Origin of the sequence: Xenorhabdus anantnagensis (genome assembly GCF_028598555.1) — a bacterium.
GTDB classification, from domain to species: domain Bacteria; phylum Pseudomonadota; class Gammaproteobacteria; order Enterobacterales; family Enterobacteriaceae; genus Xenorhabdus; species Xenorhabdus anantnagensis.
In genome coordinates this window covers 1-115,343 of the sequence record NZ_JAQRFN010000006.1, presented here as the reverse complement: position 1 = coordinate 115,343, position 115,343 = coordinate 1, and the positions used below count along the sequence as shown (strand labels likewise).

Genomic DNA, 115,343 nt, shown 5'->3' with positions numbered 1-115,343 from the left:
AGGATCAGTGAGACGACGTAATTGTGTTTCTGCGCTCTTTGCTGCTGATAATTCTTCTGCTGATAAAGTGAGTTCAATAATCGGCAACGGCGCACGGCGATAAACGACCTGAACAGGCTCTGGCAGTTCTTGCCAGTACACAGCACTGCGCAGGATATCGTGTCGGTCAATCACTTGTTGAAGCACGTTCAAGAACGTATCCAGACGCGTCCGACTGTCAAATGCCATGAGCTGACTGTCCAGATAAATATCGCCTTCTGTTTCCAGCAAATGGTGGAACAGGATGCCTGCCTGCAATGGTCCCAGAGGATAGATGTCCTGAATATTGGCAACCCCATCAGGAACAAGGTTTACAATCTGGTCGATCTGGTTTTGCGTCAACTCCACCAGTGGCAGCATGTCTGGTGTAATAGTTTGGCTATTTTCATGGATCAGGTTTGGCGGAACAGTCAGTTCGGTAACGCCTTGAGCTGCATTCTGATTTAAACGTGTGCTCATAGCTGCCAGTGTTGGTGCAGAGAAAACAGTACTGACATCAAGGAATAGATCGTGCTGGCGTAGTTCTTCAATCAAATTGACCACCAGCAATGAATGCCCGCCCAGTTCAAAGAAGTTGTCGTGGCGGCCTACCTGTTCCAAGCCCAGCAGGGATTGCCAAACTGCCGCCAGTTTTTGTTCAGTTTCTCCTTGTGGCGCTTCATATTCACGGCTGACGATGGCAGATTGATCTGGTGCCGGCAGGGCTTTGCGATCCAGTTTGCCGTTGGCGGATAGCGGGAAAGCCTCCAGAATCACGAACGCACTGGGCAGCATATGTTCCATCAGACTGGTGCTCAGTTGCTCACGCAGATGGGCAGGGTTGAGTGTGACGCCTGATTGTGGAATGAGGTAAGCGACCAAACGCTTGTCACCCATGCCTTCTTCGCGGGCAATGACGACGGCATCGCTGACACCTTCACAGGCCGCCAACTGGGTTTCAATTTCGCCCAATTCAATGCGGAAGCCGCGTATCTTGACCTGAAAATCGTTGCGTCCCAGATATTCAATGGTGCCATTGGGCAGCCAGCGCCCCAGATCCCCTGTTTTATACATACGGACATCTGCTTGTTCGCTGAACGGGTCAGCCACAAATTTCTCTGCCGTCAAATCGGGTCGGTTCAGATAACCACGGGCAACACCTGCGCCACCAATATGGATTTCGCCACTCACCCCAACAGGAACAGGTTGACCATGTATATCCAGAATATAAATGCGGGTATTGGGCAGTGGATAACCAATCGGGATGATACCTTCAAAATGCAGTGGATTTTTGCTGTCCAGCTTTAATGTTGTGGCAATAACGGTGGTTTCCGTCGGGCCATAGGAGTTAATCCAGCGGCAGGATTGAGTTTCCGCACTGGACAACCAATTCATTAAATGACGGTATTCTGCTTTCTCGCCGCCCACAATGATGGTGTGCAGATAAGGGCTGAAACCACTGCGACCCGCCATCATTTCCTGCACCCAATGGTGCCAGAAGGCGGTTGGCATATCCATGATGGTGATCTTCTGCTCGCGCAAGAAGGCGACAAAGGTTACGTCCGGTACTCTGATATGAGGTGGGCGCAGAACCAGTGTCGCTCCCGATGCAAGGGTTGGGAAAATATCAGACACTGAAGTATCAAATGCCACGGTCGCAAATTGCAGGACACGGTCGCCCGGCTTTGGTTCGCTTGTTTGGTGCTGGGCGTGGATAAAGTTCACTACATTGCGGTGCTCCAGCATGACCCCTTTGGGTTGTCCGGTGGAGCCGGAGGTATAAATAATATAGGCCAGATGATGTGGCTGTAGCCCCATTTGCCGGACATCAGGGTTATGGCTGGGCTGTTGCGCCACGGCGTTACGATGGTTGTCATCGTCCAGCAGCAAGACAGGTATGTCCTGCACTGGCAAGCGAGCCAGTAAATGATGCTGAGTCAGCAACAATGCAGGCTTGCTGTCTGATAACTGATAGGCCAGTCGTTCGGCGGGGTATTCCGGATCGAGGGGAATATAGCCCGCGCCTGCTTTGAGGATGCCGTACATGCCAATGATCATATCCAGACTGCGATCGGCACAGATAGCAATGCGGTCATCAGGGCGAACACCAGACGCAATCAGGTGATGGGCCAGTTGATTGGCATGATGATTCAGTTCCGCATAACTCAGTTGGCTATCGCCGAACACTAATGCGATTGCATCAGGTGTCTGTTCTGCTTGTTGCTCGAACAGTTGATGAATCAGCACCTCTTGCGGATAAATCCGCGCTGTATCGTTGAAATCCACCAATAATTGGTTACGTTGTTGCGGTTGCAGCAGTGGCAACTCTTCCACTCGCAGAGAATCATCCTCAACCATTGCTGCCAACAGAGTTTGCAAATAGCTTGCAAGTCGTTCAATGCTTTCACGATCAAACAGATCACTGGCATATTCCAATTCACCGACCAAACCATTATCGGTATCGTTCATGGACAGTGACAGATCGAAATGAGTGCTGTTTCGGGCTGATGGCAGTTCATCCAGCACCAAATCGGATAACTCAAGGGATTGCTGTATCGGCGTGTTATCCAGCGCGAGCATAACCTGAAATATCGGGCTATGACTCAGGCTGCGGGGCGGTTGCAGTGCTTCAACCAGTTGTTCAAATGGCAAATCCTGATGAACATAGGCTTCCAATGCATGCGCTTTTACTTGTGCCAATAACGAGCTGACTGTGGGGTTATCTTCCAGTCTAACCCTGAGCGCCAGCGTATTGGCGAAGAAGCCGATCAACGGTTCTAATTCGCTGTGCTGCCGATTAGCGACAGGTGTTCCAATGACAATATCTTGTTGATCATTACCTTGTTGACCACTGATGCGGGAAAGCAAGATTGACCAGGCTGCCAGTAATGTCATGAATAATGTGGAACTATGGCGCTGGCTCAACGCCTTTAAGCCATCACTTAATTCAGGTGAGAGCGTAAATGCGACTTGATCCCCACGATAGCTCTGAACCGCAGGACGTGTTCTGTCTGTTGGCAGTTCCAGTAAAGCAGGAGCACCTTGCAGTGCTTCGCGCCAAAAATTGACTTGTTTTTCCAACACTTCACCTTGCAGCCATTGCCGCTGCCAGAGGGCATAGTCAGCATATTGCACGGTCAGCGCAGGCAGCGGATCGTCTTGTCCCTGAATGAAAGCACGATAGAGGGTTGTCAGCTCATAGATTAAGACGTTTAGTGACCAGCCATCAGAAATCATGTGGTGTTGAGTCAACAGCAGAACATGTTCATCATCAGTGAGTTTCAGCAGTTGGCCGCGAATTAATGGTTCCTGTGCAAAATCAAAGGGATGGTTAGTTTCAAACTGAGCGGCTTCATCAATGGCAGCCTGTTTTTCTGTCTCCGTTAACAGGCTGAAATCTTTAATGGTTAAATTGAAACCATGATCCGCACCGGCAATGATTTGCTGGGCTGTACCCTGCACCATTTTGATGGTTGTGCGCAGAATTTCATGGCGGGCAACAATTCTATCCAGAGTCGCTTGCAGGGCATTCAGGTTTAGCTGGCCTTTCAGGCGCAATCCACCCGATATGTGATATGCCGTTTGGGCGGCAGAATCTAACTGTGCCAGAAACCACAGGCGTTGTTGTGCCCAAGAGAGCGGAAGCGCTTGTTGTCGGCTGACAGGTAAAATCACTTGTTGGGTTGGCTGGTGTGATGATAATGAGTGGCTGTCTGCACTCAGTGATTGCGCTAAATCTGACAAGATTGGACGTGTGAACAGATCCTGTAAGTCCAGTTTAGTGTTGAAAACCTGACGTAAGCGGGAAGCCATTTGCACGGTCAGCAAAGAGTGCCCACCCAGCTCAAAGAAATTGTCATGGCGTCCCACGTGCTCCAGCCCAAGCAGGGATTGCCAGACTTCCGCCAGTTTCTGCTCGATTTCCCCTTGGGGCGCTTCGTATTCACGGCTGGCAATTGCAGTATGATCCGGTGCAGGCAGGGCTTTGCGATCTAACTTACCACTGCCGGTCAGCGGGAAAGCGTCCAGTATGACAAATGCACTGGGGATCATGTGCTCCATCAGGTGGATGCTCAATTGCTCACGCAGATGGGAAGGGATAAGCGTAACATCCGGCTGTGGTATCAGGTAGGCCACCAGACGTTTATCGCCGGTCGCTTCTTCACGGGCAATGACGACAACATCTTTGACACCGTCGCAAATCGCCAGTTGCGCTTCAATTTCGCCCAATTCAATACGGAAGCCACGTATTTTGACCTGAAAATCATTGCGTCCCAGATATTCAATGTTACCGTCTGGTAGCCAGCGCCCCAGATCACCGCTTTTATACATGCGGGCATCGGGTTTTTTACTGAATGGGTCGGGCACGAAGCGTTCTGCCGTCAGTTCTGGACGGTTTAAGTAACCGCGAGCGACACCATCCCCGCCAATATGCATTTCTCCGCTGACGCCGATGGGAACAGGTTGTCCGAATGTATCCAGAATATAGATTTGCGTATTGGCGTTCGGGTGACCAATCGGAATGGTGTCGGTGATGGCGTAAGCGTTATCACTTAAAATCAGATTGGTGGCTGTAACGGTGGTTTCAGTCGGGCCGTAAGAGTTGATCCAACGGCAGAATTGCATATCTGGCAGAGACTGCCAACTCACTAAATGACGGTATTCCGCTTTTTCACCGCCAACAATGACCGTATTCAGGTAGGGACTGAAACCTGTGCGATCGGCTTTCATCTCCTGTACCCACTGGTGCCAGAAAGCCGTTGGCACATCCATAATAGTGATCTTTTGTTGGTTTAAAAAGTCGATAAATTCTGCATCTGGTACGCGAATATGTGCAGGGCGCAGGACTAAAGTGGCTCCCGCAGCCAGAGTCGGGAAAATATCAGACACTGAGGTATCGAATGCCATAGTCGCAAATTGCAGAATGCGATCTTCCGGCTGAGGTTGACTGATTTGATGTTGGGCATGGATAAAGTTGACCACATTGCGGTGTTCCAGCATGACGCCTTTTGGCAACCCGGTTGAACCAGAGGTATAGATGATATAGGCCAGATGGTGTGGCAAAAGACCTAATTGGCTGGCATCAGGATTATGTGTCGGCTGTTGTGCCACGATATTCAGATGATTTTCACCATCCAGTGACCAGACCGGAATTTCCGTCACTGGTAAAGTTGCCTGTAAATGTTGTTGGGTCAGCAATAACCTTGGGATGCTGTCTGACAACTGATAAGCCAGTCGTTCGGCAGGGTATTCTGGATCGAATGGAACATAACCGGCTCCTGCTTTGAGAATACCCAACATGCCAATGATCATATCCAGACTGCGTCCGACACACAGAGCCACGCGATCATCTGGGCGTATGCCAAAGGCAATCAGGTTGTGTGCCAGTTGGTTGGCACGCTGATTCAACTCCGCATAACTCAGTTGAGTATCTTGATACACCAAGGCAATCGTTTCAGGCGTCAATTCTGCCTGCTGTTCAAATAGCTGATGGATCAGCTTATCCTGCGGGTAAGTGAGTGCGGTGTCGTTAAAATCCACCAACAACTGTTTGCTCTGTTGTGGCGTCATCAGCGGCAGTTCAGCCACTCGTTGGCTGTCATCAGAGACCATTGCTGCCAGCAACGTGTTCAAGTGATTGACTATGCGCTCAATCGTCGCGTGATCGAATAGATCACTGGCATATTCCAGATCACCCACTAAACCATTTTCAGTTTCATCCAGAGTTAATGTCAGATCAAAGTAAGAACTGTCTCTGATTAATGGTCGTTCCTCCAGCACTAATCCGGGCAGCTCGAAATGCCGTTGTCCCGGCGTATTATTTGTTGCCAGCATGACCTGAAAAATTGGGCTATGGCTCAGGCTGCGCGGAGGTTGCAGGATTTCGACCAATTGTTCGAAAGGCATGTTCTGGTGAGCGAATGCATTGATTGCTTGTTTTTTCACTTGTGCCAACAGTTCACTGACACTGGGGTTATCATGCAATTGCACTCGTAGCGCCAATGTATTGGCAAAGAAACCGATTAAAGGGGCTAATTCAGGTTGTTGGCGATTAGCGACAGGAGTACCAACCACAATATCATCCTGACCACTGATGCGGGAGAGCAAGGTAGCCCATCCGGCCAATAGGGTCATGAACAAGGTGGTTCCATGACGCTGGCTGAGATCTTTCAAACCTGCCTGTAATGTTGGTGATAGCGCAATATTAACGCGTCCGCCGATATAGCTTTGTTTCGCTGGGCGTGGCCGATCAGTGGGTAATTCCAGAAGGGTGGGAGCGTCTTGCAGAGTGTTGCGCCAGAAATTAATTTGTTTTTCCAGCACTTCCCCCTGTAACCCATTTTTCTGCCAGAGAACATAATCAGCATACTGAATTGTCAGGGCTGGCAGTGGATCTGGTTGCCCTTGACTGAATGCGCGATAAAGTGTGGACAGTTCTTGCATAAATACACTGACTGACCAGCCATCAGAAATAATATGGTGCTGAGTTAACAGCAGGATATGCTGCTCTTCTGCCAGTTTGAGCAGTCGTCCCCGTGCCAACGGGCCATTAACAAAATCAAAGGGATGATTTGCCTCAAGACAGGCCACTTTTTCAATTGCCGCCTGCTGTTCTGATAGCCCTGAAGAGGATGGTTTTGAAGAAGATGGTTTTGAAGAAGATGGTTTTGAAGAAGATGGTTTTGAAGAAGATGGTTCTGAAGAATATGGCCCTGAAGAAGATAGCTGGCTGAAATCTTCTTGTATCAGGGAAAAACCGCAATCGGTATCACTAATGATTTGCTGTGCTTTGTCTTCTACCGTCACAATAGTCGTACGCAAAATTTCATGGCGTGCCACAATGCGATCCAAGGCCGCTTGCAAGGCATTCAGATTCAGTTTGCCCTGTAAGTTCAATCCCACTGACATATGGTATGCCGTTTGTGCGGCAGGATCTAATTGAGCCAGAAACCATAAGCGTTGCTGTGTCCAGGATAATGGCACGCCACTACCATTATCGTCCGATTGGGCACGCGCCTGAGGCGTGATTTCTGCTTGTTGAGTAGACTGGCGGGTCAGTTTGGCTGATTTGGCTAACTCAAGTAGTCTTCTGCGTTCAGCTAATGGTAGAGATGAAAGCTCGTTATTATTCATTTGATTATCACCACTCAAAACAATGTAAAGTAAAATCTAATTCATTGATTTATAAATATCTTGCAGAGACTCTGAATCGAATTGCAGTAATAGAGAGTCGATAATGCATTCTTCAAGCTGACAGAGGGTTGAATGGGAAAACAGTTGATGAATGGATAATTCAGCATCAAATGTTTTCTTGATTTGCGACTGTAGCTGTAGCACCAACAGAGAATGACCACCCAATTCGAAGAAATTGTCATAGCGGCTGATCCGATCCAGTCCCAATAGTTCTTTCCAAATGGCGGCCAATTGTTCTTCGGTTTCGCCTTCTGGCGCCACATATTCGCGGGTTGACATGGCTGAATGATCGGGAGCGGGCAGAGACTTGCGATCGAGTTTGCCATTTGGAGAGAGAGGAAAAGCCTCCATCATCACAAATGCGCTCGGTATCATGTAATCAGCGAGATTTTTGCTTAATTGTTCACGCAGTTGAGAGATGCCCTGTGTGCAATCCTTATTTGGAATTAAATAGGCGACCAGACGTTTATCACCCACACCGTTTTCACGGGCGATCACCACGGCTTCACGAATGTCAGTGCACTGGAGCAGCCGGGTTTCAATCTCACCCAGTTCAATGCGTAATCCGCGAATTTTGACTTGGAAATCGTTGCGTCCCAGATAGGCGATGTTGCCATCCGGTAGCCAGCGTCCCAGATCGCCCGTTTTGTACAGACGAGCATCAGGATCAGTATTGAATGGATCGGCAATAAAGCGTTCTGCGGTCAATTCAGGTAAATTCAAATAACCGCGTGCCAATCCAATACCACCGATATGAATTTCACCGGTTACCCCAATAGGAACGGGCTGGTTATGCTTATCAAGCAAATAGATCTGGGTATTGGCTATCGGACGGCCAATCGTTATTTGAGATTGAGTGTGATGGTTGTCCTGTTGCTCTATCAAAAGATTGCTGGATGCCGTTGACCAGATAGTTGTTTCTGTCGGCCCGTATAGATTCCACAGGCCACTGACTTTTTCTTTTAAGCGCTGTGCCAATTCGTGTGGCAATGCTTCTCCGCCGCTTAATGCTTTAATATTTGCGCCTGTCCAGCCGGAATCGAGCAGCATTCGCCAGGAGGTGGGGGTCGCCTGTACAATTTTGATGTTATGTGCTGCGATCAACTCTTCTAATTGCTTAGGATCTTTAGCCGCCAGTGATGGTGCTAAGACAATGCGGCTGCCGATGAACAAGGGCAAATAGAGTTCCAGCCCGGCGATATCGAAGCCAATGGTTGTGGAGGCGAGCATCGTGTCATCGGCAGTAATTTGCAGTATTTCCTGCATTGAGAGCAGCAGGTTAACCACCCCAATATGTTCTACCATCACTCCTTTGGGTAAACCCGTAGAACCAGACGTGTAGAGCACATAGGCCATATGACGCGATGTCAGCCCCAAACGAGCGGCCTCTAAGTTGTCGTCAGATTGGTAAGTGATGTTGGCCTGAATGGTTGGATTATCCAAAAACCAGACAGGAATTTCGGTTGCCGGCAGTTTTTCTTGCAAGCCAAGATGAGTCAGCAGGATCACAGGTTCACTGTCTGACAAAACATAGGCAAGTCTATCGGTAGGATATTCCGGGTCGAGTGGCACATAGGCAGCGCCGGCTTTTAAAATTCCCAGCAGGGCAATGACCATATCCAGACTGCGTTCCATGCAGATGGCGACGCGATCATCTGGATGAATACCCGCTTCGACAAGGGCGTGGGCCAGCTGGTTAGCTCGCTGATTCAACTCCATGTAACTGAGTTGAGTATTACCATACAGCAGTGCAGTTGCAGCCGGGTTACGTTCCACTTGCTGTTCAATAAGTTGATGAATTAAAGCGTGTTGCGGGAAAGGTTTTTCTGTGTCGTTAAAATCATGGATAACTTGCTGACGAGTCTGTTCATCCATCAATGGCAAACGATTAACTGATCGTTGTTCATCATCCACCATGGTTTCCAGCAGGGTTAAGAGATTCCGCATAAGCCGGGAGATGAATTCGGCATCAAATATCGCAGTATCATAATGAAAGGCATAACCGATTTGGTCACCGACTTCCAAGACATTCATCATTAATGGAACAGGGACATCGGCATATAAAGGGTAAGGAAAAGGCCGCAACTCTGCATTTCCCCACTGTACCGTGACATCGTCATTTTCTGCCATCCAGAGTGTGGTCAAGTCGCCAATGTATCTGGCTTTTTGGAATATCATCACTGTCTGGAAGACAGGATGAACTTCTGCATTGCGTTGCAATTTCAGTTGTTCCAGCACTTTGGAGAAGGGATATTTCTGATTTTCAATACCCTGACGGATGGTTTTAGTGGCTTGTGTAATATGTTCTTGTACCGTCATATCACCGTCTATCTGGCAGCGTAAGGCGACGGGATTGATAAATTCACCAACCAATTTTCCCCAGCGGGCACGGCCTCTTCCCGGCATGATGGAACCGATAATGACATCATCCACCTCGGTATAACGGCTCAGGAGGATTTGATAGGCGGCCAGAAAGATGGCAAACAGGCTGTTATCATATTTTTGCGCCAACGCTTGCAGTTTATGCGTCAGTGACTTGCCTATTATTTTATTTAAGGATACTTTTCCTGTGGCCGGCAGGGTGCTGTTTTTAGGTGGCCATTGTGATACGGCTAAATTGCCTGACAACGTATTTTGCCAGAATTGTTGTTGTTTTTTGGCACTGGCACTGTTTAACCATTTTTGCTGCCATTCCACATAATCATGGAAACTATTTTCGGGGGCGGGTTCCAGAGGTTTTGCACAAAGCAGTGCATCAAGTTCATCTAACAGCACCCAATAAGACCAGCCATCAACGGCCAGATGATCAAAGGTCAGCACCATGACGCTTTCTTGTGGATTGCACTGATACCAGCTGGCATAAACCCGAAGTGGGTGTGCCAGATCAAACGGGTGCCAGCAATCGTCTTGAACCCGTTGTTTAAGAGTCTCTTCGCTAAGGTGTTGGGCATCATGTATCGTGAGTGTGATTTCAGAGCTGTCTGCGATGCAATAGCCCAATTCGCCGTGATATAGACCAAAAACTGCTCGCAGCATCGGGTGTCTTTCCACCAATTTATTGAGAGCTTCTTCTAGGCTCTCGGCTGTTAAGCCTTTAATGCGAGCACAAAATGCACTATTATTTTGACCTCGTTTATCAGGATCAATTTGATATTGAAACCAGCGGCTGCTTTGAGCTTCCGATAAAGGGAATGGTTTCAATTTTTCAGGGTAATTCATTCTATAGCTCCCTTTTATGGGTACATTAAAAATAAAAACATGAGAACTGATAAAACAAAAAATCACACTTGAGTTTAAACTGATAAAAATAGCCCATGAAATAGACGACAAGCCTATTCCTGTTTAAAAAAACACTATATATAGTACTATTTGGTATAAATAATTATGTATCCAGAACCAGCAGCATAAAAATAGCTGACCATTCTAATAAAAAAGAACAGTCTTATTTTTCATGTTTGCTTAATTCCATTTCATCTCTGAAAGAAATTATGTTCCTTGCAATATTAGATAATCTTACATTAAATTGTTTTATTACACATTTCTAATAGTGTCTTTCTAATGTGTCTAATTTTATTATAGGTGTTATGTGTTAAAGTTTATTGTTAATGGTGATTTTATGTTCACATCGTCACTCAAATTCTATTAGGTATATAAAGTGAAATAAGAGCCTAATAAAATAGGCTCTTTGCTATTGAGCTTTATTTCATTCTATATCATTTAATTTCAATTTCATTGTTGTTGATCATATTATAATCAACTCTGTCATTCATCTTTAATCTTACATTGGAGTTTGGAATTCATGGGGTGTAATGGTTTTTATTGCTTATTTCTTTAATATGACCATCTTCTAATTTGATAATACGATCGGCAATATCAAAGTAAGCATCATCATGGCTGATAATTATGACAGTTTTACCACTGGCTTTTAATTCAGGCAGTAGTTCAGTATAGAATAAGCGTTTAAATACCGGATCTTGATCGGCTGCCCACTCATCAAATAGATAAATAGGACGGTCTTCTAAATAGGCTGACACTAATGCCAGTCGTTTCCGTTGACCCGCAGAAAGATTTGTTGTGGAAAATCCGCCGTCAACAATTTTAACTTTGTGTGTCATGTTTAATGCTTCAATATAATGCGTTGCTTTTTCGGTGACATTCGCATCGCTATTGAGTAATTGCTCAAATAGATGGTAATCAGAAAAAACGGCAGCAAAATTTTGACGATAATGCTCATTATTGGAAGACGTTACTTGTACACCGTTTAGTAAGATTGAACCGGATTCTTGCTCAAACAGACCAACAAGCAACATGGCAAGCGTTGTTTTCCCACTGCCGTTCCCGCCGACAATGAAAACAATTTCGCCTTGTGATATTTTCAAACTCAATGGGCCGAGTGCGAACTGGCGATCTTCTTTATCAGTCGTGTAATGGTGAATAACATCTTTCAGTTCAAGCTCGATTGGCCGTTGGCTGTTGAATGGGCTAGGGCCTTCAATTTGTACGGACAATACTTCTTCCAACTGGCTATCAAGACGACGCATTTTATTCAATGAGACTTCCGCTGCCCTCAGTTCTGGAATTGCGCCGATAACCTCACTGATCGGGCCTGATAAGAAGAGAACAAGCAGTGATACAGTAACCAGCGTTGATGGTTCTTGAGGGATCCAAATTGGAATGACAAAGACGATTAAGCCAATAATGACATAGAATGTAACCGCACTGGCGTTAATGACCCAGGCATAGCTGGTGTTCGCTTTAATACAAATCTCTTGGAATACTTTAGCTGCCGGGGCAATTACTTTACTGATAAAAAGATTGCCTTTTTGTTTATTGAGTTGCAGCTCTTTGCTGCCGTCAATCAGACTTTGGAAATTAAGGTATATCTTATCTACTTGATCACGCATCTGTGTCATTAATTTCAATGGATGTTTTTCCCACAGATAAAACAGATACATTCCGATAAGACTGAATACAGCCAGAATGAGAAACAGTTGCCAAGACATCCAGGCTAAATAACTAAAACAGGCTATGATTAGGGTGACATTACCAAAAACAGCCGGCGCCAACATAAAGGAATGTACGAAAACATCGACGTCTTTAGTTAAAACTGCCAATAAACCGTGTCGCCCAAGTTTGTGTAGTTTTTTGAGTGGTGCACGCAAGATTTTGTTACTTAAACTTAGGCGCAATGAAAAAATCGTGGATTGGGCTAAATGGGATAATGTAATTTCTGATACGGTTTTAGTAATAAAAAAAATAAAACAGATACCAAAAAAGCTCCAGAGGAATGAGGTTAGGTTGATCTTTTCTGTTACTCCTTGACTGATCATCCCGACTATCGAAGCACCGGCAAACCCACTAATTAATGCGCTTATTGTCGATACTAGCAGTAATACCCATGATTGACGATATAAATAAGCTATTAGAGTCATAAAAAACAAGCCATTGTCGAAGGTTATAATTAATATGAAAATTCATATATCTACTCAATCCATTATGGTTGTTTTTTTCTTATCAAACTGCAAGCGTGATTTATAGCATGGCAATATTAATAAATATAATTGTGATAAAAATCACTCGCTATGTGAATGATAATAATACCTAATTATATTAAATAAATTATCTGAGTAATATTTTTTAATCAATAATAGAATTTATTGGGTATCTATAAATGATAGGGAAACAAAGTAAGAAAGTATTTCTATTTTGTAGGACACTGTGGTGATCAATACAGGATGTTATTTCAAGAATTGCAAATGGGAGCAAAACAATTTTCACCGGAAGAGTTGGCTAACTGGATAAAGAAACTTATGAATCCTCAAAAGCCACGGTATCTTCTAAGGGATAAGGATCAGTAGGGGATCGAAATCCAGGTATCCGTGTTAACAGTGTAAAGTCACTGTAATTTTCCTGAAAATTTGGCATTCTCAGATCATCAGCGACATTGTGTTATAAGGTAAAAATAGGAAATATTTTAATTTAATTGTTTGATTTTTAACAATATTATTGGCATTTAGTGTAAAAATTGTTAATTGCAAATACATTTTTTAGATCATGGGCATAATGGGTGTCAATGATCTGTGAATAATTATTGAGTGGTAATACTCTATTTCCTTTATCTTCGATTATATACCTCTTTTTTATTTATTTTTTTATGCATAAACGATGCATAAATCTAAAATAAATTCATTGTTATAAATTGTGAAAAACATCATAAAAGTAAATTTATTGTAATTTTATTGTGTTGACTTTGTTAATCCCCAAAGAGATTATGAGGTTAATTACTAATCAAAAGGATAAAAAAGATATTGCGATAATAATGTCATTGGAAATGTATCGAAACAATGAATTGATGATCTAAATGGAACCATTCATTAAAAATTATATTCAATGATATATAAATTTATTTTTCTTTTTATATCCTAATTATTTGAGGAAAAACGAATGCCTAACACGATTCAAAGAAATTGGTTTGACCAGTATATGGTTCCCTGTTTCTCACCAGCAAATTTTATTCCGGTCGTTGCTAAAGGTTCGCGTGTCTGGGATCAGGACAGTAAGGAATACATTGATTTCGCTGGTGGAATTGCCGTGAACTCATTAGGGCATGCCAATGATGAATTAAAGAATACATTAAGTTTTCAAATGGAAAACATCTGGCATATTGGTAATGGTTATACAAATGAACCTGTTTTAAAACTGGCTAAATCTCTGGTTGAAAATACATTTGCAGATAAAGTTTTTTTCTGTAATTCAGGTGCAGAAGCAAATGAAGCTGCATTAAAAATTGCCAGAAAGTATTCTCTCGATAAATATGGAAATTATAAGAACGAAATTATTTCATTTGAAAACTCCTTCCACGGCAGAACATTATTTACTGTGACTGTAGGTGGACAACCTAAATACTCCCAAGACTTTGCTCCATTACCGCAGCAAATTACCCACCTGCCATTCAACGATATCGACGCTCACATATCAGAAAAAACCTGTGCTGTGATTGTTGAGCCGATCATTGGGGAAGGAGGTGTGATCCCTGCCGAGCCTGCATTTTTGAAAGCACTGCGGGAGTTATGTAATCAACATCAGGCGTTGCTGATTTTTGACGAAATCCAAACTGGCGTCGGCCGAACCGGGTATTTGTATGCCTACGAGGAAACGGGCGTAGAACCCGATATTCTGACCAGTGCCAAGGGGCTTGGTGGTGGGTTCCCAATTGGTGCCATGTTGGTTAGACAACATATCGCAGAGGCTTTCCAGCCGGGAACTCACGGGACAACATTTGGTGGAAATCCGCTGGCGGCGGCCGTTGCCGGTAAGGTCATCGAGCTGGTGAATCAGCCGGCGTTTCTTGCGGGGGTACAAGAGCGTCACCATGAATTTATGAGACGCATGTCCGAGCTTAATCAACGTTATCAGGTCTTCAGTGAATTGCGCGGAAAAGGGTTATTGCTGGGGGCTGAATTGGATAAAAAATATCAGGGCAAAGCGAAAACCCTGACCAATATCGCTGCGGAAGAAGGATTGATTGCCTTGATAGCCGGCCCTAATGTGTTGCGTTTTACTCCTGCGTTAAATATCGAACAGCAGGATATCAACGACGGTTTCATCCGCCTTGAAAACGCCCTCAAGCGATTTGTTCAGGAATAAAGCCGATTTGAGGTGATATCATGATGCTATTTAGATCCGTTCAACATAAAGATCTGGGGGATATCCTCAATCTTTCGTCCCGTGCTGGCGTTGGCCTGACGACATTGCCAAATAATCAGGAATATCTGACGGCACGGATTTCACGCAGCATTGATTCTTTCAACGATGCCAGGGGACGAGCACAACAAGGATTTTTATTTACCTTGGAAGACACGGAAAAGCATCGTGTTGTTGGTGTCAGTGCGTTGGAAGTTGCTGTTGGGCTGGAAGAGCCTTTCTACAATTTCCGCGTACATAAATCAGTGCGGGCTTCCCGCGAATTGGGCGTTTATAACTCATTTGAAACGTTGATTGTCGGGCAGGATTATACCGGGTCCAGCGAATTGTGTACGTTGTTCCTTAACCCTGATTATCAGGGAGGAGGCAATGGCGTTTTTCTTTCCAAAAGCCGGTTTCTGTTTATTTCTGCATTCAGGCATCTTTTTCCTAAATCTATTTTTGCGGAAATGCGTGGGGTTGTGAATAACCAAGGGGAATCCCCGTTTTGGAATGCACTGGGGCAACACTTTTTCAATGTTTCTTTTGAGCAGGCGGATTATTTAACGGGGATTGGCACAAAAAATTTTATTGCGGAATTAATGCCATTCTACCCGATTTATGTCCCCCTATTATCTGAAGACGCCCGTCAGGTTATCGGTCAGGTGCATGAAAATACCGTACCTGCCCGTACCATTTTAGAAAAAGAAGGGTTCGCTTATAACGGTGCCGTCGATATTTTTGATGCCGGTGCCATTTTGGATGCGGAAATTGACAATGTACGCACAGTCAAAGCCAGCCGGCTTGTACATGCTAAAAAAATGACAGATCTCCATCGGCCGCAGGATGGCATACCGCACATCGTTTCTAATCTGCATTTTGAGGAATTCAGGGCGTTACTTTTGAATTTTTCCCATCCCGTGGAAGGCGATGAACTGGATTTGACCTCAGCGGAGATGGACGCGCTGCATGTGAATGATGGCGATCCAATACGCTTTGTTTCTCTTTTCTCTTAAGGGCTTTCATCATGAATCATCAAGCAAATTACATTGGCGGTGAATGGATAGCAGGGCAGGGATTGCCTGTCACCAAATGTTCCCCTGTTGATCAACGGGTTATATGGCAGGCAGATGGAGCATCTGCCCGTCAGGTGGATGATGCCTGCCAATCTGCCCGTAAGGCATTTCCAGCGTGGTCCAGGCTGGCGGTTGAAAAACGTATTGCAATTATTCAAACATTCGCTGAGTTGTTAAAACAGGAAAAAGAAAATATCGCCCGTGTGATCAGTGAAGAAACCAGTAAACCGCTGTGGGAAACACGAACAGAAGTCCAATCCATGATGGGTAAAATTGCCATCTCTATAGAAGCATGGGAAGAGCGGACAGGATATTCTGAAATGTCCATGCCAGATGGTAAGGCAATATTGCAGCATCGTCCCCATGGCGTCATGGCCATTTTCGGCCCCTATAATTTTCCGGGCCATTTACCGAATGGACATATTGTTCCTGCATTGATCGCCGGTAATACACTCGTGTTCAAACCCAGTGAATTGACACCTATAACAGCCGAAAAAACCGTAGAGTTATGGATCAAGGCCGGATTGCCGGTAGGCGTTTTGAATCTGGTTCAGGGAGGCAAGGAAACTGGCGGAGCGTTGCTGGAGAGTCGTGAAATTGATGGTGTGTTGTTTACCGGCAGTGCAGCAACAGGATTTCACTTCCATCGTGTTCTGGCCGGCCAACCAGAAAAAATGCTGGCGCTGGAAATGGGAGGAAACAACGCTCTGATTGTAGATGATTATGAAGATATTGAGGCGGCAGTTTACACCATTATCCAATCCGCTTTTATCTCCGCAGGCCAGCGCTGTACATGTGCCCGCAGGTTGCTGGTGAAACAGGGAGAGAAAGGAGATGCGTTAATTCGACGGCTACTTGATGCCGCAGGTCAGATTGTCCCAGCGCATTGGGATGCTGAGCCTCAGCCTTTTATGGGGGGGGTAATCTCTTTGGCGGCAGCGGAAAGTTTGTTGGAAGCTCAGTCCAGGTTGCTGGCTTTAGGGGGGATTGCTTTGCTCACCTTAACCCAGCCTGATCCACATTCAACGTTTATGACTCCCGGCATTATCGACATGACCAAGGTTAAAAACGTCCCCGATGAAGAATATTTCGGCCCTCTGCTGACTTTAAGGCGCTATGCCACTTTCGATGAAGCCATCTCGATTGCGAATGATACACGGTTTGGGCTGGCTTCTGGGCTGATTTCTCCTGATGCTTCTTTATTCCAGCGATTATTGCAGGAAGCGAGAGCGGGGATTGTGAACTGGAATAAGCCGCTGACGGGAGCATCCAGTAAAGCACCATTTGGTGGTATTGGGGCATCGGGGAATCATCGCCCTAGTGCTTATTATGCCGCAGATTATTGTGCTTGGCCGATGGCATCCCTGACGGCTGACAATTTGATTCTGCCGGAAACACTGGCTCCAGGGCTTGATTTCTTTCAGTCTTGATTTCTTCCAGCCTTAATTTTTTCATTAATAAATAGGATGTTAGAGGTGATTATGTCGGGAATTGAAGCAAATTTTGATGGTCTGGTGGGAATGACCCATCATTATGCCGGACTATCAATGGGGAATGAGGCTTCCATGAATCATCGGGGGCAAGAGTCCAATCCCCGCAAAGCCGCACTTCAGGGATTGATGAAAATGAAGGCATTATCTGATATGGGATTGGTGCAGGGGGTTTTGCCCCCGCAGCAACGTCCTAATCTCCCTGCCTTGCGACAACTGGGGTTTATGGGCAGTGACGAACAGGTACTCAATAAAGCAGCACAATATTCCCCATTATTGTTGTCCAATCTCAGTTCTGCTTCTTCCATGTGGGCTGCAAATGCAGCAACGGTTTCCCCTTCAGCAGATAGCGCGGATCAGCGTGTCCATTTCACGGTGGCAAACTTAAATAAGAAGTTGCATCGTTCTCTGGAAAGCATCACGACTTCACGTGCCCTGAAAGCGACGTTTTCTGATCAAAATTATTTCGTCCATCATGATCCTCTGCCACAACATGCAGATTGGGGAGATGAAGGGGCAGCGAACCATAATCGTTTTTGCGGCGAGTATGGCGAAGCCGGTGTACAGTTATTTGTCTACGGACGCAAAGCATTACAGGCAGGTATCGCGCCTGAGCGTTATCCCGCACGGCAAACGCTGGAGGCGAGTCAGGCAGTTGCCCGCCTGCATCAGCTTGAGCGTTCCAGAACCGTATTTGCCCAACAAAATCCGGTTGCCATTGATAGTGGTGTTTTTCATAACGATGTTATCGCAGTCAGCAACCGCAATGTGCTTTTCTATCATCAGCAGGCTTTCTTGAATCAGCCGTCAGTATTGAACGAGTTAAGGGAAAAAATGGCGCAGCTTGGGCATACCTTGATTGTCATTGAAGTCCCTACAGAGCAAGTCAAAATTCAAGATGTGGTCGAATCCTACTTATTTAATAGCCAGCTATTGAGCCAACCAGATGGCAACATGATGCTGATTTTGCCGGAAGAGTGCCGTCAAAATCACAATGTCTCGGCCTATTTACAAAAGTTGATTGCGCAAGAAAATTCCCCCATCAATAAGCTCCATTTCTTTGACTTGCGGGAAAGTATGCGCAATGGCGGTGGGCCAGCTTGTTTGCGACTCCGGGTTGTTTTGAACGAACAAGAGTTAGCGGCGGTAAATCCTGCTACCTTGATGACACCAGAACTGTATCAACGCCTGACGGCATGGGTTGAGCGTCATTATCGAGATTCTCTGTATGCGGCTGATTTAGTTGATCCTCAACTATTAAACGAAGTCTATTCTGCCCTTGATGAACTGACACAAATCCTCAATCTTGGTTCGATATACGAGTTTCAACGCTAATCAGGAGATGAAATGGACTTACTGGGCTTATTGCTTGAAAATAAATTGCTTGAAAACAAGTTGCTTGAAAATAAAATCGAAAATAACTTGTGTTTTCCGCCAACAATTAAATCGTCGTGGTTGGCAGAAGGCGTGTTGCAGCTATTACCGTTATCACAAGAATCACCGTTATCACAAGAATCACAGCAATCATCTTCATCAGAAAAAACAGCCGATACGTTGATTATCTCAGCCGGAATTCATGGTAATGAAACGGCACCTGTGGAAATACTTATCCAGTTATTGTCACAACTGGCGCAGGGACACTTGCCATTGCAGCACAACCTTTTGTTGATATTCGGCAACTTACCCGCTATGCGTGAAGGGCGGCGATATATTGATCATGATCTCAACCGTATGTTTGGCGGTCGTTATCAAAATTTCCCTGTAGGGAATGAATCGACGCGCGCAATGGAGCTGGAATCTGTTATCCGTCAATTTTTTAATGAGCCGGCAGTTATGGCATCAGCCAAGCGCAGACACCTTGATCTTCATACCGCAATTCGAGGTTCCTGTCATGAGCAATTTGCTTTGTTGCCATATCAGACGCGTGAATATGCCGCTGGGTTTTTACAATGGTTGGAAGATAGTGATATTGATGCCCTGGTGTTTCATAACACGCTCGGAGGTACGTTCAGTAACTTTACCAGCGAATATTTCAATGCGGACAGTTGTACTCTGGAAATAGGTAAGGCACTGCCTTTTGGGCAAAATGAGCTGGCAAGGTTCAGTAATATTACCGCGGCCTTGCAGGATTTGATCTCCGGCTTGTCTTCAATCAAACGAGATAAACCGACACTTAAACGCTATCGCGTGATTGATGCAATGATCAAACAACACGACAGTTTTCAGCTCAATATTCCAGAGGATACGAAAAACTTCACTGAATTATCGGAAGGTTTTGAAATCGCTCGCCAGCAAAATCAATCTTGGAAAATCAAGTCTCCTGCAAACTTTATTCTGTTTCCCAATGCCCATGTTGCTATTGGGCTACGGGCAGGCTTGTTGTTGGCGGAATTAACATAATAAATTCATAAAAAAGCAAGCCGTAGAGGTTATTGATGACGAAACCCTTAAAAACACCTGTGGCGCAATCCGCAGGTGCGCAGAAACTTTATCGTGGATTAAGTAAACGTCATGTCCAGTTGATTGCAATTGGAGGTGCTATTGGTACGGGATTATTTATGGGGACAGGAAAAACCATTGCCGTATCAGGGACTTCAATTATTCTGACTTATCTTCTGATTGGCTTTTTCGCTTTTATGGTAATGAGGGCTATGGGGGAGTTGTTGCTCTCCAAATTGGATTATAGAACGTTTGCCGATTTTGTAGCTGATTATCTTGGGGATAAGGCCAGCTATTTTCTGGGATGGACTTATTGGATGAGCTGGGTCGTCAGTTGCATCGCAGATGTTGTGGTCTGCGGTGGGTATATCCAGTATTGGTTCCCCGATAGTTGGCTTTGGCTAACGGCACTGTCCATTTTGGGATTAATGTGCTTATGTAACTTTTTTTCAGTGCGGCTATTCGGCGAAACGGAATTCTGGTTTGCCATGATTAAAGTCGTAGCGATAGTTGCCTTGATTATTGTTGGCATTGGCATGGTTTTTGTGGGTTGGACTTCACCCAATGGCGTGACAGCTTCTGTTCGTCATTTGACGGAGCCAGAAGTATTCCTGCCGAATGGGGTATTCGGGTTTCTGGCGGGTTTTCAAATTGCCATTTTCTCCTTTACAGGTATTGAGCTGGTCGGCACTGTGACGGCTGAAACTAAAGAGCCAGAGAAAGTTTTGCCGAAAGCGATCAACAGCATTCCTATTAGAGTCATTATCTTTTATGTGCTTTCCATCATGTGCATTATTGCTGTTACCTCATGGTCACATATTTCACCAGATGTAAGTCCATTTGTGACACTGTTTGCACTGGCCGGATTGCCGGCAGCAGCAGCGGTGATAAACTTTGTCGCGCTGACTTCGGCTATGTCTTCAGCGAACAGTGGGCTATATGCCTGTACCCGAATGCTTTATGGTCTGTCGACGGAAAAGTTGGCGCATAGTAAATTTAGGCAACTTTCGATAAAAAGCGCGGTTCCTGTTTTCAGCTTGATGTTCTCGGTTATTTGCATGATATCTGGTGTATTCTTGCTGTTTATCATTCCCAATGTAATGAAATTATTTACTATTGTGACTACAGTGGCAGCCATCATGGTTGTTTACAGTTGGTGTATGATATTGCTTGCTTATTTGGCTTACCGAAAGAAACGGCCTGACTTGCATAAAAAATCCATTTATAAAATGCCGATGGGCATTCCCATGACTTGGTGTACTTTGATATTTTTTGCCTTTACGGTGGTGATTATGGTGTTTGATTACGACACCCGTATTGCGCTTTACGGTACGCCAGTGTGGTTTGTGATATTGGAAGTTTTGTGGCGCATGCGGAAAAATCGCGAACAGCAGGTTATTCGGGATAAGATGGTAAATTAAGTTTTTTGTATGCCAACGGAAAATGGGTAGTGGTTACTTACCTTACTCGATGCGTAGCAAGGAGTAAGGAAGTAACCAGATATTTTAATTGCTTAAAAAGAGAATATGCTGCTCGAGCCTTTTTACTCGCATTCGAATCAAAGGTAAGCTTATTATCAGTGCTAGTTATATAATTATAAAGAGATATTGTTATCGTATTTTTTGAATTTATTGGGTTGAAACCAAATGTGATTCTTGCATCTTTATTGTCATCTACGCCTAAAAAAACTGAAGTTACATAACCTTGTTTATTCAGATTTTTGTCACAGTTTCCAGCATAAGAATAAGCATAGTTATTCATTGTCGTAGCAGTAGCAATAAGAATAATTAGAATAATTTTAAATTTCATAATAACCTCGTTTAAGATTAAGTTGAAACACGTAAATATATTTAATGTATTTTAAGGTGTGATCAACAAAACTGAAACTTGAATGGAATATTTCATTATTTTCATCAGGTAGGTTGATGTTATCCTCGCGTCTTGTTTATTAATGAAAATTTATAATATGGAAACAGCATGTTATATAAATAATATCTAATAATTAAGATTTAACCAGAATGCAAGAATCAGTTTTCTTTGTTGAAAATAATAGTGTTTAATCCCTTTGAATATTCACAATAATATTTATGTGATAGATGAAAGTACATTGAGTTCCACTGATGGATAAATGAATTTCTATTGTGTTTTAGTGAAATGAAATTTATCTATAAAATGCCAATGGGCATTCTTATGATGTGGTGTACTTTGATATTTTTTGCCTTTACGGTGGTGATTATGGTATTTGATTATGATACACGTATAGTGTTATATGGCCTCCGGTTTGGTTTATGATCTACGAATGAGAAAGCGTCGGGAAAAACAGCAAGCCCGGAAAGCAATGGTAAATTGAATGAACCAAATCTTCTGAATATATTTTTTATATTATTATTTGGAGATATATCATGATACTTAAATCAAAATTTTTTAGCATCTTGAACCCAGATACAACCGGGCCATTGACTCGTAGTGAAACAAATTTAACAAATAGGGATTTCAGGCTATTTAATGTTAAAAATTCTATCACTATCAGAGAGGTTGGGCTTCAAGATGCTTTATGTATTGCTAATCGAATAAGAACAAACATGATTAATGGTGATTGGCTTATAGGCTCTAATCAGAGCAGACAATTAAGTCGGGAGCAGGAGCGGTGGAATTCAAGATATAAAGCTACCTATGGAATACTTACTCAAATCTCTTCTATCCTAGAAAGTAAATTTGAGGGTGCCTCAGCCTCAATAGAGCATTATTTCTTTGTGATGTTTTTTCAAGAGGCGCCAATTGGAATGTTAATATTTTCTAATAACAAGGAAAAAGTCTCAGAACCGCCCTCTATTATAGAGTTTGCTACTCACATAGGTATTAGAAATTGTGGCATTATTCTGATGGAATATGCGGTAAATAAATCAAACACACTTGGTAAAAATGGGAGCATCAAACTAATACCAGCACCTGCTGCGAAAGAGATTTACTTTCAATATGGGTTTGGATATCAAAAAGGTTACATGCTATTAGAACCCGCCAAAAGTGATAAATGGGGGTTTTGGAAGGAGGGATATTATTTTAAGGCAAATTGTGTATAAACAGAAAGTTTCTGGCTCCCTGAACCATTGGACATAATTGTGGAAGGTAAATACCGTTTATATAGAAATGAATCATGTGTTGGCTGGAATTGGAAACTAATCTTATTTCCTATTATAAAAAATAGCCCCACGCTAACAGCGTAGGACTATTTCATGTTTATGCGGCGAGAGAATTAAGCATTTTCTTGCTGGGTTGCCTGAATTGCAGTCAGTGCAACGGTATAAACGATATCATCAACCAGTGCGCCACGGGACAAATCGTTAACTGGCTTGCGCATGCCTTGCAGCATTGGCCCGATGGAGACCAGATCAGCAGAGCGTTGTACCGCTTTATAAGTGGTGTTACCGGTATTCAGATCCGGGAAGATAAACACGGTAGCCTGACCTGCGACTGGTGAATTTGGCGCTTTGGATTTCGCCACGTCGGCCATGATAGCCGCGTCGTACTGCAATGGGCCGTCGATGATCAGGTCTGGACGTTTTTCCTGTGCCAGACGGGTTGCTTCGCGAACTTTCTCAACATCGCTGCCTGCACCAGAGTTACCGGTAGAGTAGGAGATCATCGCAACGCGAGGCTCGATACCAAACGCTTTGGCAGAATCGGCGGATTGAATAGCGATTTCAGACAGTTGTTCAGCGGTTGGATCTGGGTTGATCGCACAGTCACCGTAAACCAATACTTGCTCTGGCAGCAACATGAAGAAGACAGAAGAGACCAGTGAGCTGTTTGGCGCAGTTTTAATTAACTGCAATGGCGGACGAATGGTGTTAGCAGTGGTATGAACCGCACCGGAAACCAGACCGTCAACTTCGTTTTGTTCCAGCATCATTGTGCCCAGAACCACGTTGTCTTCCAGTTGTTCGCGGGCAACCACTTCGGTCATGCCTTTGTTCTTACGCAGCTCAACCAGACGTGGAACGTAACGTTCACGTACTGCCGCTGGATTAACGATCTCAATCCCTGCGCCCAGCTCAACACCTTGAGCCGCAGCCACACGACGGATTTCTTCTGGATCACCCAGCAGGATACATTCTGCTATGCCACGTTCAGCACAGATAGCTGCTGCTTTGACGGTACGTGGTTCATCACCTTCTGGCAGGACGACGCGCTTGCCTGCCTGACGAGCCAGCTCGGTCAGCTGATAGCGGAATGCTGGTGGAGACAGGCGATTTGAGCGCTCTGATGTTGCCGCCAGAGAATCGATCCACTCATTGCTGATGTGCTGTGCAACGTAGTTCTGGATTTTTTCGATACGCTCGTGGTCATCGGCTGGAACTTCGAGGCTGAAACTTTGCAGGTTCAGGGAGGTTTGCCATGTATTGGTTTTCACCGTGAAAACTGGCAGACCAGTGTTGAATGCGCGTTCGCACAGCTCACGGATAGGCTCATCAATTGAGTAACCACCGGTCAGCAATACAGCACCAACGTCAATGCCATTCATGGCAGCCAGACACGCAGTGATCAGTACATCAGGGCGGTCAGCAGAAGTCACCAGCAGAGAACCCGGACGGAAGTATTCCAGCATGTTAGGAATGCTGCGGGCACAGAAAGTCACGGATTTGATGCGACGGCTTTCGATGGCGCCTTCATTGATGATGTCAGCTTTCAGGTGTTTGGCCATATCAATCGCACGGGTAGCGATCAGATCGAAACTCCATGGAATGCAGCCGAGAATTGGCAATGGGCTGTTTTTGAAGATGGTTTTTGGATCGATGTGCGCAATAGTCGCTTTGGTTGATTCGTCAAAAATCTCAGATAAATCTGGGCGAGTGCGGCCTTGGTCGTCAACTGGTGCATTCAGTTTGTTGACAATAACACCGATAATATTTTGATTCTTGATACCGCCGTATTCAGCGCGGCTCAGTTCAATACGCTCTTTCAGCTGTTCCGGGCTGTTAGTACCCAATGCAGTCACGAATACGATTTCAGCATTCAGGGTCTTAGCGATTTCATAATTCAGAGATTGGGCAAACGGATGTTTGCGAGTCGGAACCAGACCTTCAATCAGAACGACTTCTGCATCTTTGGTGTTTTCGTGGTAATGCGCCACGATCTCTTCCATCAACACGTCTTTTTTGTTAGTGGTCAGCATTGATTCCACATGCGCCATATCCAGAGGTTCAGCAGTATGGATGCTGGAGTGTGAACGGATAATGGAGGTGGTTTGATCCTGAGAACCTGTGTGACGTGGTTGTGCGATAGGTTTGAAAACGCTCAGACGAACGCCTTTTTGCTCCATGGAGCGAATAACACCCAGACTGACACTGGTTAAACCAACGCTGGTGCCAGTGGGAATTAACATAATTGTACGGGACACGGAAACCTCTTTAACGGTTGCTCGTCAGTCAATAAATGTGACTCAGTGCGATATATTCAATGCTATATAAATAGACGAAACACGAACCATGAGCCAACGCAATATTTGTTAAGGAAATATTTATTAAGGAAATATTAATCAATGTACTTATGGAACGTACTCATGAATACAGAACCACCAGCATTGCCGGTGGTTCTTGAAAATCATGTGGCTTAGGCGGTCAGGCGTGCTGAATCCTGAGCAATGACCAATTCTTCATTGGTTGGGATAACCAGAGCAGGACGGCTGTTATCTGTAGTGATAACGCCTGATTTGCCGAAGCGAGCTGCAAGGTTACGCTCGTGGTCATATTCGAAGCCCAGCAGAGCGACTTTCTTCATGGTCAGTTCACGAACCAGTGCGGAGTTTTCACCGATGCCGCCAGTGAAGATAATCGCATCCAGACGGCCTTCCATCAGGGCGCTGTATGCGCCGATGTATTTAGCCAGACGGTGGCAGTAAACATCCATAGCACGTTTAGCATCAGCTTTGGTTTCGTAGTTATCTTCTACGTAACGGCAATCGCTGGTAACTTCGGTCAGGCCTTGGAAGCCGGACTCTTTGGTCAGCAGGGTGTTGATCTGAGCGATGCTCATACCCATTGCATCGTGCAGGTGGAATACGATAGCCGGATCGATGTCACCACTGCGGGTACCCATGACCAGACCTTCCAGTGGAGTCAGGCCCATGGAAGTATCAACACACTGACCGTTGACAATTGCAGAAACAGAACCACCGTTGCCCAAATGGCAGGTGATGACATTCAGTGCTTCAACTGGCTTGTTCAGCATTTTAGCTGCTTCGCGGGAAACATAGAAATGGCTGGTGCCGTGTGCACCGTAGCGACGGATGCCATGCTCTTTGTACAGGTTGTAAGGCAGTGCGTACAGGTAGGCTTCTTCTGGCATAGTCTGGTGGAATGCAGTATCAAATACTGCAATGTTTTTCTCAACCAGATGAGGGAATGCCTTTTCCGCTTCTGCAATACCGATCAAGTGAGCTGGGTTGTGCAGTGGTGCGAATGGAATAGCCGCTTCAATACCTTTGATAACTTCATCGGTGATAATCACGGAAGAAGTGAACTTCTCACCACCATGAACAATGCGGTGACCAATGGATGAAATCTGTGCAGAAAGTTCTGGTTTTTCAGCCAAAATAGTATTAACAATGAAGTTCAGCGCTTCGCTGTGTGCTGCGCCGGCACCTAAAGCAGCTTCGTTTTTCGCGCCATCCATTTTCCATTTAATACGAGCTTCAGGCAGGCTAAAACACTCAGCTAAACCAGAAAGATATTCTTCACCATTGGCAGGGTCGATGATAGCGAATTTCAGGGAGGAGCTACCGCAGTTAAGAACCAGTACCAGCTTACTTGACATGGAAATACCTATTATCTTGTTGTGATCTAATCTTAAAATGAGAACAATGTTAAGAAATGAAATAATTTATTAACAAACCGAATCCAATTGTTGCGAAAAAGGTCAAAATTCCTGTTTTGCTACTGCAACAACATAAAAGTCTGTGTAGGATACAGTTTGCTAGCAATAAAGACAAAATATACTTAATAGTATTAATACTACAAAAAAGATTTTATCTTTTGTATAGATTTTTTAAAAATTATACCTTTAATTGATTGAGGTCATGATGAACACGACACCACCTGTTAACCAAGGTTGGTTTAAACGAATGCAATTAGGGCAGCAATATTTGAAAATCTGGCCACTGGCAAAGCAGCTTGCACCTATTTTTCCTGAAAATCGTGTGATTAAGGCGACTCGCTTTGGTATCCGGTTTATGCCGCCATTAGCAATTTTTACTTTGACATGGCAAATCGCTCTGGGTGGTCAATTGGGGCCAACGGTAGCGACAGCACTGTTTGCCTGTAGTTTGCCATTGCAGGGATTATGGTGGTTGGGAAAACGCGCAGCAACACCGTTACCGGAAAGGTTGCTGCAATGGTTTTATGAAATTCGGGAAAAATTTGCTCAGGCAGGGATTGCAATGACACCTGTAGAAAATGCCCCGACTTACTTTGCGCTGGCTGAATTGCTTAAACGGGCATTTAGGCAATTGGATAATTCTTTCCTTGATGATATTTAAACTACCGAACCCCCTATTCAATACAAACTCATGTCCATGCTGGAACCTGAATATGCTGAACGTTATCGTCGTTACCAAACCATTATCGAACGGGGTTTTGGGTTACAATTGCGTGGTTGGATCACGATTTTGGTGAGTTATCCGAAGAGACTTGTCGCACTATCATTAATATTATGGAAATGTATCATGCGCTGCATATTTCATTAAGTAATCTTAAAGATCGGCAGGAACTGGATGAGTGCCACATGGCCTGTTTAGGTTTTGATGCGGCGACAGAACCACTTTATCTTGTTTATGTTCGTTTTATGGTGAATACAGAGGGGCGCTATACTCATTTAGCGCCGTTGATATTGAGCAGATTATTAACGCATAGTTGCGTTTGAAGGAGTCGGGTTTGGTACTGAGATGCAGAGGTTTTTTATTTGATTTGGATGGAACTCTGATCGATTCATTGCCTGCGGTTGAGCGAGCATGGATTCAGTTTGCCGATAAGATGGGGATCGATAGAGACGAAGTGTTGAACTATATTCATGGTACTCCGGCAATATTATCCCTGCGGCATTTTATGCCAGATGCTAGTGAAGAAGAGATCGCCAGCACTTTCAAATGGATTGAAAAAATTGAAACAGAAGATACAGAAGGCATTACTGCCTTGCCTGGTGCCATTGCCCTGATTGATAAATTGAATGCACTGGACATTCCTTGGGCAATTGTGACATCAGGGACTGTTCCTCTTGCCTCTGCTCGTCATAAGATGGCGGAGTTGCCGGAACCTGCGTATTGGGTAACGGCAGAGTCAGTCACAAATGGCAAACCAAACCCTGAACCTTATTTGCTGGGCGCTAAAAAACTGGGATTATTGCCAGAGGAGTGCGTGGTTTTTGAAGATGCTATTGCGGGAATTCATGCCGGTCTGGATGCGGGTTGTCAGGTTGTCGTTGTTCACGATTCGCCAGATATTCCACGTCGTGATGAAGTCCATCTGACGATTACTAATCTGGAGGATATTGAAATTGTCAAATCTGGCGGTTATGTATCGATTTATACCCAATAGCTTTTTATATCCAACTTGAAAGATGAAGAACATATAGCACAAATCAGGATGATTCTTGATCATAACGAGGGATTTTCCCTGAGAAAAATGGCCTACTTATCTGGTTAACGTTTGTATCCGTCGTCTTTTGATATTACGGATAGGTCATATTTAAAATGTATCGTTGATAGAGGCCAGATTGAGTAGCGAATTGTTGTGGGTACTGACCCTGTTATTGATAGCTATTGTGCTTTTCACCACCAATAAAGTCAGAATGGATGTTGTGGCTTTATTGGTGATCGTTGCATTTGTCTTGAGTGGCACACTGACGTTAAGTGAAGCCACTGTCGGTTTTAGTGATCCCAATGTGTTATTGATTGCCGCCTTATTTGTCATTGGTGAAGGGCTGGTGAGAACCGGGGTTGCTTATCAGATGGGGGATTGGTTGGTTCGTATCGCCGGTAACAGTGAAACCAAAATGTTGGCTTGCTTAATGCTATCGGTTGCCGGACTGGGCGCTTTTATGAGTTCAACCGGTGTTGTGGCAATATTTATTCCCGTTGTCTTGAGCGTGGCCGCCAGAATGAAAATCTCGGCGGGACGATTGATGATGCCATTAGGGTTTGCGGGCTTGATCAGTGGCATGATGACCTTGGTAGCAACACCGCCCAATATGGTCGTCAATAGTGAGCTGGTGCGCGAAGGTCTGCGGGGTTTTGGTTTCTTCTCCATTACACCGATTGGCATTTTAGTCTTGATGGCTGGTGTGGTTTACATGTTAGTCGCTCGTCGTTGGTTGGGGGGCAAAAACCACCAGACAGTGGACGAACGTTATCATCGGACATTCCGTGATTTGATACGTGACTATAAATTATCTGGTCGTGCTCGCCGTTTTGCCATCCGGCAAAATTCACCCTTGATTGGTCACACATTGGATGAGCTGGGGCTACGTGCCGGCTATGGCGCGAATGTCATTGGCATTGAACGTTGGCGTAAATTTCGTCGGGTGATGATTGCTGCCACTGGCGATATAGAACTGCGGGGCCAGGATGTCCTGCTGGTGGATATGTCGGATAGTAATGTTGATTTACGGGTATTTTGCAGCGAACAACAGCTGGAACCGATGGTATTGCGTGGGGAATATTTTTCCGATCAGTCCCGTGATGTCGGTATGGCTGAGGTTTCAGTGATCCCTGAATCCGACCTCTTGGGGCAATCATTGCGTGGTATGAAATTTCGCACGCGTTATGGACTCAATGTAGTGGGAGTTCGTCGCGGGGGAAAAGCCTTGGAAGGGAAGTTAGTGGATGAACCCTTGTTGCTTGGTGACACGTTACTGGTTATTGGCGATTGGAAATTGATCCGTGCATTGAAAACGAAAACCCCTGATTTTATTGTGCTGAACCTTCCCATTGAAGTGGAAAGTGCGGCTCCCGCTGCTTCACAAGCCCCCCATGCCTTATTCTGCCTTGCCCTGATGGTTGTTATGATGCTGACCAATGAAATCCCGAATTTTATTGCCGCGCTAATTGCCTGTCTGCTAATGGGAAAATTCCGCTGTATTGATATGGAGAGTGCTTATCGTGCCATTCACTGGCCGAGCATTATTTTGATTGTCGGTATGATGCCTTTTGCCCTGGCATTGCAGAAAACAGGGGGGATTGATCTCATTGTCCGTGGGCTGATGGATATCGCAGGTAATATGGGGCCGCGCGTGATGTTGATGTGCTTGTTTGTACTTTGTGCTGTTATCGGCTTGTTCATCTCCAATACGGCGACGGCAGTGTTAATGGCTCCGATTGCGATTGCAGCCGCGAATGAAATGGCTGTTTCTCCTTTGCCCTTTGCCATGATTATTGGTGTGGCGGCTTCAGCAGCATTTATGACACCGATTTCATCTCCGGTTAATACATTGGTACTTGGGCCTGGTGGATATCGATTCGCCGATTTCCTGAAACTCGGCGTACCTTTTACGCTAATTGTTATGGGAATCAGCGTGGCGATTATTCCAATACTTTTCCCATTCTAATGTTTCTATTGGGCAGCTCCTGTATCAATATGGAGCTGCATTAGAGTTATAGATTAACATTATTGAATTATTGTGGCTGACCTCATCACAATTGGATAGTCAACAATTGGATAGTCACTATCGGATAATTATTGCTGAATAACTACAGCCTTGGCAAAGCATCACTTATAAACTGATTTCATCAAGGGAGAGGCTGAAACTCGGTACGAATACATCCATGAAATAATCCATTTCTTCGCTGCGACGTTCTGCCAGTGTTTTATCTAACCGGTTTTTAGCTTGATTGAACTCAGTATTGCCCGCTGAGAGCTCTTCCAGACATTTCAAGTAAGCACATAACGCATCAGCTTGCTTAATAATGCGGATTTCTTCTTCAGTATGGTGATGTTCATCCAGGATAGAACGAAAATCATCCTGTAGTTCAGTTGGAAGCATATTCAATAACTTTTGTTGGGCTATTTTTTCTATCTTCTTATATTCATGGGCAATTTGAGGGTTGTAGTACTTAATGGGCGTTGGCAAATCTCCCGTGATGACTTCGCTGGCGTCGTGATACATTGCCAGCAGAGCGATCCGTTCGGCATTGACATTACCACTGAATTTACGGTTTTTGATTATTGCCAGAGCGTGTGCGACAAAAGCAACCTGCAAACTGTGCTCTGAAACATTTTCTGTGCGCACATTTCGCATAAGAGGCCAACGGCTAATTAATTTTAGGCGGGATAATTGGGCGAAAAAATGACTCATAATTTCCTCTTGAAGCGGAATAATATTGATTAATTGTGGGCGGAGTGGAAGGGGAAGTAAACCTATTAAATGTCAATTTAACTCAATATATTCCTTCCATGTGTAATCTATAACATGAAAAAGAAAGGAAATATTAATTTATGGAAAATTCATTTATAGGGAAATAACAGTGAATAAGAAATAAACTTTTGATAACAAAATAATAACCTATCCCATTAGTTTATTAATACTTTCCGAGATAGGCTTTAAATAATGAATATTATGGTTATTGGTGATAGTTACCGATAAAGCGGGCAAATTTATCAATAGCCATTTGCAAGTCAGTGACATGCGGCAGTGTAACAATACGGAAATGGTCAGGAGTTGGCCAATTAAATGCGGTCCCCTGAACCAGCAAAACTTTTTCCTGTAGTAAAAGATCTAATACCATTTTTTGGTCATCATGAATATTGAAACGTTTGGTGTCTATTTTCGGGAACATATATAGAGCACCCATTGGTTTCACACAGGAGACCCCTGGGATCTGATTAATCAATTCCCATGCACGGTTGCGCTGTTCATAGAGTCTGCCACCCGGAAGAATAAATTCACTGATACTTTGATAGCCGCCTAATGCTGTTTGAATCGCGTGCTGCATTGGCACATTGGCACAAAGGCGCATTGATGCCAGCATTTCTAACCCTTCAATATAATCTTTAGCTTGCTTTTTAGGGCCGTTCAGCACCATCCAGCCCTGACGGAAACCCGCTACACGGTAGGTTTTGGACAGGCCATTAAAAGTCACAGTAAAGAGATCGGGGGCTAATGCCGCGATGGAGTGGTGCTGGGCATCATCGTACAGAATCTTGTCATAAATCTCATCGGCAAAAATAATCAGATTATGTTGACGGGCGATTTCTACTATTTCCAGCAACAATTCTTTACTATATACCGCTCCGGTTGGGTTGTTCGGGTTAATAATAACGATGCCACGAGTACGTGGGGTAATTTTACGGCGGATATCATCTAAATCAGGAAACCACCCTTGTTGCTCATCACATAGATAGTGGACGGCATTACCGCTGGAAAGTGAGACTGCCGCAGTCCAAAGAGGATAGTCAGGCGCAGGAACCAACATTTCGTCCCCGGTATTCAGCAGAGCCTGCATAGATTGAACGATAAGTTCAGAAACACCGTTACCAATAAAGATATCTTCAACGGTAACATCCAGCATATCTCTGGCTTGGTAATGCTGCATGATCGCCTTGCGAGCGGAATACAACCCTTTTGAGTCAGAATAACCTTGGGCTGTTGATAGATTACGGATAACGTCGACTAAAATTTCATCGGGCGCTTCGAATCCAAATGGTGCTGGATTTCCAATATTTAATTTCAGTACCTTATTACCTTCTTCTTCGAGTCGCTTAGCTTCTTTGAGGGTATTCCCCCGGATGTCGTAACAGACATTATCTAATTTATTGGATTTATTAATGGAAAACATAGAGTGCCTTGACCTCTTGGCAAAATTGGATACTACCCAGCATAAAAAGTGTAGTAATCAAAGTGTAGTAATCAATGTACTCTTCTCAATCTGTATTTTGAAGAGGCTTTGATATCTTTGGTTAAAACGGTTGTTTTAAGAATAAATGAATAAGTTTGCTCTCTAAACTACTCTGATTTATTGGTGTTTTGTTTTTAATTATCTTATTTTTTTGGTTTTTTATTTTGAATAATGACTTGTTTTTAGTTGACAAGGAACGAAGGAGATGCCATTTTGGCAGGTGTTTTTTTAGCCCATATGTTTAGTAAATTTTAAATTGTCAATAAAAGTAAGAAGGTTTGTATAATGTATTCTTATAATTTATCTTTATTGACGTAAAGTTAATTTAGGTTTTATCACATGATACTTTGACAATTTTTTTGAATTCTTATCCATAACATTTTCAGGCCTATTCAGTGATAAAGTTAATTCATTAAAAATACTAATATTAGCTAGCGGTGTTAAGTATGGCTAATTCAGATCACGTTATTCTTTGAAGTAAGTCAGAAAAAGGATATTTGTACTGGAAATTGATGTTTATGTGATGTAAATAGAGTTTTATCTCTAATTTATTTTTGGATTGCATAATTTTTGTTAAGAAAGGAGAAAATAAAACCATAATGATCTAAATGATAAAAAAATGCAGTAAATCTTTGCCCTATTAAATAGAGTAGAGTAATGTCATAATTGGCATTATTTTATTTGATACTGCTAAGTAACGAAACAACACCAGGTTAGTACTATTAGCTATTAAAAAAAAACCAGTAAAAAGCGAATATATGCGATGATAAATGCGAATCGTCAGATAATAAACCTCGATCTCGATCTGTTGAGGACTTTTGTTGCCGTTGCGGACTTAAATACTTTTGCAGCAGCAGCAAATGCTGTTTCCAGAACGCAGTCAGCTGTGAGTCAGCAAATGCAGCGGTTGGAACAGCTCGTGGGGAGAGAGTTATTTGCTCGCCACGGCCGCAATAAGCTTTTGACCGAGCACGGGCTTCAACTTCTTGGTTATGCACGTCAAATTCTTCGTGCTAATGATGATGCAACAGCATCATTGACCTACAATGATGCGGAAGGTGAATTGAGAATAGGAGTATCAGATGACGCTGTTGATACATTACTTCCTTTCTTATTGAACCGTATTGCTTCTGTCTATCCACGCGTGGCCGTTGATGTACGTATTAAGCGTGCTCAATTTATCGAAAGCATGTTGGATAACCATGAAATTGATTTGGCATTAACCACAGCAAAAATTAACCACCATCCTAAAACGATCTTACGTTCTTCGCCTGTTTTATGGCACTGCGCACCAGATTTCCAATTGCGGACGAACGAACCTATACCGTTGGTTGTGATGGATGAAGCTAATCCTTTCCGCGAGCTTGCTCTGGATACGCTGCATATGGCAGGTATTTCATGTCGCGTTGCATATGAAGCTGCCTCCTTATCCGCTATTCGTGCGGCTGTGAACGCAGAAGTTGGTATTACCGCTCGCCCTCTGGAAATGCATAATGCAGACCTGAGAATTTTAGGCGAAGCTGATGGTTTACCACGCCTGCCGGAAATTCAATTCTTCTTGTATCGTAACAGTAATGAGCAGAATGAATCTGTCTTGACTGTTTTTGGTGCAATAGAAAATAAGAAAACACCTTATACCGTAACGTCGGCTCAGTCTGATGAATCAGACGAAATAGATGAATCTATTGAATCTATTGAACCTATCAAACCAACTGAAGTCATTGATGAAACTTCTATTGAAGATATAGACGAATAAGTTTTATGTGTTTATAGGCTAATATTTCCATTTTACTTATGGAGATATTAGCCTGTTGTTTACTGCTTATTAATAATTCTCTCCGGTTTTCATTCCCATTTCTAATATTTCCAACAAGAAATATACCCTAATAATTTTCCTATATCTTTCGAATTTTAGTTAAAAGAATGTTGCTTTGTTAACAAATTTTATTTTTCTAAATTGATAAAATAAATCTGTTTTCAGAAATAGCTTTCTTATCGCACATCAATAGTTCTTTTTAGAAACAATTTATTAGAAATTGAATGAATTACGTTCGCCTGTTGAATGTTTTTCAATGAAACTGTGCACTTGATCATAAAAATACCCCAAGTAGTGCAGTGGAAAGACAGGTTTTTCCTGCGATAATGGTGTAGGAAAGTCGAGTTATCGGTTAGACTGGTTATGTCGGGAAGATGTTTTTTTATACGACTGACACGTTTTAGCGATATACCAGCACAATCTGTTAATTAATGGTTTGTTGTTTGTAAATAAATAAATGAGTGCTTTTGCCGTTATGGCAAATATATTGAGAGGAATAAAAACCAAGACGATTCAAGCGATGAGATATATTGATTAGCGCTGTTTCAGATTTGGTTGTTATCCCTTCCCATGAATCGATGTGGTGCAACACTGCCGGCAAAAAGAGCAGACACCTTGACACCACTTTTGATGAGTAAGCAACGAGTATGTCTACATCCACTGGAATTTTAGCCCATCACTGGGCATTTGCGGTTTTCCTAATAGGTGCTTTTGGTTTGTGTGTGCTCATGCTACTGGGCGGGTACTTCATGGGGGGCAGAGCGAAAGCCAGAGCAAAACACGTACCTTATGAATCAGGTATTGATTCTGTCGGCAGTGCTCGTTTGCGCCTGTCGTCGAAGTTTTATCTGGTTGCCATGTTCTTTGTTATCTTTGATGTTGAAGCCCTTTACTTGTATGCATGGGCCGTCTCAATCAAAGAGAGCGGTTGGCTAGGCTTTGCCGAAGCAAGTATTTTCATTTTGGTGTTATTGGCAGGCTTGGTTTATCTGGCGCGCATTGGCGCGTTGGATTGGACACCTGCACGTTCAAAACGTCAGGTCAGTAAACCGAGTGCTGACACTTATACCAACAACAGTCATATGCAGTAATAGCGAGGCATAAAGATGGATTATACGCTCACCCGCATAGATCCGAACGGTGAGAATGACCGTTATCCCCTGCAAAAACAGGAAATTGTCAGCGATCCCCTAGAGCAGCACGTTCACCGTAGTGTCTATATGGGAAAATTGGAACATGCTCTGCATGATATGGTGAATTGGGGAAGGAAAAATTCCCTGTGGCCCTACAACTTCGGGCTTTCTTGCTGTTATGTGGAAATGGTGACGTCATTTACCGCGGTTCACGATGTTGCTCGTTTTGGTGCAGAAGTATTGCGAGCATCTCCCCGTCAGGCTGATTTCATGGTGGTTTCTGGCACCTGCTTCGTCAAAATGGCTCCTGTCATTCAACGTCTGTACGATCAAATGCTGGAACCGAAGTGGGTTATTTCAATGGGAGCCTGTGCAAATTCCGGTGGTATGTACGATATTTATTCCGTGGTTCAAGGGGTTGATAAGTTTATCCCCGTCGATGTTTATATTCCTGGCTGTCCTCCTCGCCCAGAAGCCTATATGCAGGCCCTGCTGCTGCTGCAAGAGTCCATAGGCAAAGAACGACGCCCGCTGTCTTGGGTTGTTGGCGATCAGGGGGTTTACCGCGCAAATATGCAATCAGAAAGAGAACGGAAGCGTGGTGAACGTATTGCAGTGAAAAATCTGCGTACTCCAGACGAAATTTAAGGCTTTTAGCCAAATAGCGTAACCAGAGCAATGTGTTGCGATTACAAAAACCCTGATCAAGCGTTGTGGTGAAGAATGATGACAGATCAGATAGCGCAAGAAAGCGCACGACCAGCTTGGGAAACACGAGATCATATTGATGATCCTGTTGTGAGCGAGCTTAACCGTCAATTTGGCCCGGATGCCTTTACCATCCAGCCGACCCGTACCGGTATGCCTGTTGTTTGGATTAAGCGGAAACAGTTACTGGAAGTAATAACATTCCTGAAAAAGTTACCCAAACCTTACGTCATGCTGTTTGACTTGCATGGTGTCGATGAGCGTCAGCGCTCCCACCGACAAAGTTTGCCTGCGGCTGACTTTTCGGTGTTTTATCACTTGATTTCCATAGAGCGTAACCGTGACATCATGTTGAAAGTTGCGCTCATTGAACAAGACCTGAATATCCCAACTATCACGTCAATTTTCCCGAATGCTAATTGGTATGAACGTGAAACGTGGGAAATGTTCGGCATTACGTTCAACGGCCATCCAAATTTGCGCCGTATCTTGATGCCACCGACATGGGAAGGCCATCCGTTGCGCAAGGAATATTCTGCGCGTGCCACGGAATTCGATCCTTTCATATTGACGAAGCAGAAAGAAGATCTGGAGATGGAAGCCCTGACTTTCAAACCAGAAGAGTGGGGCATGAAGCGTAGTACTGATAATGAAGACTTCATGTTCCTTAACCTTGGCCCAAACCATCCTTCTGCTCACGGTGCATTCCGCATTGTTCTGCAACTTGATGGCGAAGAAATCGTTGATTGCGTACCTGATATTGGCTACCACCATCGTGGTGCCGAAAAGATGGGTGAACGTCAGTCATGGCACAGTTATATCCCTTATACCGATCGTATCGAATATCTGGGGGGATGTGTTAACGAAATGCCTTATGTGCTGGCGGTTGAAAAGCTGGCAGGCATTGACGTACCGGATCGCGTGAAAACAATTCGTGTCATGCTGTCTGAGCTGTTCCGCATTAATAGCCATCTGCTTTATATCAGCACATTTATCCAAGACGTTGGTGCGATGACCCCCGTCTTCTTTGCCTTTACTGACCGACAGAAAGTTTACGATGTTGTTGAGGCAATTACTGGGTTCCGTATGCATCCGGCGTGGTTCCGAATCGGTGGTGTTGCCCATGACTTGCCACGCGGCTGGGAAAAACTGTTACGTGAATTGCTGGACTGGCTGCCGAAACGTTTGAATTCTTATGTCAAAGCAGCACTGAAAAACAGTGTCCTTAAAGGGCGTTCTGTCGGAGTGGCGGCTTACAACGCTAAACAGGCTTTGGACTGGGGAGTTACCGGTGCAGGGCTGCGTGCGACCGGCATTGGCTTTGATGTGCGTAAATGGCGTCCTTATTCCGGCTATGAAAATTTCGATTTTGAAGTACCAACAGGCTACAACGGTGATTGCTATGACCGTGTCATGCTGAAAGTGGAAGAAATCCGTCAGAGTATGCGCATCCTTGAGCAGTGCCTCAAAAATATGCCAGAAGGTCCATTCAAGGCTGATCATCCACTGACCACACCACCACCGAGAGAACGGGCTTTGCAGCACATCGAAACCATGATTAACCACTTCTTGCAAGTGTCATGGGGACCCGTCATGCCTGCCAATGAATCATTCCAGATGATCGAAGCGACTAAAGGTATCAACAGTTATTACCTGACCAGTGATGGTAGCACCATGAGCTATCGTACCCGCATTCGTACACCAAGTTTTGCTCACTTGCAGCAAATACCATCGGTGATCCGCGGCAGCCTGGTTTCTGACCTTATCGTCTATCTGGGCAGTATCGATTTTGTTATGTCTGATGTGGATCGCTAACGATGCAAAGTGAATTTAACGCAAATAAGCAAGCACGTCTTGATGTGGTTAACGTAACGGACACTCAGACACCGGATGAATTTGTGTTGAGTGCGGAAGAGCGCAATGCCATTGAGCAAGAAAAACACCACTACGAAGATCCGCGTGCTGCGTCAATTGAAGCTCTGAAAATTGTGCAAAAGCAGCGTGGTTGGGTGCCGGATGGTGCCATTTATGCCATTGCTGAAGTTTTGGGTATTCCAGCCAGTGATGTGGAAGGTGTGGCGACGTTTTACAGCCAGATTTATCGGCAGCCAGTAGGGCGACACATTATCCGTTATTGTGACAGTGTTGTATGTCATATCACGGGCTATCAGGGCGTTCAGGCAGCGATAGAGTCGCACCTGAACATTTGTCCGGGGCAAACCACGACAGATGGACGCTTCACATTGTTGCCAACCTGCTGTTTGGGTAACTGTGACAAGGGGCCAACCATGATGATTGATGAGGACACTCACAGTTACGTGAAACCCGAAGAAATTGAAAAACTACTGGAGCAGTATCCATGACAACGCACTCAGGAGTGAAAGAAATTATCCGCGCAGCGGAAACTCATCCCCTGACATGGCGGTTGCGTGATGACCAACAACCTGTCTGGCTGGACGAATATTGCAGCAAGAATGGTTACAAAGGAGCCGAAAAAGCACTGAAGGGCATGGCTCCCGATGAAATTACCGCGCTGGTTAAAGATGCTGGCTTAAAAGGCCGTGGTGGTGCGGGTTTCTCAACAGGCTTGAAATGGAGCCTGATGCCAAAAGACGAAAGCATGAATATCCGCTACTTGCTGTGTAATGCGGATGAGATGGAGCCGGGCACTTACAAAGACCGCCTGTTAATGGAACAACTGCCCCACCTGTTGGTGGAAGGCATGCTTATCAGTGCTTTTGCACTGAAAGCCTATCGTGGCTACATCTTTCTGCGTGGTGAGTATGTCGAAGCGGCTGTTCATCTGCGCAAGGCAATCGAAGAGGCTAAAGCTGCGGGGCTGCTTGGCAAGAATATTTTGGGCAGTGGCTTTGATTTTGAACTATTTGTTCATACCGGCGCGGGTCGTTATATCTGTGGTGAAGAAACCGCACTGATTAACTCCCTTGAAGGGCGCAGGGCAAACCCACGTTCAAAACCGCCATTTCCTGCGACTTCTGGCGTATGGGGAAAACCAACGTGCGTCAACAACGTCGAAACCCTGTGCAACGTTCCTGCAATTCTTGAGCATGGGAAAGAGTGGTATATCGGTTTGAGTGAAGGCAAAAGTAAAGACGCCGGCACCAAACTGATGGGCTTTTCTGGCCGTGTCAAAAATCCGGGTGTTTGGGAACTGCCTTTTGGTACGACAGCCCGTGAAATTCTTGAAGATTATGCGGGTGGAATGCGTGATGGCCTGAAATTCAAGGCATGGCAACCAGGAGGGGCAGGAACTGATTTCCTGACAACAGATCATTTGGATCTGCCAATGGATTTTGAGCATATCGCCAAAGCGGGTAGCCGTTTGGGAACTGCACTGGCAATGGCAGTGGATCATGAAATCAATATAGTTTCCCTGACCCGCAATCTTGAAGAATTCTTCGCTCGTGAATCTTGTGGTTGGTGTACGCCATGCCGTGATGGTTTGCCGTGGAGTGTCAAAATCCTCCGGGCTATTGAGAACGGTAAAGGCCAGCCTGGTGATATTGAGACTTTAGAACAACTCTGCCGTTTCCTCGGCCCCGGCAAAACTTTCTGTGCCCATGCACCCGGTGCCGTAGAACCTTTACAAAGTGCTATCAAATATTTCCGCGAAGAATTTGAAGCGGGAATTGTAACTAAAGACTACGGCAATACCAGCCTGATTGCGGGTATTCAACCAAACCTGCTCAAACAGCGTTGGTAAGGCTTGTTTGCATAAAGCAGAATTTTGATTAACGCCTGCCACGGCAGGCCATTGGGAAGCATGCTGACTATGGCTACGATACATGTAGACGGCAAAGAATATGATGTAAACGGGGCTGATAACCTGTTGCAAGCCTGTCTCTCATTGGGGCTTGATATACCTTATTTTTGCTGGCATCCAGCGCTGGGAAGCGTTGGCGCTTGCCGCCAGTGTGCGGTGAAGCAATATCAGAACGCGGAAGATACGCGCGGTCGTCTGGTGATGTCTTGTATGACACCAGCGACAGATGGCACGTATATTTCCATTGATGATGATGAAGCAAAGCAGTTCCGCGCAAGTGTCGTGGAATGGCTGATGACCAACCACCCTCACGACTGTCCAGTTTGTGAGGAAGGGGGAAACTGTCATTTGCAGGATATGACGGTGATGACTGGGCATTCATTCCGGAAATACCGTTTTACCAAACGTACTCACAAAAATCAGGAGCTGGGGCCATTCATTGCTCATGAAATGAACCGCTGTATCGCCTGTTACCGTTGTGTTCGCTACTACAAAGATTATGCGGATGGAACGGATCTTGGCGTTTATGGTGCGCATGACAACATCTATTTTGGTCGCCCTGAAAGTGGCACATTGGAAAGTGAATTTTCCGGTAACCTTGTTGAAATTTGCCCAACCGGGGTATTTACCGACAAAACACATTCAGAACGCTATAACCGTAAATGGGACATGCAATTTGCGCCAAGCATTTGCCAACAGTGCAGCATCGGCTGTAACACCAGTCCCGGAGAACGTTACGGTGAATTGCGCCGAATTGAAAACCGCTACAACGGTACCATCAACCACTACTTTATGTGTGACCGTGGGCGCTTCGGCTATGGTTATGTCAACCGTGATGATCGTCCTCGCCAGCCACAACAATTGCGTGGTGATCAATGGATTTCACTGAATGCCGAGCAAGTCATGCAAGGGGGCGCAGACATTTTGCGTCAGGCGAAAAATGCCATTGGTATCGGTTCGCCGCGTGCCAGTATTGAAAGTAACTTTGCCTTGCGGGAATTGGTTGGTGCGGAAAACTTCTACAGCGGCATTTCAGCGGAAGAACAACATCGCCTTGATATGATGTTGGAAATTCTCCAACAAGGCGGGGTCTATACGCCTTCCTTGCGTGAAATTGAAGATTATGATGCCGTATTGATTTTAGGGGAAGATCTGACTCAGACCGCTGCCCGCATGGCTTTATCTGTGCGTCAGGCCGTGAAGGGCAAGGCCCGCGAAATGGCGGCAGCCCAAAAAGTGGCCGACTGGCAAATTGCGGCTGTGATGAATATCGGTCAGCACGCCAAGTATCCTCTGTTCTTGACCAGCGTTGATGATACTCGATTGGATGATGTTGCAGCATGGAGTTACCATGCCCCAGTTGATGATCAAGCGCGTTTGGGTTTTGCTGTCGCACATGCCCTGAACAGCATAGCGCCTGCCGTCAATGACTTGCCGGATGATTTGAAATCGAAAGTGGAAATTATTGCACAGGCACTGCGTGATGCGAAAAAACCATTGATTATCAGTGGCAGCAATCCGGGCAGTGACACGTTGGTTCAGGCAGCCGCAAATATCGCATGGGCATTGAAAGATAAGGGAGCCAATGTTGGGCTTTCCTATGTTGCCGCGTATGCCAATAGCTTGGGTCTGGCGATGATGGAAGCACGACCATTGGATATTGCTTTGCAACGCATCGCCAAAGGGGATTCAGATACCGCCATTGTGATGGAAAATGATCTCTATCGTCATGCACCGGCAGATAAAATTGACCGCGCGCTGGACAGCCTGAAAAACCTGATAGTGGTTGATCATCAACGCACGGCTATCATGGATAAAGCTCATTTGATTCTTTCGGCATCTAGTTTTGCTGAAAGTGATGGTACGTTGGTGAATCAGGAAGGTCGTGCTCAGCGCTATTTCCAAGTCTATGAACCTGCATTCTATGACAAATCCATCGTTATGTTAGAAAGCTGGCGTTGGATGCACTCGCTGTACACCACCTATACACAATGCCAGACTGACTGGACACAGCTTGACCATGTAATTAAAGCCTGTGTCAAAGCCATGCCGCAATTCAAAGACATTGTAAATGCAGCACCTGATGCCACATTCCGTATTCGTGGGCAAAAATTGGCTCGCTCACCTCATCGCTACAGCGGCCGTACCGCCATGCTGGCCGATGTCAGTGTTCATGAGCAGCGCCAGCCGCAGGATATCGACACAGCATTTGCCTTCTCAATGGAAGGGAACAACAGCCCATATGCACCTCGTCAGCAAATACCATTTGCATGGGCACCAGGCTGGAACTCGCCACAAGCGTGGAATAAATTCCAGGCGGAAGTCGGTGGTAAGCTACGTTTCGGCGATCCAGGGGTTCGTTTGATTGAAGCGGTTGATGGTGGATTGAACTATTTTGACGCTATCCCAGCCGCATTCACTGCGCAAAAAAATCAATGGCATGTTGCGCCTTATTTCCATTTGTTTGGCAGTGATGAACTGTCACAACGTTCAGATGTATTACAGGAGCGTATGCCTGAACCGTATGTGATGATCAATCATAAGGATGCGGAGCATTTGAATGTGAAAGAAGGGGCGGTAATGACATTTGATTGTGAAGGACAGCAGCTGCGTTTGGCAGTGCGCCTGAGTGGCAATCTGGCTCAAGGGCAAGTCGGCTTGCCTCTGGGAATGCCGGGTATACCACCGGTTCTGGCAGGCAAATCAGTCAATAACTTACGGGAGGTTGCATAATGAGTTGGTTAACTCCCGATATGATTGAGATTCTGATTACTGTCCTGAAAGCGGTCGCCATTCTGCTGGTTGTGGTTATTTGCGGGGCATTCATGAGCTTCTTTGAACGCCGCATTCTTGGCCTGTTCCAGAACCGTTACGGGCCAAACCGTGTGGGTTGGGGCGGTTCGTTGCAGCTCGTTGCAGACATGATCAAAATGTTTTTTAAAGAAGACTGGGCACCCCGCTTTTCTGACAGAGCCATTTTTACTTTGGCTCCTGTCATTGCATTCTGCTCACTGCTTCTGGCGTTTGCCATCGTGCCAATAAGCCCTACGTGGATGGTTGCCGACCTGAATATCGGCATCTTATTCTTCATGATGATGGCAGGATTGGCGGTTTATGCCGTGCTGTTTGCCGGATGGGCGAGTAACAACAAATATTCTCTGTTGGGCGCGATGCGTGCATCAGCACAAACATTGAGTTATGAAGTTTTCCTCGGTCTGTCCATGATGGGAGTCGTGGCGCAAGCTGGCTCCTTCAACATGGTGGATATCGTCAACTCACAGCAACATGTGTGGAATATCATCCCTCAATTCTTTGGCTTCCTGACTTTTGCCATCGCAGGTGTTGCCGTGTGTCACCGTCATCCGTTTGACCAACCGGAAGCAGAGCAGGAATTGGCTGACGGTTATCACGTTGAATATTCCGGTATGAAATTCGGTCTGTTCTTTGTGGGGGAATATATCGCTGTCGTGACGGTGTCAGCCTTAATCGTCACACTGTTCTTTGGTGGCTGGAATGGGCCTCTCTTGCCTCCATTCATCTGGTTTGCGTTGAAAACGGCCTTTTTTATGATGATGTTTATCTTGATCCGTGCCGCATTACCGCGTCCTCGTTATGATCAGGTGATGTCGTTTGGCTGGAAAGTCTGCCTGCCATTAACGTTACTTAATATGCTGGCGACTGCCGCAGTTATTTTATACAACGCTCAATAAAGGGGTGATTGAACCATGACATTGAAAGAGTTAGTGGTCGGTTTCGCCACCCAGGTACGCAGTATTTGGATGATAGGGCTTCATGCCTTCCATAAACGCGAAACAAAAATGTATCCGGAAGAGCCGGTTTATCTGCCACCCCGTTACCGTGGGCGCATCGTTCTGACGCGTGATCCTGACGGTGAAGAGCGTTGTGTTGCGTGTAACTTGTGTGCAGCGGTATGCCCGGTGGGATGTATCTCACTGCAAAAAGCCGAGCATAAAGATGGTCGCTGGTATCCTGAATTCTTCCGTGTCAACTTCTCGCGTTGTATCTTCTGCGGCCTGTGTGAAGAAGCTTGCCCAACTACCGCTATTCAGTTGACTCCGGATTTTGAACTGGGTGAATTCAAGCGTCAGGATCTGGTGTATGAGAAAGAAGATCTGCTGATTTCAGGGCCGGGTAAATACCCTGATTATAACTTTTACCGTAAGACAGGTATGGCGATTGACGGCAAGGATAAAGGTGAAGCCGAGAATGAAGCCAAGCCTATCGACGTTAAAAGTCTGTTGCCATAAGGAGCGATGTTCATGGAATTTACATTTTATGTCGCAGGGCTGGTTGCCATCCTCGCAACCCTTAGGGTAATAACCCACACTAACCCGGTGCACGCACTGTTGTATCTGATTATTTCCTTGTTGGCACTGTCCATCGTATTTTTTTCGATGGGCGCCTATTTTGCAGGTGCTTTGGAGATCATCGTTTATGCGGGCGCCATCATGGTGTTGTTCGTCTTCGTTGTGATGATGCTGAATTTAGGAAAATCAGTTGTCGAGCAGGAACGGTTATGGCTACAACCCAGAGCTTGGATTGGCCCGTCAATCCTGTCTATTGTACTGTTGATTGTGCTGATTTATGCCATCAGTACTCTGTCATCCGCTAAAATCAGCGGTGAAGTGGTCAGTGCCAAAGAAGTGGGCATTAGCTTGTTTGGCCCTTATGTATTAGCCGTGGAGCTGGCATCTTTGTTGCTGTTGGCTGGGTTGGTCGTGGCTTACCACATTGGCCGTGAAAATCGACAAGGGGAAGTGATCAGCAACCGTACGGAGGACCAACAATGATAGCGTTACACCACGGCCTTATTCTGGCGGCTATTCTGTTTATATTGGGCTTCACTTGCCTGATTATCCGCCGCAACTTGTTATTCATGCTGATCGGGCTGGAAATCATGATCAATGCTTCAGCACTGGCATTTGTCGTTGCTGGCAGCTTTTGGCTCCAGCCTGATGGTCAGGTGATGTATATTTTGGCCATTACTCTGGCAGCCGCCGAGGCGAGTATCGGTTTGGCACTGTTACTACAGTTGCACCGTCGTCGCCAAAACCTGAATATTGATACAGTCAGTGAGATGCGCGGATGAACTTACTCTACTTAACAATTCTGCTGCCATTGCTGGGATTTTTGCTATTGGCATTTTCCCGTGGCCGCTGGTCTGAAAATTTGTCAGCCACCATTGGAATTGGTTCTATTGGGTTGGCAGCATTGGTCACATTCTGGGTAGCGATTGAGTTCCTTACTCATAATGGGGCAGGGGGGCTGGTCTACAGCCAAACATTGTGGAACTGGATGGCTGTCGATAATTTCAGCATCCCCATTAATTTGGCATTGGACGGGTTGTCACTGACAATGCTGAGTGTTGTAACCGGCATTGGCTTCCTGATCCACATATACGCTTCTTGGTACATGCGTGGTGAAGAGGGATATTCCCGTTTCTTCGCCTATACCAACCTATTTATCGCCAGCATGGTGGTATTGGTACTGGCAGACAACATGCTGCTGATGTACCTCGGTTGGGAAGGTGTCGGCCTGTGTAGTTACCTGCTGATCGGTTTCTATTACAAAACCCCTGCCAATGGTGCGGCGGCAATGAAAGCTTTCATTGTGACCCGTGTTGGTGATGTATTCCTTGCCATCGGAATGTTTATCCTTTACGACCAACTCGGCACATTGAGTTTCCGCGAATTGGCGGTATTGGCTCCACAACATATCGAAGCAGGCTCTACCGCGATCACTTGGGCAACCCTGATGATTCTGGGTGGTGCGGTAGGTAAATCAGCTCAGCTACCATTGCAAACATGGCTGGCGGATGCGATGGCAGGCCCAACGCCGGTTTCTGCTCTGATCCACGCCGCTACGATGGTTACCGCTGGTGTTTATCTGATTGCCCGCAGCCATGCATTGTTCCTGATGGCGCCGGATATTCTGCATTTGGTCGGTGTTATTGGTGCAGTCACCTTACTGCTGGCAGGTTTCGCTGCGCTGGTACAGACAGATATCAAACGGGTGCTGGCTTATTCCACCATGAGCCAGATTGGTTATATGTTTCTGGCGCTGGGGGTACAGGCGTGGGATGCAGCAATCTTCCACCTCATGACCCATGCGTTCTTCAAAGCATTATTGTTCCTGGCCTCTGGTTCGGTGATTCTGGCCTGTCATCATGAGCAAAACATTTTCAAAATGGGTGGCCTGAGCAAGCGGATTCCATTTGTTTATCTCTGCTTCATTGTAGGGGGTTCTGCATTGTCAGCACTGCCATTACTGACCGCAGGTTTTTACAGTAAAGATGAAATCTTGTGGGGCGCGTTGGCAAATGGTCATATGAACCTGATGCTGGCAGGGCTGATTGGCGCATTGATGACATCACTGTATACCTTCCGCATGATCTTTATCGTGTTCCACGGTAAAGAAAATACCAAGGCTCATTCAGTCAAGGGCATTACTCATACCTTGCCATTGTCGGTATTGCTGGTGCTGTCCACCTTTGTTGGCGCACTGATTGTGCCCCCGTTGGCGGGTGTTTTACCCGAAAACAATGCAGGGCATGATGGCAAAGTGACATTGGAAATCATTTCTGGTGTGGTTGCCGTTGCCGGTATCTTGCTGGCGGCAGCACTGTATCTGGGCAAGCGCCGCTTGGTCAATGCCACTGCGAACAGTGCTCCGGGGCGCTTCTTCTCCACATGGTGGTTCCACGCATGGGGATTTGATGCGCTATATGACTGGGTATTTGTGAAACCATTCAAAGGTATCACTCGTCTGCTGCAAAATGATCCTTTGAATTCACTGATGAACATTCCAGCCATATTGTCACGTTGGGGCAATAAAGGGCTTCGTTGGAGTGAGAACGGACAAGTCCGTTGGTATGCGGCCTCTCTGGGGTTGGGTGCAGTGCTGGTTTTAGCTCTGCTGCTTTTGGTTTAATTAAGGGACACATTGCGCCATGCTACTACCTTGGCTAATTCTTCTGCCCTTCATCGGAGGCCTGCTGTGTTGGCAGGCGGAACGCTTCGGCACTCGTATGCCGCGTTGGATAGCGCTTCTGGCGATGGGACTGACACTGTTACTCTCCCTGTATCTGTGGTTGCAGGGGGGTTATACACTCACCAACCCACAAGGCATTCCACAGTGGCAATCAGAATTTCTGCTTCCATGGATCCCCCGTTTTGGCATTAGCATTCATCTGGCATTGGATGGTTTATCCTTGTTGATGGTGGTGCTGACGGCATTATTGGGTTTGATGGCGATCCTCTGTTCGTGGAATGAAAACCAGCCATACCAAGGCTTTTTCCATCTGAACTTGTTGTGGATACTGGGTGGTGTGATGGGGGTCTTCCTTGCCATCGACCTGTTCTTGTTCTTCTTCTTCTGGGAAGTGATGCTGGTACCGATGTATTTCCTGATTGCGCTGTGGGGACACAGAGGCTCGGAAGGTAAAACCCGTATCACTGCCGCAACGAAATTCTTCATCTATACCCAAGCCAGTGGTTTGGTGATGCTGATTTCGATTCTGGCATTAGCTTTCATTCACCATGATGCAACGGGTGAATGGACATTCAACTATGAAAAACTGTTGAATACGCCAATGTCATACACGGTTCAATACTTGCTGATGCTGGGTTTCTTCATTGCATTCGCCGTGAAAATGCCGGTTGTTCCTTTACACGGCTGGTTGCCTGATGCTCATAGTCAGGCACCAACAGCAGGTTCAGTTGACCTTGCGGGCATTTTGTTGAAAACAGCGGCGTATGGTTTGTTGCGCTTCAGTTTACCGCTGTTCCCACAAGCCTCTGCGGAATTTGCCCCGATTGCAATGTGGTTTGGGGTCATTGGCATTTTCTACGGTGCATGGATGGCATTCAGTCAGACTGACATCAAGCGCCTGATTGCTTATACCAGTGTTTCCCATATGGGTTTTGTTCTTATCGCCATTTATACGGGTAGCCAATTGGCTTATCAGGGAGCGGTGATTCAGATGATTGCACATGGTTTGTCAGCCGCAGGGTTGTTCATTCTGTGTGGTCAGCTATATGAACGCCTGCATACCCGGGACATGCGCCAAATGGGCGGATTGTGGGCAAGAATTCAGCTTTTGCCTGCGATATCCCTATTTTTCGCGGTAGCGACATTGGGTATGCCGGGAACCGGTAACTTTGTTGGTGAATTTCTGATCCTGTTCGGCAGCTTCAGTAAATTTACCCTGATTACTACAGTATCTGTGTTCGGTTTAGTTTTTGCCTCCGTTTATGCACTGTATTTGATGCAGAAGGCTTATTACGGTACGCCAAAAACTGATGAGCCATTACAGCGGATGGATGTGCGTGAAATTTCCATTTTGCTGCTGTTGGTTGTCTTATTGGTGATTTTGGGTTTCTACCCGCAGCCAATCCTTGATACCTCAGCCGCAGCGATGAGTAACATCCAGAACTGGTATTCAGCTTCACTTTTAACTACAAGGCCGTAATTCGCCATGACAATAACTTCTGAACAATTGATCGCACTGTTGCCGCTATTGATCGTCGGGTTGACGGTGGTGGTTGTGATGCTGTCCATTGCGTGGCGACGCGATCATCTCACCAATGTCACCTTGACGGTGATTGGTTTAAACCTAGCCCTGCTCTCTCTCTATTTTGTGGGACTACAGGAGCCAATGGATGTCACGCCATTGATCCATGTAGATCGTTTTTCAATGTTCTATTCCGCCCTTGTGCTGATTGCGAGCCTTGCAACAACGACATTTGCCTACTCATGGCTGGAGAACTATCCCGATAACAAAGAAGAATTTTATCTTTTGGTGCTGATTGCGGCGGTTGGGGGAATTCTGCTCTCTTCTGCCAACCACATGGCATCGCTGTTTATCGGAATTGAATTAATCACTCTGCCGCTGTTTGGTTTAGTAGGCTATGCGTATCGCCAAAAACGTTCGTTGGAAGCAAGCATCAAATATATGCTGTTGTCTGCGGCCGCATCTTCATTCCTGCTGTTTGGTATCGCACTGCTGTATGCTGAATCCGGTGACTTGTCTTTCGCATCATTGGGTAAGAGTCTGAGTGACAGCAAATTGCATGAACCGTTGATTTTGGCTGGACTGGGCATGATGATCGTGGGACTGGGCTTTAAACTTTCCCTTGTGCCTTTCCAACTGTGGACACCGGATGTTTATCAAGGTGCACCAGCACCGGTATCAACCTTTTTGGCGACGGCAAGTAAAGTTGCTATTTTCGCAGTGGTTATGCGCTTATTTCTTGAAGCGCCAGTCACTGATAGCACAACCCTGCGCATTGCACTGACCGTGATTGCCATTGCATCTATCTTGTTTGGTAATTTGTTGGCATTGACACAAAGCAATATCAAACGCCTGCTGGGTTACTCATCCATTGCTCATCTGGGGTATTTGCTAGTGGTATTGATTGCCATCAAAGATCACGCACTGGCAGAAGAGACAGCGGGTGTCTATCTGGTCGGTTATTTGCTTGCCAGTATCGGAGCGTTTGGTGTAGTCAGCCTGATGTCCAGTCCATACAGAGGGCCAGATGCAGATTCACTGTTCTCATATCGTGGCCTGTTCTGGCATAAACCGATACTGTCGGCAGTTATGACTATCATGATGCTGTCATTGGCGGGAATACCATTAACATTTGGTTTCATCGGTAAATTCTATGTCATCGCGACAGGTGTTGAAGCAAAATTGTGGTGGTTGACCGGAGCAGTTGTTGTTGGTAGTGCCATCGGTCTTTACTACTATCTGCGCGTGATGGTGAGTTTGTACCTGCCGGCACCGAAAGCCCTGAACCGTGATACACCGCACAACTGGGCGTTCACTTCAGGCGGGATTGTTGTACTACTCACCGCATTGCTGGTGTTGATCCTCGGTGTCTGGCCACAACCATTGATTGATATTGTTCAGCAGGCGAAAAGCGTCTTGTAAGGCAATAATTTAAAGAAACGATAAAAAACCCAGCCATTGTTGACTGGGTTTTTTATTATATTCTTATTAATAATTAATGACAGATAAATTTGATTTATATCTGGTTAACGGGTTCAGCAAAGAAGTACTATGAAAAATTAATTTCTGCAATTAATTTTTTTATTTTATATTTCAACTTGTTGTCTATCAAATATAATGACTTTTCCTATGAAATGAAGTGTGGCTGTCATAAAGGCGGATTTATTTTTCTGAAAAATATCATGTGTTATTGATACTATTAAAACAGGTTTAAAACCTTGAGGTCGTCATTTTTGCATATTAAGCCAACTCTAAAATTATGGGTTTTTGCTGTGATTAACATATTATAAAAAGTATTTCGAGAAGCAAGGCCATTTTTATCAAATGTTTTTATCCAATAATTCGGATGTTCTCTTAGGTTAAATGTAAAATACTTTGCATTATCAAAAGCAGCGATTGTACCTATATGGCCTCTTGTAAAGCCATTCCGACTCTTAGGAGGACATACATATTTTGCTGCATGAGCCATTCCGATAGAAAGAGTTATTAAAATAATTATAAAACTCAAATGTTTTTTGTATTTCATGGCTTGTTACCTCTATTTTGAAAGCATTAAGGGTTTGCATTTAGATTAGATTGAAATTTTTGTGTTTTATTCAATGAATGATTAACAAGATTTAAAAAAATACTGATTTAATAATGCTGATAGGGTTTGGATACTTAGCTAATATTAAAATCACAAGGTTTTTTACTCTACGAAATACTTGATATAAAGAACTTAATATAAATTATCTGGATTGATGGAGTCGCTGGAAATAATTAACTACTCTTGCTTTTCAAAGAATATTACTATTTTGGAAAATTGTCTATCTGACCACCAAAAATATAGGTTATTAAACGAATTGAAAGAGGCTTATCTTTAAGCGTATAAATATATTGACTTTTTACTGAGAAATTTGATTATCAACATAACTTCTCTACTGCACACACATATATCCCTCTGTAAGTATAGTTATTTTTATTTTTATGTTAAGGTGACCTTTCATGTAGGTTGAGTGAATTATGAACGCAAAGCGCCTGCGAGGTGTATAACCCTTTATTGGGATTATATGTAATTTTATAAAATCTCTACAAAATATTGCTTATTGGAGTAAATAGGAGATAGTGTCGCACACTAATTTTGAAGGATAATTATGAGTCAAGATAATACTGGTCAGGTAAAGACTAAAACTTCCATTAACCCACCAGTTTTCTTCTTCTCAGCGTTTTTAGTCATTGCACTGGTGACATTCGCTGGTTTGAAACCCGAACTTGCCGACCGATGGTTTAAGGCGTTGCAACAGGATATTTTTGTTAACGCCAGTTGGTTTTATATCCTCGCGGTTGCTTTAATTCTGCTTTCGGTTACCTATCTGGGCTTATCCAGATACGGCAATATAAAGCTGGGCCCTGACCACGCTGAACCAGATTTCAGTTATTTTTCCTGGTTTGCCATGCTGTTTTCTGCGGGTATGGGAATTGGGCTTATGTTCTTTGGCGTAGCCGAACCGGTGATGCATTATCTGTTACCTCCGGTGGGAACGCCTGAAAGCATCGCTGCGGCGAAACAAGCAATGAAGTTAACTTTCTTCCATTGGGGGCTTCACGCTTGGGCCATTTATGCGATTGTTGCTTTGATTCTGGCATTTTTCAGTTATCGACACGGTTTGCCTCTAACCTTGCGTTCAGCGCTGTATCCGATTATTGGCGATAAAATTTATGGGCCGATTGGTCATGCAGTAGATATCTTCGCTGTCATTGGTACTGTATTCGGCGTTGCCACCTCTTTAGGATATGGCGTTCTTCAGGTAAATGCAGGTCTTAACCATTTATTTGGATTACCAATCAACGAAACTGTACAGGTTGTATTGATCGTTGTTATTACTGCTTTGGCGACTATTTCTGTTGTTTCCGGCTTGGATAAAGGCATCCGCATTTTGTCTGAGTTGAATCTGGGTCTGGCATTTTTATTATTGATCTTGGTAGTTGTTTTGGGGCCAACTGTACTGTTGCTGAAATCCTTTGTGGAAAACACGGGAGGCTACCTTTCGGAAATTGTCAGCAAAACGTTTAATCTTTATGCCTATGAACCCAAATCCAGTAATTGGCTGGGGGGATGGACATTACTCTATTGGGGATGGTGGTTATCATGGTCTCCATTCGTTGGTATGTTTATCGCAAGGGTTTCCCGGGGCCGAACTATCAGGGAGTTTGTGACCGGCGTTTTATTTGTACCCAGCGGTTTTACTCTGATGTGGATGACGGCATTCGGTAATAGCGCCATTGACCTGATTTCCAATAAAGGGGCGAAAGAACTGGGCCACATTGTGCAGACTGACGTTCCTCTGGCACTGTTTAGCTTCTTGGAACATTTCCCATTTCCTAGCGTTCTCTCATTTATTGCGATGGCCATGGTCGTCATGTTTTTTGTCACCTCTGCGGACTCTGGTGCAATGGTAGTTGATACATTGGCTTCGGGCGGTGCTCAACATACACCAATCTGGCAACGGATCTTCTGGGCAGGGTTGATGGGTATTGTTGCTATCGCACTGTTACTTGCTGGCGGTTTGTCTGCTTTGCAAACAGTAACGATTGCCAGTGCGCTGCCTTTCTCCATCATCTTATTGATATCTATTTATGGCTTGCTCAAAGCATTGCGGGTTGATGCATACAAGAAAGACAGCCAGCAAATGACCACGATTGCACCTACAGCCAGCCGGAATCCGATTCCGTGGCAACGGAGATTAAGGAATATCGTCTATTATCCTAAGTGTTCGCAGGTAAAGCGTTTTATGAACGAAATCATCCAGCAGGCAATGGGAATGGTGGCTGAGGAATTAGAGAAACAAAATAAAGTTATCATAATTAATGATGAAATGGATGATCGGCTTCATTTGGAAGTGGATTTTGGCGACAACGTCAATTTTGTCTATGAGGTTCGCCTGAGAGGATATATACAACCTGCATTTGCTCTTGCTGGTTTGGAAGATGATGATAGAAGTGAAGAGCAAAAATATTACCGTGCGGAAGTTTATCTTAAAGAAGGTGGACAAGACTATGATCTGATGGGTTGGACTCAAGAACAGATCATCCACGATATTTTGGATCAATACGAAAAGCATATTCACTTCTTGCACTTGGTTCGTTAGCAAAAAAGCCAGTCCCCAGACCGACAATCTGGGGATTTTTTTATTTTATGATTTATTGATAGTGTGATTTACCCCGTATTATTGCGTTTTTCATCTTTTTCCATCGGTGTGTTTAGTTTGCAGTGACTATTCTTTTATTTATTGGCTTTTATTTATTGGTTTTTATTTATTGGATTATTGCACCGAGGGGAATTGAATGCTGAAAACTTTACTGACTTATGATGTTATCCAATGGGTTTCCAGGGCAAAAGATTGGCGTGACGCTATCGCGATAGCATGTCAACCGCTCATTAACGATGGTGCGATTGAGCAAAGTTATGTTGATGCAATTTATCATTCCCATGAAGAAATTGGCCCTTATTATGTAATTGGCCCAGGCATTGCGATCCCCCATGCAAGACCGGAACAAGGTGCCAACCGCCTTGCCTTGAGTTTAGCGGTATTCCACCAAGGTGTGGTATTTGGTTCTGCAAGCAATGATCCAATTAATTTATTGATCGTATTCGCGACGACAGACAGTAATAGCCATATTGAAGTGCTTGCTGAATTAGCTGAGCTATTTGATGATCAGCAAAAAATCAGCCAATTGATACATTCTGGTAGCCAAGACGAGATTTTTTCGATCGTTCAGGGTTATTAACTAACATCTCATTGCATAACGGGAAATATCATGAAAATTACAGTCGTTTGCGGTAATGGTTTGGGCACAAGCTTAATAATGGAAATGAGCATCAAAAAAATTCTGCAAGAATTAGGTGTAGAAGCCAGCGTTGAACATATCGATTTAGGATCAGCCAAGGGCACGGTAAGCGATATTTTTGTTAGCACAAAAGACATCGCTGAACAGTTGATAATGCAAGATGTGGGTGGAAAAATTATTGTATTGGAAAATATGCTGGATAAATCCGCGATGAAAGCGCATTTATCTACGGTACTGGTTGAAATGGGTAACTTATAATTGGAGGCGGGCATGGATTTCTTTCGCTTCTTAATGAACGATGTATTAGCCGAGCCTGCTATTTTGGTTGGGCTTATCGCTTTAATAGGTCTAACCGCCCAGAGAAAGACCGTAACAGAATGTATTACAGGAACAATAAAAACCATTCTGGGATTTATCATTCTGGGGGCTGGAGCGGGAGTCGTCGTCAGTTCTCTGGGTGGATTTTCCACTATATTTCAACACGCTTTTGGGATTCAGGGAGTAATACCAAACAATGAAGCGATTGTATCGATCGCGCAAAAAAGTTTTGGCAGAGAAATGGCCTTGATCATGTTTTTTGCCATGATTATTAATATCCTAATTGCCCGTTTCACGCCGTGGAAATTTATTTTTCTGACCGGACACCATACTTTATTTATGTCAATGCTGGTGGCGGTAATTCTGTCAGTGGCCGGAATTGACGGTATGCTACTGGTAGCAATTGGCTCACTTGTTGTTGGCGTCTCAATGGTATTCTTTCCCGCTATTGCCCATCCTTATATGAAAAAAATCACCGGCTCTGATGATGTGGCACTTGGGCATTTCTCAACACTTTCTTATGTTTTGGCAGGATTTGTTGGCAGTAAATTGGGGAATAAGGCTCATTCTACAGAAGAGATGAACGTACCGAAAAGTTTATTGTTCCTGCGTGATACACCTGTTGCTATCTCTTTTACTATGGCGATTATCTTTATCATCACCTGCCTGTTTGCTGGTGACGATTTTGTCCGGCAAGTCAGTGGTGGTAAAAACAGCATCATGTTTGCCGTGATGCAATCCATCACCTTTGCTGCGGGAGTTTATATCATCCTGCAAGGCGTCAGAATGGTGATTGCTGAGATCGTGCCCGCATTTAAGGGAATTTCCGATAAATTGGTGCCGAATGCCAAGCCAGCACTGGATTGTCCAGTGGTATTTCCTTATGCACCCAATGCAGTCCTGATTGGCTTCTTGAGCAGTTTTACCGCTGGTATTATTGGTCTGTTTATCCTTTATATACTCAACATGACCATGATTATTCCGGGTGTGGTGCCTCATTTCTTTGTTGGCGCAACCGCAGGTGTTTTCGGCAATGTTATAGGAGGAAAAAGAGGAGCAATATTAGGTGCCTTTGCACAAGGTATGCTTATTACTTTTTTGCCCGTATTCCTGTTGCCAGTATTAGGAAGTATCGGTATTGCCAACACCACATTCAGCGATGCTGATTTTGGTATAGTAGGTATTTTATTGGGGATTATTGTTCGCCACTGAATTTAGGGAAAAATAGTGTCTATAATATTGAGAGAAGTAAGATAAATAGATTTATTGAGTGTAATATAGGCGTGTTTTTTATTTTTAATAAAATATCCGCGAGTTGAATGATTGAAATATAGTGTTTATTGCAATATTTAGAAAACGATGATCTTGAATTAGATAAAAATAGGATTCACGATTTGTTAGAGGAAATGGTGAATTCTGGAAGATTGATGAAATATCTAAAATTAAATATGAGCTGCTATGACCCGATAAAATCAATATATTATTCTGTATTCTTTTCATTAAAGGTGATGACTTGGGTTGATACTTCTAGTCGATAGGATGTACAATAAATAATCCGCAAATCAGAAAGCTGTCTAAATTATTTAAATGTTGAATTAAATTGTGGTTAGTTATTCCACTAAAAATTGAATCTAAAACGAGAGGAAATAAAATGGCAAAAGGACACTTTTTGACAGTTGGAGATAAAACAACGTGTGACGGGGCTATTTTAACAGGAACCAGCAACATTAAATTTTACGGAAAGCAAGCGGCAATTGAAGGTTCTACTGTGACCTGTGGAAGATATTCAGGTAGTTATGCCATTGTTGGTGGGGTTGATTCTTTTTTAGATAAAGGTAAAAAATTAGCAGGGACTTTAGATAGCCGAACTACTTGTCCTTGTAATGCGGGTCTTATCCATTCTATCCCTGATGGTTACCAAAAATAGATTTATTTTATGATAAATATAGAAGTAAATAAAACATATGATCTTACTTCATGGTAACTATATTAAATTATTAATTAAGTGAGTTAATGATATTAAAATACCCTTGTTCATGTTGTAATAATACTCCTTTCGAATTCATAGGTGAATATAATATTTGTCCTATTTGTAAATGGGAGGATGATCCTATTCAAAATTAGGATGCTGATTGTTCTGGATGAGCCAATTCTATGAGCTTAAATGAAGCCAAAAAAGCCTTTAAACAAGGTAGAAAGATTGAATAATTTTATGTACTGTTTATCAGTATATTAAGATATCAAAGGGAAATAGTATGGAAAGCTATAAAAATTACACTATGGATAAAGCTGATTTAATATTACATCCTATTATTGGTGGGGAGCTGATATTATTAAGTTACGTCGGGTTTGCACAAGAAAGTAGATTTGAGTTTTTAAGCAAGATAGAGGGTTGGGATCGAATGGATGATTCTAAAATATTAGAATTCATCAACTTCAAAGACTACATTTCCAGCGATGTTTTTATCATTAATGAAGATTCTTATACAAAAGATAAAGTCTATTTAATGGATGCAAATAATATTGATAATTTTGTTAGGGATTATTTCAAGTTGAACTCTAGTTGTTTTTTTGATGGTGATACATTTTTTATATCTCCTCTAAAAAAAGTTCTGATTGAGTTTCAACATAATGGTTATGTATTTCTGCATAAACTACCAGTTTTGCTGAATGAGCATGGTAAGTCTATGATTTCAAATAAAACAATGTGTTGTGTTTGAATTGTTACTCATCAAATTCTGGTGAAGGTACTGTTGAATAAATAACAAGGATCATAAAGGAACGGGGTATAGGAAATAGTGTGGCTCCTTTGATGGAGATACTTGAGGATATTTACGATGAAACTCGCTTTTTTCAATTAATTGCTAATGAGTTGGGAGTCGATAAATATAGTGGCTACCATTGATCAGCATATAGAACATAAATGGCCGGAACTAAAAAAATGACATAATCGTGTCAATAATCACTTAAATATGCTAAAAAATGCCACTATAGTAACAGTTTATAAGCATTCTTGCAGGGGAAGATAAATTATTCATCACAACCATTTCTTCACAAATTCTTCCAATGGCATTGGGCGGTCAAAGTAATACCCCTGCAAATAATCGACAGAATAGTTTTTTAGCTGATTGACTTGTGCCTGATTTTCAATCCCTTCTGCCACAATTTTCAAATGCAATCGCAGAGCAAGATCAATAATATTTTCTACAATATGTTTTGAAATCATATTGGTACTCATTTTGCTAACAAAGTTATGTCCTATTTTTACTAAGTTAACATTAAATTTTTGTAAATAACTGTAATTAGAGTAGCCCGTACCAAAGTCATCCAAGGCGATTAATACGCCTAATTCATCCAATTTATTGAATAAACTAATTGTGTGTTCATCTGGCTCCAATAATTCACGTTCGGTAATTTCCAAAATTAGCCTGACGGAGTCTTTTGGAAATGATTTAAGAAAACTCTGGCAGTCATCAACTAAACGGGCGTCTTTATAATGTCTTGGGCTGATATTGAAATTAAAATGGAAATGTGTGGGTAATTGATGGGCAATGGGCGCAAAGTAATCTCGTACTTGGGTGATTAGGTTATGAGTTAAGGGAATAATAAGATCTGATTTTTCAATTTGTGCGATAAATTTACTTGGCGCCAATAGCCCATGAGCTGGGTGTTGCCAGCGAACAAGGATTTCACATCCAATAATTGCATTGTTTTTGTTACAAATAATTGGCTGTATGTAGGGAACGAATTGCTTGTTTTTAATCGCTTTTTTCAGTCGATATTCTGGAATAGTGATGAATAACATCACAAACATCCGATACAGAGATCGGGATGATTTCAGATTCAGCCCCATCATTTCTCCTTTTTGATAAAGCTTATTACTTAACAGTAGACTTGTTATCTAAATGTGCAAAAAGTGAGTAACTTTTTGATTACAAAAAAAGAAGCTTTCTTTGTAAAAAATAATCTCGGCTATGTTACAGGAAGAGTTTAGCAACGGGAAATAGCTAAATAGTTATACGGCATGATTTGAGTAAAAAATTTCGTAATTGGGGATAATGATCAAAATAAACGGATATTGTTGCCATCCGTGGCAAAATTATTATTTGATTTATATCAGTATATTATAAAGTTACCACTAATAAAGTTACCACGAATGAATAGTATTGGATTGAATCCAGTTCGTTAACTTCATGGCATTGCTATTACGGTGTTATTATAGCGCGGTTATAACAATGGCAACCCGGCGGTTTTCCGCTCGGCCTTTTGAGTTTCGGTTATCGGCGATAGGTTGGCTTGGTCCTAATCCACGGGTTGTCAGATTAGCACGCTGCATGCCTCCCTGCGTTAGCGCATCTGCAACTGTATTGGCTCGTTTTAAAGATAATTGATTGTTGTAACTCACTTCTCCGTAGTTGTCAGTATGGCCATCAAGGCGTGCATGGTGGATGCCAACTTTAGATAAAACACTTGCGAGTCCTTTTAATTTTGCTTCGCCTTCTGGACGCAAGTGAAATTGGTTATTACCAAACAAGACCTTTTCTGACATACCAAATAGCCAGCCTTCATTGGTTTGCTGAAACCCTTGCTGTTTAAGTGCAGTGATTTGTGCGGCTGTCAGCGCGTCTTTGTTCTGGCAGCCGCTGAGAAAAAGTGCACCAATAAATGCACAGGTAAATAAAAAATAACGATTTTTACTCATAGTGAGTTCCTTGATAGGTAGTTTAGTTTTGTTGTATCAGCGGAATGCCAGCCGCCGCCTCGTTGTTTAATGTGATACATTGCCGCATCAGCTTCAGAGAGTAGTTGCTCCGCCGTTAGGTCACCGTCGGATAATGCGATGCCAATGCTGAGTGTGATGCGTAGATGTTGACCGTTGGGAAGGATAATGGGGGTATCCATGGCATGGATGATATTTTTTGCCACACGCTCTGCATCTTCTAAATTGGCAGAAGGTAATAGGATAGCGAATTCATCTCCACCAAGCCGGGCAACGGTATCTGTTTTTCTTACCCTTCTTTTTAAGGTAGCAGCGATGGTGACAAGAACGTGATCGCCGGCAGCATGTCCATAGACATCGTTGACATATTTCAGCCTGTTACCATCAATAAATAATATCGCTGTGCTTTGACGCATGAATTTATCGTTCATAACGGTTGAAAGAACTCGTTCAAAAGTTGCCCGGTTTGGCAAACCGGTCAGGGAATCATGTTGCGCCTGCCAGGTTAAAACGGCTTTTTCTGTTTGCAGATGGTGTTGCCACTCTTCCAATTCTTCCAGCAGGTGATTGAATACTTGGCTTAATTCATGTAATTCAGCAATATGCGCGGAGGGGACACGGCGTGAAAATGCTCGCCGTTGTCGTACATCATGGGCAACGACGGTAATGTTTTGCAAAGCTCTGACGATGCCATCGTGCATGCGTAGTGAAAGGTAAAGTGAAATTACGGCGCTGAACAGCAGGCAGGCAAATAATACCAGTAAGGCCTGATAAATAAATTTGATGATATGGTCGCTGTTGCCAATTAACCAGATTGATCCTACCTTTTGTTGATGGTGATAAATAGGTAGGGTAAGGGGGTCAGGAAAAAGCCAGCGCTCAATCAATTTTTTTAAATTGCCGGTATGAGGCTCCTGACTGGCTTGCCAGCTTGCCAATACCTGTTGCTTGGCATCAAAAATCTTAGCTTCTGTAAAGCCGTTATGAACAGCAATCATCTCCAATATTTCGTTTGCTGCGGTTTTGTCCTGAAAGACCACTGCCGCCTGTGCTGTATGGGCGATGGTTGTGGCGATTAGTTTTAAGTTATTTTCAGCATACTTCTGCATGGCAAGCAATGCCAGTAAAGATAAGAACAAGCCGACTACGGATAATATGATAAAAGTAATAATCAGATGTATCCGGTGAAAGGCCTGGCGCAGAGTAGGGCGTGATAGCATCAGCGAATAACGTCTTTTCATACAGATTATTCCACCTTGCGTGCCAATTGCAGGACATTCGGATGTACGCGTACGCCGCTGCGCGTCAGAATATCAAGGTTGAGGCTAAATGTTGCCTGAGTGCTGTTAATATTGAGACAGAATGCACTGCCAATTTCACAGCTCGGATTATTTTCAGCAATGGTAAGCAATGGCTTGCCATTTTTCTGGTCAATCACTTGGTGTTGAAGCTGAGGAGCGACTTGACCATAGTAAATAACATCACATCTTTCTATGAGTTGTTTTACGTCTAGTTGTTTTACATCTAGTTGTTCTACGCCGAAATTCAGAGTTTCTACTTGTATCTCTGTGTGATCAGAAATCTTATTAATGTGAGTTAAGGCGTTGATATAATTGGATGGGGGAACCAGACATAAACGCAGGGTAGTCGGTGTAGTAGGCCAGTGTGTATAACTGAGAATCCCAGAAACTACCCGCGCAACATTTTCTTCATCACGTTTTAGTTTTTGATTGGTGTCAGGCATAGCTATTACTGCTGAATTATATATTACAGTAATTAAGCATAAGGCCATTAATGCCCGTAGAAATAATCTGGAAATACAACGTTTAAAAATAATTTGCCTGAAAAAAATGTGTTTAAAATCAATATTCCTAAAAGCAATATGTTTAAAAACAATATGCTTAAAAGTAATGCGCTTAAAAGCAAAGCGCTTACAAAGATGATGAGTCCGTTCAATCAGTTGCATAACGAGTCCCAATATTCGCCTTTCATATGATGTAAATAATAGTGTTTGGTGTAAGTAATAATGTTGAGGTTATTGGTAAAGTCTGTTACCAGTTAGAACCTATCTCATCAATATGCTTGTACAATTATTTTTTCGCTGCTGCCATTTTTGTTGCTACAACGATGACTATCGCTCAGCTACTGTAATTACGGTTGTCACGATTATTGTGACGATGTATTACTGTGACTGCACAAAGACTGATATTGAATGAGATAGGCTGTAAATCTTTTATTAACTAAATAGTATTATTTAAATTAATTTAATACCTTATTATTGTAATTTCACTTGTAGTAAATATTATTTTTATATTGATGCATTTTTATCGATGCTTATTATATGTCCATGGTTGTCATAAGTGATACTGGAAACTTTGCTTTGTCTTAAAACGGCTAATAAGTTTTGTTCCAAAATAAAGCTCTGTGCTATTTCAGCGTGGGTTAAAACAGGCCGATGGCGACGACGTTCGGTTCTGAATCGACGTTGATTGTATTTGGCCCAGCCAATTAGCAAAAGTGCATTAAATATGGCGATGGAAATATAAAGAACAATAGATACTGATTCTGAAGTAAATGTTGAAATAAATGCTGAAAAAAATGGTCTGGGGCCATTATGGGAGAAATGGGATAATCCCATTGTGAATAAATAGATAAAACCAACCCAAGCCAGAACCGTTAACAGGATGTCAATTAAACGAGGCGATAGTCTTTGCTCAGTAAAAATCAGTGGATCTTTCATGATTCGATTCTCTCTATTCCTCTGTCAGGGCTTTCCCAGCGAGCACGTTTTCTGCGAACCTTGAGCATCACTTTGGGAAAAGATACCAAGGTTGTAAATAGGTTTAGCATCCAATAGACCATCGGATACCAAATTACCCAGAAAAGCGATGAAGCAACGTGTTTTTCATAGCGTCGTTCAATCACTAAGCTGATGGTAAATTGGATCAGGCAGGTAGCAGCCAGAACCAATCCCGTATATCCGGGTGGAAATAGTGTATAGACACGAATGTTTTCCGGTAATGTGATGAGCATTCCGAGAAAAAATAAAATGATCGAAAGGGCAAAGGTGAATGACCAAATAACAGAGCAGCAGAATTCGGCAAACAATATCCACATGCGGCGATATTTCCATGACCATAACTTACGTAGGTTTTTCAGGAAAACTTCGGCTCCACCCTGCGCCCAGCGCAACCGTTGCTTCCATAGTCCCCTCAAGGTTTCAGGCATCAGGATCCAACAAATGGCACGGGGTTCGAAAAAGATAGACCAATGGTGTAGCTGGAGTTTCCAGCTTACATCAATATCTTCCGTGATCATGTCATTACTCCAATAACCCACGTCAGCGAGTGCCCTGCGGTTAAACGCGGCAACAACCCCTGAAACGGTAAAGACTTGACCGTAAACCCGTTGAGTACGTTTGATCAGGCCAATGATGGAAGAGAATTCTCCAACCTGAACACGTCCAACTAAAGTGGAGCGTGTGCGAACACGGGGATTGCCGGTAACAGCACCAACGCGGGGATGATCAATCATAGGTTTGACCAACCAAACCGCAGCATCGCGATCCAGCAGGGCATCACCATCAATGCAAACCAGATAATCACTTTTAGCAGCAGCGGCACCCGCTTGAAGGGCAGTGGCTTTTCCCTGATTCTGTTTCAGGTGTATCACTCGCAAGGCTTGATGTTGTTTTGCCATGGCATTGAGTTCATCAGTGGTACTGTCAGTTGAACCATCATTGATTGCGATGACTTCAATATTGGGATAGCGCTGGTTCAATGCTGCCAACAGTGTTTCGCGAACGTTTGGCCCTTCGTTATAGCAAGGGATTAAAATTGAAATCAGAGGTTCACCTTCAAGATGGGGGGCTTCTTTATCAACAATTTTCCAGTGTCTTTCCCGATAAAACCAAAAGTAGATCCCTCCTGAGATCCAGATGGCCGACATAAACAATGGCCAAAAAAAGACAAAGTTCAGCATGACTTCACCAGTAAAGGTGACGGCGATGCCAAGAGGGATGCTCAATACAAGGCAGAGCACTATAAAAGCAAGAATACGATCAATCATTAAGTGGATACCATTCAGAAGAAAGAACCGGGCGAACCTCGTTCATTTCTGGTTGATTATTGAGAAAGTCATCGGGGTAGTAACCGAAACTCTGAGCACCATTGAGCTGCAATTGACGCATCCATTCTGCTAATTGATGTCCGGGGATCGCTCTTTTATCCACAGGCTTGCGCCAATCTACGGATTGGAGTTCAAAGACAGTTTTATCCAGCGCTTGTGGACGTTGTGCGATGATTTTCACCAAGCGGGATAACCACTGGTTGCTTTCTGACAGCGGCACATTTTCCATCAATGGCATTACCATCGGGGCGACCCAATCATAGTGAGTCAGAAAATCATCCAGATTTTGGGCAAACCACTCTTCGCTGTCTGGCTCCAGAATGGGCAGGGCAAAAATATTGCGTGCAGTTTTGATCTGATAACCCTGTATTGACTTGAGTTCTCTGGTTAATTCGTGGGTAAAGTCAATCAGATATTGGCTTTTGAAACGTGTCCAGCGGGCGAACAGTTCCGGATCTTGCCGAATTTCTGCAATCGAGGCAGGTAATCCTGCGGCTTGATAAGCTCTGAGGGCATCTGCGCCGGCGTCTTCAAAATCAGACATCACTGCATCATCGTGATACAGGATGCCCTGAAAAATAGCATGGGAAGCCAAATCCTGATAAATCTCTTTGATTCTTTGACGATTGTCCGGGTTATAGGGTGATAAACGCCGATATTGTGTCGGGTTCACAAATAGCTTGTTGTTACTTTCGTCGTAGCTCATTACCCGCGGAAGTGAAGGTTCCAGCTCAAATGCCAGAACGGGCATCCACGCGTAAACGTCAATGTTCAGGCGACTGTGTAGTTGCCAAGCTACGCGGTTAAATAGATCGGCCCGCATCGGCAGCCAACGGTTAGGGAAGTAGAGTTCACGTACATTGCCATCGCCTTTGGGGTCGGCAAAGGCTTGCAGGAAAACGGTATTGACTCGGAGATCAGCAATGCGTTGTACAAGTTGATCGAGATTGCTGGCTTGTTGAATGGGATCAGGATCATAAACATAGTCCAGATCGATATGGGCAATCCGTAAAATCTGTTTATTCTGCACCTGAATGACCTGCTCAGCAAACGACTTTAGAGAAGGATTATGGGTAAGCAATATCCGGGGAACATTATCAAGATTGTTTACGTTTGCCAGCCCATTGTCCAGAGTCAGTGCCATTTTGTAGCCGTAACGTTTGGCGATTTCCAGTGTAATACCGTTATCCATGCCATAAGGCCACACCCAAACCCGTGGTTGCTTGCCGGTGGCGGCAATAATTCTTTGGGTGATAGTGGAAATATCCTTTTCCATCCGTTGGCGAAACGCTTGTTCACTTTCGTATTTACCTGTCTTGGGATCGTAAATACGAACGGCGGCGGCAGGCTCTGTGTTGCCTTGTGGGTTAGCGATGGCACCATAATGATGCTGATAAGTATGCGAACCGATTTCCACTAAACCAGAACGAGACATTTCAGCCACCTGTTCCCAAGTAGTAAAACGTTCCCGTGGTACTGTCAATCCACCAAAATTAACGGGTTTTCCGGCTGGTGTATCAACCCAGACGCCGACAGGGGCCAGAATGGCTGGCCAGTGATAGGCTTTAAGCAATGGAAATACGCGATGATAAAAACTGCTATAGCCATCATCGAAAGTCAGCAATACTGCTTTTGGAGGCAATGGTGTACCACCCTGATTGGCAGTAAGTACCTGATCGACAGTAATCGGCTGATAGCCATTTTCCCGCAACCATGCAAATTGATCGTTCAATGCGCTGGTACGGACTGACATAAAACGTTGATCTGCGCCATCATCTTCAACATCATGGTAAGCCAGTACCACAAAACTATTTTTGGGCCAGGGGCGTTCATTCATGGAAAGAGGTCGTTGCGCTGGTGGAACGAAATCAGGTTTTCCTGCGTATGCCATCATGCGCAGTTGAGGAATAAGCAGTTGAAGAATGAACAAGCTAATCAGCAATGCCGATATCATCAACCAATGACGAAAAATGTTGTGTGCCATAAAAAATCCTTCAGAACCGATAAATTAAATCAAAGGTAGCTTGCAGATTACTTTCCCGTTTACCGTCGTAAGGACGTTTATCCAGCGTGATCCTTACACCTGCATCAATGACGTCATTCCATTTAATCCGTTGGCCATATCCCACCATTGTGATAAGGCCTCTGCTGTACTCTTGCTGCCAATATTGCCCAATACCTGCCGCAATTTGCTGGCTCCAGACGGTCTGATAATGCCGATACATTATGTGATCTGCTTCCAATTCAGACAGAAATGTAAAGTCACTTTTGGGGTTGAAATAAGGTGTATTCTGATGAGTATTGTGAGTTGTACTCAATTCTAGCTTCGTATCAAGCTTGAGATAAGGAGCGGTATATAGACGTTGAAGACTGTCAATGCCATATTCAAAGCGATGATTACCATCTGAGAAGAATGAAGGTGCAAAACGCGCAGTCCATTGACTGCGTTCGCTATGTCTCCAGCGAGTATAAATCTGTCCGCCATTGGCGTGGATATTATTGCTCAATGCACGCAGGGGAGTATTGCGGGCGAAGTGTTCTGCGGAGCCACCCAGACGCCATTGATCATTGAAATCATGCCATCCTGCAATTCGCAAGCCTATCTTGCTGCCATGCTGATAATTACGTGCCGAAACTTCACCTTCCAGCCAAAGATCCCGCGAACGCCACTCCACACCACCGCGCAAATCTCGATTCAAGCCCCGTTCTTCTGAAAATTGGCTGCGGTTGTAGGCGCCACCGGCAAATAAGCGCCAATTATCATCAAGGGGAGGGCTATAAAGTACAGCATCAATATCTGAACTGTGTTTACCGTTTTTGGGATTATCTGAATTTATGCCTTGGTTGGCTTTAATGCGCAGTTCTGACATGTGATGCACATTGCGCAGGCGGTTAAAGCGTTTGGCAAGCATATTTTCTGGCGTGCGGGTAATGACATCATCGGCCAGCAAATCCATCTGATGCCATTCTTGCAGAGCAAGGGCGGTATAGCCTTGTTGGATTTCCAACGACAAATTGCGGTGATCGAGTCCTTCAATTTGTTTTAATTCACTTTCAGCACGATGTGGCCAACCCCGATCCAGCCAGATAGCAGCTAAATCGATCCGTAATTTCTGATTGCCGGGAGCTGTACGGGCTAAATGGGCAAAGCGTTTTTCTGCTTCTGGAAGATCTTCACGTAATTGTGCCGATTCAGCTAAAAATTGCTGCCCTTGTAGCCAATCATCATTGGGAACGCGAATGGGTGATCCAAAGACATTGAGCTTATGAGGATTACGTTGCTTGATATTGGTGGCAAGCTGTTGAGCTGCATCCAGATGCTCACTTTCCACATTGGCATAAAAAAGGACGATATCCTCTTCAGAGGAGATATTGGGCCGATTCAGGGAGCGAAGAATATCCCGTGCTTTTTCTGGTTGGCGCAGGTTCAGATAAGCTGCTGCCGCCCATTTCTGCGCATATTCCGGAACATGCAGGCCTTTTTTCTGCTCGGTTTGTTTTTGTAAGATCAGATATTCATCAATGACTTCTTGCATCTGATGGCGAGCAAGAAGAGCACCAAGCCGATCAATACGCGCCTGTCGGTAATCCTGTTGAGCATCGGCCAGGTTGTGCCATTGATTGAGCATGTTCTCGTAGCGTGCAAGTGCTTTATCAGCAATATCAAACCGCTCTTTTTCGCTACGATTGGGGATCATTGACAAACGAACCAATTCAGCCGCAGCATCCGTTTCCAGTCTACGCAATTGTTCAGCGGTTAATTGTTCAACGGTTAATTGCTCAGAGGTTAATCGCTCAGTGATTAATTGTGTGGAATGCTGTTGTCCTAAATGCCATGCAGGGCCACTGACCCGATTGTTTTTTAGGCTAAACAGATAATCTTGAGCGACTTCTTTATTATCGGGAAACCGTTCATGCGCAGTGGAAAGCATTTGCATGGCATCCCATGTACGCCCGGCAGCTTGATCAACATAGGCCATCAAACGGTAATTGGCGGCGCTAGGCTGATGAGCCAATAAATCTTTTGCCAAACGGCGGGCTTCTAAGTCTTGCTTGGCATCGGCGAGCGTCATGATAAGGCCAGCTTTAGTATCACTGTTTTGCTGATCTATGTTTTTCTGATCTATGTTTTTCTGATCTAAAGCCAGGGCAGTGCGCCATATCTGTATTGCTTGTGTCCATTGACGTTGGTTGCGATAGGCGCGGGCAACGGCTGAGATTCCTCTGGCGGGTAGAGCCACTGAGCGATAGCGTTGCCAAAGAGAAATGACTTCATCGTCATGCCCAGCCCAGCTCGCAACTTGTAACCAATCAGCAACTTGTGAGGAAGAAAGGCGATGTCGTTTCTCTTCCTGACGAATATATTCGAGAATGGGTTCAGTATTACCATTTCTGGCTTGTTGAATTAATGCATCGTAATCTGCTTGAGCAGATTCTGTTGTGATTAAACAACCTATAGATATAAATAACGATAACAGTTTATACCGATATCTATGAAAGCCCATCGGACGGAAATAAAGATATGACACGCTATCCCCTTTTTATACTGCTTATTGGTTTTACAAATAGCAGAACCAGACGGAGTTGGGTTTAATTTAGATTAAGATGAATTTTTACATTCTTCATTTTTGAAGAGGCAGAATAATACGTATTGTGTGAATTTATATCAATGGAAAAATTTCACAAAATAATCAAGTGAGTTTAGTTTTGTATAGGTATTGTGTTTTTATTCAATAATTATTATTGATTACCTTTCTGGGTTGTTATTTTTTTTATTTCTTTTAAATCAATTAGTTGATTTTATTTTCCCTGATGCCAAAGTGTTTTGAAAAATAAAATCTGATGTTGTCAGTGGATTCAATAAAAAATAATTAGGCTGAAAGTGAATGTTTTTCATGAATATTTTTACCAACTAGATTATTTAAAATTCCAATCATATTTTATTACGGTGAGTGAATGTTATTTATTGTTGATGTTTTTATTCGAAATGAATTAATGAAATTAAATTGACTGGTTTTTTTAGTATAAAAATGTAGTTTACACATCGTGTGGTGGATATATTTCGAAATTAAATGCTATTTTTATCACTAATATATAATTTATGATCTAACCAATAGGTTTAAAGCAGCAACTTCGTCAATTTCCACAAATGCGTTTATGGATGTTTTTGATTTTCGGTGTTTAGAAGTGAGTGAATTTCAATCAATATTGTGTAGTGTTGTGTAGTTAATTTACGTTAGTAATCATATGTGTGCTGTTTTTTCTTGTAGATAACGTCAAATATTTTTTGTTTCTATGGTTTATTATAACCTTAAAGTTAATAAATAAAATTTTGATCATTAAATGAACTTATTAAGATTTATCTTAGACGATATTAACTCAATTACCGATCAGCCTTTATTCATCCTACATTTTCTTTTTATCCTTATCTTGTTGAATTATAAAAATAAATTTTTAATTAATATGCTTTATTTCAAAAATAAACAAATAAATTAATAAATTATTTCATTTGCTATCACACCTACCATGTTATAGGAAGGGAGGCACAGATACTCAGTTGCAATGGGACGTTATCGTTCAGCCAATGGCAAAGAACGTAAACCTTATTTTTCTCAGGGAACGTTGAGCTATGGTCTTCACAATAGGTTGACTGTCTATGGTGGCACAATTTTATCCCGTCAAACCCGTGGAGCTGCATAAAATCCATTGTGATGCATCGGCAAAGATAAAGTGGAAGTTTTCAGGGTATCCCCTTATCACGGCAAATGGTAATCAAGATCTTTATGACTCTGGGATATCGGGTATCGGAATACGGGTTAATACCCACGAACATGAAGCGAAAATCGAGTTTGTGAAAACAGAAAATCAAACAGGCTCAGGAGTGATAAAGTCGGGTACGCTTACCGCGTATCTGGAAGGAACAGCCATAATCTCTTTTTGTGGCTGATTTCTATCTTATTTATATCCAACCTTTATTATCAATTAGCTTTACATTTCTCGCTTATAGCGAAAATATCTCCAATTAAATAACAATTCCTTGAACTAAGATAAGGAAATCGTTTTTATAGGCATTAAGATAAAAGATGCCTTATATAATATCTCCTATTCTTTGGCATCATTTTTTGAAAAGAAGTTTTTGAGCATTCTATGTCAAACAGTGCATTTAATCGCCGTTGGGCGGAACTTTTATTGGAAGCATTGACCCGCCACGGATTACGCCATATCTGTATTGCTCCCGGCTCTCGTTCGACCCCATTGACATTGGCTGCCGCAGAAAACCATAAGTTGATTTGTCATACCCATTTTGATGAGCGCGGTTTGGGGCATTTGGCTTTGGGACTGGCAAAAGCGGGAAAAGAGCCAGTTGCGGTTATTGTGACGTCTGGAACGGCGGTCGCCAATCTGTATCCTTCCTTGATTGAAGCAGGATTGACGGGAGAGCGGTTAGTGTTTCTCACGGCTGATAGACCACCTGAATTAATCGATTGTGGCGCGAATCAAGCTATTCGTCAGGTAGGTATTTTTGCTTCTCATCCCACACAAACCTTAGCATTGCCACGTCCGACCAAAGATATTCCTGCCAGTTGGTTGGTTTCTTCCATAGATACTGAAATGTCAAACCTGAAACAAGGTGCTTTGCATATTAATTGCCCGTTTGCTGAGCCTTTGTATGGCAATGAGATGACAGCACATCAAGATTGGCTACAAACGTTGGGAGAGTGGTGGCAAAGGGATGAACCGTGGTTGGTTCAGCCAGAAATGCATACTACGATTAAGGCAACAGATTGGAATATCTGGCAGAAAAAACAGGGAATTGTATTGGCAGGGAGAATGAGCGCTGAAGAAGGAAAATTTGTCGCTCAATGGGCAAAAGATATGGGCTGGCCGCTAATTGGTGATGTGTTGTCTCAAACAGGGCAGCCTTTGCCGTATGCCGATTTATGGTTGAATCATCCCTGTACCCAAGAGATCTTGGCTCAAGGGCAATTGGTGATTCAGTTTGGTGCCAGTCTGACGGGAAAACGATTGTTGCAATGGCAGGCTGAATGCCAGCCTGAGCAGTATTGGGTCGTTGATCCAATTGCTGGCAGGCTTGATCCAGCCAACCACAGAGGACGAAAATTTACTTGCAGCGTGGCTGATTGGCTACGGGAACATCCTGCATATACGCGCGTATTCTGGGCAGATGAATTACCTTGGGCAGATGAATTAAATATATGGTCAAGGAACGTATCTAAATGCGTTGAAACAAAGTTGGCAGGAGAATTCAGCGAAGCCGCAGTTGCGCATCAACTGCCTCAATTGTTACCAAAAGAGGGGCAATTGTTTATCGGCAATAGCTTGATTGTACGTTTGATTGATGCTTTAGGGCAGCTTCCAGTGGGCTATCCGATTTACAGCAACCGAGGCGCCAGCGGAATTGATGGATTGATCTCAACCGCAGCAGGTGTACAACGGGCAACAAATAAACCAACACTGACGATTATAGGCGATATTTCCGCCCTTTATGATCTGAATAGTTTAGCTTTGTTACGTTATCTTTCTAATCCCATGTTGTTGATCATAGTGAATAATAATGGTGGGCAGATTTTTTCTTTGTTACCAACGCCGCAGAAAGAACGCCAGCGTTTTTATTGTATGCCGCAAGATGTCAATTTTGATCACGCTGCGGCTATGTTCGGTTTGCGCTATGCTGCACCACAAAATTGGTCGGAATTAAAACAGTGTGCCCAACAAGCATGGGAGCGTAAAGAGACGATATTGATTGAGTTAAAAGTTTCAGGCAGTGAAGGAGCCATGTGCCTGCAAGAGCTACTGAAACAGGTGGCTGATCTGTGAAATTAAAGTGCCAAACGTTTCATTCACATAATCAAGGCACATGGCTAATTTGGTTACATGGACTATTGGGAAAGGGGGACGATTGGTCTTCTACGGTGGGTGTTTGTGATCAATATCCTTCATTGGTGATTGATTTACCGGGGCACGGTGATTCTGCCGATGTTGCGCTGACAGGTGGCTTTGCTGAAATGAGCGAGTTGCTGAGTGCAACTTTATCCGAGTATCAAATCAATGATTATTGTTTGATAGGCTACTCACTGGGAGGACGAATTGCCATGTACCATGCGATTCATGGTGAATATGATGGCTTGCGAGGATTGCTGGTGGAAGGGGGAAATCCCGGACTGTTTTCCCGGCAGGAGCGTGATGCGAGATTGCAGCATGATCAGCGTTGGGTGCAACGCTTTCGCCAAGAACCAATGACATCAGTCTTGGCTGATTGGTATCAACAGCCGGTATTTGCTGATTTAACGGCAGTGCAGCGTGCTCAACTTATTCACCTGCGCAGTCAAAACAGAGGAAGTAGCATTGCCGGTATGCTGGAAAGTACCTCGTTAGGACGACAACCTTGGTTGGTTCCTGATTTGCAGCAAATAACTATCCCTTTCTCCTGCTTGTGCGGGGAAAATGATCGTAAATTCCAAAACATAGCGCAGCAATATACACTGCCATTAAAAACCATCCCCCGGGTTGGACATAATGCTCATTATGGCAATCCTGCGGCTTTTTCTGGTGCAGTGAACCACTTTTTATCACTTTTTGGTTAAGGAAACAGAGTCATGCGTTACCCAAGCGAAGAAAAATTGTATGCCCCTATTGAATGGCAAGATTGTTCTCAAGGGTTTGAAGATATTCTCTACCATAAATCCGCAGATGGTATTGCCAAAATTACGATTAATCGCCCACAGGTACGCAATGCGTTCCGTCCTCTGACTGTCAAAGAGATGGTTCAGGCGTTGGCAGATGCCCGTTATGACGAGGCCATTGGTGCGATTATTCTGACGGGAATGGGTGAAAAAGCTTTCTGTGCTGGTGGCGACCAGAAAATCCGTGGCGATTATGGTGGTTATAAAGATGACAGTGGAGTACATCATCTGAATGTATTGGATTTTCAGCGACAGATTCGTACTTGCCCAAAACCCATAGTTGCCATGGTTGCGGGATATGCAATTGGCGGTGGGCACGTCTTGCATTTAATGTGTGATTTGACCATCGCAGCGGATAACGCCATTTTCGGTCAGACAGGCCCTAAAGTTGGCTCCTTTGATGGCGGTTGGGGAGCATCATATATGGCGCGGATCGTCGGGCAGAAAAAAGCGCGTGAAATTTGGTTCTTATGTCGCCAATACAGTGCTGAAGAAGCATTGGATATGGGACTGGTTAACACAGTTGTACCTTATGCCGAATTGGAAAAAGAAACTGTGCGCTGGTGTCGTGAAATGCTGGAAAACAGCCCAATGGCGTTGCGTTGTCTTAAAGCGGCATTAAACGCCGATTGCGATGGTCAGGCTGGTTTGCAGGAGTTGGCGGGGAATGCCACCATGTTGTTCTACATGACCGAAGAAGGGCAGGAAGGGCGTAATGCGTTCAACGAAAAACGCCATCCTGATTTCAGTAAATTCAAGCGTAATCCGTAATGCGTAAAGCGACTTTATACCAATTCAGCCTGCCAATGGAGGCAGGTGTTATTCTGCGTTATCAGCGTCTGAAAACCCGTGATGGGTTTTTGGTTCATTTGCAAGAAGATGGACGGGATGGTTGGGGGGAAATATCCCCACTACCAGAATTCAGCCATGAAACGCTTGAGCAAGCTAAGATATCGGCTGTGGAATGGCTACAGCAATGGATACAACAACGGTTACAAAAACAATGTTTACAAAAACAACGGCTACAAAAACCGTGGCATCTGAACACGCAGCCAGAAGAAAGTGATCTTCCTTCTGTTGCGTTTGGCATAAGTTGTGCATTGGCTGAATTACAGGGAGAATTACCTGAAATAGCTAATTATCGTAAAGCGCCATTATGCACGGGTGATCCCGATGATGTGATTGTGCGTTTGGGAAATATGGCTGGCCAGAAGATTGCAAAAGTGAAGGTTGGGCTGTATGAGGCTGTACGAGATGGCATGGTAGTGAATGTTATGCTTGAAGCAGTACCTGATCTCCGATTGCGCTTAGATGCCAATCGCAGTTGGACACGCACAAAAGCAGAGGGTTTCGCCAAATATGTCAATCCAGATTATCGGCAGAGAATTGCTTTTATCGAAGAACCCTGCAAAACCCGAGAAGAATCTCTGGCATTTGCTCGTGAGACGGGGATCGCCATTGCATGGGATGAAAGTGTACGTGAAGCCGATTTTAAGGTGGAAACACAAGAGGGAGTTTCTGCCATCATCATTAAACCAACATTGGTAGGCAGTATTGACCGTTGCCGTCAGTTAATTACGCAGGCACATCAATTAGGATTGGAGGCAGTGATTAGCTCCAGCCTTGAAAGTAGCTTTGGGTTGACACAATTAGCTCGTCTCGCTCAATGGCTCACACCGGACACACTCCCGGGCTTGGATACTCTGGATCTTATGCAATCACAACTCATCCGTTGTTGGCCAGATAGTGATATTCAGTGTGTCACTTTTGATCGCACTTTTGATAGGCTGGCAACGGTGTGGAGCCGTGAATGCCAGTGATAAAGTGGACGCAGTGGCCATGGGAGCATTGGGCCATGGTTTTGCCTAAAAAACGGGCTGTTCAATTATATGATGAGCAATTGGATTGGTATCAATTAACACGAAGAATCAATGTTATTGCCAGCCATTTCCATCAACAGGGAGTCGTAGAAGGTAGCGGTGTGCTCCTCAGGGGTAAGAATAGTGCGGAACTTCTGCTGTGTTATTTTGCTGTCTTACGGTGTGGTGCAAGAGCATTGCCCCTTAATCCTCAATTGCCTGACTCTCTGTTGGCTGAATTGTTGCCTCATCTCAATATTGATTATGGAGTGGATTTTACGGATTCACCTTCGCCGGTTATTCAAGTTAAAGAACTTAACTGGCAACAAAAATTTCCAGCAGAACATGAACGGTGGGTATTGTGGGAAAGTGAACGTCCTGCCAGCATGATCCTGACTTCAGGCTCTTCTGGATTGCCTAAGGCTGCGGTACATTCCATTGGTGCTCATCTTGCCAGTGCGCAAGGCATTCTTTCCTGCATGAATTTTCAACCAGATGATAGTTGGTTGCTTTCATTACCGCTGTTTCATGTTTCAGGCCAAGGCATCCTCTGGCGTTGGTTGCAAACAGGAGCAACATTGATATTGCGGAATTTGCATCCACTGAATCTTGCATTATTTGGTTGTACTCATGCATCTCTTGTACCTACTCAACTTTGGCGTTTGTTGGAACAAGCACATGAATATCCACTGACGTTAAAAGAAGTGCTGTTGGGAGGCGCTATGATACCGACATCACTGGTTCGACGGGCTGAAGAATTGGGTATTCGCTGTTGGTGTGGTTATGGGTTGACAGAAATGGCATCAACTGTTTGCGCAAAGCGGGCTGATGGATTGCCTGGTGTAGGTAATCCGCTTCCCGGCAAATCCATTCGCTTAGTGGAAGAGGAAATTCAGATACGCGCAGACAGCATCGCGAGCGGCTATTGGTTTAATGGGGAATTGAACCCATTGATAGATAATGGGGGATGGTTTTCGACTCGGGATCGGGGAGTATTTGAACAAGGAGAGTTACGGATCTTAGGACGTCTCGACAACCAATTTTTCAGTGGTGGGGAGGGTATCCAGCCAGAAGATATCGAGCGGGTTATTAACCAGCACCCTCAAATTGAACAGAGTTTTGTGGTTCCCATTGCTGATATTGAATTTGGCCATCGGCCAGTAGCTGTGATTGAAACTCAATATCCTGAGTTGACAGAAACAATTATTGATTGGATTTCGGATAAAATCGCTGCTTTCCAGCGGCCTGTTACCTGTTATTTATTACCTTCACAACTGAAAAATGGCGGAATAAAAGTCTCGCGCCAATTCGTTAAACAGTGGGTAGTAGAGGAATATAGTGAGCTTTGTGAAAAATAACGTTATTTACGTCTATACCCTTCGCCTTTCAAGTTGCCTCTTTGTTGACTACACTCACTCACCCCAGTCACCGTTGTTATGAACATAGAGTGATCTACGCTCTTGGGGATTCGCTCCCTTGTCGCCGTGACGCATCTTGAAATCCATTGGATATATAAATCTAGATGTTTTATCGACTTCGTTATTCATTACCCACTACCCGTATCAATTTTGATACGGGTAGTTCAAACAGGGAAATTATCCTATTTGTGGCAGCATGCCTGTAACGATACCAATTTGAATGGCGATAACCGCAAGCCCACACAGGAAAATTAAGACTAACGCGGGTTTCCCACCTTTGACACGATAACCTTCCTGATGTTCTTTACGACTACGCCAAACTAGCAGACAAGGCAATAATAGCGCGAGAATGGACAAAGCAACTGCCGCAAATGTCAGCGCCATAACAAAATTAGGGTAATACAATGCACAGAATAATGGTGGAGCAAAAGTTATTAACCCTGTTTGTAAACGCCCTTTGGCATTATTGCTGCGTTTAAGAAGATCAGCAAGGTAATCAAACAACCCTAAAGCAACACCGAGGAATGAGGTGGCTAGCGCAAGATCGGCAAACAGATGAACAGCAAGCTCTATTTTTGGAGAGGCGACAACTTCTCTGACTGCTTGCAATAATCCATTCAGGCCAGATTGTTGTGCGAGAATACCAACAAATGTATTTGAAGAAATAGATCCGAGGGTGACCAATTGCCACAGAATGTAGGCGAACAGTGGAATAGCACTACCAATGACAAAGATTTTCCGTAGCTTATTGGTATCTCCTCCCATATAGGTAACGATGCTTGGCACACTACCGTGGAATCCGAATGAAGTAAAAATCACTGGGATGGCAGAGAGCACTAATCCTTGCTCAATAGGCATGGAGATCAAGTTGATTTTGTCAACATGAAGCATCATTACACCGAGTACGATCACCAGAAAAACTATTTTAGCGGTAAACAGCAGGCGATTAATGAAATCGACGGATTGGGTTCCAATGCAGACTACCCCGCCAGCAATAATGGTAAAAATGCTGATTCCAGCAGAAACAGAAATAGGTTTATCTAACCAAGAAGAAAGGGTAGCCGCCAGCAACTCTCCTGCACCACTAATATAAGCAGTTGTTAGCGCATACATTAGGAAAAGCATACTGAATCCAGTCAACACCTGCCCACCTAACCCAAGGTAGCGTTTCGCAATGGTTCCTAATCCAGAATCAAATTTATTATGTTGATAAACTTCCACGAGCAGGAGGGCGGTATAACTCATCAAAGCCCACAGGGCGATTAACATGGCGAATGTAGTTCCAAATCCCACGCCTGCCGTTGCCAGTGGCATTGCCAGCATCCCAGCTCCAATCGTCGTTCCAGCGACGATAAAAATACTGCCAATAGTGCGATTTTTCACGCGGCCCTCATTTCTGCATATGTTAAAAAAATTGTTATAAGGTCGGCAGGTTAAATGATTGATTTATGTCTGTCAAATCTATGGTACACAGCATGTAAATAAATAATTACACTTTTAAGTTGAAGATAAAATGTCTTCATGGCTCAATTTTGTTTTATTGAAATGACATAACTGTACCCAGTAATTGTCTATTTTTAATAACATAATTTATTAGTATGTTAAATAACCACTAACGGCATTATTCAAATGGCTATTTTGTTCAAATAACGCTGTAATTCGGATAGTGATTATACCAAGCAAGACCAATAAACTAGCAATTTGGAAAGATTGAAGGGATTAGGGGAAGAAAAAGTAAAAACCCGCTATTTCACCGATTGATTACGGGAAATAACGGGTTTTTGTATGGTGCCGGCTACCGGAGTCGAACTGGTGACCTACTGATTACAAGTCAGTTGCTCTACCAACTGAGCTAAGCCGGCGAAATTTGGCGGAAGGATAGAGATTCGAACTCTAGGATGGTTTCCCATCGGCGGTTTTCAAGACCGCTGCCTTCGACCGCTCGGCCATCCTTCCATGGCGCGAGATTATGCCTATATCGTTTTAATGTGTCTAGCCCTTAAAGAAAAAAAATCGTATTTTTTTACTGTTTGCTCAATCTTCGATCTGCAATGTCCTTTTCATTTGCGAACCTGCTAGTATTAAGCTCAGTAAACAGGCTTATTTAACGACGGGTTGATGTCTTATCGACCAACATATATTCATACTAAAGGTTATTATCCAAAGAATGTATAAACAACCACCGATCAAGCCATCCTCTATTCCTCGTTTTTACGCGTTATTTGTCACTTTACTTTTTACGTCTCTATTTTTATTCGGGTATAACTATTTTGATATTTGGCTGATGGAGAAAAAATATGCTATCAGTAGCGTAGCAGCTAAGATGAGATTGCAGATTAAAGATTATCGTTATCATGCAAATCATATCTTCAAACAGTCGAATACTCTGTCAATCTCCTCTCAGGAGAAAATGCCATTGTTTAAGTTGCGTCCCGATATTTATTGGATAGAAAATAGCAACCAGTCCGTCGATGCAATTATTTTTGGTCAATATAACGACTCGACTATTCAACTTGCCCAGAGCTTATCGAGCTATCTGGAAATTCTCTGGGGAGCTGATAATGAATACTTGTCTATGTATTATCTCAATGGACAGGAAAATAATTTATTATTGTTAACGACGCATTCGGCTCTAAAACCAGAAATCAGATTCAAAGAGAGCTATCTGACCCGGAATCCTGATGCTAGACGTATTGATATGTTGGATCAATCCATCACATTGGAAGAAAAGGAAAGTATTTCGTTCATCAATGTATTACGTGGTGAAAATATTTATTTCTATACCTATAAAGCTGCATTTAATGCAGCAGGGCAAGTAACTACTGTTATTGCTTTTGATTTGCCTATTAATAATCTTTTGCCGGTTAATATGTCACCAGAAAACTTTCGTTTGAATGCGCTCAACTTATACGAACTTGAAGATCCCGATAAACTTGAAATTTCATTGAACGGTTTTTGGCTGGAGTTTTCTCAGTCACTTAATATCATGCCGTATAAATTGATTTATCAAGTTCCGCTGAAGACATTGATTGTAGACTTGTTGTTCAAAAATGTCTGGCTTCTGCTTTCAATATTGCTTTTCTTCCTGTTTTCGTTGAGTGGGTTAGTTTATATACGCAGACGATATATTGCACCAAATGCTTCCATGAGTCTCGATTTACAAATTAAAGACTCTCTGAACCGTGATATTATATTCAATATTCCTATTGGTGTTATGGTCTATGATTTTGAATCAAATCAGATAGTGATAAGTAATAAAACTGCAGAAAAATTGATACCTCATCTGGAATTGAATAAAGTTAGAGCGATGGCGCAACAACATCATGGTGTAATTCAAACATCCATTGATGAAGCGATTTATGAAGTAAGAATGTATAATAATATCTTATTGCCAGAAACTTACCTTTTTTTATTGCAAGACAAAGATCAGGAAGTCATGGCGAATAAACGGTTGCAACTTGCCCATCGGGAGTATGAGAAAAGTATTCAAATCAGGCATGTTATGCTCTCAAATATTAATAATGAAATAAAATATCCTATTGATAGCGTGAATGAGATTGCAATCCAGTTGAAACAGTTATTACAAGATGAAAATGCACAAAAGCTATTGGATAAATTATTGGTCAAATCAGAATATATAATCGAATGGATTGAAAATATTTCATTGCTCAATGAGTTGGAGTTGGATGATTGGCAGCCGAAAAATGAAGTGTTTTCTCTGTCATCACGGTTGGAAGATATTCTGAAAACCTTTTTGCCTGCATTAAACGCTAAAGGATTGAGGGTTTATTATCATTTTAATATTCCTCGTGAATCTTTATTCATTGGAGACATTGTAGAATTAGATAAAATCATTACATTGTTATTTAGTTATGCAATAACGACGACCAGCTATGGTAAAATATCATTGGTTGTTAATAAATCAGGTAAATATGACAACCATATTCAAATTGAGCTGATGGATAGTGGCGCTGGTTTAAGTGAAAGAGATTTGATTAGTTTAAATTATCCTTTTCTGAATAAATCAGCAGAAGATAAGTACTCTACCAATTCTGGTATGACTTTTTATTTATGTAATCAGTTGTGCAAAAGAATGGGAGGTAACCTTGATATTAAAAGTAAGTTGGGATTGGGAACGCATTATGTCATCAATCTACCGCTGTCTCAACATGGTGATGAAAATGGCGAAACACCTCAGCTTTTGGACGGGATCACGGTTTTAATTGATATAAATAACCCAGAGATCAGCAAAATCATCCATACTTATCTCAATAGTTATGGTGCAGAGTATTTTGGTAGAGAGTACTTTAGTAGAGAGTACTTTGATAAAAGAAAAGAGAATATTACGAAAGAATACGATATTATCCTCACGGATAAGCAGTACAAAGAAGAAAAACCAACTATATTATTAGTAAGTAGTTTAGCTGGATTTAAGCAGTTGGAACCGGGATTGGTTCAGTGCAATTACAATTTTGTTGATGCTGTTATTAATGCAATATCGTTTCTTATCGAAGAAAGTTTAAGTTTAGATGAAGAGACCAGAGAAACATCTGGACCTGCAAGTGATCTTGTTAAAAATATTGATCCGATTGAGAGTATTGATAGTAATATCTGTAATATTCTCAAAAGTTATCAAACTCAGTTGGCAGACAGTGACTATAGGAAATTATTTGTAGAGACAGTACCTATGGATATTACTAAACTGTATACTGATATAGAACGACATGATTTGAGAGCACTTTCGCAAACGGTACACCGCCTTAAGGGTGCGTTTGCTATGTTAGATTTAAAGTTTCTTAGGTCATCATGTGAGGTGTTGGAAAAACACATAGCAGACAATAATGAAGTAGAAATTAAAAATAGCATCAGCTTCATTGATTCCTTTATCATAAAGCTGTTGCAGCAAGGTAACCAATAATATGAAGAACCTTAATGTCATTATTGCCGATGACCATCCTATCGTTTTGTTTGGCATCCGCAAGTCACTTGAACAAATTGAGTGGATTAATGTAGTCGGTGAATTTGAAAATTCAACTACACTCATTAATAGTTTGCCACATATAGAAGTAGATGTTCTTATAACAGATTTGACAATGCCCGGGGATAAATATGGTGATGGCATCACTCTGATAAAATATATTAAACGCCATTATCCTAGATTGGCCATCATTGTCCTTACAATGAACAATAACCCGGCTATTTTAAGCGCTATACTTGAGCTTGATATTGAGGGAATAGTGTTAAAGCAAGGAGCACCAACCGATTTGCCTAAAGCCCTTTCTGCTTTGCAGAAGGGTAAGCAATTTACGCCTGAAAGTGTTTCTAAGTTATTAGAAAAAGTAAATGCCAATGGATATGGGGATAAACGCTTATCTCCTAAAGAGAGCGAGGTTCTACGTTTATTCGCAGAAGGTCTTCTTGTTACTGATATTGCTAAAAAACTTAATCGGAGTATTAAGACCATCAGTAGCCAGAAGAAATCAGCCATGCTAAAACTGGGCGTTGATAACGATATTGCATTGCTTAACTATTTATCTTCTGTCACCATCGACAAAGATATTGGTAACTAATCAATGTGTTATATTTTTTAATGCAGAATCGGTAACAGTGGTTATCGATTTTGCATTATTGAATTAATCAATATATTCGAGTTTTGATATCACTGTATTTGATTAATGTTTCTTTTAATATAGCCAGTGATACAGGCTTTGATAGGCAGTCATTCATTCCTGCACTAACACACCGCTGTTTTTCTTCTGCTAATGCATTGGCAGTAATGCCGATAATTGATTTAGTATAATTTCTGCTCCTCAAATATTGAGCAAGTTCATATCCATCCATATTTGGCATGTTGACATCCGTTAGAATAATATCTATTGGATTATTTTTCAGGTATTCAATAGCATCAATACCATCGTTAGCCATTGATGCACTAAACCCTATTGAATTTAATTGGTCGACCAGCAAATTTCTATTAATAGGATGGTCATCAACTACCAATACTTTAACTGTATTCAGGCGACTATCAGCTTGTATGGTTTTAGTTGACATAGAAGGTGTTAATGCAGAAACGGTTGGCAAAAAAGCATGTTCTGTCAAAAGATTATCCAGCATACTATCCAACTCACTCAGTTCATAAGTGTTATATAACCAATAATTTTTTCGAATTTGTTCTGGTGGACCAATATGTTTTTCTGATACTTCTATAAAGTAGTATACAGAAATGTTTGGTTTATTAGCCTGATCGCTAATTAATATTTCTGTGCCATCTATTTTGCTTTCGTTATAGAGGGAGACTTGGAAATAATTCTGTGCGAGAAAGTTTTGCAAATATTTTTCCAGAAACTCATTGCTAATGTACAACAAAATCCTATTTTTTGTCCGTTGATTGAATAATGGTTTGGCATGATATTTCGTCCCATATAAAGGGATACGAATGGAAAAGATACTGCCAACATATTTTTGTGAAACGAATTCAATATCACCATCCATCAAGTTAACCAATTTTTCACAAATAGCCAGTCCTAATCCTGTACCATGTGAAGTGTTTTCCCTATTGGCGCTAATTTGAAAAAATGGTTCAAATAATTGAAGTTGTAATTTATCTTCAATTCCAATACCCGTATCTTTGATGCTGATGTGCAGATAGCCATGTCTTGTTGTAACTTCAATAACGACGCAGCCAGATGCTGTGAACTTGATCGCGTTGTTAAGTAGATTAGAGATGATTTGTTGGAGTCTTACCGGATCGTTGAGAATGATGTCGGGAACTTCTGGTTTAATATAGCAATATAAACCCAATCCTTTTTTTGCTGTGAGGGGAAGGTAGTTTGAAATCACATGAGAGATTATCTCTCTACAACTGAAATCTTTCGGTTCAATTTTTAATTGATTAGATTCTATTTTAGAAAAATCGAGAATATCACTGATGATTTTTAGTAACAATGATGATGAGTTATTCATCGTTGCCAGTAATCGTGCAGAATCTGACGATAATGAATGAGACTGCATGAGTTCCAGATTGCCAATTATTCCATATAGTGGTGTTCTTAGCTCATGACTAACGGTTGCAAGAAACATCGATTTTGCCTGATTGGCTTGTTCTGCTGCTGAAGCCATTTCCTGTAAAGATTTTTCCATTTTTACACGGGTACTGACATCTATCAGTACACAAATTGCGACTTCTTCATTGCGATAGCGTGAGTGTACGAAACTAATTTGTAGGTGATTATTGTTACTGGTGACGACATCAATATAGCTGCTTGTTTTATCGCAAATGATGTCGACAATGCGTTTTTGATCTTCATACGTCAGCATCCGAGTATAGTTATGCGCTAACTCATTACTCAGAATATTAGCACCATCACTGACTCTTAAGATGCTGATCCCCACAGGGGCTGAGGCGACAATTTTATGGTTAAATTGTTCATGTTCTTCAAGGCGGATTGCGTTGTCTTGGGCTGGCGAAAACATTTTTCTTTCAAATAGCCAAACCAAAAAGATGATTGATATCGCAGAAATAATATTTAATACAATACTATGCATTATATTGGTTTTTAATTCATTATAAATAGTTTTTAATGGTAATGAATAGGCAATGTATAATGTTGAGGGTGATAAACGCCGTATTAATAACAAGGAGGTAAAGTCTTCATCGTAACCAAAATAAGGTGATTTCATATTCTCGAATGGGAACTTTCTACTATTTTTTGCTGGATATTCTAATAAAAGCTGATTTGATTCATTTAGTAGCGCGGTATGGATAGGCCGCTCCCTTTTGAATAAAAAGTTTTCTAGCATGATAGTTTTTTCGAGACCTACTATACCAATCATTTTCCCATTAAGATAAACAGGAGTAATAACATAAATAGTACCATTATCTATTCTTGCATTGGGCAAAATCCAAAAGATAGTTTGTTCTTTTGCCTGTTCTTTCATATTTTGTAGCTTACGGGTGTTTTCATAGATTATCTTTTTTAGCTTATCTGGCTCCATCATATTGTTGTTAGAGTATAGATGCACCATGCAATAGCTTGAGGTTTCAACGAAAAAAATCTGACTTATTCCTCGCATACCAGCAAGAGTATCTTTCCAAAATAAAAGTTGTTTACTCACTGGGATTAAATAACTATGTGTGCTTTCACGTAAAAGATGACAATTGGAATTTGTATTTAGGGGAATGTATGAGGTAATAGGTTTATGAGGCGTTGGTGTAACAGTTAGATCTTTTGCATCTTCTCGTGATAAAAATTTTTCAGTCATAAATTGAATATCACGCAGGACACTGGTGATATGTCGCATATAAGAAAACGTTGTGTCATAGTTACTATTATAATCTTGGCGAATATCTGATTTAACCCCATTAAAAAGATTTGCTAAATAAAAACTAGTTAATAAGGCGCCGAGTGCCCATAACATAAATCCAAGCACCCGAAAAAGGTAGCGGGATATCTTTAATGACGTTCGGAAAGAGGATAGATATCTCAAGAGATCGCCTGATGGAAAACATGATTAATAATACTGATTACAGCATATACTAGTGTAGCAGGGAATACAAAGTAGCATTTAGTTATTACTGGTTCTCGCTAAAAAATTATGCAAAAAAGCAGACACTAAGTGCCTGCTCTATTGCTGACAGCTATGCAGCTGAATCATAATAAAATAAGTGAATTACACTTAATTTACTGAATCATTATGTTCTTCATCAGAAGAAATTGCTGTATTACCATCCTCATCTTCGTCATCAGGCTCAGCTACACGTTGTAGGCCAACAACTTTTTCGTCTTCTGCGGTACGGATCAGCGTGACACCTTGTGTATTACGACCAACAACACTGACTTCAGACACACGGGTTCTCACTAATGTACCTGCATCAGTAATCATCATGATTTGATCAGTTGTCTCTACTTGAATTGCACCGATCACATTGCCGTTACGTTCGCTGACTTTAATTGAAATAACGCCTTGGGTTGCTCGGGATTTTGTCGGGTATTCGCTTTCGGCCGTACGTTTGCCATAACCATTTTCGGTAACGGTCAGAATTTCTCCTTCCCCACGAGGAATGATCAGCGAAACAACTTTATCACCTTGACTGAGTTTGATACCACGAACTCCAGTTGCGGTGCGTCCCATTGCACGTACACCTTTTACGCGGATAGTACCGTCTTCCAGCGTTTCTTCCTCTTCTTCAAGGAAACGAACGACTTTACCCTGTGCAGAGAACAGCATGACTTCGTTGCTGCCATCTGTCAGGTCAACACCGATTAGCTCATCTCCTTCATTCAGGTTCACTGCAATGATGCCGGCACTGCGTGGACGGCTGAATTCGCTGAGTTTGGTCTTCTTCACAATACCACTTGCTGTTGCCATGAAGATATTCAACCCATCTTCATATTCACGCACTGGTAAAATGGCTGTAATACGTTCGTTCTGATCCAATGGCAGAAGGTTGACAATTGGACGACCGCGGGCACCACGGCTCGCTTCCGGCAACTGATATACCTTCATCCAGTACATCTTGCCTTTATTTGAGAAGCAGAGAATGGTGTCGTGGGTATTGGCTACCAGCAAACGCTCAATGAAATCTTCTTCTTTGGTACGTGCAGCTGATTTGCCCTTGCCGCCACGACGCTGTGCTTCGTAATCAGACAGTGGCTGGTATTTGACGTATCCCTGATGGGATAGTGTGACCACAACATCTTCCTGAGTAATCAGGTCTTCAATGTTGATATCTGCTGAATTCTCAGTCAGTTCAGTCCGACGGGCATCGTTATACTGCTCTTTGATAACCAGCAGTTCTTCACGAATGACTTCCATCAAGCGTTCTGGGTTTTCCAAAATGAACAGGAGTTCAGCAATAGCTTTCAGCAGTTCACGATACTCATCAAGCAGTTTTTCATGCTCAAGCCCAGTCAGTTTTTGCAGACGCAGATCCAAAATGGCCTGTGCTTGCTGTTCGGTCAGATAATATTTACCGTCATGGATACCGTACTGTGGTTCCAGCCATTCAGGACGGGCAGCATCGTCACCAGCTTGTTCCAGCATAGCGGCAACATTGCCTAACTCCCACGCTTGAGAAATCAAGCTGGCTTTCGCTTCAGCAGGAGTAGAAGCGCGCCGGATCAATTCGATAACAGGATCGATGTTTGCCAGAGCAATGGCCAGTGCTTCAAGGATATGGGCACGTTCGCGAGCTTTACGCAGTTCAAAAATAGTCCGGCGCGTGACTACTTCACGGCGATGGCAAACAAACGCGGAAAGGATATCTTTCAGGTTGAGTAACTTAGGCTGTCCTTGATGCAGGGCAACCATGTTGATACCAAATGAAACCTGCAATTGAGTCAGTGAATACAGATTATTCAGGACAACTTCACCAACCGCATCACGTTTTACTTCGATAACGATGCGCATTCCATCTTTATCGGATTCGTCACGCAGTGCACTGATTCCCTCAATACGCTTCTCTTTTACCAGCTCAGCCATTTTTTCGATCAGTCGGGCTTTATTGACCTGATAAGGGATTTCATTGACGATAATGGTTTCGCGGCCATTTTTCTCATCAGTTTCAATTTCTGCGCGGGCGCGGATATAGATTTTACCGCGACCTGTACGGTAGGCTTCCTGGATGCCGCGACGCCCGTTGATAATAGCAGCCGTAGGGAAGTCTGGACCCGGGATATATTCCATCAGGCCTTCAATACTGATGCTTTCATCATCAATATAAGCCAGACAGCCGTCGATCACCTCAGATAAGTTATGAGGTGGAATATTGGTTGCCATACCGACCGCAATCCCTGATGAACCATTCACCAGCAAATTGGGAATACGGGTTGGCATTACCTCGGGGATTTGCTCTGTGCCATCATAGTTAGGCACAAAGTCGACAGTTTCTTTTTCTAAATCTGCCAGCAATTCATGGGCAATTTTTGCCATGCGCACTTCGGTGTAACGCATCGCTGCCGCAGAATCGCCATCTACTGACCCAAAGTTCCCCTGACCGTCAACCAGCATGTAGCGCATGGAGAATGGTTGTGCCAGACGAACAATCGTGTCATAAACAGCGCTGTCACCATGTGGATGGTATTTACCGATAACATCCCCAACAACGCGGGCAGATTTCTTATAAGGTTTATTCCAATCATTTCCCAATACATTCATCGCGAAAAGTACGCGGCGGTGTACTGGCTTCAGTCCATCCCGAACATCTGGCAGTGCGCGTCCAACAATAACGGACATCGCATAATCCAGATACGAGCTTTTCAGCTCTTCTTCGATATTGACCGGTGTGATTTCTCTGGCAATGTCGCTCATGGAGCCACTGTCCCTCATACTCCGAATTCAAAGGCTTAGAATTATACCACAAATTGACAGTTTTATAAAAACCTGATGCGGGTATTTCAAGATTAAGGCATGTATAATAGTTTTCTATCACACATCCCCATAATACTGTTACATTTTCTGTGAATCAGTTTTCTGTGCACCAGTTTTCTGTGAAGCAGTTCCTAGGAGCGATATTGCTGATGAACGTCAAAACTCCCGATTCACACTCTCAGTCCCATGCTAATGTGGATCAGCAGGAAATCGAAAAATTTGAAGCCGTTGCTTCTCGTTGGTGGGATCTGGAAGGTGAATTCAAGCCGTTGCACCGTATCAACCCACTGCGTTTGAGCTACATTTTGCAACATGCTGACGGCCTTTTTGGTAAGAAAGTGCTGGATGTCGGATGTGGCGGCGGCATCCTGTCAGAAAGCATGGCACGCGAAGGAGCGGAAGTGACAGGGTTGGATATGGGTTTTGAGCCCCTGCAAGTTGCCCGTTTGCATGCGTTGGAATCCGGCGTTTCCGTTTCTTATGTCCAGGAAACGGTAGAAAGCCATGCTGAGCAGCACCAGAATGCTTATGATGTCGTGACCTGCTTGGAAATGCTCGAACATGTGCCAGATCCTGAGTCCGTGGTTCGTGCCTGTTCCAAATTAGTAAAACCCGGTGGTCACGTATTCTTTTCAACGATTAACCGAAACCGGAAAGCGTGGTTGATGGCTGTTGTTGGTGCTGAATATATATTGAATATGGTGCCAAAAGGCACACATGATGCGAAAAAATTCATTCGTCCTTCTGAACTGATTAGCTGGATTGATAAGACTAGTCTGAAAGAGCAACATATCATTGGATTACATTACAATCCGTTAACAGACAAATTTCGACTTGGGCACAATGTAGACGTGAATTATATGCTGCACACTCAATCTGCCTGACTAAGATCGCTAAGGGATTAATAAAGCGGCAATTAGATATTTTTTTTAAGATTTTATTTTCCCCGTTATGCCGATAGCCTTATGAAAGTAACATCAAGTAACTACGCAGGTTATCGGCTTTTTGCCAAAATTAATCCTCAAGTTATCCACAAAACTTCTCGATCTTGTACACTTGATAAAACTCGAATTTAACATTATCTTGTTATTACCGTTTTAATCACCCCCTATATATTGTGTTTCTTGTCACCTTGTAGTAGCAACAGTAATAGCGAAAACAGTAGCGAAATAGTAGTGGATTGTAGCTAACCCCTGACTGGCTCTCTGCCATTCTGGGTGCATCGTGCTGTCAAGAGGTCAAGGAAAGCGATATAGGCAAGATACGAAAAGAGAGAAGGTGTATTTTCCCATGAACCAGAGTCTGCTAGTTACCAAACGTGATGGACATAAAGAACAAATTGATCTTGATAAAATTCACCGGGTTGTTGCCTGGGCTGCCGAAGGTCTGAAAAATGTCTCAGTATCACAAGTAGAACTGCGTTCCCAGATTCAATTTTACGATGGTATCAAAACATCTGATATCCATGAAACCATGATCAAAGCGTCGGCTGACCTGATCTCCGGTGATGCTCCTGATTATCAGTATCTGGCAGCACGTCTGGCGATCTTCCACCTGCGTAAAAAAGCCTACGGTCAGTTTGAGCCACCTGCGCTGTATGATCATGTCGTAAACATGGTTAATTTGGGTAAATACGACAAACATTTGCTGGAAGACTATTCCCAAGAAGAATTCGAGCAAATGAATAGTTTTATTGATCATTTGCGTGATATGAATTTCTCTTATGCAGCGGTCAAGCAGCTGGAAGGGAAATATTTAGTACAAAATCGTGTAACTGGTGAGATTTATGAAAGTGCTCAGTTCCTTTACATTCTGGTTGCTGCGTGCTTGTTTTCCACTTATCCAAAAGAAACGCGTTTGGGCTATATCCGTCGTTTCTACGATGCGGTTTCCACCTTTAAAATTTCACTGCCAACGCCAATCATGGCGGGGGTTCGTACACCAACTCGTCAATTCAGTTCCTGTGTTCTGATTGAGTGTGGTGATAGCCTGGATTCAATCAATGCGACATCCAGCGCAATTGTTAAATATGTTTCCCAGCGTGCCGGCATTGGCGTAAACGCGGGTCGCATCCGTGCATTGGGCAGCCCAATCCGTGGTGGTGAAGCTTTCCATACCGGTTGTATCCCATTCTACAAACATTTCCAGACTGCGGTGAAATCTTGTTCTCAAGGTGGCGTTCGTGGTGGTGCGGCAACGTTGTTCTATCCGCTTTGGCATCTGGAAGTAGAAAGCCTGTTGGTACTGAAAAACAACCGTGGTGTTGAAGGCAACCGCGTTCGTCACATGGACTACGGTGTACAAATTAACAAACTGATGTATGAGCGCCTGATTAAAGGGGGCGATATTTCTCTGTTCAGCCCGTCTGATGTTCCGGGATTGTATGATGCATTCTTTGCAGATCAGGAGGAATTTGAGCGCCTGTATACTCAGTATGAAAATGACAGCAATATCCGTAAAGAGCGCATTAAAGCCGTTGAACTGTTCTCATTGATGATGCAAGAACGTGCTTCAACAGGCCGTATTTATATTCAGAACGTTGACCATTGTAATACTCACAGTCCGTTTGACCCGGCTATTGCGCCTGTTCGTCAATCGAATTTGTGTCTGGAGATTGCACTGCCAACTAAGCCATTGAGCGATATAAACGATCAGGCGGGCGAAATTGCACTGTGTACGCTGTCTGCCTTCAATTTGGGAGCCATCGAAAATCTGACTGAGTTGGAAGAGTTGTCGGAGTTGGCTGTCCGTGCTCTGGATTCCTTGCTGGATTACCAAGATTATCCAATTGTCGCCGCAAAACAAGGTTCTATGGGGCGTCGGACTCTGGGTATTGGTGTAATTAACTTCGCTTACTATCTGGCAAAACATGGCGTACGTTATTCTGATGGCAGTGCGAATAACCTGACTCATAAAACATTTGAAACTATTCAGTACTATTTGCTGAAAGCCTCAAATGAACTGGCGAAAGAGAAGGGTGCTTGTCCGTGGTTTGGTGAAACCACTTATGCACAAGGTATTTTGCCGATTGATACTTACAAAAAGACACTGGATAGCCTGACCAACGAGCCTTTGCACATGGATTGGGAAGCTCTGCGCCGTGACATTCAACAATACGGCCTGCGTAACTCAACATTGTCTGCCTTGATGCCGTCAGAGACCTCTTCGCAGATCTCTAATGCGACCAACGGCATTGAACCACCACGTGGTTATATCAGTGTAAAAGCATCCAAAGACGGTATTCTGCGTCAAGTCGTACCAGATTATGACCTACTGAAAGGGGCTTACGAGTTGCTGTGGCAAATGCCGAGCAACGACGGCTACCTACAGTTGGTAGGGATCATGCAAAAATTCATCGATCAGTCGATTTCTGCCAATACTAACTATGATCCGGCACGTTTCCCTAATGGCAAGGTTCCGATGAACCAATTGCTGAAAGATTTACTGCTCGCTTACAAATATGGTGTGAAAACATTGTATTACCACAATACCCGTGATGGAGCAGAAGATGTTCAGGGTGATCTGGAAGAAGTTGTTGAGTCAGCGGATTCCGATTGTGAAGGCGGCGCGTGTAAGATTTAATTTGAGGAAGCTATGTCCTATACTACTTTTTCGCAAGTAAAAAATAATCAGCTACAAGAACCGATGTTTTTCGGTCAGTCTGTTAATGTGGCGCGTTTTGATCAGCAAAAATATCCTATTTTTGAGAAGTTGATCGAAAAACAACTCTCCTTCTTCTGGCGTCCAGAAGAAGTGGATGTTTCCCGAGATCGCATTGACTATAACGCGCTGCCGGATCATGAAAAGCACATTTTCATCAGTAACCTGAAATACCAGACGCTGTTGGATTCCATTCAGGGCCGTAGCCCGAATGTGGCTTTTCTGCCATTGATTTCCATTCCTGAATTAGAAACATGGATTGAAACGTGGTCGTTTTCAGAAACGATTCACTCGCGTTCTTACACGCACATTATCCGTAATATCGTTAACGATCCTTCTATCGTATTTGATGATATTGTGGAAAACGAACAGATTCTAAAACGCGCAAAAGACATTTCCGCGTATTACGATGATCTGATCGAAATGACCAACTATTATCATCAGTTGGGTGAAGGAACATTTGATGTTGCGGGCAAAACTATCACTGTTAGTTTGCGTGAATTGAAAAAGCAACTTTACTTGTGTTTGATGAGCGTTAACGCTTTGGAGGCTATCCGCTTCTATGTCAGTTTTGCGTGCTCATTTGCTTTTGCTGAACGTGAATTAATGGAAGGTAACGCCAAAATCATCAAACTGATTGCCCGTGATGAAGCACTACACTTAACGGGAACACAGCACATGTTAAACCTGTTGCGCTCTGGTCAGGATGATCCTGAAATGGCGGAAATCGCCAAAGAGTGTGAACAAAAGTGCTATGACCTGTTCGTTCAGGCAGCAGAACAGGAAAAAGAGTGGGCTGATTATTTATTTAAAGATGGTTCCATGATTGGCCTGAACAAAGATATTCTGTGCCAGTATGTCGAATATATCACCAATATTCGTATGCAGGCAGTTGGCTTGAAGCTACCGTTTGAAACTCGCTCCAATCCGATCCCATGGATTAATGCGTGGCTGGTTTCTGATAATGTTCAAGTGGCTCCACAGGAAGTCGAAGTCAGCTCTTACTTGGTTGGTCAGATTGATTCGGAAGTCAATACTGAGGATCTCAGCGGTTTTGAACTCTGATATGGCTGATTACAAAGTCACCCTGCCGTCACGGCAGGGTTTATATATCCGTTATTCTTCAGGCTTCCACGGTAATTTGTTGGAAGCGCTGGAACACAGTAAAGTTCAGCTCGAATACCAATGTCGACAAGGGTATTGCGGTTCTTGTCGTGTCCGTTTGGTGAAGGGGAAAGTCGGATATCCTTGTAAGCCATTAGCGTTTGTCAATGAAGGGGAAATTTTACCTTGTAGCTGTTATCCACTGACAGATATTGAAATTGAACCATAATTTCTCTTTAGTTAACGCTGTCTTATTGGTAAGCAAGATATATCCTTAATTTTCGAGTTGCAATTTTGCAACCTGAAACCCAGTGGATATAGGAAATTTGTTCATATTATTGCTGCAACGATCTTCGGATTGTTCTTGACTGTGGGCATATTTATCATCACAAAGATATGTTCACATCATCCATCATATTTTCTTACCTTTATTCTATCCGAAGTTGTTTTATGACACTCTGTGCCATAATATGTGGTTTTTATACTTGGTTCTAAATTGCGCTATTTGCTCAGAAATGGGTGAGTCATAAGGTGCTGGTGAATGGTTACTCAAATCCTGCTAGAATTCGCGGCGTGAAATAGACATTATCGTAGTGAATTGACAATAAATAACATCAACAGGTTAATTAAATGGAAAGCAGGTGCCAGAAACTGAATGTGCTGCATAAAGTTGATAACTTCTTAATGGCTCATAAGCCCAATAACAGCACAGGTGTTAAGCGATTTATTTTAGAGTTTCTTTTCTTTGGATTGATTAATGCACGCTCGTGCTTATTTGCCGGTTTCTTTTTTTTGGCTTTATTTTTGGTTCCAGCAAAAGGCATCGTGGGCATACCGCGTTATGATGTGCTATTAGTATTTGCAGTGACCTTTCAAGCATTATTAATACGGTTAAAACTCGAGACATGGGATGAGTTGAAAGCGATCTGCGTCTTCCACTTAGTCGGTTTTATAATGGAGCTATTTAAGACTTCAGCATCTATTAGTTCATGGCAATATCCTGATGCTGCGTTTACTAAGCTTTGGGGAGTCCCACTATTTACAGGTTTTATGTATGCGGCCGTGGGGAGCTACATTATACAGTCATGGCGTTTTTTTAAGGTACGCATTGAGCATTACCCACCGTATTGGATGGCAACATTGGTGGCACTGGCAATTTATATCAACTTCTTTAGTCATCATTATATTGATGATTATCGCTGGTACTTAACTGCTTTTATTTTCGGTTTGTATGCACGTGGTACTGTTTTTTATACGCCGTTGGATAGAGAATGCAGAATGCCACTATTACTTGCTTTTATACTGATTGGTTTTTTTATTTGGTTGGCGGAAAACTTCGGGACCTTCTTTGGGATCTGGCAATACCCGAATCAATTAGGCGCTTGGTCTGTTGTTCATGCAGGAAAATGGGGAGCATGGTCATTATTGGTGGTTGTTACCTTTACGATTGTAGTTCACCTTAAACATATCAAAGCGAATGTGGCAATTGCCCGTTAATCTACAACAGCGTTATCCCAACAGGCCTCTGGCTCGCTCTCATGTCATCACAGCTGAGTCACTAACCGGACAAAGGTTTTAACAAAAAGAAAGCGAGATAGAAAATAAAGTTTGCTATATCAGTGAAGATGTGAGTTAATAGCGCCATCGGTTTGGAAGTACAGACCTATTTATGACAAGCAAGTTTAAAGCAGTTCACCATTAAGCGTTATCTTAGATATCCCTTCATTGCGAATTCCTTCTAATTAGTTCCCATAAGTACGTACAAATTAAAAACAAACCTTATTCTGCCTTATGGCAATTCAAAAAATTTAAAGGAATTCATATGTCTAATACAATGACTGGTTTAGTAAAATGGTTTAATAACGATAAAGGCTTCGGTTTTATCTCTCCAAAAGATGGCAGCAAAGATGTGTTTGTTCATTATTCTGCAATCCAAGGTAATGATTTTAAAAGCTTAGATGAAGGGCAAGAAGTTTCATTTACCATTGAAAATGGTATGAAAGGCCCAGCGGCTGCAAATGTGGTGCCTCTCTAAGGCGACATCTATTTCAGATGTCCATGCTGTAAAGGCTCACAGTATCGGAGATATCTCTTTGATGTATCAGAGAGTAATCCATACGGAGCGAAATGTATTTTTTGTAAATCAGTTATGTTGCCTGTTTAAATAGGCATACATTCAGATAGTTAAACCTCGCAAATGCGGGGTTTTTTATTGCCTGAAATTAAGAATAAAACTTGCTGTTTCCTTTAATCGGAGTTACCTGTGTAGTTATGCACAATAACTGACTATAGGATAAAATATCATGTAAAAACAGCGTGATATGACAATGATTGCAGCGTGTGTTTTAGAAAAAAATTCCACATGGAAATTGGTTTTCTGTCTCAGATGTTTCTCCATTCTTTGTTCACGGGGCGGTACATGCCCCAGAGGGATGTTCTCAGGCACAATCTATGCAAATAAAATTGTGGGTGACGTTGTATCTATCACGCTGGGGAATGTATCACTCAGAAATTGTGACAGTATCTTTTTTCATAAAAGACTCAATGAAGCCCATGCCGTTTAAGCGGATTTTTATTTATGGGCCGATAATGACGCTGCGTTATTCTGGAAAGTTTCCAGATAAAAACCCGCAATGTATCTCTGGCACGCTGTTTACACCCCCCATAATCATTCCTGCCAATACAACACCGACCATTAAAGTTGTTCTCACCATCCGGGCGAACAAGGAATTCCACACTTATATCCATATACCAACCTAAATCACTTAAATCGTCTCCACGCTCAAATCTCAAAGCACAACTTATAGAGCCACTAAAAACCGCCCACTCAACCCATTTAGGCCTAGGTGTGCAAGCACTAAATAATTTATTGTTGTCCTTTAAGTAAATGCTTTGCTGGTTGCCAGACTCAATATTTATCTGATCTGCACCGCTATCATACAAACATTCAGTGCTTTCTTTAACCATCATAAGGCTGTTTTCAGAGAATAATGCTAGCTCTATTAATACTATAAATACTAAAAGTATTGAAATATTTAGTACTTTAGATATTATTTCAAGGAAGAAGGAGGAAATGTATGGAAAAAATCCCATTGTCAGAATATGTGAAGTTGAATGGTCAAGCCAACGCAGCGCGTTTGGTGGGAGTTCATCAAACTGCAATCAGTAAGGCATTGCGTGCGGGGCGTAAAATATTTTTGATTCGTCAGGAAGATGGGACCTACAAAGCTGAAGAATGCCGCCCATTTCCTAGTCAAAAACAAAGTGTATTGTGAACAGAGAAAAGATCAAAGGTACGATTAATTCATCTCTATTATAGATTGAACTTAGTTATATCGCTGATTTTATTGAAGTGTTTTTTGTGTATATTACTAGGGGAGAAGACGTGAACGCTGACATTAGTCATTACTTCAGAGCGATAGGGAGCATTCTCGATATTATGCCGACAAATGATTACCGCGATGCTTTAGGTGTTGATTCATCAAATGAATATTTACTTGAAAATAAAGAAATTTCTTATTGCCTTGATTCATTTCCATCCCCTGAAGTATTAAAGAGTTATGAATCAATTTTACCGGGTTATGCTGAAAGAGTGTTTTCTCTGAGAGAAAAAGAACAGATTTTTCAACATGAAAAGCAGAGTAAGGCGCTGGATGGAATGATAAATAGAGATAGAAGAGGGCAATGGATGGGGTTTTTCATTGCTATATTTATCTTAATTGTGGCGACTGTCTTTGCTTTTAGAGGAGAAATGTTGTTTGCTGGTACTTTAATTACAATTGATTTAGTGGGATTGGCTGCTGTATTTGTTATTGGTCGTAAATCAAGTAGCAAATGATTGCAGAATAATATGAAGATTTATCTAAAAATATGTGAATCCACGTGTGATTATTTTCACTTGCTATCTTTTACATTAGTTATTTTATGTTTTGATTTTTTTATTACTCTTATTCTATATCAATGAAAATGACATAATATGCATCGACAAACATAAAAAATTTTGTATTATAGAGAGCGTTTATGTATTAAAGATAAGTTAGCGTGTTATAGAGAGTTAATATGGATATTAGAATTTTATGTGATTTATATCAATCAGGAAAGAAGCTGAAATATCTTTTTTTCTGGGGGCATAAAACCAATCATTCCAACCAAATAACCAAATCTTGTTTAAGCCAATGGTATCTGGCTCAATTTACTATTGATGATATAAAATATGTCAGTACGGAACATTATATGATGGCAGAGAAAGCCCGTTTGTTTAATGATCCCGAAGCGCTAAAAAAAATTATCCATGCTAAAACGCCAGAGGCAGCAAAAGCATATGGACGTGAAATACGTGGTTTTAACCAATCGATTTGGGATGAACATCGGTTAAAAATAGTGATTGAAGGGAACTCGGCGAAATTTTCTCAAAACAAGTCATTGGCAGAGTTCTTATTGAATACAGGGGATAAAATATTAGTTGAGGCTAGCCCTGTTGACCGCATTTGGGGTATCGGGTTAGCAGAAAACTCCATCAATATCAATAATCCTTTGACGTGGGATGGTCTGAACTTATTAGGGTTTGCACTGATGGCTGTGCGCGATAAGTTAAAGGAATAAGTTAAAATATAGAGCCTTACCAGATGAGGCTCTATATCTTTCATGGATTATTTTAGGGGGAACTACCGATTTTCTGTCGTCCTGTATGTGACGCTATCAGGTTTAACGTTGCTAGTTAATTAATAATTATAATCTAATCAATTTTTTCTGTTATAGAAAAAGAAGTAAATAATTATTATTCTGTGTGTAATGAGTGATTTTCAGCGTTATTAATATTTAATCTATTCCAAGTTGCAGTGTAAGCATGAAGAAACCGCTTGAAAGATTAATGGAATATCTCTTATTTTATTTTTCGAGAAATGAAAAGTTATCAGGGAGTTACGATGCTTACAGTTCAACATAATTCAACTTCTATTCACACAAGATCTTCCCATTATACTGCTAAAGGAATATAAATTTGTCTGATTCAGTTTTATTTTCTGTGATTAAAAAGCCAGAAGCTAGAGTACAGTTGTTATTTCTACATCACGCCGGAGGCTCTTGTTTTTCTTACATCGAGTTGGCTTACAAGTTATCGGAATTTATTGAGGTTTATTGTCTGGAACTGGCGGGTAGGGGAATGCGAGTTTCAGAGCCTTTTCAGTTGAATGTTGAAACTGTCATGTCCGATATTCTGACTTCAATAAAGCGTTTAAGATTAGGAGAGGATAAACCTTTATTACTGTTTGGACACAGTTTGGGAGCGGAGCTTGCTTATCAGGTTGCTTGTAGGCTTGAGAGTGAATTACCAGAAAATCAGTTAGCGCTCATTATCTCTGCCCGCGGTTTCATAGATCCCGAAAGTTTCAAAAATGAGCCATGTGAGGAATATTCTGACTCTTATGTCTTGAATATTCTTGAGCAGTGTGAGGGAACGCCAGCAAATGTTCTGTCTAATCCTGAATTGCGTAATTATGTGATCGAAACAATGAGAAACGATCTAATTTTACTGGATTCTTTGTCTCGCTTACAGAAGGTAAAGTTAAATGTCCCAGCCCTTGTGATAGGTGGAGCTCAGGATAATAGAGTGCCTGTTTCTCGGTTGGCGGAATGGTTGCCTGTGTTACCTAATCGAGTAGAGCAACAGATTTTCACAGGAGGGCATTTTTACTTGTTTAATAATGGTACAGTGATTTCTTGGCTCGAAAAACAGGCCAGAAAATTAGCAGGATAAGCCTGAGGTTATCGCTTTTGATACTGTTTGAGCGTTAATTATTAACTAACTGATATTAATGATTTAATTCAATAAATGGAAAAACAGGCAAAACTCAACAAGGAAGTTGTTTCATATAAATTTCAGATATGGAATATAAATAGCTATAAAGAATAGATGATACGTTATAACGGGAAAGTGATGACCAGATGATTCTTATAGAGCAATCCACTGCTTTTAGTATAAATTAGGTTTAACCTGAAAGGTGGATGTATTTATATATTAAATATAAAAGACCAGTGAGTTATTTTAAATATGGTTAACCAATTATAAGGTTTGACTATCATTTTAAATAGAGACAATATGAATATATATTTTGTAATGATTTTCTGAAATTATTTCATGTTGCATGGAGTTTTATGCAGAAATGTAAATATAACTTAATAAGGGGTCAATTATGGTGCCAACTTATTCTTCTCTTGTTTCTAATGAAAATAATGATGATTTGGTTAATGTGAATTTTGAGCACAAGATAGGGAAATATTCTCAAAAAAATTTTAAATCTGACTGGGGTATTTCACCTACTTCATCATCTGGCCTTAATCAGGGGAGATTAAATATCGTTATTGATCCTCAAGATGATAGAAACAAAGTGTTAGAGCTTACTTATCTCGCCAATACTGTCGGCTCTGAGGCCGGAACTTCATTTAATGCACCGATTAACGGCGAGCATGAAGCATTATGGTTACAATATAGGGTGATGTTCAATAAGGATTTTATGTGGGTTAAAGGTGGAAAATTACCAGGTTTGACCGGTGGTGATCATCCATCAGGTTGTATTGATAATGATAGTTTCGATGGTTTCAGTAGTCGCTTAATGTGGAGAAAAGAAGGAGAGTTATTTGGTTATCTCTATTATCCTGAAAAGAAGGAACGATGTGGCGATTATGTTAAATTAAAAACTCTTTTAAAGAAAGGAGTTTGGTATACCCTGACACAATATGTAAAACTGAATAGTATCGGTAAGCATGATGGTATTTATATACAATATGTCGATAATAAAGAAGTTTTTAGAACCAGTAACCTTAAATTGAGAAATGAAAAAGATGTTTTCATTGATGCGATAAAATGGAGTTCTTTTTTCGGCGGTTCTACACTGGATTGGGCTCCACCAGTGGAACAATATGCTTATTTTGATGATTTTATTGTTAGTGTTGGAAATCCTGATGATATTTAATAATTCAATAAGCACTAAATATTAAAAAGTAAGTTGTATATTCTTATAATGCGTAAAATAGGACAATTTTACCCATGCTGGTTTATAGGGGAATTGCGGCTGTTATAGCCTTGATTCTGGCATCTTGAAAAATGTGCGAATAACTTTTCAATATAATACCTTTTCAACATAATAACTTTTCAACATTAAGGTACATATTATGATTATTTCCGCTCCAACTGATTATCGGGTTGCAGCAAAAGCTAAGTTACCGCCTTTTCTGTTCCACTATATTGATGGCGGAGCCTATGCAGAGCACACTCTTAAACGTAATACTGCAGATTTATCCAATATTGAATTACGTCAGCGTGTGTTAAAGGATATGTCCGAATTAAGTCTGGAAACTAGCTTATTCGGAGAAAAAATGTCAATGCCAGTGGCACTTGCTCCCGTAGGATTAACGGGAATGTATGCGCGTCGTGGCGAAGTACAAGCTGCGCGTGCCGCAGCCAAAAAGGGGATTCCATTTACTCTGTCGACTGTATCAGTATGCCCGATTGAAGAAGTCGCTCCTGCCATAGATCGTCCGATATGGTTTCAACTTTATGTACTGAAAGATCGTGGTTTTATGCGCAATGTACTAGAAAGAGCGCAGGCTGCGGGAGTCAAAAATCTGGTGTTTACCGCTGATATGCCGGTTCCCGGAGCACGTTATCGTGATGCGCATTCCGGGATGAGTGGCCCAAATGTGGCTATGCGTCGTATTTTGCAGTCAATGACTCATCCTCAATGGGCTTGGGATGTGGGATTGCATGGCAAGCCACACGATCTTGGCAATATTTCTGTATATCGCGGTAAACCGATCAAATTAGAAGATTATATTGGTTGGTTGGGAAGTAATTTTGATCCATCCATTTCATGGAAAGATTTGGAGTGGGTCCGTGATTTCTGGAAAGGGCCAATGATTATCAAAGGCATACTCGATCCAGAAGATGCTAAAGATGCCGTGCGTTTTGGGGCAGATGGTATTGTGGTTTCAAACCACGGTGGGCGTCAACTTGACGGGGTTCTGTCAACGGCACGAGCCTTGCCTGCGATTGCGGATGCAGTCAAAAATGATATTACTATCCTTGCTGATTCCGGTATCCGAACAGGATTGGATGTGGTGAGAATGATTGCTCTGGGCGCTGATAGTGTTCTGTTGGGACGTGCTTTTGTTTATGCGCTGGCAGCGGCAGGTGAAGCTGGCGTTTCCAATTTGCTGGATCTGATTGATAAAGAGATGAGGGTGGCGATGACTTTGACAGGGGCGAGATCAATCTCGGAAATTAATTCGGATTTGCTGGTATGTAATCAAGATTAACCAAGACAAATGGCGGATGATTGCCATTACCGGTCAGCAGAATTTATCCTGCTGACCATCCTTTATTCGCCTTCTAAATACCAATAGGGAGGTATTCCTGCCATTCTTGTTAATAGCTTTTATTTATTGTGATTTATCAATAATTTTTATTTAAAACAAATTGTTACATATCATCAAAAATTATTTCACCATGCGAAAAAAGTTTTGCTTTACCTGTCAGGTAAACACGATCTCCCTCTATTCGACATAATAGCTCACCACCTCGTTCGGATAATTGACGAGCATGAAGTTCGGTTTTATTAAGCCGTTTTCCCCAAAAAGGTGCGAGAACACAATGACTGGAGCCTGTGACAGGATCTTCGTTGACACCTTTGGCTGGTGCAAAATAGCGTGAAACAAAATCAGAAGATGAATCACCGAGAGCCGTAATGGCAAGTCCTGGCAGGGACAGGGCAGCAATCTTAGCAAAATCAGGTTGGGCATTCATGATCTGTTCTGCGGAATCCAAAACACAAATATAACGATCACGTGAGGCGAACACAGCGGAAACATTTTGTCCTAGAGCATCTTGGATAACAGGTATGAGAGCGTTTTTTTCATGACAATCGGCGGCAGGGAAATCCAATGTAAAAATACCATCTTGATGAGAAACTCGGAGTTCACCAGAGCGGCTTTTGAATGTGAGTAACCGATCTTGGCGGTCACGATGTGTTATGAGAACAAACGCGGTCGCCAATGTTGCATGCCCACATAAATCTACTTCGACTTTGGGTGTAAACCAACGTAGATGATTTTCTACCAGAAAAGCATTTATTCAGTCACTCTTAATCATTAACAGTCATTCATAGTCATGATTTTTAATTTAATTAATTGATTTTTAATTATTATTTTTTATTATTTTGTTTGTGGCAATCATTAATAGTCACAGGTATTCACTTAGTGTCATAAGGAATGTGTACATTAAAGTGTACATGAACTACATTAAAAGCTGTGTTATTTTTTGAGGAAAGTGATATGGCAATTACTGATTCATGGCTCCGTTCCACCAATGGTAAACTTCAAGAAAAAATGGTTACCAAATCAGATAGGGATGGGTTATCTGTTCGTGTCACACCTAAAGGGAAAATTATCTTCCAGTTTAGGTATCGCTGGAACAGCAAGGGGGATCGGATTGACATTGGAACCTACCCAGCAACCAGTCTTAAAGATGCTCGTGACTCCGTAATTTTTTATCGCGGGGAATTAGAGCAACACCGCAATCCCAAGATAGTTAAACGTGTTCGTAAAGAGTCCGCTTTGAGTGCGGTCACTGTGGAAGTACTCATCAGGGAGTGGTGGAAAACGACAATGCAAGGAGCGAAGGTGGACGCTGATTCCATTTTACGCTCTTTCGAACTTCATGTTTTTCCTAGTCTTGGCAGGTTACCCCATGATGAGGTCACGCTCCATGTTTGGCTTTCTCTGATTGAAGCTGTTGCCAAACAAGCGCCATCAATTGGCACTCGTATATTGGCATACTCTAAGAAGGCACATAGGTGGGCTGTTCGGCGAGGAATGACTAAGCTCACCCCATTATCTGATATAGAAAAAAGTGATATAAAGGGCAAGAATCAGAATATTGATATTGATACCGAAACAGGTGAGAGAGTTCTTGATAGGGAGGAATTAGAGGTTTTATTTCAGCTTATTGATGCCCCTGAGTATAACCCACGCAATGCGCTAATAATAAAACTGTGTCTGCTATTCGGATGTCGTATTGGTGAGTTATTTAAAGCTAAAGTCAGTGATTTTGACTATGAGAAGAATATTTGGATTATTCCCCCAAAAAATCACAAGACAGGCAGAAGATCTAAAAAGCCCATTATTAGACCTATTATTCCAGCAGCTTATGATTTGATTGAATGGGCGAAGAAGTTAAATCATGGGAGTGAATATCTATTTACTACATTCAATGGCAGGGCATTCAAACGTGGGGCGCATGATGGAATAATTAAGAAACTCAATAAAAAAATGACTCTTCATCTACCTAATTGTGAGCACTGGTCAATCCACGACCTACGCCGAACAATGCGTACAGGAATATCTGAACTAACAGCACCTCATGTAGCTGAGATTATGGTGGGACATAAATTGCCGGGAGTATGGCAGGTGTACGATAAGCACACCTACCTGAATGAGCAGAGAGAGGCATACGAACGCTGGTGGGAAAAACTGACTAAAATTGTTTCCCGTCCTCCCAATCAAAAATGTCCTGTCGAAGAAAGTTAAGCTGGTCAGATTTAAACTTGGGCTTTGGGAAGCCTTCTCGTTTCTGCTTCCCATTGCCGCACCATAACCTTATCGTGTGCGGCTTTACTTTGTATCGATCTGCCAGTTCCTCTGTTTTGAAATAGGGATACTCTGCCATCATTTTTCTCCTTTCCGATACCCATTCCATAAAATCATCGTTGCCACCATTGCCGGAGTTGCTATGTCACTCCACGTCGCTTCAAAAATAATGGTGTTCAGTTCCGTACTGAGAATATCCTCCAGATTCCGTGGTCTTGCAGAGTAGGGCACCTCATCGGGCACCCCGTTCATAATGTCGATAACGAGTTCAGCGATTTCCTTTTCTCCCCGTTCTGGCTTCCGGTATCCGGCTTGCCAGACTGCATCGGTGATATCAGATGGATCACCCCAAGCAGAGGTGATTATCTGGGTGAGGTGGAGTGAGTTATTGATCACCGCTGCCTTCTCCCTTCTGCTTAAGTTCATAGCCGGCCATTTGAGCAATATGTATGGCAGAATGAATGGTTTTATCGATCATGTTATCCAGCTCTGTGATAGTTATTCTCATGCTGTTACCGTGCTCTTCACGGAGTAAATGCTTGGTTATTTCCCACAGAGTGGCGGTATCCATTAGGTTTTTACTCATCTTGTTCTCCTCACTCTGTGAATTAGGTCTGCCCTGACATAAAGAGTGTCTGTTGGGTTTATCCAGCCGGAGCACCATGTAATTTCAACTCCGTTATCTGGATACACAGGCTTACCTTCTTCTTCTGGTTCGGGATCGGTCTGTAGCCATATATATTCTGGAGCAGTAGGACATAAAATATGCTCTGGTAATTGCAATTCTGGCTGTTGTTCATCTGCCTTCTTCAACAACCACTCTGTCCACTCTTTCCCATCATCAATGTGACCGGGCAACCCAATTTCATTCTGTGCGTTATCGATGCTGATCATTATTTTTTACCTCGCTCATTACGCCCTTTGTTTGCTGTCTTTATTGGCGTTATCTTCACCTCTGCCACTTTGGGTGCGGGTGGCAGAGGAGGGCAAACGCCCTTGTGAATGTAAAAGTTATGTCTCATGCGGTGGATATGCCGCTTGGTGTGATCCCTGCCGTCATCAATGCGGACCACCGTTCTGACCAGCTCGTCGTTAATGTCCACTTTCTGGCGAGCTTCCTTGGTCATTGAAACATCCCCTTGGCTGCCAGCGTGTCGCCCATGTCATTGATCATGCTTTGCCATATTTCACGCCCGTAGCCTGTCAGGTAGCCATTGGCTGTGCATTTTTCCATCAGGTTAATGGCTATCACTTCCCATGATGGGTAATTCTGCTGTAGCGCTTCCAGTGCATAGCCATCCACCAATTGGCGAATACCTTTTACCCCATCGACAATAGCGACATTGATTTCTGTTTTGCCGACTTGCATCGTGAAGTGATCACCGCCGTTACGGGTTGTTACATCGTGATAGATAGCGGCTGCGTAGGTGTTCGCTAGTGCGTTGAGACGAAAGTTTTTCGTTATCATGTGAGCCTCTTATTAATGAATGACGGGGATAGTGTTAAACTCGCCAGCCTCTACCGCTTTGATTAATTCATCGTGCAAGATAGAAAGCCCCTCGCGCCCTTTCTCAGATAACCGATTGCCGTTCTCTGGCTGCACATTGATAAAATCCATGTACATTCTTACCGCCATGTCCGCGCCTTCTTCGCTACCGAACTGCTCAAACGCGATCCTCTCAACATGGGTTACCAACATCATGCGCTCTGCTAATGGGTATATCGTGATTGCCGCCTTCCCATTAACGTAAATAGCCGCGGTCTCAGTGCCTCCCCTGCCATTATCAACTTCACGAGTGCCGTTTCTGTCTATTTGCTCTTGCACAAATGAGGCTGACACAATCCACCGCCACAACATCAACCGTTGTTCATTGTTTGGCCCATAAAAACCCGCTTTCCAGCCATGAGAGAGAGCCAGTACCAATTCAAAGCCCAGCAATAAATCATCGTCATATTGACCCGCATCCAACGATTTCAGTGCCTCCTCATAACTCATGATTTCACTGTTTGCCGCCTCTGTGATGACAATGACGCCATACTTGCTGTAATCAAATGCGGTTTTAATATGTCGCTTTGTTGCGCTCATGAATATCCCTGCTGGATTGGTGTGATGCTTGCTCATTATTTGCCCTCCGGGGTATAAATTGCCTTGTCGTGGTGGTATTCACCGTTCCATGTTTTCTTCATGGGGAGTTCACCTTTCATATACAGGGCGTACAGGCGGTGACAGCCTCTCTCCAGTAACACAGCGGTGCGGGTGACAAACTCATCTTGCCCGTGGGGCCTTACCTTGTTTTCTTCCTCGGTGAGATAGCGATCCCGTGCGTATGAAGCGACACGCCAGCGTGGTTTTTTCTCCGGATCTTTCCGTTCGTTGTAAAGCCAGTTGCGTTCCATTGCCCACCCCATGATTCTGGCGGTATTCACACCGTTCAGTGACTTACAGAACGCCGGGAGGGTCATGCCCTTGGTGAAGTGTTTTTCCAGACTGTCCACTGTTGTACTCAGGGTTTTGTTTTCACCCTCAAGACGTTCAACATTTTCGGCATAGACAGACAGCATTGAACGTAACTTCGCGGGGTTACTTAACAGCTCGGCTTCTGTGGTGATGGCATCGCGACGCGTGAAGTAGAACTCAGTCAGGTCGTCGAAATAGTTCCATGCCTGATCGGTTTCCAGCATCTTGGAGTGGTTAGCAGCACCGCGTTCTGTCCAGAGGATTAGACTTCTCGTTTTATTGGAAATTTGTAGGTTACTTAAAGTAACTCGCAAATCTTTAAGTTCCTGTCCGGTGACCTTAAAGAAATGCTTTCCCTCAATGAATCTTTCAGTGTTTCTAGAGTAATTGACTTTGATGTTGTTAACATCAACCCCATACCCCGCCGCTAACTGCTCAGTAGTCACAACACGCTGACCGCGATACTCAACGATCTGTAATTCTTTGGCGGATACTGGAACTAACTCATTTTTCTTGCTCATTATTTCGCTTCCTTAAAATCAATCTTCATTCTTTTTGCTAAACGGCGCATAACCCTGTTGAGTCTTACTTCTTTTTCTTTTCGCCATCACCACCCCTCCCGAATAGTGATTCTTGCTTTCCGAACACAGCGCAGATTATTCTTGGTGCATTCCTGTTCTTGCTTGAGGTCTTTGGCTAATGAAAGAGCCTCACCCCATTTTTCAGTAGCCCGGCGAAATAAGCCTTTTAGTTCTAAATCCCGTGCTAATTGCTTTGCTTGTTCATATACCGTCATTATTCACCGCCTGTTTATTCATATGCTTTTTTAATTCAGAGGCTATGCGCTGACATTCTTTTCGGGCTGTTAATTCAGTGCTTCTTAATGCAGTGCTATAGCTATGATGCAATGAATGTCTTTTTTCGTTATGCTCCTGACGATATTCAGCCCATAATTGAGTATTAAGACGGGTGGCTACATTTTTGGCCTTCCCCCAATATTCGGCTGCAAGGTCATACTTTTCTTCTTTCTCGTTCTGGATGGCTGCATTAGCAAAATCTAAATAGGTTTTCTGTGTCATGATATTGGCTCCGTTTTTATTGCAATTCGTTTTAATATTTCCGTCATAAACTCATTACCCTCTTCGGTTAAATTCCCGTGCTTGGTGTAAAAGTTGTTATATGACTCAATAAGTAGTTCTTCTCTTTTGACGGCTACTACATCTTTCTCAAAGAGGCTGATTAACGCTAGAGTTAATATTTCCTCATCTAAATCCAGTCTGTAATTAAAATCGGCTACTTTTACAATTTCAGAGTAAGAGCCGTACTTTCTTTTTAATGCATCCAATTTGACGTGAATAAAAGCCTTTCGCTTTCTGGTTAATAAATCAGTATTTTCCATAATTAATCATCTTCATCACATGAGCACTCAGTCGTGCGTTTAACCAAATCCGCAATTTCATCTGCTAACTCAAGCTTGGATTCTAATGTTGGTAATATCTGTTTCTGAAAAGCCACAGATAAAGAAACAAAATAAACCGAAGGGTTTTTACTATCTACAAGGTTGCTTTTGGTATTCAAGGTCAAAATACCTTCTTCGTTTTTTTCTACTGTAATTTTTATTTCAAATTGTTCTTTCATTTTTTATTTCCTGTTTTCAGAGTAAGAGAATCCCCAGCGATGGCTCTGTAATTAAATTTGTTTTGTTTATTTTATTATTATTCTAATTCGGCTATTTGTATTTCTAACTCAGATATTGTTTCATGTAATGAGTTAATTTTATTCATTGCTTTTGAATACTTTTTCCTTATGATTTTATTTTTTCTTTCTCTTATTTCATCGATTGCATTGACGTGATTTTCATGTTCAGCTTCGATAATAAGAGGTAATACAGAAAGTAGTCGGGATAATCTATCAAGGTCAGTCATTGCATCACTTTCAGAATATTCTTCACTATTAGCCGCTGCGCTAGCTAAATTAGCAATGGATTTTATTCCGGCTGTTATCGAATGAATGACTTCATGGCTCGATGAAGATAAAAACTGTAAATCACTATCGCTCATCTTTTCTAATCGCTCATTATTGACACGGGTATGATAGAAGATATTATTCATGAGTATTCTACCCCTCGGACTCGTGCTATTTGTTGGCCTATATTACACACTGCAATCAATGCAATACTAAGTAATTGTGCACCGGTCAGACTTTTATCCGTATCTATTAATAAAGAAACATATGTTCTTAGGTTTTCTATTTCACTCGCAACGCCTTCCAATTCATCGAATGCCTGATTATCTGACATAATATAATCTTTATTTATATCCCTTAACTGTCGTGCTAAATCAATTGCCTGACGTTGCACACCACGGCACATTAAATAAGTATCCAGTTCAGCTTCATTTTGAGTTGCAGTCACTACGGGAAATATTGAGGCTTCAATTTCTTCTGCAATTTCGACGGCTGTTTCTAATTTACTTAACATATTTCACCCTGAGTTATTATTCTGAGTCATTGTTTAATTCATCAAGATCGCGATTTTGACATATTGATAATCTAAGCACCGTTCTTAACATTGAATGAGTATCAACTCCAACCTCGTTCTCGACTTTTTTTAATAATGGTATTAATAAAGTCTGCATTTCCTCATTAATTTCCAGTGCATTCTGTAAGCAGGATTTGCCACCAACCGATAGTTTATTTTTTTTCATATTATTTCGCCTTATATTCCCCTCAGAATTAATATTGTTTATCTCAGTTACGATTAACTATTTGACCCATCCAGCCAAAGATTACATATGTAGGAGCCAGTAACCTTTTTGCTTCCTCCCTATCACTTGCCTGAGCCTTAATACATTTGGGGCGACGTTGTTTCATATTGGCTCGTTCGATGGTAGCAAAGATAAAAGTTTTCATTATTCTCGTTCCTTGGATATTAAATAAGGTTTCAGTTATTTTGTTCCCGATTTATATCGGCTATGCTGTCGATAATATTGTTTGTAGTGTCTAATGCCATTTCAATCAAATATTCTGTTTCTTTATCTTTTTCCGCAGATAACCAAGTAGATAGATAAGTTTGCAATTGCTCTGCAAATCGTAATGATTTCTGAATATCTGTGCGTGTTTTTTCTTTTTTCATTTGGTTATCTCTTTATGTTTTTTTTTGTTAGAAGATGGCATATAAACCATCCACCATGCGAACAGCCTTGATGACTTAATCTTTTACTTTTCAAGAACAATGAGTAGATTGTCATTGTTGTTTGCTCGGCTTCGTATAGATAATATCAATTGCTTTATTTGTGTCAACAACAAATTTGTGTTTAAAACAAATTTGTTTTAACTTATTGAACTTAAATTATTTTTTAGGCATAAAAAAACCAGCCATCTGCTGGTTCTTTGAAATTAAGTATTTTTTAAACATATCTTCGCATAGCTTGTGCCTGACTGATTAAAATTTTTCCATGAATGCATAGTAAATCAACCTCATCAGAGGAGAGCGACCAAGTTTCATAAGCCTTATTGTCAGAAATAACTTTCAGTTCAAATTTAACCTTTTGAAGGCGCTTTATGAATAAATTACCATTAAAATCAAATAAATACATCCCGTCACCATCAAAGTGTTTTACAGATATATCTATGAAGACTAAATCTCCTGGCTCAATAGTGCCAGACATGGAGTCACCTTGCATATTGACTAAGTTGACAGAGTTTGGGCTTCTATTTCCAAAAATTGATTTTGCGTATTCTGGTGCATATTCTATGGAATGAATAATCGGCACGATCTCGTTAGAGCTTTCTCCTGCACTGGATTTTGTTGCAGCATCCAATACATCGACTCTAAATATCCGATTATTATGAGTTTTTATGACTGAGTTTTCTTTGCCGTTGTTCTCAATGCTTTCAGTGCCACGAGAGAATAACTCTGATACCGGAACTGATAACGCTTCTGCTATCTTGGTCAAGGAGGATTCACTAAACCCCTGCTTGCCCCTTTCTAGACGCGACAGGTTACCCACATCTCCTCCTATAGCTTGTGCTAACTCAAGAATAGTCATTCGCCTAGACTTTCTTAACTCTCTTATTCGCTCTCCGACATTAAATTCGCTCATTTTTTACCCCTTTTAGCTTCGGTTTTGCACATTTAACAATTTATTTGTCTTTCATACAAGGTGTAGTTTACAAATTAAGATTTGCGTGTAATATGTGTATAAAACAAATTATAGAGGGTGATATGGATACTCCATTAAGAAAAATCAGAAAAGAGCAGGGGTTAACTCTTGCTCAGGTAGCAAACGCTGTTGATTGTGACGCAGGGAACCTTAGCCGAATGGAGCGAGGTATTCAAAAACCTGCACTAGATCTAGCAGAAAAGTTAGTGACCTTTTTCGGGCGAAAAATAAGCGAAATACAGATTTTATACCCTGAAAGATTTAGACAGAACAACTATCCAGATGTCATTGAGGCCACTAACGGCGCCGTCCAAGCCCACGAGCTACGCCCCGATCTGCCTAAAGTGTTTCCGCCACCCAAGGAGGCAAGTCATGAATAACTTTCAGTCAGTTGTTGTTTATGCGCTGGCGCTGTTGGTGATCCCGATATGGGGAGCGTGGTTGTTGTTGGGGGTTCTGTGATGGCGGCTTTTCGTGATTTTAGCAACGTAATAATGCCCGAAGTTTATCATCCGGGTGACGCGGAATGGATTCAAAAGATTCTTACCGCGATGAACTCAACCACAAGGGAGTATGCGAGAGATAAATACGCCTACGTCTACAAACTTCGGCGGGATGAAGATCCGGTGCCGCATCGCAGGGATAACACAGGGGCTAGGGCTGCTAACACATGGCTTCGATTGTTCTTCAAGAAAAATTACAGATCGATGAAGGGTTATACAGAAGAGCCGATGGAGGTATCGACAAAGTGACCAGTTTAGTTGTGAGGTTGTACTCCCTAGAAAGTACATCGGTGTATCAGCTTGGTAGTACACAGGGGAAGAGGGGAAAACTTTCTAGGGGGGTTTGGGGGGTGATCTTTGAAAGGGGTGTTAGGGAAGGCACAGCCAAGAGGAAGAACTCAGATCTTAATGTAGATCACTGTAGGGGTTACAAAACGGGACAGGTGGCTAGACGTCCAAATGGGAATAAGAAAAGGGCTTGTCCTCTGGCAGTGGACATTACTCAAGTGAGGGTATCAATGTTAACTAAGAATGGAAGTGTAAGAGGGTGCAAGAAACCGAACAGCGACACTTTGGTAGGTAAGACTGATTCGGCCCTTGCAATCGGTAATACAGATGCGGTTACCGAGACAAAGTATCGCACGGTAACGCAGGAAAATAAACAGGGGGCGAAAGAATGCTAACGATCACCCCTAACTTCGCGCAGGAACGCAGTTTAAGTCTGTTGCGCCAGAACTGGAAACAGCACCGTACCTTCATGGTATACAGCCCAACAGGTTCAGGCAAAACAGGTTTAGCGGCGTTCATCACTGACGGTTACATTTCTCGTGATATGCGTGTGATGTTCTGCGTGCCTTATACGATCCTCGTAGACCAGACTGCCCAGCGCTTTATCGAGTATGGCTTGCCTGAGCGCGAAATCAGTTACGTCTGGCGTGACCATCTCAATTATGACCCAACCCGACTGATTCAGATTGCCTCAGCCGATACCATTATCCGCCGTGAGTTCCCCGGCAATATCGATTTACTGATTATCGACGAGGCGCACTTACGCCGTAAGCGGATGCTGGAAATTATCCGTGACAGTGACTTTCCGGTGATCGGGTTATCGGGCACACCCTTTGCCTCGTTCCTCGGTCACTACTATGAAAAACTGATAAAGCCCACCACGATGAAAGAACTGATTCAGCGTGGGGATTTGAGCAAGTATGAATTCTATGCTCCGATGAAACCGGATTTAAGCAGGGTGAAATCCAATAGCAGCGCGGAATACGGCAGTGATTATAAAGAAAATGAGATTGCTGAAATTATGTGCGGGGCTGATCTGGTGGGGGATATTGTCAGTAACTGGCTGGCGAATGGTAATAACCAGCCAACCATTTGTTTCTGCGTGACGGTCAGCCATGCCAACTTCGTGACCGTGGAGTTTAATCGCGCAGGGATCAATGCCGAAATCATTACAGCTCAGACACCCCATGAAGAACGCCAGATTATGATTCACCGCTTTGAGCAGGGTGCAACAAAAGTCATTGTGAACGTAGGCACCTTGATCGCGGGTTTTGACAGTGATGTGCGTTGCATTATTTACGCCCGACCGACGAAGTCAGAAATCCGCTGGACCCAATGTCTCGGCAGAGGCTTACGTACCGCGCCGGGCAAAGAAACCTGTCTTATCTTCGATCACTCCGGCTCTGTCCACCGCCTTGGCTATCCCGATGATATCGAATATGACGAACTGCCCCGCAAGAATGACGGCATGAAATCCAGTTCCAGTTACCGGGAGCAAGAGAAGCAGGAGAAGTTACCGAAAGAATGTTCCTCCTGCCACTACATGAAGCCAGCGGGTGTCTATGTCTGCCCGAAGTGTGGGTTTAAGCCGCTGGTGGGGGAGGACATTGATGTTGATACCAGCCGCACCATCAAAAAACTCGACAAGAAAGCGCGCGTCTACACACAGGCCGAAAAGCAGAGTTTCTATTCCCAGTTGAAGTGTTACCAGAACCAGCGCGCCTCACAGGGCAAGACTGTCAGTGATGGCTGGGTATCCAACACGTTTAAAGACAAGTTCGGCGTCTGGCCTCGTGGGTTCCATGACACCCCGCAAGAACTGACACCGGAAGTGAATAACTTCATTAAGCACAAGCAAATAGCCTGGGTGAAAAGCCGCAAGAAAGCAGAGCAAAAGCAGCCGTCCAGCCACGAACAGCAGGAAATGCGTCTTGAGGTTGCTCATCAAAAAGTGCGCGATATCCGTGAAAAATTAGGCATTCAGCCACATCAGGGAGACACACCGTGAACAGAATAAAAACGACCGAGGCGGTTATTGGTCGCTGGCCTGAAATCTTCGCCTATTACAAATTACCGCCAGTGACAGGCAGGAAACACTTTAAAGGGATGTGCCCAATCTGTAAGCAAAAGGGAAAATTCCGCATTGATGACCGTGACGGGCGCGGAACATTCATTTGCACCTGCAATGCGGGTGATGGCTGGGCACTACTGAGATTGACGCAGGGTAAAGAATTTAAGGTGCTGGCGGATGAGATTGATCAGCTATTGGGTATCCAGTCAGACAAGCGCAGTGTGGTGAAAGAAGAGAAGAATATCACCACATTCAGGAACCGAGTCACCGCCTGCTATGCCAACTTACCCAGCCTGAAAGGGACACAAGGGGAAGCCTATTTGCGAAGCCGGGGCATTCATGTTCTGCCTGCCGACAACGTGAGGTACTGCCCCGACCAGCCTGTCCGTAATGGGAGACTGCAAGCGCTCTGGGCACTGGTGACCGATGCGAAGGGAACATTATGTTATCTGCACCGTACTTACCTTGACGGGGACAGAAAGGCGGACATCACGCCCCAGAAGAAACTGGATGCGACACAGGAAAATAACTATCGCGACCATGCCCAGTCACCAGCGATCCGCCTGTTCCCGGTCGATTCGACATTGGGGATTGCTGAGGGCATCGAAACCGCGCTTTCCTGCAAACAGATTTACGGGGTCAACACTTGGTCAGTGGTGCACGCGGGGTTTATGGAGCGCTTTCTGGTGCCCAAGGGCGTTACGCATTTAATCATCTTCGCGGATACGGACTGGAGCGCCACAGGCCATGCGGCGGCCATGGCGTGCGCGACTAAAAACCTAAAGGCGAATAACGACTTGGAAAGAGTCAGTGTCCGCTGGAGTGATAACGGGGATTTTAACGACCTGCTCCAGAACGGCGATCAGGCCCGACAGTTGGAATTTATGAAAAAGCAGCGGGAGAACACATAATGATGGACAACACAGCACACAAAACCCTTTTCACTATCCCTGAACCTTGCTACAGCACGGCGCTGGCAACCGTGAAACCATTACCTGTTCAGCGGAAGATCACCGGCAATAAACAGGTGGATGCTTACCTGTGGGTACTGGCAGTCATTAAGACCAATGAACCCGCCCACCTTGAGGCAGCAGAAGCGGCCTTGAAGAAATTGAAAATCACGCCCAAAGAGGCCCAAACGAAATACGCTGATTACCTGATGAAATCGGGTGCCCATGCCTTCCAGATTGCCTTTGGCACCCTGAGCATGGATAACCCACAGGGCTATATTGATCGTGCGAAGGAGCAGATCAGTGAAGCAGCGAAAGTCAGGGGAACCTTTGAGAGCTACGAAGGCGCACTGGAACTGACTGAACCGGAAAAATTAATGCTGGTGGGTGAACTGGCAGAAATCTATGAGGCAGGTTACTACTGGAACGAAAAAGAGCTGGCGGAAGGCTGTATGCGTGGTGATCGTGTTCACGAAACCGAAAAATTACGCAAAGCAACGGCGAAAGGGTTTGCTGAACAGCTTCCCGAACCGCATACCTTGTCTGATGTAGTGCGTGAGTTCCTGTATTGGGACTGGTTATATCAGATGCGCAATGTGGCCGACAAGGAACTTAATCCCGGCGGGTATGGCGATGAACGATATTATGTCTATGACCGGGAAGATTACCTTGAAGAAAAACTAGTCACCCTCCAAGCCGTGAACCGCCAAGAGGCTATCGACGTCTGTAAATGGGTGCTGGAGGAAGAGCGGTTCCATGATCGTGAGCTGACCGACAGGATTATCCTCAATCTGGTGGGGGAGTGTGCGAATGCGTGATATGCGGATAATACTTAATCAGTGGGGCGCATGGGCCAGTGAGGGGAATAGTGACGTTGACTGGGAACCCATTGCCGCAGGGTTTAAAGGTCTGGTTCCCAGCACCAGAAAGACCCGTGCCCAATGTTGTGATGATGATGGAATTGCGATTGATGCCGCCGTTCTGCGGTTGAAGAAGCATAACCCGTATTCCTACCAGTTGATCGTATTGCACTACATTAAGGCCTCACCATTAAGAACAATGGGGACTAAGTTAGGCATTTCCCACAACGAGGTGGCAAAACGGTTACAGGCTGCTGAGGGATTTATTGAAGGGGTACTGGCCGTTTCTGATGTGGTTCTGGAACTGGACAAGTGCGTACAAAAAGAAATCGTTAATAGAGTTGCGTAATTACAAAAGTCGGTATATTGTGATAAGAGTGATAGCAATGTCACACAGCTTATTGAATTATCAGACCTCGCCTCGGCGGGGTTTTTGTTACCTAGGACTCAGACTTAAAAAGATGACAGTCACCCTTGCATCCATTACAGAATAGGTAACTGCCACATTGCATTTAAGCTGATAGATACGCTGTAGATGGGGTAATTTATCCTCTTCTGCCTTTACCTTTTATGAGAATTTCTTTCTCCACCAATCTTCCTATTTCACCATTATTTTTAATGGCTAATAATGTTTGCTCGATCAGCTCATTAATACTAGCGGGTAATTCTTCCGGTATTAAAGATGCCACGTCTTCAAGTTCACAGCCGAGGTCAATGATATTAATCAATTCGTCGGATACTTTAATTTTTTTTAATACGTCGGGGACATAGGGCATGAATATAAACCCTTCTGCTTCATCAATAGAAATCAGTTTCTTATCAAGAGAATGCAACAACCCCAAGACAAAAATGCTAACAAATTTTTCTGCGTGTTTCTTTTCAATACAATAACAAAGTTTCATTAACTTCCCCTTATACTCCACCCATGATGGACTTTCACATCAAATACAAGACCACTTTTGTGTTGAAAGTAATGGATAGACACTCGCTGATTAGAGGCACTATAGCCGTTTTTATAGATTTTATACCATTGCCCGGCTCTTACGGCTCTTAGATCCTGCAAAACTTTTTTATTGTTAACAACATTCCGAGTTGTTCCATCTTGGACTGGCCTAAACCCTTTAGGATATTGCGGTGCATCCTTGATTGATTTGTAAGTATGCTTAATGCTACTTAATTCATTGCCTTGTTTATTCGGAGTTTTTGGGGTTTTTGGGGTTTTTGGAATCTTAATGAGTGAGATTTGATGTATGTTTGTCGCCGTATCTGGCGCTTGAAAGCTGTGTCCCGAAAAGGGAAGTAATACCAATAAAAGGCTAAATAAAACCTTTGCAAGTCGTTTCATAATGTTAAATATCCTCAATATAAGTCAGTCGGTTTTAGGTATTCTCACAACAGAATTAGAATGACTCTGGTGTAATATGAAGCATTATATAGATACCCAACTAAACGGAATTAAAACCAGAACTGATTTATTTCGGATAAAACATGAATAAAAGATAAATGAAGTTGATTATTAAAAATTTATATGGTGAGTGAAATCTTTTAATTTACAATCCAACTACCGAAAAATCCTAGGTAGTTCAAAATCCCGTTTGATCACGGATAACGCCATTTGATAACGGATAGTGTTATTTGATCACGGATAACCAATTCAAGGCTGCGCATGGCGTGGCCTTTTTTTTGCTCAGTTGTCAATAAATGGAATGCCCCTGATGACCATTGAACAAATCACCCTGAACGACCCTGAATCCAAGAGCGCGGATATCACCCAAGAAAATGTCGAACAACTTAAGCAACTTTTCCCTGAGGTATTTTTGGAAGGAAAAATCGACTTTGACGCTTTAAAAGCCGTGCTGGGTGAAGTCGTTGATGATTCAGATGAGCGCTATAACTTCACTTGGCAGGGTAAAACCCGCGCACGTCAAATTGCCCAGACGCCATCAACAGGCACACTACGTCCATGCAAGGAAGAGAGTGTTAACTGGGATACGACGGAAAACCTGTTTATTGAAGGCGATAATCTTGAAGTGCTTAAGTTG

Annotated in this window: 101 protein-coding genes, 2 tRNA genes and 2 pseudogenes (1 of these 105 running past the window's edge); 63 read left to right on the top strand and 42 right to left on the bottom strand. The window is 42.9% G+C overall.

Annotated elements, in window-relative coordinates; translation table 11 throughout:
* From PSI14_RS06760 to PSI14_RS06750, 3 genes are all read right to left on the bottom strand, one after another.
* Nucleotides 1–7,002, bottom strand: the 5' portion of a protein-coding gene (locus PSI14_RS06760; protein WP_442316485.1) for a non-ribosomal peptide synthetase. The gene continues 3,009 nt to the left of window position 1, outside the view; the window shows 7,002 of its 10,011 coding nt (coding positions 1–7,002); it begins with the start codon at nt 7,000–7,002; its stop codon lies off the left edge, out of view.
* Nucleotides 7,003–7,188: 186 nt separating this feature from the next.
* Nucleotides 7,189–10,431 (bottom strand): non-ribosomal peptide synthetase, encoded by a 3,243-nt coding sequence (locus tag PSI14_RS06755; protein WP_273575155.1) that lies wholly within the window; start codon nt 10,429–10,431, stop codon nt 7,189–7,191.
* Nucleotides 10,432–11,009: 578 nt separating this feature from the next.
* Nucleotides 11,010–12,644 carry a cyclic peptide export ABC transporter gene (locus PSI14_RS06750; protein WP_273575153.1) on the bottom strand — a complete coding sequence of 545 codons (1,635 nt, stop codon included), beginning with the start codon at nt 12,642–12,644 and terminating at the stop codon, nt 11,010–11,012.
* 1,012 nt (nt 12,645–13,656) lie between these two features.
* Here PSI14_RS06750 and PSI14_RS06745 point away from each other — a divergent pair.
* The 6 genes from PSI14_RS06745 to PSI14_RS06720 are packed head-to-tail and all read left to right on the top strand — an operon-like array spanning nt 13,657 to nt 21,321.
* The gene (locus PSI14_RS06745; RefSeq protein ID WP_273575152.1) at nt 13,657–14,859 is read left to right on the top strand and encodes an aspartate aminotransferase family protein; all 1,203 of its coding nucleotides are present in this window, start codon (nt 13,657–13,659) and stop codon (nt 14,857–14,859) included.
* Nucleotides 14,860–14,882: 23 nt separating this feature from the next.
* The gene (astA, locus tag PSI14_RS06740) at nt 14,883–15,911 is read left to right on the top strand and encodes an arginine N-succinyltransferase (RefSeq protein WP_273575216.1); all 1,029 of its coding nucleotides are present in this window, start codon (nt 14,883–14,885) and stop codon (nt 15,909–15,911) included.
* 11 nt (nt 15,912–15,922) lie between these two features.
* A complete protein-coding gene (astD, locus tag PSI14_RS06735; RefSeq protein WP_273575150.1) occupies nt 15,923–17,401 on the top strand; it encodes a succinylglutamate-semialdehyde dehydrogenase in 1,479 nt (492 codons plus the stop codon).
* Between the two features lie 51 nt (nt 17,402–17,452).
* A complete protein-coding gene (astB, locus tag PSI14_RS06730; RefSeq protein ID WP_273575149.1) occupies nt 17,453–18,796 on the top strand; it encodes an N-succinylarginine dihydrolase in 1,344 nt (447 codons plus the stop codon).
* A 12-nt stretch (nt 18,797–18,808) separates the two neighbouring features.
* Nucleotides 18,809–19,861 (top strand): succinylglutamate desuccinylase, encoded by a 1,053-nt coding sequence (gene astE, locus PSI14_RS06725; RefSeq protein ID WP_273575148.1) that lies wholly within the window; start codon nt 18,809–18,811, stop codon nt 19,859–19,861.
* A gap of 35 nt (nt 19,862–19,896) precedes the next feature.
* Nucleotides 19,897–21,321 carry an amino acid permease gene (locus PSI14_RS06720; protein WP_273575147.1) on the top strand — a complete coding sequence of 475 codons (1,425 nt, stop codon included), beginning with the start codon at nt 19,897–19,899 and terminating at the stop codon, nt 21,319–21,321.
* 37 nt (nt 21,322–21,358) lie between these two features.
* On the opposite strand, the gene PSI14_RS06715 is transcribed toward PSI14_RS06720, so the two are convergent.
* On the bottom strand, nt 21,359–21,709 hold the full coding sequence (locus tag PSI14_RS06715) for a hypothetical protein (RefSeq protein WP_273575146.1): 351 nt from the start codon (nt 21,707–21,709) through the stop codon (nt 21,359–21,361).
* Nucleotides 21,710–22,302: 593 nt separating this feature from the next.
* Here PSI14_RS06715 and PSI14_RS06710 point away from each other — a divergent pair.
* Nucleotides 22,303–22,980, top strand: a complete 678-nt coding sequence (locus PSI14_RS06710) for a hypothetical protein (protein WP_273575145.1) — start codon at nt 22,303–22,305, stop codon at nt 22,978–22,980.
* Nucleotides 22,981–23,153: 173 nt separating this feature from the next.
* Here PSI14_RS06710 and pta read toward each other — a convergent pair whose 3' ends face one another.
* On the bottom strand, nt 23,154–25,298 hold the full coding sequence (gene pta, locus PSI14_RS06705; protein WP_273575144.1) for a phosphate acetyltransferase: 2,145 nt from the start codon (nt 25,296–25,298) through the stop codon (nt 23,154–23,156).
* A gap of 212 nt (nt 25,299–25,510) precedes the next feature.
* Nucleotides 25,511–26,713 carry an acetate kinase gene (gene ackA, locus PSI14_RS06700; protein WP_273575142.1) on the bottom strand — a complete coding sequence of 401 codons (1,203 nt, stop codon included), beginning with the start codon at nt 26,711–26,713 and terminating at the stop codon, nt 25,511–25,513.
* Between the two features lie 265 nt (nt 26,714–26,978).
* Between ackA and yfbV the strand changes: the two genes are divergently transcribed.
* The 4 genes and pseudogenes from yfbV to PSI14_RS06680 all read left to right on the top strand — a co-directional run bounded on the left by yfbV (nt 26,979) and on the right by PSI14_RS06680 (nt 30,496).
* Nucleotides 26,979–27,434: a terminus macrodomain insulation protein YfbV gene (gene yfbV, locus PSI14_RS06695; protein WP_273575215.1), complete on the top strand. Its 456-nt coding sequence runs from the start codon at nt 26,979–26,981 to the stop codon at nt 27,432–27,434.
* 30 nt (nt 27,435–27,464) lie between these two features.
* Nucleotides 27,465–27,769: pseudogene (locus tag PSI14_RS06690) on the top strand (YfbU family protein); the annotation flags it as partial.
* A 59-nt stretch (nt 27,770–27,828) separates the two neighbouring features.
* On the top strand, nt 27,829–28,488 hold the full coding sequence (locus PSI14_RS06685) for a sugar phosphatase (protein WP_273575140.1): 660 nt from the start codon (nt 27,829–27,831) through the stop codon (nt 28,486–28,488).
* Between the two features lie 178 nt (nt 28,489–28,666).
* Entirely contained in the window at nt 28,667–30,496 is a 1,830-nt protein-coding gene (locus PSI14_RS06680) for an SLC13 family permease (RefSeq protein WP_273575139.1), read from the top strand.
* Between the two features lie 165 nt (nt 30,497–30,661).
* Here PSI14_RS06680 and yfbR read toward each other — a convergent pair whose 3' ends face one another.
* Nucleotides 30,662–31,243, bottom strand: coding sequence for a 5'-deoxynucleotidase (gene yfbR / locus PSI14_RS06675; protein ID WP_273575137.1), 582 nt, complete (start codon nt 31,241–31,243; stop codon nt 30,662–30,664).
* Between the two features lie 265 nt (nt 31,244–31,508).
* Complete coding sequence (locus PSI14_RS06670) at nt 31,509–32,723, bottom strand: pyridoxal phosphate-dependent aminotransferase (protein WP_273575135.1); 1,215 nt, start codon at nt 32,721–32,723, stop codon at nt 31,509–31,511.
* A gap of 823 nt (nt 32,724–33,546) precedes the next feature.
* Between PSI14_RS06670 and hexA the strand changes: the two genes are divergently transcribed.
* From hexA to nuoN, 14 genes are all read left to right on the top strand, one after another.
* On the top strand, nt 33,547–34,539 hold the full coding sequence (hexA, locus tag PSI14_RS06665; RefSeq protein WP_273575133.1) for a transcriptional regulator HexA: 993 nt from the start codon (nt 33,547–33,549) through the stop codon (nt 34,537–34,539).
* A gap of 707 nt (nt 34,540–35,246) precedes the next feature.
* The gene (locus PSI14_RS06660) at nt 35,247–35,690 is read left to right on the top strand and encodes an NADH-quinone oxidoreductase subunit A (protein ID WP_273575132.1); all 444 of its coding nucleotides are present in this window, start codon (nt 35,247–35,249) and stop codon (nt 35,688–35,690) included.
* A gap of 15 nt (nt 35,691–35,705) precedes the next feature.
* Complete coding sequence (locus PSI14_RS06655) at nt 35,706–36,380, top strand: NuoB/complex I 20 kDa subunit family protein (RefSeq protein WP_273575131.1); 675 nt, start codon at nt 35,706–35,708, stop codon at nt 36,378–36,380.
* Nucleotides 36,381–36,455: 75 nt separating this feature from the next.
* Nucleotides 36,456–38,255, top strand: a complete 1,800-nt coding sequence (gene nuoC, locus PSI14_RS06650) for an NADH-quinone oxidoreductase subunit C/D (protein ID WP_273575130.1) — start codon at nt 36,456–36,458, stop codon at nt 38,253–38,255.
* A 2-nt stretch (nt 38,256–38,257) separates the two neighbouring features.
* Nucleotides 38,258–38,803 carry an NADH-quinone oxidoreductase subunit NuoE gene (gene nuoE / locus PSI14_RS06645; protein WP_273575129.1) on the top strand — a complete coding sequence of 182 codons (546 nt, stop codon included), beginning with the start codon at nt 38,258–38,260 and terminating at the stop codon, nt 38,801–38,803.
* The gene (gene nuoF, locus PSI14_RS06640; RefSeq protein ID WP_273575128.1) at nt 38,800–40,164 is read left to right on the top strand and encodes an NADH-quinone oxidoreductase subunit NuoF; all 1,365 of its coding nucleotides are present in this window, start codon (nt 38,800–38,802) and stop codon (nt 40,162–40,164) included. The genes nuoE and nuoF overlap by 4 nt, the downstream gene beginning before the upstream one ends.
* Before the next feature lie 69 nt (nt 40,165–40,233).
* Nucleotides 40,234–42,957, top strand: coding sequence for an NADH-quinone oxidoreductase subunit NuoG (gene nuoG / locus PSI14_RS06635; protein ID WP_273575127.1), 2,724 nt, complete (start codon nt 40,234–40,236; stop codon nt 42,955–42,957).
* Nucleotides 42,957–43,934, top strand: coding sequence for an NADH-quinone oxidoreductase subunit NuoH (nuoH, locus tag PSI14_RS06630; protein ID WP_273575126.1), 978 nt, complete (start codon nt 42,957–42,959; stop codon nt 43,932–43,934). The genes nuoG and nuoH overlap by 1 nt, the downstream gene beginning before the upstream one ends.
* A 15-nt stretch (nt 43,935–43,949) precedes the next feature.
* A complete protein-coding gene (gene nuoI, locus PSI14_RS06625; protein WP_273553641.1) occupies nt 43,950–44,492 on the top strand; it encodes an NADH-quinone oxidoreductase subunit NuoI in 543 nt (180 codons plus the stop codon).
* A 12-nt stretch (nt 44,493–44,504) separates the two neighbouring features.
* Nucleotides 44,505–45,035: an NADH-quinone oxidoreductase subunit J gene (gene nuoJ / locus PSI14_RS06620; RefSeq protein WP_273575125.1), complete on the top strand. Its 531-nt coding sequence runs from the start codon at nt 44,505–44,507 to the stop codon at nt 45,033–45,035.
* Nucleotides 45,032–45,334 carry an NADH-quinone oxidoreductase subunit NuoK gene (nuoK, locus tag PSI14_RS06615; protein WP_273575124.1) on the top strand — a complete coding sequence of 101 codons (303 nt, stop codon included), beginning with the start codon at nt 45,032–45,034 and terminating at the stop codon, nt 45,332–45,334. The genes nuoJ and nuoK overlap by 4 nt, the downstream gene beginning before the upstream one ends.
* Nucleotides 45,331–47,175: an NADH-quinone oxidoreductase subunit L gene (gene nuoL / locus PSI14_RS06610; RefSeq protein WP_273575123.1), complete on the top strand. Its 1,845-nt coding sequence runs from the start codon at nt 45,331–45,333 to the stop codon at nt 47,173–47,175. The genes nuoK and nuoL overlap by 4 nt, the downstream gene beginning before the upstream one ends.
* 19 nt (nt 47,176–47,194) lie before the next feature.
* Nucleotides 47,195–48,715, top strand: coding sequence for an NADH-quinone oxidoreductase subunit M (gene nuoM / locus PSI14_RS06605; protein ID WP_273575122.1), 1,521 nt, complete (start codon nt 47,195–47,197; stop codon nt 48,713–48,715).
* Between the two features lie 6 nt (nt 48,716–48,721).
* Entirely contained in the window at nt 48,722–50,179 is a 1,458-nt protein-coding gene (gene nuoN, locus PSI14_RS06600; protein WP_273575121.1) for an NADH-quinone oxidoreductase subunit NuoN, read from the top strand.
* A 277-nt stretch (nt 50,180–50,456) separates the two neighbouring features.
* On the opposite strand, the gene PSI14_RS06595 is transcribed toward nuoN, so the two are convergent.
* A complete protein-coding gene (locus tag PSI14_RS06595; RefSeq protein ID WP_273575120.1) occupies nt 50,457–50,783 on the bottom strand; it encodes a hypothetical protein in 327 nt (108 codons plus the stop codon).
* A 607-nt stretch (nt 50,784–51,390) separates the two neighbouring features.
* Here PSI14_RS06595 and betT point away from each other — a divergent pair.
* The 7 genes from betT to PSI14_RS06560 all read left to right on the top strand — a co-directional run bounded on the left by betT (nt 51,391) and on the right by PSI14_RS06560 (nt 57,123).
* Nucleotides 51,391–53,385 carry a choline BCCT transporter BetT gene (gene betT, locus PSI14_RS06590; RefSeq protein ID WP_273575119.1) on the top strand — a complete coding sequence of 665 codons (1,995 nt, stop codon included), beginning with the start codon at nt 51,391–51,393 and terminating at the stop codon, nt 53,383–53,385.
* 196 nt (nt 53,386–53,581) lie between these two features.
* Entirely contained in the window at nt 53,582–54,025 is a 444-nt protein-coding gene (locus PSI14_RS06585) for a PTS sugar transporter subunit IIA (protein ID WP_273575118.1), read from the top strand.
* 30 nt (nt 54,026–54,055) lie between these two features.
* Nucleotides 54,056–54,343: a PTS sugar transporter subunit IIB gene (locus PSI14_RS06580; protein WP_273575117.1), complete on the top strand. Its 288-nt coding sequence runs from the start codon at nt 54,056–54,058 to the stop codon at nt 54,341–54,343.
* A 12-nt stretch (nt 54,344–54,355) separates the two neighbouring features.
* Nucleotides 54,356–55,615, top strand: coding sequence for a PTS ascorbate transporter subunit IIC (ulaA, locus tag PSI14_RS06575; RefSeq protein ID WP_273575116.1), 1,260 nt, complete (start codon nt 54,356–54,358; stop codon nt 55,613–55,615).
* Between the two features lie 439 nt (nt 55,616–56,054).
* Nucleotides 56,055–56,330: a PAAR domain-containing protein gene (locus PSI14_RS06570; protein ID WP_273575115.1), complete on the top strand. Its 276-nt coding sequence runs from the start codon at nt 56,055–56,057 to the stop codon at nt 56,328–56,330.
* Nucleotides 56,331–56,416: 86 nt separating this feature from the next.
* Nucleotides 56,417–56,527, top strand: coding sequence for a CPCC family cysteine-rich protein (locus tag PSI14_RS20035; protein ID WP_306309234.1), 111 nt, complete (start codon nt 56,417–56,419; stop codon nt 56,525–56,527).
* A gap of 131 nt (nt 56,528–56,658) precedes the next feature.
* Complete coding sequence (locus tag PSI14_RS06560) at nt 56,659–57,123, top strand: hypothetical protein (protein WP_273575114.1); 465 nt, start codon at nt 56,659–56,661, stop codon at nt 57,121–57,123.
* A 317-nt stretch (nt 57,124–57,440) separates the two neighbouring features.
* Here the strand turns inward: PSI14_RS06560 and PSI14_RS06555 are convergent, their stop codons facing one another.
* The 8 genes from PSI14_RS06555 to pgaA all read right to left on the bottom strand — a co-directional run bounded on the left by PSI14_RS06555 (nt 57,441) and on the right by pgaA (nt 67,780).
* Nucleotides 57,441–58,256 carry an EAL domain-containing protein gene (locus PSI14_RS06555; RefSeq protein WP_273575113.1) on the bottom strand — a complete coding sequence of 272 codons (816 nt, stop codon included), beginning with the start codon at nt 58,254–58,256 and terminating at the stop codon, nt 57,441–57,443.
* Between the two features lie 363 nt (nt 58,257–58,619).
* The gene (gene yfiB, locus PSI14_RS06550; RefSeq protein WP_273575112.1) at nt 58,620–59,105 is read right to left on the bottom strand and encodes an outer membrane lipoprotein YfiB; all 486 of its coding nucleotides are present in this window, start codon (nt 59,103–59,105) and stop codon (nt 58,620–58,622) included.
* Nucleotides 59,102–60,364: a diguanylate cyclase DgcN/YfiN gene (gene dgcN / locus PSI14_RS06545; RefSeq protein WP_273575111.1), complete on the bottom strand. Its 1,263-nt coding sequence runs from the start codon at nt 60,362–60,364 to the stop codon at nt 59,102–59,104. The genes yfiB and dgcN overlap by 4 nt, the downstream gene beginning before the upstream one ends.
* 5 nt (nt 60,365–60,369) lie before the next feature.
* Complete coding sequence (yfiR, locus tag PSI14_RS06540; protein WP_273575110.1) at nt 60,370–60,867, bottom strand: regulatory sequestration protein YfiR; 498 nt, start codon at nt 60,865–60,867, stop codon at nt 60,370–60,372.
* Between the two features lie 564 nt (nt 60,868–61,431).
* Nucleotides 61,432–61,863, bottom strand: coding sequence for a poly-beta-1,6-N-acetyl-D-glucosamine biosynthesis protein PgaD (pgaD, locus tag PSI14_RS06535; RefSeq protein ID WP_273575109.1), 432 nt, complete (start codon nt 61,861–61,863; stop codon nt 61,432–61,434).
* Nucleotides 61,860–63,191, bottom strand: coding sequence for a poly-beta-1,6-N-acetyl-D-glucosamine synthase (gene pgaC, locus PSI14_RS06530; RefSeq protein WP_273575108.1), 1,332 nt, complete (start codon nt 63,189–63,191; stop codon nt 61,860–61,862). Before pgaC ends, pgaD begins: the two co-directional genes overlap by 4 nt.
* Nucleotides 63,184–65,235, bottom strand: coding sequence for a poly-beta-1,6-N-acetyl-D-glucosamine N-deacetylase PgaB (gene pgaB / locus PSI14_RS06525; protein WP_306309233.1), 2,052 nt, complete (start codon nt 65,233–65,235; stop codon nt 63,184–63,186). The genes pgaC and pgaB overlap by 8 nt, the downstream gene beginning before the upstream one ends.
* Nucleotides 65,236–65,245: 10 nt before the next feature.
* Complete coding sequence (gene pgaA, locus PSI14_RS06520) at nt 65,246–67,780, bottom strand: poly-beta-1,6 N-acetyl-D-glucosamine export porin PgaA (protein WP_273575107.1); 2,535 nt, start codon at nt 67,778–67,780, stop codon at nt 65,246–65,248.
* A 1,033-nt stretch (nt 67,781–68,813) separates the two neighbouring features.
* Here pgaA and PSI14_RS06515 point away from each other — a divergent pair.
* The 7 genes from PSI14_RS06515 to menE all read left to right on the top strand — a co-directional run bounded on the left by PSI14_RS06515 (nt 68,814) and on the right by menE (nt 75,173).
* Entirely contained in the window at nt 68,814–68,951 is a 138-nt protein-coding gene (locus PSI14_RS06515; RefSeq protein WP_273575106.1) for a fimbria/pilus outer membrane usher protein, read from the top strand.
* Nucleotides 68,908–69,198: a hypothetical protein gene (locus PSI14_RS06510; protein WP_273575105.1), complete on the top strand. Its 291-nt coding sequence runs from the start codon at nt 68,908–68,910 to the stop codon at nt 69,196–69,198. The genes PSI14_RS06515 and PSI14_RS06510 overlap by 44 nt, the downstream gene beginning before the upstream one ends.
* A 200-nt stretch (nt 69,199–69,398) precedes the next feature.
* On the top strand, nt 69,399–71,090 hold the full coding sequence (menD, locus tag PSI14_RS06505; protein ID WP_273575104.1) for a 2-succinyl-5-enolpyruvyl-6-hydroxy-3-cyclohexene-1-carboxylic-acid synthase: 1,692 nt from the start codon (nt 69,399–69,401) through the stop codon (nt 71,088–71,090).
* The gene (gene menH / locus PSI14_RS06500; RefSeq protein WP_273575103.1) at nt 71,087–71,857 is read left to right on the top strand and encodes a 2-succinyl-6-hydroxy-2,4-cyclohexadiene-1-carboxylate synthase; all 771 of its coding nucleotides are present in this window, start codon (nt 71,087–71,089) and stop codon (nt 71,855–71,857) included. Before menD ends, menH begins: the two co-directional genes overlap by 4 nt.
* A 12-nt stretch (nt 71,858–71,869) precedes the next feature.
* Nucleotides 71,870–72,727, top strand: coding sequence for a 1,4-dihydroxy-2-naphthoyl-CoA synthase (gene menB, locus PSI14_RS06495; protein WP_273575102.1), 858 nt, complete (start codon nt 71,870–71,872; stop codon nt 72,725–72,727).
* Entirely contained in the window at nt 72,727–73,776 is a 1,050-nt protein-coding gene (gene menC, locus PSI14_RS06490; RefSeq protein ID WP_273575101.1) for an o-succinylbenzoate synthase, read from the top strand. The genes menB and menC overlap by 1 nt, the downstream gene beginning before the upstream one ends.
* Nucleotides 73,767–75,173: an o-succinylbenzoate--CoA ligase gene (menE, locus tag PSI14_RS06485; RefSeq protein WP_273575100.1), complete on the top strand. Its 1,407-nt coding sequence runs from the start codon at nt 73,767–73,769 to the stop codon at nt 75,171–75,173. Before menC ends, menE begins: the two co-directional genes overlap by 10 nt.
* Before the next feature lie 237 nt (nt 75,174–75,410).
* Here the strand turns inward: menE and tyrP are convergent, their stop codons facing one another.
* The 3 genes from tyrP to PSI14_RS06470 all read right to left on the bottom strand — a co-directional run bounded on the left by tyrP (nt 75,411) and on the right by PSI14_RS06470 (nt 77,189).
* On the bottom strand, nt 75,411–76,556 hold the full coding sequence (tyrP, locus tag PSI14_RS06480) for a tyrosine transporter TyrP (RefSeq protein WP_306309232.1): 1,146 nt from the start codon (nt 76,554–76,556) through the stop codon (nt 75,411–75,413).
* Between the two features lie 463 nt (nt 76,557–77,019).
* Nucleotides 77,020–77,095 (bottom strand) — tRNA-Thr (locus PSI14_RS06475).
* Between the two features lie 6 nt (nt 77,096–77,101).
* A tRNA-Ser gene (locus PSI14_RS06470) sits at nt 77,102–77,189 on the bottom strand.
* Between the two features lie 211 nt (nt 77,190–77,400).
* Between PSI14_RS06470 and rcsD the strand changes: the two genes are divergently transcribed.
* Together rcsD and rcsB are read left to right on the top strand one after the other, a co-directional pair.
* On the top strand, nt 77,401–80,151 hold the full coding sequence (rcsD, locus tag PSI14_RS06465; RefSeq protein ID WP_273575098.1) for a phosphotransferase RcsD: 2,751 nt from the start codon (nt 77,401–77,403) through the stop codon (nt 80,149–80,151).
* Nucleotide 80,152: 1 nt separating this feature from the next.
* The gene (gene rcsB, locus PSI14_RS06460; RefSeq protein ID WP_273575097.1) at nt 80,153–80,803 is read left to right on the top strand and encodes a response regulator transcription factor RcsB; all 651 of its coding nucleotides are present in this window, start codon (nt 80,153–80,155) and stop codon (nt 80,801–80,803) included.
* Between the two features lie 67 nt (nt 80,804–80,870).
* Here rcsB and rcsC read toward each other — a convergent pair whose 3' ends face one another.
* Both rcsC and gyrA read right to left on the bottom strand, forming a co-directional pair.
* On the bottom strand, nt 80,871–83,720 hold the full coding sequence (gene rcsC, locus PSI14_RS06455; protein ID WP_273575096.1) for a two-component system sensor histidine kinase RcsC: 2,850 nt from the start codon (nt 83,718–83,720) through the stop codon (nt 80,871–80,873).
* Nucleotides 83,721–83,909: 189 nt separating this feature from the next.
* Nucleotides 83,910–86,543: a DNA topoisomerase (ATP-hydrolyzing) subunit A gene (gene gyrA, locus PSI14_RS06450; protein ID WP_273575095.1), complete on the bottom strand. Its 2,634-nt coding sequence runs from the start codon at nt 86,541–86,543 to the stop codon at nt 83,910–83,912.
* 209 nt (nt 86,544–86,752) lie between these two features.
* Between gyrA and ubiG the strand changes: the two genes are divergently transcribed.
* From ubiG to lldD, 14 genes are all read left to right on the top strand, one after another.
* On the top strand, nt 86,753–87,487 hold the full coding sequence (ubiG, locus tag PSI14_RS06445; RefSeq protein WP_273575094.1) for a bifunctional 2-polyprenyl-6-hydroxyphenol methylase/3-demethylubiquinol 3-O-methyltransferase UbiG: 735 nt from the start codon (nt 86,753–86,755) through the stop codon (nt 87,485–87,487).
* A gap of 406 nt (nt 87,488–87,893) precedes the next feature.
* On the top strand, nt 87,894–90,185 hold the full coding sequence (gene nrdA, locus PSI14_RS06440; protein WP_273575093.1) for a class 1a ribonucleoside-diphosphate reductase subunit alpha: 2,292 nt from the start codon (nt 87,894–87,896) through the stop codon (nt 90,183–90,185).
* A gap of 12 nt (nt 90,186–90,197) precedes the next feature.
* Nucleotides 90,198–91,328, top strand: coding sequence for a class Ia ribonucleoside-diphosphate reductase subunit beta (gene nrdB / locus PSI14_RS06435; RefSeq protein WP_273575092.1), 1,131 nt, complete (start codon nt 90,198–90,200; stop codon nt 91,326–91,328).
* 1 nt (nt 91,329) lies between these two features.
* Nucleotides 91,330–91,596, top strand: a complete 267-nt coding sequence (yfaE, locus tag PSI14_RS06430) for a class I ribonucleotide reductase maintenance protein YfaE (protein ID WP_273575091.1) — start codon at nt 91,330–91,332, stop codon at nt 91,594–91,596.
* Nucleotides 91,597–91,997: 401 nt separating this feature from the next.
* Nucleotides 91,998–92,864 (top strand): DUF817 domain-containing protein, encoded by an 867-nt coding sequence (locus PSI14_RS06425; RefSeq protein WP_273575090.1) that lies wholly within the window; start codon nt 91,998–92,000, stop codon nt 92,862–92,864.
* A gap of 325 nt (nt 92,865–93,189) precedes the next feature.
* Nucleotides 93,190–93,402, top strand: a complete 213-nt coding sequence (gene cspE, locus PSI14_RS06420; protein ID WP_069314953.1) for a transcription antiterminator/RNA stability regulator CspE — start codon at nt 93,190–93,192, stop codon at nt 93,400–93,402.
* Nucleotides 93,403–93,408: 6 nt separating this feature from the next.
* Nucleotides 93,409–93,531, top strand: coding sequence for a cold shock small protein YmcF (ymcF, locus tag PSI14_RS20145; protein ID WP_232326365.1), 123 nt, complete (start codon nt 93,409–93,411; stop codon nt 93,529–93,531).
* 287 nt (nt 93,532–93,818) lie between these two features.
* Nucleotides 93,819–94,127 (top strand): hypothetical protein, encoded by a 309-nt coding sequence (locus tag PSI14_RS06410; protein ID WP_273575089.1) that lies wholly within the window; start codon nt 93,819–93,821, stop codon nt 94,125–94,127.
* A gap of 317 nt (nt 94,128–94,444) precedes the next feature.
* Nucleotides 94,445–94,642 (top strand): Cro/CI family transcriptional regulator, encoded by a 198-nt coding sequence (locus tag PSI14_RS06405; RefSeq protein ID WP_273575088.1) that lies wholly within the window; start codon nt 94,445–94,447, stop codon nt 94,640–94,642.
* A gap of 110 nt (nt 94,643–94,752) precedes the next feature.
* A complete protein-coding gene (locus PSI14_RS06400) occupies nt 94,753–95,205 on the top strand; it encodes a DUF2335 domain-containing protein (protein ID WP_273575087.1) in 453 nt (150 codons plus the stop codon).
* 221 nt (nt 95,206–95,426) lie between these two features.
* Nucleotides 95,427–95,969, top strand: coding sequence for a riboflavin biosynthesis intermediates N-glycosidase (gene ybiA, locus PSI14_RS06395; protein WP_273575086.1), 543 nt, complete (start codon nt 95,427–95,429; stop codon nt 95,967–95,969).
* 397 nt (nt 95,970–96,366) lie between these two features.
* Entirely contained in the window at nt 96,367–97,122 is a 756-nt protein-coding gene (locus PSI14_RS06390) for a thioesterase II family protein (protein WP_273575085.1), read from the top strand.
* Between the two features lie 436 nt (nt 97,123–97,558).
* On the top strand, nt 97,559–98,338 hold the full coding sequence (locus PSI14_RS06385; RefSeq protein WP_273575084.1) for a polysaccharide lyase: 780 nt from the start codon (nt 97,559–97,561) through the stop codon (nt 98,336–98,338).
* Between the two features lie 199 nt (nt 98,339–98,537).
* On the top strand, nt 98,538–99,680 hold the full coding sequence (gene lldD / locus PSI14_RS06380) for an FMN-dependent L-lactate dehydrogenase LldD (protein ID WP_273575083.1): 1,143 nt from the start codon (nt 98,538–98,540) through the stop codon (nt 99,678–99,680).
* A gap of 163 nt (nt 99,681–99,843) precedes the next feature.
* Here the strand turns inward: lldD and PSI14_RS06375 are convergent, their stop codons facing one another.
* Nucleotides 99,844–100,482 carry a PhzF family phenazine biosynthesis protein gene (locus tag PSI14_RS06375; protein ID WP_273575212.1) on the bottom strand — a complete coding sequence of 213 codons (639 nt, stop codon included), beginning with the start codon at nt 100,480–100,482 and terminating at the stop codon, nt 99,844–99,846.
* Between the two features lie 212 nt (nt 100,483–100,694).
* On the opposite strand from PSI14_RS06375, the gene PSI14_RS06370 reads away from it, so the two are divergent.
* On the top strand, nt 100,695–101,948 hold the full coding sequence (locus tag PSI14_RS06370; protein ID WP_273575082.1) for a tyrosine-type recombinase/integrase: 1,254 nt from the start codon (nt 100,695–100,697) through the stop codon (nt 101,946–101,948).
* 138 nt (nt 101,949–102,086) lie between these two features.
* On the opposite strand, the gene PSI14_RS06365 is transcribed toward PSI14_RS06370, so the two are convergent.
* From PSI14_RS06365 to PSI14_RS06285, 17 genes are all read right to left on the bottom strand, one after another.
* Nucleotides 102,087–102,404 (bottom strand): hypothetical protein, encoded by a 318-nt coding sequence (locus tag PSI14_RS06365; RefSeq protein ID WP_273575081.1) that lies wholly within the window; start codon nt 102,402–102,404, stop codon nt 102,087–102,089.
* Nucleotides 102,394–102,594, bottom strand: a complete 201-nt coding sequence (locus tag PSI14_RS06360; protein WP_273575080.1) for a hypothetical protein — start codon at nt 102,592–102,594, stop codon at nt 102,394–102,396. The genes PSI14_RS06365 and PSI14_RS06360 overlap by 11 nt, the downstream gene beginning before the upstream one ends.
* A complete protein-coding gene (locus PSI14_RS06355) occupies nt 102,591–102,902 on the bottom strand; it encodes a hypothetical protein (protein ID WP_273575079.1) in 312 nt (103 codons plus the stop codon). Before PSI14_RS06355 ends, PSI14_RS06360 begins: the two co-directional genes overlap by 4 nt.
* A complete protein-coding gene (locus tag PSI14_RS06350) occupies nt 102,902–103,135 on the bottom strand; it encodes a hypothetical protein (protein WP_273575078.1) in 234 nt (77 codons plus the stop codon). The genes PSI14_RS06355 and PSI14_RS06350 overlap by 1 nt, the downstream gene beginning before the upstream one ends.
* A complete protein-coding gene (locus tag PSI14_RS06345; RefSeq protein WP_273575077.1) occupies nt 103,132–103,476 on the bottom strand; it encodes a hypothetical protein in 345 nt (114 codons plus the stop codon). Before PSI14_RS06345 ends, PSI14_RS06350 begins: the two co-directional genes overlap by 4 nt.
* A gap of 12 nt (nt 103,477–103,488) precedes the next feature.
* Nucleotides 103,489–104,130 carry a hypothetical protein gene (locus tag PSI14_RS06340; protein WP_273575076.1) on the bottom strand — a complete coding sequence of 214 codons (642 nt, stop codon included), beginning with the start codon at nt 104,128–104,130 and terminating at the stop codon, nt 103,489–103,491.
* A complete protein-coding gene (locus PSI14_RS06335) occupies nt 104,130–104,987 on the bottom strand; it encodes an ORF6N domain-containing protein (protein WP_273575075.1) in 858 nt (285 codons plus the stop codon). The genes PSI14_RS06340 and PSI14_RS06335 overlap by 1 nt, the downstream gene beginning before the upstream one ends.
* A gap of 86 nt (nt 104,988–105,073) precedes the next feature.
* Entirely contained in the window at nt 105,074–105,262 is a 189-nt protein-coding gene (locus PSI14_RS06330; protein ID WP_273575074.1) for a PerC family transcriptional regulator, read from the bottom strand.
* Nucleotides 105,249–105,545, bottom strand: coding sequence for an ANR family transcriptional regulator (locus PSI14_RS06325; RefSeq protein ID WP_273575073.1), 297 nt, complete (start codon nt 105,543–105,545; stop codon nt 105,249–105,251). The genes PSI14_RS06330 and PSI14_RS06325 overlap by 14 nt, the downstream gene beginning before the upstream one ends.
* On the bottom strand, nt 105,542–105,865 hold the full coding sequence (locus PSI14_RS06320) for a hypothetical protein (protein ID WP_273575072.1): 324 nt from the start codon (nt 105,863–105,865) through the stop codon (nt 105,542–105,544). Before PSI14_RS06320 ends, PSI14_RS06325 begins: the two co-directional genes overlap by 4 nt.
* 2 nt (nt 105,866–105,867) lie before the next feature.
* The gene (locus PSI14_RS06315; protein ID WP_273575071.1) at nt 105,868–106,104 is read right to left on the bottom strand and encodes a hypothetical protein; all 237 of its coding nucleotides are present in this window, start codon (nt 106,102–106,104) and stop codon (nt 105,868–105,870) included.
* Between the two features lie 77 nt (nt 106,105–106,181).
* Entirely contained in the window at nt 106,182–106,577 is a 396-nt protein-coding gene (locus tag PSI14_RS06310; RefSeq protein ID WP_273575070.1) for a hypothetical protein, read from the bottom strand.
* Complete coding sequence (locus PSI14_RS06305) at nt 106,574–106,945, bottom strand: hypothetical protein (protein WP_273575069.1); 372 nt, start codon at nt 106,943–106,945, stop codon at nt 106,574–106,576. The genes PSI14_RS06310 and PSI14_RS06305 overlap by 4 nt, the downstream gene beginning before the upstream one ends.
* Nucleotides 106,946–106,961: 16 nt before the next feature.
* Nucleotides 106,962–107,171: a hypothetical protein gene (locus tag PSI14_RS06300; protein WP_273575068.1), complete on the bottom strand. Its 210-nt coding sequence runs from the start codon at nt 107,169–107,171 to the stop codon at nt 106,962–106,964.
* Nucleotides 107,172–107,214: 43 nt separating this feature from the next.
* Nucleotides 107,215–107,376, bottom strand: a complete 162-nt coding sequence (locus PSI14_RS06295; RefSeq protein WP_273575067.1) for a hypothetical protein — start codon at nt 107,374–107,376, stop codon at nt 107,215–107,217.
* A gap of 31 nt (nt 107,377–107,407) precedes the next feature.
* Entirely contained in the window at nt 107,408–107,599 is a 192-nt protein-coding gene (locus PSI14_RS06290) for a hypothetical protein (protein WP_273575066.1), read from the bottom strand.
* 274 nt (nt 107,600–107,873) lie between these two features.
* The gene (locus tag PSI14_RS06285) at nt 107,874–108,569 is read right to left on the bottom strand and encodes an XRE family transcriptional regulator (RefSeq protein ID WP_273575065.1); all 696 of its coding nucleotides are present in this window, start codon (nt 108,567–108,569) and stop codon (nt 107,874–107,876) included.
* Nucleotides 108,570–108,691: 122 nt separating this feature from the next.
* On the opposite strand from PSI14_RS06285, the gene PSI14_RS06280 reads away from it, so the two are divergent.
* From PSI14_RS06280 to PSI14_RS06255, 6 genes are all read left to right on the top strand, one after another.
* The gene (locus PSI14_RS06280) at nt 108,692–109,009 is read left to right on the top strand and encodes a helix-turn-helix transcriptional regulator (protein WP_273575064.1); all 318 of its coding nucleotides are present in this window, start codon (nt 108,692–108,694) and stop codon (nt 109,007–109,009) included.
* A gap of 290 nt (nt 109,010–109,299) precedes the next feature.
* Complete coding sequence (locus tag PSI14_RS06275) at nt 109,300–109,815, top strand: hypothetical protein (RefSeq protein WP_273575063.1); 516 nt, start codon at nt 109,300–109,302, stop codon at nt 109,813–109,815.
* Entirely contained in the window at nt 109,809–111,428 is a 1,620-nt protein-coding gene (locus tag PSI14_RS06270; protein ID WP_273575062.1) for a DEAD/DEAH box helicase, read from the top strand. Before PSI14_RS06275 ends, PSI14_RS06270 begins: the two co-directional genes overlap by 7 nt.
* Nucleotides 111,425–112,402 (top strand): DUF7146 domain-containing protein, encoded by a 978-nt coding sequence (locus PSI14_RS06265; RefSeq protein WP_273575061.1) that lies wholly within the window; start codon nt 111,425–111,427, stop codon nt 112,400–112,402. Before PSI14_RS06270 ends, PSI14_RS06265 begins: the two co-directional genes overlap by 4 nt.
* Nucleotides 112,399–113,259: a helix-turn-helix domain-containing protein gene (locus PSI14_RS06260; protein ID WP_370688824.1), complete on the top strand. Its 861-nt coding sequence runs from the start codon at nt 112,399–112,401 to the stop codon at nt 113,257–113,259. Before PSI14_RS06265 ends, PSI14_RS06260 begins: the two co-directional genes overlap by 4 nt.
* Nucleotides 113,252–113,650, top strand: coding sequence for an antiterminator Q family protein (locus tag PSI14_RS06255; RefSeq protein ID WP_273575059.1), 399 nt, complete (start codon nt 113,252–113,254; stop codon nt 113,648–113,650). The genes PSI14_RS06260 and PSI14_RS06255 overlap by 8 nt, the downstream gene beginning before the upstream one ends.
* Before the next feature lie 196 nt (nt 113,651–113,846).
* Here PSI14_RS06255 and PSI14_RS06250 read toward each other — a convergent pair whose 3' ends face one another.
* Together PSI14_RS06250 and PSI14_RS06245 are read right to left on the bottom strand one after the other, a co-directional pair.
* Nucleotides 113,847–114,203, bottom strand: a complete 357-nt coding sequence (locus PSI14_RS06250; protein WP_273575058.1) for a DUF3969 family protein — start codon at nt 114,201–114,203, stop codon at nt 113,847–113,849.
* Nucleotides 114,203–114,646 (bottom strand): hypothetical protein, encoded by a 444-nt coding sequence (locus PSI14_RS06245; protein ID WP_273575057.1) that lies wholly within the window; start codon nt 114,644–114,646, stop codon nt 114,203–114,205. Before PSI14_RS06245 ends, PSI14_RS06250 begins: the two co-directional genes overlap by 1 nt.
* Nucleotides 114,647–115,022: 376 nt before the next feature.
* Here PSI14_RS06245 and PSI14_RS06240 point away from each other — a divergent pair.
* A pseudogene (locus PSI14_RS06240) lies at nt 115,023–115,343 on the top strand (site-specific DNA-methyltransferase); the annotation flags it as partial.

Bases quoted from the DNA above. Each gene is read 5' to 3' on its own strand.
- PSI14_RS06755 (WP_273575155.1), bottom strand. From the start codon at position 10,431: ATGAATTACCCTGAAAAATTGAAACCATTCCCTTTATCGGAAGCTCAA.
- PSI14_RS06750 (WP_273575153.1), bottom strand. From the start codon at position 12,644: ATGACTCTAATAGCTTATTTATATCGTCAATCATGGGTATTACTGCTA.
- PSI14_RS06745 (WP_273575152.1), top strand. From the start codon at position 13,657: ATGCCTAACACGATTCAAAGAAATTGGTTTGACCAGTATATGGTTCCC.
- astA (WP_273575216.1), top strand. From the start codon at position 14,883: ATGCTATTTAGATCCGTTCAACATAAAGATCTGGGGGATATCCTCAAT.
- astD (WP_273575150.1), top strand. From the start codon at position 15,923: ATGAATCATCAAGCAAATTACATTGGCGGTGAATGGATAGCAGGGCAG.
- astB (WP_273575149.1), top strand. From the start codon at position 17,453: ATGTCGGGAATTGAAGCAAATTTTGATGGTCTGGTGGGAATGACCCAT.
- astE (WP_273575148.1), top strand. From the start codon at position 18,809: ATGGACTTACTGGGCTTATTGCTTGAAAATAAATTGCTTGAAAACAAG.
- PSI14_RS06720 (WP_273575147.1), top strand. From the start codon at position 19,897: ATGACGAAACCCTTAAAAACACCTGTGGCGCAATCCGCAGGTGCGCAG.
- PSI14_RS06715 (WP_273575146.1), bottom strand. From the start codon at position 21,709: ATGAAATTTAAAATTATTCTAATTATTCTTATTGCTACTGCTACGACA.
- PSI14_RS06710 (WP_273575145.1), top strand. From the start codon at position 22,303: ATGATACTTAAATCAAAATTTTTTAGCATCTTGAACCCAGATACAACC.
- ackA (WP_273575142.1), bottom strand. From the start codon at position 26,713: ATGTCAAGTAAGCTGGTACTGGTTCTTAACTGCGGTAGCTCCTCCCTG.
- yfbV (WP_273575215.1), top strand. From the start codon at position 26,979: ATGAACACGACACCACCTGTTAACCAAGGTTGGTTTAAACGAATGCAA.
- yfbR (WP_273575137.1), bottom strand. From the start codon at position 31,243: ATGAGTCATTTTTTCGCCCAATTATCCCGCCTAAAATTAATTAGCCGT.
- PSI14_RS06670 (WP_273575135.1), bottom strand. From the start codon at position 32,723: ATGTTTTCCATTAATAAATCCAATAAATTAGATAATGTCTGTTACGAC.
- hexA (WP_273575133.1), top strand. From the start codon at position 33,547: ATGATAAATGCGAATCGTCAGATAATAAACCTCGATCTCGATCTGTTG.
- PSI14_RS06660 (WP_273575132.1), top strand. From the start codon at position 35,247: ATGTCTACATCCACTGGAATTTTAGCCCATCACTGGGCATTTGCGGTT.
- PSI14_RS06655 (WP_273575131.1), top strand. From the start codon at position 35,706: ATGGATTATACGCTCACCCGCATAGATCCGAACGGTGAGAATGACCGT.
- nuoC (WP_273575130.1), top strand. From the start codon at position 36,456: ATGATGACAGATCAGATAGCGCAAGAAAGCGCACGACCAGCTTGGGAA.
- nuoE (WP_273575129.1), top strand. From the start codon at position 38,258: ATGCAAAGTGAATTTAACGCAAATAAGCAAGCACGTCTTGATGTGGTT.
- nuoF (WP_273575128.1), top strand. From the start codon at position 38,800: ATGACAACGCACTCAGGAGTGAAAGAAATTATCCGCGCAGCGGAAACT.
- nuoG (WP_273575127.1), top strand. From the start codon at position 40,234: ATGGCTACGATACATGTAGACGGCAAAGAATATGATGTAAACGGGGCT.
- nuoH (WP_273575126.1), top strand. From the start codon at position 42,957: ATGAGTTGGTTAACTCCCGATATGATTGAGATTCTGATTACTGTCCTG.
- nuoI (WP_273553641.1), top strand. From the start codon at position 43,950: ATGACATTGAAAGAGTTAGTGGTCGGTTTCGCCACCCAGGTACGCAGT.
- nuoJ (WP_273575125.1), top strand. From the start codon at position 44,505: ATGGAATTTACATTTTATGTCGCAGGGCTGGTTGCCATCCTCGCAACC.
- nuoK (WP_273575124.1), top strand. From the start codon at position 45,032: ATGATAGCGTTACACCACGGCCTTATTCTGGCGGCTATTCTGTTTATA.
- nuoL (WP_273575123.1), top strand. From the start codon at position 45,331: ATGAACTTACTCTACTTAACAATTCTGCTGCCATTGCTGGGATTTTTG.
- nuoM (WP_273575122.1), top strand. From the start codon at position 47,195: ATGCTACTACCTTGGCTAATTCTTCTGCCCTTCATCGGAGGCCTGCTG.
- nuoN (WP_273575121.1), top strand. From the start codon at position 48,722: ATGACAATAACTTCTGAACAATTGATCGCACTGTTGCCGCTATTGATC.
- PSI14_RS06595 (WP_273575120.1), bottom strand. From the start codon at position 50,783: ATGAAATACAAAAAACATTTGAGTTTTATAATTATTTTAATAACTCTT.
- betT (WP_273575119.1), top strand. From the start codon at position 51,391: ATGAGTCAAGATAATACTGGTCAGGTAAAGACTAAAACTTCCATTAAC.
- PSI14_RS06585 (WP_273575118.1), top strand. From the start codon at position 53,582: ATGCTGAAAACTTTACTGACTTATGATGTTATCCAATGGGTTTCCAGG.
- PSI14_RS06580 (WP_273575117.1), top strand. From the start codon at position 54,056: ATGAAAATTACAGTCGTTTGCGGTAATGGTTTGGGCACAAGCTTAATA.
- ulaA (WP_273575116.1), top strand. From the start codon at position 54,356: ATGGATTTCTTTCGCTTCTTAATGAACGATGTATTAGCCGAGCCTGCT.
- PSI14_RS06570 (WP_273575115.1), top strand. From the start codon at position 56,055: ATGGCAAAAGGACACTTTTTGACAGTTGGAGATAAAACAACGTGTGAC.
- PSI14_RS20035 (WP_306309234.1), top strand. From the start codon at position 56,417: ATGATATTAAAATACCCTTGTTCATGTTGTAATAATACTCCTTTCGAA.
- PSI14_RS06560 (WP_273575114.1), top strand. From the start codon at position 56,659: ATGGAAAGCTATAAAAATTACACTATGGATAAAGCTGATTTAATATTA.
- PSI14_RS06555 (WP_273575113.1), bottom strand. From the start codon at position 58,256: ATGGGGCTGAATCTGAAATCATCCCGATCTCTGTATCGGATGTTTGTG.
- yfiB (WP_273575112.1), bottom strand. From the start codon at position 59,105: ATGAGTAAAAATCGTTATTTTTTATTTACCTGTGCATTTATTGGTGCA.
- dgcN (WP_273575111.1), bottom strand. From the start codon at position 60,364: ATGAAAAGACGTTATTCGCTGATGCTATCACGCCCTACTCTGCGCCAG.
- yfiR (WP_273575110.1), bottom strand. From the start codon at position 60,867: ATGCCTGACACCAATCAAAAACTAAAACGTGATGAAGAAAATGTTGCG.
- pgaD (WP_273575109.1), bottom strand. From the start codon at position 61,863: ATGAAAGATCCACTGATTTTTACTGAGCAAAGACTATCGCCTCGTTTA.
- pgaC (WP_273575108.1), bottom strand. From the start codon at position 63,191: ATGATTGATCGTATTCTTGCTTTTATAGTGCTCTGCCTTGTATTGAGC.
- pgaB (WP_306309233.1), bottom strand. From the start codon at position 65,235: ATGGCACACAACATTTTTCGTCATTGGTTGATGATATCGGCATTGCTG.
- PSI14_RS06515 (WP_273575106.1), top strand. From the start codon at position 68,814: ATGGGACGTTATCGTTCAGCCAATGGCAAAGAACGTAAACCTTATTTT.
- PSI14_RS06510 (WP_273575105.1), top strand. From the start codon at position 68,908: ATGGTGGCACAATTTTATCCCGTCAAACCCGTGGAGCTGCATAAAATC.
- menD (WP_273575104.1), top strand. From the start codon at position 69,399: ATGTCAAACAGTGCATTTAATCGCCGTTGGGCGGAACTTTTATTGGAA.
- menB (WP_273575102.1), top strand. From the start codon at position 71,870: ATGCGTTACCCAAGCGAAGAAAAATTGTATGCCCCTATTGAATGGCAA.
- menC (WP_273575101.1), top strand. From the start codon at position 72,727: ATGCGTAAAGCGACTTTATACCAATTCAGCCTGCCAATGGAGGCAGGT.
- menE (WP_273575100.1), top strand. From the start codon at position 73,767: ATGCCAGTGATAAAGTGGACGCAGTGGCCATGGGAGCATTGGGCCATG.
- tyrP (WP_306309232.1), bottom strand. From the start codon at position 76,556: ATGCTGGCAATGCCACTGGCAACGGCAGGCGTGGGATTTGGAACTACA.
- rcsD (WP_273575098.1), top strand. From the start codon at position 77,401: ATGTATAAACAACCACCGATCAAGCCATCCTCTATTCCTCGTTTTTAC.
- rcsB (WP_273575097.1), top strand. From the start codon at position 80,153: ATGAAGAACCTTAATGTCATTATTGCCGATGACCATCCTATCGTTTTG.
- gyrA (WP_273575095.1), bottom strand. From the start codon at position 86,543: ATGAGCGACATTGCCAGAGAAATCACACCGGTCAATATCGAAGAAGAG.
- ubiG (WP_273575094.1), top strand. From the start codon at position 86,753: ATGAACGTCAAAACTCCCGATTCACACTCTCAGTCCCATGCTAATGTG.
- nrdA (WP_273575093.1), top strand. From the start codon at position 87,894: ATGAACCAGAGTCTGCTAGTTACCAAACGTGATGGACATAAAGAACAA.
- nrdB (WP_273575092.1), top strand. From the start codon at position 90,198: ATGTCCTATACTACTTTTTCGCAAGTAAAAAATAATCAGCTACAAGAA.
- yfaE (WP_273575091.1), top strand. From the start codon at position 91,330: ATGGCTGATTACAAAGTCACCCTGCCGTCACGGCAGGGTTTATATATC.
- PSI14_RS06425 (WP_273575090.1), top strand. From the start codon at position 91,998: ATGGAAAGCAGGTGCCAGAAACTGAATGTGCTGCATAAAGTTGATAAC.
- cspE (WP_069314953.1), top strand. From the start codon at position 93,190: ATGTCTAATACAATGACTGGTTTAGTAAAATGGTTTAATAACGATAAA.
- PSI14_RS06410 (WP_273575089.1), top strand. From the start codon at position 93,819: ATGCAAATAAAATTGTGGGTGACGTTGTATCTATCACGCTGGGGAATG.
- PSI14_RS06405 (WP_273575088.1), top strand. From the start codon at position 94,445: ATGGAAAAAATCCCATTGTCAGAATATGTGAAGTTGAATGGTCAAGCC.
- ybiA (WP_273575086.1), top strand. From the start codon at position 95,427: ATGGATATTAGAATTTTATGTGATTTATATCAATCAGGAAAGAAGCTG.
- PSI14_RS06385 (WP_273575084.1), top strand. From the start codon at position 97,559: ATGGTGCCAACTTATTCTTCTCTTGTTTCTAATGAAAATAATGATGAT.
- lldD (WP_273575083.1), top strand. From the start codon at position 98,538: ATGATTATTTCCGCTCCAACTGATTATCGGGTTGCAGCAAAAGCTAAG.
- PSI14_RS06370 (WP_273575082.1), top strand. From the start codon at position 100,695: ATGGCAATTACTGATTCATGGCTCCGTTCCACCAATGGTAAACTTCAA.
- PSI14_RS06360 (WP_273575080.1), bottom strand. From the start codon at position 102,594: ATGAGTAAAAACCTAATGGATACCGCCACTCTGTGGGAAATAACCAAG.
- PSI14_RS06355 (WP_273575079.1), bottom strand. From the start codon at position 102,902: ATGATCAGCATCGATAACGCACAGAATGAAATTGGGTTGCCCGGTCAC.
- PSI14_RS06350 (WP_273575078.1), bottom strand. From the start codon at position 103,135: ATGACCAAGGAAGCTCGCCAGAAAGTGGACATTAACGACGAGCTGGTC.
- PSI14_RS06345 (WP_273575077.1), bottom strand. From the start codon at position 103,476: ATGATAACGAAAAACTTTCGTCTCAACGCACTAGCGAACACCTACGCA.
- PSI14_RS06340 (WP_273575076.1), bottom strand. From the start codon at position 104,130: ATGAGCAAGCATCACACCAATCCAGCAGGGATATTCATGAGCGCAACA.
- PSI14_RS06335 (WP_273575075.1), bottom strand. From the start codon at position 104,987: ATGAGCAAGAAAAATGAGTTAGTTCCAGTATCCGCCAAAGAATTACAG.
- PSI14_RS06330 (WP_273575074.1), bottom strand. From the start codon at position 105,262: ATGACGGTATATGAACAAGCAAAGCAATTAGCACGGGATTTAGAACTA.
- PSI14_RS06325 (WP_273575073.1), bottom strand. From the start codon at position 105,545: ATGACACAGAAAACCTATTTAGATTTTGCTAATGCAGCCATCCAGAAC.
- PSI14_RS06320 (WP_273575072.1), bottom strand. From the start codon at position 105,865: ATGGAAAATACTGATTTATTAACCAGAAAGCGAAAGGCTTTTATTCAC.
- PSI14_RS06315 (WP_273575071.1), bottom strand. From the start codon at position 106,104: ATGAAAGAACAATTTGAAATAAAAATTACAGTAGAAAAAAACGAAGAA.
- PSI14_RS06310 (WP_273575070.1), bottom strand. From the start codon at position 106,577: ATGAATAATATCTTCTATCATACCCGTGTCAATAATGAGCGATTAGAA.
- PSI14_RS06305 (WP_273575069.1), bottom strand. From the start codon at position 106,945: ATGTTAAGTAAATTAGAAACAGCCGTCGAAATTGCAGAAGAAATTGAA.
- PSI14_RS06300 (WP_273575068.1), bottom strand. From the start codon at position 107,171: ATGAAAAAAAATAAACTATCGGTTGGTGGCAAATCCTGCTTACAGAAT.
- PSI14_RS06295 (WP_273575067.1), bottom strand. From the start codon at position 107,376: ATGAAAACTTTTATCTTTGCTACCATCGAACGAGCCAATATGAAACAA.
- PSI14_RS06290 (WP_273575066.1), bottom strand. From the start codon at position 107,599: ATGAAAAAAGAAAAAACACGCACAGATATTCAGAAATCATTACGATTT.
- PSI14_RS06285 (WP_273575065.1), bottom strand. From the start codon at position 108,569: ATGAGCGAATTTAATGTCGGAGAGCGAATAAGAGAGTTAAGAAAGTCT.
- PSI14_RS06280 (WP_273575064.1), top strand. From the start codon at position 108,692: ATGGATACTCCATTAAGAAAAATCAGAAAAGAGCAGGGGTTAACTCTT.
- PSI14_RS06275 (WP_273575063.1), top strand. From the start codon at position 109,300: ATGGCTTCGATTGTTCTTCAAGAAAAATTACAGATCGATGAAGGGTTA.
- PSI14_RS06270 (WP_273575062.1), top strand. From the start codon at position 109,809: ATGCTAACGATCACCCCTAACTTCGCGCAGGAACGCAGTTTAAGTCTG.
- PSI14_RS06255 (WP_273575059.1), top strand. From the start codon at position 113,252: ATGCGTGATATGCGGATAATACTTAATCAGTGGGGCGCATGGGCCAGT.
- PSI14_RS06250 (WP_273575058.1), bottom strand. From the start codon at position 114,203: ATGAAACTTTGTTATTGTATTGAAAAGAAACACGCAGAAAAATTTGTT.
- PSI14_RS06245 (WP_273575057.1), bottom strand. From the start codon at position 114,646: ATGAAACGACTTGCAAAGGTTTTATTTAGCCTTTTATTGGTATTACTT.